The 115,104-nt window shown below is 62.8% G+C and carries 100 protein-coding genes, 2 tRNA genes, 1 pseudogene and 1 riboswitch (2 of these 104 cut by a window edge); of the genes and pseudogenes, 35 read left to right on the plus strand and 68 right to left on the minus strand.

From position 1 onward, the window contains the following. Both KDB76_RS25690 and KDB76_RS25695 read right to left on the minus strand, forming a co-directional pair. Positions 1–42, minus strand: the start of a protein-coding gene (locus KDB76_RS25690) for a PsiF family protein (protein ID WP_003258250.1). The gene continues 246 nt to the left of window position 1, outside the view; the window shows 42 of its 288 coding nt (coding positions 1–42); its start codon is at positions 40–42; its stop codon lies beyond the left edge, outside the window. Between the two features lie 62 nt (positions 43–104). Continuing rightward, a complete protein-coding gene (locus KDB76_RS25695) occupies positions 105–893 on the minus strand; it encodes a helix-turn-helix transcriptional regulator (protein WP_013974400.1) in 789 nt (262 codons plus the stop codon). A gap of 216 nt (positions 894–1,109) precedes the next feature. On the opposite strand from KDB76_RS25695, the gene KDB76_RS25700 reads away from it, so the two are divergent. Further along, the gene (locus tag KDB76_RS25700; protein WP_013974401.1) at positions 1,110–1,982 is read left to right on the plus strand and encodes a DMT family transporter; all 873 of its coding nucleotides are present in this window, start codon (positions 1,110–1,112) and stop codon (positions 1,980–1,982) included. Here the strand turns inward: KDB76_RS25700 and KDB76_RS25705 are convergent. Beyond that, on the minus strand, positions 1,979–2,869 hold the full coding sequence (locus KDB76_RS25705) for a triacylglycerol lipase (protein WP_013974402.1): 891 nt from the start codon (positions 2,867–2,869) through the stop codon (positions 1,979–1,981). The two genes, KDB76_RS25700 and KDB76_RS25705, sit on opposite strands and share 4 nt — an antisense overlap. Before the next feature lie 123 nt (positions 2,870–2,992). Between KDB76_RS25705 and osmE the strand changes: the two genes are divergently transcribed. Next, positions 2,993–3,334 (plus strand): osmotically-inducible lipoprotein OsmE, encoded by a 342-nt coding sequence (gene osmE / locus KDB76_RS25710; protein ID WP_003258245.1) that lies wholly within the window; start codon positions 2,993–2,995, stop codon positions 3,332–3,334. Between the two features lie 48 nt (positions 3,335–3,382). After that, positions 3,383–3,913: a ferritin-like domain-containing protein gene (locus tag KDB76_RS25715; protein ID WP_015271981.1), complete on the plus strand. Its 531-nt coding sequence runs from the start codon at positions 3,383–3,385 to the stop codon at positions 3,911–3,913. 129 nt (positions 3,914–4,042) lie between these two features. Here the strand turns inward: KDB76_RS25715 and KDB76_RS25720 are convergent, their stop codons facing one another. Next, on the minus strand, positions 4,043–6,109 hold the full coding sequence (locus KDB76_RS25720) for an AsmA family protein (RefSeq protein WP_038410166.1): 2,067 nt from the start codon (positions 6,107–6,109) through the stop codon (positions 4,043–4,045). 340 nt (positions 6,110–6,449) lie between these two features. On the opposite strand from KDB76_RS25720, the gene KDB76_RS25725 reads away from it, so the two are divergent. The 3 genes from KDB76_RS25725 to KDB76_RS25735 all read left to right on the plus strand — a co-directional run bounded on the left by KDB76_RS25725 (position 6,450) and on the right by KDB76_RS25735 (position 9,020). Continuing rightward, a complete protein-coding gene (locus KDB76_RS25725; RefSeq protein WP_038410167.1) occupies positions 6,450–6,992 on the plus strand; it encodes a hypothetical protein in 543 nt (180 codons plus the stop codon). Between the two features lie 122 nt (positions 6,993–7,114). Further along, positions 7,115–7,747 carry a TetR family transcriptional regulator gene (locus tag KDB76_RS25730; protein WP_023662510.1) on the plus strand — a complete coding sequence of 211 codons (633 nt, stop codon included), beginning with the start codon at positions 7,115–7,117 and terminating at the stop codon, positions 7,745–7,747. 175 nt (positions 7,748–7,922) lie between these two features. Beyond that, positions 7,923–9,020 (plus strand): AGE family epimerase/isomerase, encoded by a 1,098-nt coding sequence (locus KDB76_RS25735; protein ID WP_038410168.1) that lies wholly within the window; start codon positions 7,923–7,925, stop codon positions 9,018–9,020. Between the two features lie 98 nt (positions 9,021–9,118). On the opposite strand, the gene KDB76_RS25740 is transcribed toward KDB76_RS25735, so the two are convergent. From KDB76_RS25740 to KDB76_RS25765, 6 genes are all read right to left on the minus strand, one after another. Beyond that, positions 9,119–9,886: an SDR family oxidoreductase gene (locus tag KDB76_RS25740; protein ID WP_013974408.1), complete on the minus strand. Its 768-nt coding sequence runs from the start codon at positions 9,884–9,886 to the stop codon at positions 9,119–9,121. A gap of 595 nt (positions 9,887–10,481) precedes the next feature. Beyond that, entirely contained in the window at positions 10,482–11,198 is a 717-nt protein-coding gene (locus tag KDB76_RS25745; RefSeq protein ID WP_015271986.1) for an ABC transporter ATP-binding protein, read from the minus strand. Next, positions 11,195–12,070, minus strand: a complete 876-nt coding sequence (locus KDB76_RS25750) for an ATP-binding cassette domain-containing protein (protein ID WP_010955466.1) — start codon at positions 12,068–12,070, stop codon at positions 11,195–11,197. The genes KDB76_RS25745 and KDB76_RS25750 overlap by 4 nt, the downstream gene beginning before the upstream one ends. Beyond that, the gene (gene livM / locus KDB76_RS25755; RefSeq protein WP_049870832.1) at positions 12,067–13,368 is read right to left on the minus strand and encodes a high-affinity branched-chain amino acid ABC transporter permease LivM; all 1,302 of its coding nucleotides are present in this window, start codon (positions 13,366–13,368) and stop codon (positions 12,067–12,069) included. The genes KDB76_RS25750 and livM overlap by 4 nt, the downstream gene beginning before the upstream one ends. A gap of 2 nt (positions 13,369–13,370) precedes the next feature. Continuing rightward, complete coding sequence (locus tag KDB76_RS25760; protein ID WP_013974411.1) at positions 13,371–14,285, minus strand: branched-chain amino acid ABC transporter permease; 915 nt, start codon at positions 14,283–14,285, stop codon at positions 13,371–13,373. A 156-nt stretch (positions 14,286–14,441) separates the two neighbouring features. Further along, a complete protein-coding gene (locus tag KDB76_RS25765) occupies positions 14,442–15,578 on the minus strand; it encodes a branched-chain amino acid ABC transporter substrate-binding protein (protein WP_013974412.1) in 1,137 nt (378 codons plus the stop codon). Between the two features lie 468 nt (positions 15,579–16,046). Here KDB76_RS25765 and pncB point away from each other — a divergent pair, with 468 nt between their 5' ends. Both pncB and nadE read left to right on the plus strand, forming a co-directional pair. Then, positions 16,047–17,252, plus strand: a complete 1,206-nt coding sequence (gene pncB, locus KDB76_RS25770; protein WP_013974413.1) for a nicotinate phosphoribosyltransferase — start codon at positions 16,047–16,049, stop codon at positions 17,250–17,252. Positions 17,253–17,255: 3 nt separating this feature from the next. Beyond that, positions 17,256–18,083, plus strand: coding sequence for an ammonia-dependent NAD(+) synthetase (gene nadE, locus KDB76_RS25775; protein WP_013974414.1), 828 nt, complete (start codon positions 17,256–17,258; stop codon positions 18,081–18,083). Between the two features lie 141 nt (positions 18,084–18,224). Here the strand turns inward: nadE and azu are convergent, their stop codons facing one another. Next, entirely contained in the window at positions 18,225–18,674 is a 450-nt protein-coding gene (gene azu, locus KDB76_RS25780) for an azurin (RefSeq protein ID WP_015271990.1), read from the minus strand. A 349-nt stretch (positions 18,675–19,023) separates the two neighbouring features. On the opposite strand from azu, the gene KDB76_RS25785 reads away from it, so the two are divergent. Then, positions 19,024–19,611 carry a TIGR00730 family Rossman fold protein gene (locus KDB76_RS25785; protein ID WP_038410169.1) on the plus strand — a complete coding sequence of 196 codons (588 nt, stop codon included), beginning with the start codon at positions 19,024–19,026 and terminating at the stop codon, positions 19,609–19,611. A 135-nt stretch (positions 19,612–19,746) separates the two neighbouring features. Here the strand turns inward: KDB76_RS25785 and KDB76_RS25790 are convergent, their stop codons facing one another. From KDB76_RS25790 to rnr, 8 genes are all read right to left on the minus strand, one after another. Beyond that, complete coding sequence (locus KDB76_RS25790; RefSeq protein ID WP_013974417.1) at positions 19,747–22,047, minus strand: YgiQ family radical SAM protein; 2,301 nt, start codon at positions 22,045–22,047, stop codon at positions 19,747–19,749. Positions 22,048–22,163: 116 nt separating this feature from the next. Beyond that, positions 22,164–23,561 carry a replicative DNA helicase gene (gene dnaB / locus KDB76_RS25795; RefSeq protein ID WP_015271992.1) on the minus strand — a complete coding sequence of 466 codons (1,398 nt, stop codon included), beginning with the start codon at positions 23,559–23,561 and terminating at the stop codon, positions 22,164–22,166. 113 nt (positions 23,562–23,674) lie between these two features. Further along, the gene (gene rplI / locus KDB76_RS25800) at positions 23,675–24,121 is read right to left on the minus strand and encodes a 50S ribosomal protein L9 (RefSeq protein WP_003249568.1); all 447 of its coding nucleotides are present in this window, start codon (positions 24,119–24,121) and stop codon (positions 23,675–23,677) included. 20 nt (positions 24,122–24,141) lie between these two features. Then, positions 24,142–25,005 carry a hypothetical protein gene (locus KDB76_RS25805; protein ID WP_003259010.1) on the minus strand — a complete coding sequence of 288 codons (864 nt, stop codon included), beginning with the start codon at positions 25,003–25,005 and terminating at the stop codon, positions 24,142–24,144. Between the two features lie 33 nt (positions 25,006–25,038). After that, positions 25,039–25,269 carry a 30S ribosomal protein S18 gene (gene rpsR / locus KDB76_RS25810; protein WP_003249563.1) on the minus strand — a complete coding sequence of 77 codons (231 nt, stop codon included), beginning with the start codon at positions 25,267–25,269 and terminating at the stop codon, positions 25,039–25,041. Between the two features lie 28 nt (positions 25,270–25,297). After that, the gene (gene rpsF / locus KDB76_RS25815) at positions 25,298–25,723 is read right to left on the minus strand and encodes a 30S ribosomal protein S6 (protein WP_013974420.1); all 426 of its coding nucleotides are present in this window, start codon (positions 25,721–25,723) and stop codon (positions 25,298–25,300) included. Between the two features lie 305 nt (positions 25,724–26,028). Continuing rightward, the gene (gene rlmB, locus KDB76_RS25820) at positions 26,029–26,775 is read right to left on the minus strand and encodes a 23S rRNA (guanosine(2251)-2'-O)-methyltransferase RlmB (RefSeq protein ID WP_003259007.1); all 747 of its coding nucleotides are present in this window, start codon (positions 26,773–26,775) and stop codon (positions 26,029–26,031) included. Next, the gene (rnr, locus tag KDB76_RS25825; protein WP_013974421.1) at positions 26,772–29,348 is read right to left on the minus strand and encodes a ribonuclease R; all 2,577 of its coding nucleotides are present in this window, start codon (positions 29,346–29,348) and stop codon (positions 26,772–26,774) included. The genes rlmB and rnr overlap by 4 nt, the downstream gene beginning before the upstream one ends. 271 nt (positions 29,349–29,619) lie before the next feature. Between rnr and KDB76_RS25830 the strand changes: the two genes are divergently transcribed. The 4 genes from KDB76_RS25830 (at position 29,620) to KDB76_RS25845 (ending at position 32,735) form a co-directional block, all read left to right on the plus strand. Beyond that, a tRNA-Leu gene (locus KDB76_RS25830) sits at positions 29,620–29,706 on the plus strand. A gap of 88 nt (positions 29,707–29,794) precedes the next feature. Then, positions 29,795–29,881 (plus strand) — tRNA-Leu (locus KDB76_RS25835). A gap of 275 nt (positions 29,882–30,156) precedes the next feature. Then, the gene (locus tag KDB76_RS25840) at positions 30,157–31,170 is read left to right on the plus strand and encodes an extracellular solute-binding protein (protein ID WP_038410170.1); all 1,014 of its coding nucleotides are present in this window, start codon (positions 30,157–30,159) and stop codon (positions 31,168–31,170) included. Then, on the plus strand, positions 31,170–32,735 hold the full coding sequence (locus KDB76_RS25845) for an iron ABC transporter permease (protein WP_013974423.1): 1,566 nt from the start codon (positions 31,170–31,172) through the stop codon (positions 32,733–32,735). Before KDB76_RS25840 ends, KDB76_RS25845 begins: the two co-directional genes overlap by 1 nt. A gap of 50 nt (positions 32,736–32,785) precedes the next feature. On the opposite strand, the gene KDB76_RS25850 is transcribed toward KDB76_RS25845, so the two are convergent. The 18 genes and pseudogenes from KDB76_RS25850 to KDB76_RS25930 all read right to left on the minus strand — a co-directional run bounded on the left by KDB76_RS25850 (position 32,786) and on the right by KDB76_RS25930 (position 51,464). Beyond that, positions 32,786–33,442 (minus strand): Bax inhibitor-1 family protein, encoded by a 657-nt coding sequence (locus KDB76_RS25850; RefSeq protein ID WP_013974424.1) that lies wholly within the window; start codon positions 33,440–33,442, stop codon positions 32,786–32,788. A 227-nt stretch (positions 33,443–33,669) separates the two neighbouring features. Beyond that, entirely contained in the window at positions 33,670–34,044 is a 375-nt protein-coding gene (locus KDB76_RS25855) for a hypothetical protein (protein WP_013974425.1), read from the minus strand. A 123-nt stretch (positions 34,045–34,167) separates the two neighbouring features. Continuing rightward, positions 34,168–34,590, minus strand: a pseudogene (locus KDB76_RS29975) (hypothetical protein); the annotation flags it as partial. A gap of 22 nt (positions 34,591–34,612) precedes the next feature. Continuing rightward, complete coding sequence (locus KDB76_RS25860; protein ID WP_015271999.1) at positions 34,613–34,990, minus strand: hypothetical protein; 378 nt, start codon at positions 34,988–34,990, stop codon at positions 34,613–34,615. Beyond that, a complete protein-coding gene (locus KDB76_RS25865) occupies positions 34,987–35,961 on the minus strand; it encodes a hypothetical protein (RefSeq protein WP_013974427.1) in 975 nt (324 codons plus the stop codon). Before KDB76_RS25865 ends, KDB76_RS25860 begins: the two co-directional genes overlap by 4 nt. A gap of 9 nt (positions 35,962–35,970) precedes the next feature. After that, positions 35,971–36,459 (minus strand): type VI secretion system tube protein Hcp, encoded by a 489-nt coding sequence (locus KDB76_RS25870; protein WP_031324578.1) that lies wholly within the window; start codon positions 36,457–36,459, stop codon positions 35,971–35,973. Between the two features lie 491 nt (positions 36,460–36,950). Next, complete coding sequence (locus KDB76_RS25875; protein WP_038410171.1) at positions 36,951–38,885, minus strand: methyl-accepting chemotaxis protein; 1,935 nt, start codon at positions 38,883–38,885, stop codon at positions 36,951–36,953. A 296-nt stretch (positions 38,886–39,181) separates the two neighbouring features. Then, positions 39,182–40,474, minus strand: coding sequence for an adenylosuccinate synthase (locus tag KDB76_RS25880; protein ID WP_013974430.1), 1,293 nt, complete (start codon positions 40,472–40,474; stop codon positions 39,182–39,184). 56 nt (positions 40,475–40,530) lie between these two features. Next, entirely contained in the window at positions 40,531–41,718 is a 1,188-nt protein-coding gene (locus KDB76_RS25885; RefSeq protein WP_013974431.1) for an ATP phosphoribosyltransferase regulatory subunit, read from the minus strand. A 301-nt stretch (positions 41,719–42,019) separates the two neighbouring features. Next, positions 42,020–42,889 (minus strand): protease modulator HflC, encoded by an 870-nt coding sequence (gene hflC, locus KDB76_RS25890; protein ID WP_013974432.1) that lies wholly within the window; start codon positions 42,887–42,889, stop codon positions 42,020–42,022. Beyond that, positions 42,889–44,070: an FtsH protease activity modulator HflK gene (gene hflK, locus KDB76_RS25895; protein WP_024087812.1), complete on the minus strand. Its 1,182-nt coding sequence runs from the start codon at positions 44,068–44,070 to the stop codon at positions 42,889–42,891. Before hflK ends, hflC begins: the two co-directional genes overlap by 1 nt. A gap of 96 nt (positions 44,071–44,166) precedes the next feature. After that, complete coding sequence (gene hflX, locus KDB76_RS25900; protein WP_023663497.1) at positions 44,167–45,468, minus strand: ribosome rescue GTPase HflX; 1,302 nt, start codon at positions 45,466–45,468, stop codon at positions 44,167–44,169. Between the two features lie 12 nt (positions 45,469–45,480). Then, positions 45,481–45,741, minus strand: a complete 261-nt coding sequence (gene hfq / locus KDB76_RS25905) for an RNA chaperone Hfq (protein WP_003258160.1) — start codon at positions 45,739–45,741, stop codon at positions 45,481–45,483. Positions 45,742–45,835: 94 nt separating this feature from the next. Continuing rightward, positions 45,836–46,807, minus strand: coding sequence for a tRNA (adenosine(37)-N6)-dimethylallyltransferase MiaA (miaA, locus tag KDB76_RS25910; protein WP_013974436.1), 972 nt, complete (start codon positions 46,805–46,807; stop codon positions 45,836–45,838). 1 nt (position 46,808) lies between these two features. After that, positions 46,809–48,704, minus strand: a complete 1,896-nt coding sequence (gene mutL, locus KDB76_RS25915; protein ID WP_038410172.1) for a DNA mismatch repair endonuclease MutL — start codon at positions 48,702–48,704, stop codon at positions 46,809–46,811. Continuing rightward, positions 48,701–50,131 carry an N-acetylmuramoyl-L-alanine amidase gene (locus KDB76_RS25920; RefSeq protein ID WP_013974438.1) on the minus strand — a complete coding sequence of 477 codons (1,431 nt, stop codon included), beginning with the start codon at positions 50,129–50,131 and terminating at the stop codon, positions 48,701–48,703. Before KDB76_RS25920 ends, mutL begins: the two co-directional genes overlap by 4 nt. 11 nt (positions 50,132–50,142) lie before the next feature. Further along, positions 50,143–50,616 (minus strand): tRNA (adenosine(37)-N6)-threonylcarbamoyltransferase complex ATPase subunit type 1 TsaE, encoded by a 474-nt coding sequence (gene tsaE, locus KDB76_RS25925; RefSeq protein WP_013974439.1) that lies wholly within the window; start codon positions 50,614–50,616, stop codon positions 50,143–50,145. Continuing rightward, positions 50,604–51,464 (minus strand): NAD(P)H-hydrate dehydratase, encoded by an 861-nt coding sequence (locus KDB76_RS25930; protein WP_024087813.1) that lies wholly within the window; start codon positions 51,462–51,464, stop codon positions 50,604–50,606. The genes tsaE and KDB76_RS25930 overlap by 13 nt, the downstream gene beginning before the upstream one ends. A 65-nt stretch (positions 51,465–51,529) precedes the next feature. Between KDB76_RS25930 and queG the strand changes: the two genes are divergently transcribed. Continuing rightward, positions 51,530–52,594, plus strand: a complete 1,065-nt coding sequence (gene queG / locus KDB76_RS25935) for a tRNA epoxyqueuosine(34) reductase QueG (protein ID WP_013974441.1) — start codon at positions 51,530–51,532, stop codon at positions 52,592–52,594. A gap of 107 nt (positions 52,595–52,701) precedes the next feature. Here queG and KDB76_RS25940 read toward each other — a convergent pair whose 3' ends face one another. Further along, positions 52,702–53,313: a trimeric intracellular cation channel family protein gene (locus tag KDB76_RS25940; RefSeq protein WP_013974442.1), complete on the minus strand. Its 612-nt coding sequence runs from the start codon at positions 53,311–53,313 to the stop codon at positions 52,702–52,704. A 100-nt stretch (positions 53,314–53,413) separates the two neighbouring features. Further along, the gene (orn, locus tag KDB76_RS25945) at positions 53,414–53,956 is read right to left on the minus strand and encodes an oligoribonuclease (RefSeq protein WP_013974443.1); all 543 of its coding nucleotides are present in this window, start codon (positions 53,954–53,956) and stop codon (positions 53,414–53,416) included. Between the two features lie 143 nt (positions 53,957–54,099). Here orn and rsgA point away from each other — a divergent pair, with 143 nt between their 5' ends. After that, positions 54,100–55,131, plus strand: a complete 1,032-nt coding sequence (rsgA, locus tag KDB76_RS25950; protein ID WP_013974444.1) for a small ribosomal subunit biogenesis GTPase RsgA — start codon at positions 54,100–54,102, stop codon at positions 55,129–55,131. Between the two features lie 189 nt (positions 55,132–55,320). Here rsgA and motB read toward each other — a convergent pair whose 3' ends face one another. Together motB and motA are read right to left on the minus strand one after the other, a co-directional pair. After that, positions 55,321–56,334, minus strand: a complete 1,014-nt coding sequence (gene motB / locus KDB76_RS25955; RefSeq protein ID WP_013974445.1) for a flagellar motor protein MotB — start codon at positions 56,332–56,334, stop codon at positions 55,321–55,323. Positions 56,335–56,337: 3 nt separating this feature from the next. Continuing rightward, positions 56,338–57,189: a flagellar motor stator protein MotA gene (motA, locus tag KDB76_RS25960; protein WP_015272014.1), complete on the minus strand. Its 852-nt coding sequence runs from the start codon at positions 57,187–57,189 to the stop codon at positions 56,338–56,340. Between the two features lie 130 nt (positions 57,190–57,319). On the opposite strand from motA, the gene KDB76_RS25965 reads away from it, so the two are divergent. From KDB76_RS25965 to asd, 3 genes are read left to right on the plus strand one after another with little or no spacing between them, the layout of a single operon-like run. Next, positions 57,320–58,855, plus strand: a complete 1,536-nt coding sequence (locus KDB76_RS25965) for an HDOD domain-containing protein (RefSeq protein ID WP_038410173.1) — start codon at positions 57,320–57,322, stop codon at positions 58,853–58,855. A gap of 44 nt (positions 58,856–58,899) precedes the next feature. Continuing rightward, positions 58,900–59,709, plus strand: coding sequence for a rhodanese-like domain-containing protein (locus KDB76_RS25970; RefSeq protein WP_013974448.1), 810 nt, complete (start codon positions 58,900–58,902; stop codon positions 59,707–59,709). Positions 59,710–59,718: 9 nt separating this feature from the next. Beyond that, positions 59,719–60,582 carry an archaetidylserine decarboxylase gene (gene asd / locus KDB76_RS25975; RefSeq protein WP_013974449.1) on the plus strand — a complete coding sequence of 288 codons (864 nt, stop codon included), beginning with the start codon at positions 59,719–59,721 and terminating at the stop codon, positions 60,580–60,582. Between the two features lie 131 nt (positions 60,583–60,713). Here asd and serB read toward each other — a convergent pair whose 3' ends face one another. After that, positions 60,714–61,928, minus strand: a complete 1,215-nt coding sequence (serB, locus tag KDB76_RS25980) for a phosphoserine phosphatase SerB (protein ID WP_015272016.1) — start codon at positions 61,926–61,928, stop codon at positions 60,714–60,716. A gap of 135 nt (positions 61,929–62,063) precedes the next feature. Between serB and KDB76_RS25985 the strand changes: the two genes are divergently transcribed. Beyond that, positions 62,064–63,527 (plus strand): AhpA/YtjB family protein, encoded by a 1,464-nt coding sequence (locus KDB76_RS25985; RefSeq protein WP_038410174.1) that lies wholly within the window; start codon positions 62,064–62,066, stop codon positions 63,525–63,527. 158 nt (positions 63,528–63,685) lie between these two features. Here KDB76_RS25985 and KDB76_RS25990 read toward each other — a convergent pair whose 3' ends face one another. The 9 genes from KDB76_RS25990 to KDB76_RS26030 all read right to left on the minus strand — a co-directional run bounded on the left by KDB76_RS25990 (position 63,686) and on the right by KDB76_RS26030 (position 73,072). After that, a complete protein-coding gene (locus KDB76_RS25990; protein WP_031324184.1) occupies positions 63,686–64,396 on the minus strand; it encodes a PqiC family protein in 711 nt (236 codons plus the stop codon). 172 nt (positions 64,397–64,568) lie between these two features. Beyond that, entirely contained in the window at positions 64,569–66,827 is a 2,259-nt protein-coding gene (parC, locus tag KDB76_RS25995) for a DNA topoisomerase IV subunit A (RefSeq protein ID WP_013974453.1), read from the minus strand. A 10-nt stretch (positions 66,828–66,837) separates the two neighbouring features. After that, a complete protein-coding gene (locus KDB76_RS26000; RefSeq protein WP_024087816.1) occupies positions 66,838–67,356 on the minus strand; it encodes a TIGR02281 family clan AA aspartic protease in 519 nt (172 codons plus the stop codon). After that, positions 67,353–68,339: an esterase-like activity of phytase family protein gene (locus KDB76_RS26005; RefSeq protein WP_013974455.1), complete on the minus strand. Its 987-nt coding sequence runs from the start codon at positions 68,337–68,339 to the stop codon at positions 67,353–67,355. The genes KDB76_RS26000 and KDB76_RS26005 overlap by 4 nt, the downstream gene beginning before the upstream one ends. Next, on the minus strand, positions 68,336–70,240 hold the full coding sequence (gene parE, locus KDB76_RS26010) for a DNA topoisomerase IV subunit B (RefSeq protein WP_015272020.1): 1,905 nt from the start codon (positions 70,238–70,240) through the stop codon (positions 68,336–68,338). Before parE ends, KDB76_RS26005 begins: the two co-directional genes overlap by 4 nt. 35 nt (positions 70,241–70,275) lie before the next feature. Further along, positions 70,276–70,884: a YqiA/YcfP family alpha/beta fold hydrolase gene (locus KDB76_RS26015; RefSeq protein ID WP_003258136.1), complete on the minus strand. Its 609-nt coding sequence runs from the start codon at positions 70,882–70,884 to the stop codon at positions 70,276–70,278. A 241-nt stretch (positions 70,885–71,125) separates the two neighbouring features. Further along, a complete protein-coding gene (gene cpdA, locus KDB76_RS26020) occupies positions 71,126–71,926 on the minus strand; it encodes a 3',5'-cyclic-AMP phosphodiesterase (RefSeq protein WP_023660488.1) in 801 nt (266 codons plus the stop codon). A gap of 85 nt (positions 71,927–72,011) precedes the next feature. Further along, positions 72,012–72,464: a DUF1249 domain-containing protein gene (locus KDB76_RS26025; protein WP_016501905.1), complete on the minus strand. Its 453-nt coding sequence runs from the start codon at positions 72,462–72,464 to the stop codon at positions 72,012–72,014. After that, positions 72,455–73,072: an NUDIX domain-containing protein gene (locus KDB76_RS26030; RefSeq protein ID WP_024087817.1), complete on the minus strand. Its 618-nt coding sequence runs from the start codon at positions 73,070–73,072 to the stop codon at positions 72,455–72,457. Before KDB76_RS26030 ends, KDB76_RS26025 begins: the two co-directional genes overlap by 10 nt. 185 nt (positions 73,073–73,257) lie before the next feature. Between KDB76_RS26030 and KDB76_RS26035 the strand changes: the two genes are divergently transcribed. Next, entirely contained in the window at positions 73,258–74,004 is a 747-nt protein-coding gene (locus KDB76_RS26035) for an RsiV family protein (protein WP_023660486.1), read from the plus strand. On the opposite strand, the gene cytX is transcribed toward KDB76_RS26035, so the two are convergent. Further along, positions 73,973–75,256, minus strand: a complete 1,284-nt coding sequence (gene cytX, locus KDB76_RS26040; RefSeq protein ID WP_038410175.1) for a putative hydroxymethylpyrimidine transporter CytX — start codon at positions 75,254–75,256, stop codon at positions 73,973–73,975. The genes KDB76_RS26035 and cytX overlap by 32 nt on opposite strands. A 165-nt stretch (positions 75,257–75,421) precedes the next feature. Then, positions 75,422–77,302: a phosphomethylpyrimidine synthase ThiC gene (gene thiC, locus KDB76_RS26045; protein WP_015272025.1), complete on the minus strand. Its 1,881-nt coding sequence runs from the start codon at positions 77,300–77,302 to the stop codon at positions 75,422–75,424. 153 nt (positions 77,303–77,455) lie between these two features. Next, positions 77,456–77,562, minus strand: a riboswitch (TPP riboswitch). A gap of 160 nt (positions 77,563–77,722) precedes the next feature. Between thiC and KDB76_RS26050 the strand changes: the two genes are divergently transcribed. Continuing rightward, positions 77,723–79,159 (plus strand): TolC family outer membrane protein, encoded by a 1,437-nt coding sequence (locus KDB76_RS26050; RefSeq protein WP_003258125.1) that lies wholly within the window; start codon positions 77,723–77,725, stop codon positions 79,157–79,159. 228 nt (positions 79,160–79,387) lie between these two features. Here KDB76_RS26050 and KDB76_RS26055 read toward each other — a convergent pair whose 3' ends face one another. The 3 genes from KDB76_RS26055 to KDB76_RS26065 all read right to left on the minus strand — a co-directional run bounded on the left by KDB76_RS26055 (position 79,388) and on the right by KDB76_RS26065 (position 82,767). After that, positions 79,388–80,338 carry an IS110 family transposase gene (locus KDB76_RS26055; protein WP_038410176.1) on the minus strand — a complete coding sequence of 317 codons (951 nt, stop codon included), beginning with the start codon at positions 80,336–80,338 and terminating at the stop codon, positions 79,388–79,390. A gap of 255 nt (positions 80,339–80,593) precedes the next feature. Beyond that, the gene (waaA, locus tag KDB76_RS26060) at positions 80,594–81,865 is read right to left on the minus strand and encodes a lipid IV(A) 3-deoxy-D-manno-octulosonic acid transferase (RefSeq protein ID WP_024087819.1); all 1,272 of its coding nucleotides are present in this window, start codon (positions 81,863–81,865) and stop codon (positions 80,594–80,596) included. Positions 81,866–81,876: 11 nt separating this feature from the next. Continuing rightward, positions 81,877–82,767, minus strand: coding sequence for a LysR family transcriptional regulator (locus KDB76_RS26065; protein WP_013974467.1), 891 nt, complete (start codon positions 82,765–82,767; stop codon positions 81,877–81,879). A gap of 87 nt (positions 82,768–82,854) precedes the next feature. Here KDB76_RS26065 and KDB76_RS26070 point away from each other — a divergent pair, with 87 nt between their 5' ends. The 4 genes from KDB76_RS26070 to KDB76_RS26085 all read left to right on the plus strand — a co-directional run bounded on the left by KDB76_RS26070 (position 82,855) and on the right by KDB76_RS26085 (position 86,351). Further along, positions 82,855–83,187, plus strand: a complete 333-nt coding sequence (locus KDB76_RS26070) for a multidrug efflux SMR transporter (RefSeq protein ID WP_013974468.1) — start codon at positions 82,855–82,857, stop codon at positions 83,185–83,187. Positions 83,188–83,347: 160 nt separating this feature from the next. Next, positions 83,348–84,523 (plus strand): FAD-dependent oxidoreductase, encoded by a 1,176-nt coding sequence (locus tag KDB76_RS26075; RefSeq protein WP_013974469.1) that lies wholly within the window; start codon positions 83,348–83,350, stop codon positions 84,521–84,523. Then, positions 84,520–85,332, plus strand: coding sequence for an aldo/keto reductase (locus tag KDB76_RS26080; protein ID WP_013974470.1), 813 nt, complete (start codon positions 84,520–84,522; stop codon positions 85,330–85,332). Before KDB76_RS26075 ends, KDB76_RS26080 begins: the two co-directional genes overlap by 4 nt. 50 nt (positions 85,333–85,382) lie before the next feature. Next, on the plus strand, positions 85,383–86,351 hold the full coding sequence (locus KDB76_RS26085) for a hypothetical protein (protein WP_013974471.1): 969 nt from the start codon (positions 85,383–85,385) through the stop codon (positions 86,349–86,351). A gap of 128 nt (positions 86,352–86,479) precedes the next feature. Here KDB76_RS26085 and hldE read toward each other — a convergent pair whose 3' ends face one another. The 3 genes from hldE to KDB76_RS26100 all read right to left on the minus strand — a co-directional run bounded on the left by hldE (position 86,480) and on the right by KDB76_RS26100 (position 91,031). Continuing rightward, positions 86,480–87,901: a bifunctional D-glycero-beta-D-manno-heptose-7-phosphate kinase/D-glycero-beta-D-manno-heptose 1-phosphate adenylyltransferase HldE gene (gene hldE, locus KDB76_RS26090; protein WP_013974472.1), complete on the minus strand. Its 1,422-nt coding sequence runs from the start codon at positions 87,899–87,901 to the stop codon at positions 86,480–86,482. A gap of 130 nt (positions 87,902–88,031) precedes the next feature. Beyond that, complete coding sequence (gene msbA / locus KDB76_RS26095) at positions 88,032–89,840, minus strand: lipid A export permease/ATP-binding protein MsbA (protein WP_013974473.1); 1,809 nt, start codon at positions 89,838–89,840, stop codon at positions 88,032–88,034. A gap of 15 nt (positions 89,841–89,855) precedes the next feature. Continuing rightward, positions 89,856–91,031, minus strand: coding sequence for an O-antigen ligase family protein (locus KDB76_RS26100; protein ID WP_024087822.1), 1,176 nt, complete (start codon positions 91,029–91,031; stop codon positions 89,856–89,858). A 100-nt stretch (positions 91,032–91,131) separates the two neighbouring features. Here KDB76_RS26100 and KDB76_RS26105 point away from each other — a divergent pair, with 100 nt between their 5' ends. Next, a complete protein-coding gene (locus KDB76_RS26105) occupies positions 91,132–91,737 on the plus strand; it encodes a hypothetical protein (protein ID WP_013974475.1) in 606 nt (201 codons plus the stop codon). Positions 91,738–91,740: 3 nt separating this feature from the next. On the opposite strand, the gene KDB76_RS26110 is transcribed toward KDB76_RS26105, so the two are convergent. From KDB76_RS26110 to putP, 9 genes are all read right to left on the minus strand, one after another. Beyond that, positions 91,741–92,832, minus strand: a complete 1,092-nt coding sequence (locus KDB76_RS26110; protein WP_013974476.1) for a glycosyltransferase — start codon at positions 92,830–92,832, stop codon at positions 91,741–91,743. A 37-nt stretch (positions 92,833–92,869) separates the two neighbouring features. Next, positions 92,870–93,643: a hypothetical protein gene (locus KDB76_RS26115; protein ID WP_024087823.1), complete on the minus strand. Its 774-nt coding sequence runs from the start codon at positions 93,641–93,643 to the stop codon at positions 92,870–92,872. Positions 93,644–93,709: 66 nt separating this feature from the next. Further along, complete coding sequence (locus tag KDB76_RS26120; RefSeq protein ID WP_015272035.1) at positions 93,710–94,666, minus strand: glycosyltransferase; 957 nt, start codon at positions 94,664–94,666, stop codon at positions 93,710–93,712. Between the two features lie 48 nt (positions 94,667–94,714). After that, complete coding sequence (locus KDB76_RS26125; RefSeq protein WP_013974479.1) at positions 94,715–96,118, minus strand: PIG-L family deacetylase; 1,404 nt, start codon at positions 96,116–96,118, stop codon at positions 94,715–94,717. Further along, entirely contained in the window at positions 96,115–97,011 is an 897-nt protein-coding gene (locus KDB76_RS26130) for an antimicrobial resistance protein Mig-14 (RefSeq protein WP_013974480.1), read from the minus strand. The genes KDB76_RS26125 and KDB76_RS26130 overlap by 4 nt, the downstream gene beginning before the upstream one ends. Beyond that, positions 97,011–98,141 carry a glycosyltransferase gene (locus KDB76_RS26135; protein WP_038410177.1) on the minus strand — a complete coding sequence of 377 codons (1,131 nt, stop codon included), beginning with the start codon at positions 98,139–98,141 and terminating at the stop codon, positions 97,011–97,013. The genes KDB76_RS26130 and KDB76_RS26135 overlap by 1 nt, the downstream gene beginning before the upstream one ends. Continuing rightward, on the minus strand, positions 98,125–99,882 hold the full coding sequence (locus KDB76_RS26140) for a carbamoyltransferase (RefSeq protein ID WP_013974482.1): 1,758 nt from the start codon (positions 99,880–99,882) through the stop codon (positions 98,125–98,127). The genes KDB76_RS26135 and KDB76_RS26140 overlap by 17 nt, the downstream gene beginning before the upstream one ends. Positions 99,883–100,093: 211 nt before the next feature. Further along, a complete protein-coding gene (gene rlmJ / locus KDB76_RS26145) occupies positions 100,094–100,930 on the minus strand; it encodes a 23S rRNA (adenine(2030)-N(6))-methyltransferase RlmJ (RefSeq protein ID WP_013974483.1) in 837 nt (278 codons plus the stop codon). A gap of 185 nt (positions 100,931–101,115) precedes the next feature. Further along, positions 101,116–102,594: a sodium/proline symporter PutP gene (gene putP, locus KDB76_RS26150; protein ID WP_023661766.1), complete on the minus strand. Its 1,479-nt coding sequence runs from the start codon at positions 102,592–102,594 to the stop codon at positions 101,116–101,118. Between the two features lie 74 nt (positions 102,595–102,668). Here putP and KDB76_RS26155 point away from each other — a divergent pair, with 74 nt between their 5' ends. The 9 genes from KDB76_RS26155 to dbpA all read left to right on the plus strand — a co-directional run. Next, the gene (locus tag KDB76_RS26155) at positions 102,669–102,887 is read left to right on the plus strand and encodes a hypothetical protein (protein ID WP_128637173.1); all 219 of its coding nucleotides are present in this window, start codon (positions 102,669–102,671) and stop codon (positions 102,885–102,887) included. Between the two features lie 64 nt (positions 102,888–102,951). Next, complete coding sequence (putA, locus tag KDB76_RS26160) at positions 102,952–106,905, plus strand: trifunctional transcriptional regulator/proline dehydrogenase/L-glutamate gamma-semialdehyde dehydrogenase (RefSeq protein WP_024087825.1); 3,954 nt, start codon at positions 102,952–102,954, stop codon at positions 106,903–106,905. Between the two features lie 212 nt (positions 106,906–107,117). Beyond that, on the plus strand, positions 107,118–107,375 hold the full coding sequence (locus KDB76_RS26165) for a hypothetical protein (protein WP_038410178.1): 258 nt from the start codon (positions 107,118–107,120) through the stop codon (positions 107,373–107,375). 97 nt (positions 107,376–107,472) lie between these two features. Continuing rightward, positions 107,473–107,715: a hypothetical protein gene (locus tag KDB76_RS26170; protein WP_038410179.1), complete on the plus strand. Its 243-nt coding sequence runs from the start codon at positions 107,473–107,475 to the stop codon at positions 107,713–107,715. 182 nt (positions 107,716–107,897) lie between these two features. Next, on the plus strand, positions 107,898–109,700 hold the full coding sequence (locus KDB76_RS26175) for an acyl-CoA dehydrogenase (RefSeq protein WP_038410180.1): 1,803 nt from the start codon (positions 107,898–107,900) through the stop codon (positions 109,698–109,700). A 32-nt stretch (positions 109,701–109,732) separates the two neighbouring features. After that, the gene (locus KDB76_RS26180; RefSeq protein ID WP_013974487.1) at positions 109,733–111,175 is read left to right on the plus strand and encodes a TldD/PmbA family protein; all 1,443 of its coding nucleotides are present in this window, start codon (positions 109,733–109,735) and stop codon (positions 111,173–111,175) included. Beyond that, positions 111,175–112,494 (plus strand): TldD/PmbA family protein, encoded by a 1,320-nt coding sequence (locus KDB76_RS26185; protein ID WP_023661529.1) that lies wholly within the window; start codon positions 111,175–111,177, stop codon positions 112,492–112,494. The genes KDB76_RS26180 and KDB76_RS26185 overlap by 1 nt, the downstream gene beginning before the upstream one ends. Before the next feature lie 126 nt (positions 112,495–112,620). Then, on the plus strand, positions 112,621–114,048 hold the full coding sequence (mdtD, locus tag KDB76_RS26190; RefSeq protein WP_038410181.1) for a multidrug transporter subunit MdtD: 1,428 nt from the start codon (positions 112,621–112,623) through the stop codon (positions 114,046–114,048). Positions 114,049–114,160: 112 nt separating this feature from the next. Beyond that, positions 114,161–115,104, plus strand: partial view of an ATP-dependent RNA helicase DbpA gene (gene dbpA / locus KDB76_RS26195; protein WP_230396947.1) — the 5' portion only. It continues 394 nt past the right edge of the window; the window shows 944 of its 1,338 coding nt (coding positions 1–944); it begins with the start codon at positions 114,161–114,163; its stop codon lies beyond the right edge, outside the window.

Raw genomic sequence — 115,104 nt, forward strand, 5'->3', positions numbered from 1 at the left:
CAACACCGCCAATACCAGTAAGGGGATTTGCAGCACTTTCATGGAGTATCTCCTTGGCTCCGCGCCCGATGCACGGGGATCGAGCTGAGTGTAGCCAAGAATTCTCAACGCCCTGCCCGTGCCTGGCGACGGTATTGCTCGGGCGTGCACTGGGCCTGGCGCTGGAACATGGCGATGAACGCCGAGGCGCTGCTGTAGCCGAGGTCGAAGGCGATGGCCTGGATCGGCTGGCCGGCTTCAAGCGCCTCGATGGCGCGCAAAAAGCGCAGGCGCAGCCGCCATTCACCAAAACTGATGCCCAGCTCGCGCAGGAACTGCCGGGCCAAAGTACGTTCGCTGACATGAATCTGGGCGGCCCATTCGCCCAGCGGGCGGTTGTCGCCCGGCTCGGCACCAAGGGCATCGAGCACCTGGCGCAAGCCCTCGCTGTGGGCAAACGGCAGGTAGCAGGCCTGGGTGGGCGCCAGCAGCAGCTGGTCGAGCAGCACCTGCGCCAGGCGCTGGTCGCGCTCGCCCTCAGCCACCCGCAGGTCGCGCCGGGCGAAGTCGGCGAGGATGGCCTTGAGGATGTCGCTGATCATCAGGCTGCACGGTTGCTGCGGCAGTGCGGCGCACAGGCTGCGGTCCAGGTAGACCGAACGGTAGACAATGGCCTGCGGGTTGTAGCAGCCATGCTCGGTGTCGGGCGGCACCCACACGGCGTATTGCGGCGGCGACAGGAAGTGCTGCCCAGCTACCTCCAGGTGCATCACGCCGTGGGCGGTGTAGTTGAGCTGGCCCCAGGCGTGGCGATGCAGGGCGCTGCGGGTGTCGGCACCGAACTCGTCGTGGCGGAAGTACACCGCGGCCGGGAGCCGGGTGAACTGGGGAATGTCGAGGTATTTGCGCGGCATGCTGTCTGCTTTGCGGGGTGGGTTGTCTGGATAGGAGTATAGGCTTGTGAACAGACAATCGATAATACAGGCCTATCGAGGGCCTGCTCCGAAGGCCTTCGCGGGCTCGCCCGCTCCCACAGGATCTGCGCCAGCTTTCAGGCCTGTGATATGCGGGCAAGCCCGCGAAGGGCTGCAAAGCAGCCCCAATCCAAGCCTCAACGAGTAACCTGCTACATGAACTATCTGTTCCCCCTGACCGCCATCCTGATATGGGCCGGCAACACCGTGGTCACCAAGATGTCCGCCGGCGCCATCCACCCCGCCGAGATCGGCTTCTACCGCTGGCTGCTGGCCGCGCTGTTGTTCACCCCGTTCCTGCTGCCCGCCGTGTGGCGCAATCGCGCGGCCATTCGCCCGCACCTGGGCAAGGTTTTCGTGCTGGGCGTGCTGGGCATGGCGCTGTACCAGAGCCTGGCCTACTTTGCCGCCGGCATCACCAGCGCCACCAACATGGGCATCATCCTTTCGCTGATGCCACTGATGTCACTGGCATTGTCCATCGCCTGGCTGGGCCAGCGCCTGAGCTACGGTGCCCTGCTGGGCGCGCTGGTGTCATTTTTCGGCGTGCTTGAAGTGGTCAGCGCCGGCCACCCCGCCAGCCTGCTACAACAAGGCCTGAACAGCGGCGACCTGCTGATGCTGGTGGCCACACTGGCCTATGCGCTATACAGCTTCCTGCTGAAGAAATGGCAGATGCGCCTGCCGCCGATGCAGCTGCTGTACCTGCAGGTGCTGGTAGCCATCGTCGTGTTGCTGCCGCTGTTCCTGCTGTCGGACAAGACTGGCCTGAACAGCCGCAACGTCGGCCTGGTGCTGTACGCCTGCGTGCTGGCCTCGATGATCGCGCCACTGGTGTGGATGCAGGCAGTGCACCGCCTGGGGCCCAGCCGCACCACGCTGTTCTTCAACCTGCTGCCGCTGGTCACGGCACTGATCGCCGCCGTGGTGCTCGACGAGCAGCTGGCCCGCTATCACCTGGTCGGCGGCCTGCTGACCCTGGCGGGCGTGGTGCTGGCCGAGCGCTGGACCACACCGATCCGTCGCTAGAGCCCTGCCGCCTTGAGCCGGGCGGCATGTTCGGTGAACAGCCGCACCGGTTCGGCACCCTTGCCCACCGCACCAAGCGACTGGTTGACGATATCCAGGTGGTCGAGCGGGTAATCGTCGCCGATCACCTGCCCCAGGTGCGAACTGAAGCGCCCGACCATTCCGTCGCAATAGCCCTTTTCCTTGACGAAACTGCGCGCGAACAGGCGGCAGAAGTGGCTGCTGCCGTCGAAACGGTTGCGCCGCTGGTCGGTCAGGCCGGACTGCAAGGTGCCGGACCAGGAGTAATAACGCACGCCATCGACCTCATAGGCCCCTTCCCCGCCCCAGGTGCCTGGCAACCCCTGTGGATAAGCCTGGTTGAACAGCGCCACACCTGCACTGGTCAGTGACTGGTGCGAGGCGTGTACATCCACCGGCAACGGGTCACGGCGCCAGCCGGTTTCCAGCCACACCAGCAGCACGGCCAAGCCATGCAGCACGGCCTTCAGGATGCGCCCCTGCGGAGAATCGCCCGGTGCCGTGCGTTCCAGGTAGTCGGCCAGTTCCGAGCCATGGTTGGGCCCCGCCACCGAAGTGACCGAAGCCACCCGCCCAGGCCGCCTGGCAGCCGCGTAGCGCGCGCTCAGGGCGCCCTGGCTGTGGCCGATGAGGTTGACCTTTTCCGCTCCGGTACGCAGGCAGATGTCTTCGATGATCGCCAGCAACTGCTCGCCGCGCACCTCGCTGGAATGCAGTGGCGAAACCTGCACCGGGAACACCTGCGCCCCGCCCTGGCGCAGGGCCGGCACGATGCCGAACCAGTAGGGGTAGAGCACTACCCGGACAAAACCGAGCATGCCCGGCACCAGCACCAACGGGTATCGCGTGGCCAATTCCTGCTGCATTGCCCCAGCCCCTTTCCGTGGACGACCGGCCAACACTACAGCGGCCTTGATGACCATCGCAATCGAACTCCCGCCGCGCGCTGCGGTTCCAAACCACACAGACCCTTTGCAAGGAGCGGGACCATGTACAAGCAGACCCTGGCAATCCTTCTGGCAAGTGCCACCCTCGTCGCCTGCGGCAGCCGCCCGGAAAACCCGGTGGATTACGTCACCTACCGCGACGAACCGCTGGTCAAGCAGGTGGAAAAAGGCATGACCATGCAGAAAGTCATCGCCATCGGCGGCAGCCCGTCCAACGTCATCGACCTCCCCCATGGTGGCACCTGCAACGACTACATCCTCAACCACGATGGCCACCAGCAGCCCTACTACGTGCGCTTCGACGCCACCGGCCATGTCGACGCCAAGGGCTTCAAGACTTGCAAACAACGCGAAGAAGACAGCGACGCCGTCCACGGCGCCTAAGCCTTCCAGGCCATATCCATGACCACCCTGATGTTCCAGGAGATGAACATGAATGCGAATGAACTGACCGATGTACAAACCCTGCGCGAACGTGCCCGTCAGCATGTCGAGCAAGGTGCGGTGACCGAGGGTTACGATGCTGATCGCCAACAGATCCTGCGCCTGCTCAATGATTCACTGGCCACCGAACTGGTCTGCGTGCTGCGCTACAAGCGTCACTACTTCATGGCCAGCGGCATCAAGGCCAGCGTGGCTGCCGATGAATTCCTCGAGCATGCCAACCAGGAAGCCGAGCACGCCGACAAGCTTGCCGAACGGATCGTGCAGTTGGGTGGAGAGCCGGATTTCAACCCGGACAACCTGAGCAAGCGGTCCCATGCCCAATATGTGGCGGGCACTTCATTGAAAGAGATGGTGCTGGAAGACCTGGTGGCGGAGCGTATCGCCATCGATAGCTATCGCGAGATCATTCGGTACATCGGGGATAAAGATCCGACTACGCGGCGGATTTTTGAAGACATCCTCGCGCAGGAAGAAGAGCACGCGGACGATATGTCCGACCTGTTGCAAGGCTTGTGATTCTTGGGGGCGCTTTGCGCCCCTTTCGCGACACAAGGCCGCTCCCACGGGTATTCCACAAGTCTTTAGGGCTGTGAAATACCTGTGGGAGCGGCCTTGTGTCGCGATGGGCCGCGAAGCGGCCCCCTGCTATTTCCGCTCTTTCACCACCGCCGGCGCCTTGCCCGCCTTCATCTGCTGCAACAGCGGCGTGCACTGGTTGGGATCATCCCCGCTGCTAGGCGCAATCAGCGCCAGCAACCCCGCCGCCGGCCCGGCAACCACGCCCAATGCCACCATTCCCGCTCCGCGTAATGCCAGCGGCACCGCCTGCACCCCGGCACTGGGCTTGGCGAACGGCCCGCGCACATACAGCGGCGAGCGCAGCGAGAACAGCCGCAACCCTTTCGATTCGGGGGTAATTTTCAGGTCCAGCTGCTCCGTGGCGAAATTGGCCGTGCCGTTGATGTAGATGATCGCGTTCTCGGTATCGAAGATGAACAGGCGCGTGGTCGCCAGGCCATCCTTGATACCCACGTCAGCCGCTGCGCAGTTGATCTTCACATCCTCATCGCCAAACAGCTTGCCGACCACATAGTTGCCCACGTTCAACCCGGCAATCTCCATCAGGCTGCGGCTGATGGCACCATCGTTGATCAGCATGCGCAGGTCGCCATTGGCCGTGCCCAGCAAGGCGGCCACCGAGTTGCCCCGGCCAGTGATATCGGCATCGCCATTCAACTCACCGAAGCTGGTCTGCATCGGCGCAAAGGAGGGGAACAACTGCTTGAGCTTGAAGCCCCGCGCCGTCAGCCGGGCACGCCCCTGCAACGGTACGTTGCGGCCATCCAGGCGAATCCTGGAAGCCAGGTTGCCGCCAGCCACGCCAAAACGCAGGGGCTCCAGGCGCAGCAGGCCGTCCTCCAGGATCACGTGGGCCGACAGGTCGTTGAACGGCAGTTGCGCGCTGTGCACGATGCGCTTGCCAGCGAAGGTGACGTCGGCGTCCATCGCGCGCCAGCGCTCGGTGCGGAACTCTTCCACTGGCAGCACCTTGCCCTCCGGCTGCTTGCTGGCACCACCGCGGGCTTTCTGCTCGGCGTTGGAGTCGGCACCGATCAGCGGTGCCAGGTCCTTGAACAACAACTGGTTGGACACCAGGTTGCCGGACAGCTTGGGCCGTGGCTGGCTGGCAACGAAGTCCAGGTCGCCATGGATATCGCTGTCACCGATCTTGCCGTTGAAACCCTGGTAATTGAAGGTCGCACCCTGCGCCGCGTGGAGGTTGGCGCTGAGGTGGCCGTCGGTGGAATAGGCCGGGGTGTCGGGCAAGGTTACGCCGGTCAACGGGTAGAGGTTGCCCAGGCTGGCCCCGGACAGGCGCAGGCGCAGGTCGAGGGCGCCGAGGTTGCGCGGGTCGGTCAGGGTGCCGGCAAGCACCACATGGGTGTCGGCGATGCGCACGTCAGCCTGCAGCGGGAACGGCTGGCTGGCGTCCTGCAGGGCCAGCAGGCCGCCGATCTTGCCGGTACCGGACACCAACTGGCCTTTGTAGCGGCCCTGGGCCTTGAGCCCGAAGGCATAGTCCTGCGCGGCACCGACCTTCTCGGCGCTAGCCTTGCCGACGATGTCGCTGAACGGGACAGGCTTGCCCAGCGGGTCGATCTGCACCTTCATGCTGGTTTTCAGGGTTTGGTCATCGAAGCTGACATTGCCCTGGTCGAAGCCGATGGCGCCAATGTCCAGCTGCCATTTGGAAGGCTCTGCGTTTTCATCCTTGGGGCCGAAGTCGAAGGCCCAGTTGGCGCGGCCATCGGCCAGGCGGGTGAGGCTGGCTGTGGGCTTGGTCAGGTCGATGCGCGGGATGCTGATCTGCTGGAACAGCAGCGGCAGCGGCGCCAGGCGGAACGCCACGCGCTCCAGGCCGACCATCTTCGGTTCCTTGAGCCACTCGGGGTTGCCCAGGGTCAGGTCTTCGGCAATGAAGTGCGGCCAGGGCACCCAGGCACGCCAGCCCCCCTCTTCTGGTTCGGTGCGCCAGTCCACGGCAAGGTTGCCATTGATCGCGAAGGGCCGCTGCAGGGCCTCGGAGACTTTCTCGTTGAGCAGGGGCTTGACGCGGTTCCAGTCGAAGGTGGCAATCACCACCACCAGGATCGCCAGCAGGGTCAGCAGGCTGGTGAAGGTCCAGACGAGGATTCTGGCGGGACGCGTCATTGCGTGATTCTCCTTGCGGTATGGCACAGAACAGGTGCAGCGGTGGCACTCAATATCTCGGACTGATGAAAACCCGTGGGGTTTTATCGATGGCGCCATGATAGCGAAGTTTTTCCTGGCCTTTTGCTCAGCAAATCGTCGCGCCAGACCGTGCGTGTTACCTGCAAAAGCGCCATCAAATTGCCACCTAACGGCCTGTAAAGTGCTGTCTAGAGCAGTTTCAAATCTCTATCAATACGGTCGATTGTTACCATTACCCGTATGAACTTCTCTCTGGCGTTACGCGGCGTAGCATTGGCTCCGTACCCACTTTCCAGCCCCCGAGAGGAGCACCGAAATCATGAAACGCCATCTGCTGACCCTGACCCTGTCCATCCTGGCTGCCAACGCTTTTGCCCTGCCAGCCGACGAGCAACACCTGACCGCCGAATCGCGCTCCAGCGCTGCTGAAATCGCCCAGCCGCTGAAGACCGTTGCTGAAGGTGGTGCTGATCGCCTGATCGAACGTAGTGCCCGCGTTGCCGAAGGTGGCTCCGATCGCCTGATCGAACGTACTGGCCGCGTCGCCGAGGGTGGTTCCGATCGCCTGATCGAACGTACTGGCCGCGTTGCCGAGGGTGGTTCCGATCGCCTGATCGAACGTACTGGCCGCGTCGCCGAGGGTGGTTCCGATCGCCTGATCGAACGTTCTGGCCGCGTCGCCGAGGGTGGTTCCGATCGCCTGATCGAACGTTCTGGCCGCGTTGCCGAGGGTGGTTCCGATCGCCTGATCGAACGTTCTGGCCGCGTTGCCGAGGGTGGCTCCGATCGCCTGATCGAACGTACTGGCCGTGTTGCCGAGGGTGGTTCCGATCGCCTGGTTGAAATCAGCCGTGTGAGCTGATCGCCATGACCGAAAAGAACAACCTATGTCACAACGCCAGCTCCCCTCCAGGCCCGGTCCATTGACCGGGCTTTGTTTTTTTAACTAGAGTGCCCAGCCTTACCGCCATAGAAGCCCGCACCATGCTGCCGCGCGCCGAACAGAAGCTACAGACCCGCCAGGCCCTGCTCGATGCTGCCTGCCAGCTCATGGAGAGTGGCCGTGGTTTCGGCAGTATCAGCCTGCGCGAAGTGGCAAAGACGGCCGGCATCGTACCCACCGGTTTTTACCGGCATTTTTCCGACATGGACGCCTTGGGCCTGGCCCTGGTTGCCGAGGTCGACACCACCTTCCGCCAGACCATCCGCCTGGTGCGCCACAACGAATTCGAACTGGGCGGCATCACCGACGCCTCGGTGCGCATCTTCCTTGACGTGGTCGCCGCCCACCGTGCGCAGTTCCTGTTCCTCGCCCGTGAGCAGTACGGCGGTTCACAGGCCGTACGCCAGGCCATCGCCCGCCTGCGACAGGACATCAGCGACGACCTGGCCACCGACCTGGCGCGGATGAAGCGCTGGCAGCACCTGGACAGCGCCGCGCTGGCGGTGATGGCCGACCTGGTGGTGAAGACCGTGTTCGCCACCCTGCCCGAGCTTATCGACAGCCCCGAAGCGGGTTATCCACAGGCGTTGACGCCGCAGGAAAAGATCACCCAGCAGTTGCGCTTCATCTTCGTAGGGGCGCGGCATTGGCAGGGGCTTGGCAACCCGAGCTGATCGGTAGCCTGTACTGACCTCTTCGCGGGTGAACCCGCTCCCACAAGTACGGCACCGGACCTGAGGGAAGCGCAATACCTGTGGGAGCGGGTTCACCCGCGAAGAGGCCGGCACAGGCTACCCACAACCCAGTTCTGCTACCATGGCGCCCTGCCCGACAGCGACGAGCGCCGAAATGTCCGACCCCCGCCCCACCCTGCCCGAACTGGCCCGCTTCAACCAGCACTTCGCCGAACGCATCGTGCCGTTGTGGCAAGGCCCGGGCTGGAACGCCGACATGGCCCTGCCCTACGAGGCACTGGACACCCAGCACCAGCCATTGCCGGTGCAGCGCTACCGGGCCATGGCCTGCGCAAGGCAGCTTTACCTGTTCAGCAGCCGCATCGGGCAACCGGGCGCAGCCGAGCGTGCGGCCGCCTTGTTCCGCTCGCTGCAGAAGCACTTCCACGACGCCGAACACGGCGGCTGGTTCTACAGCATCGACGCCCAGGGCAAACCGCTGGACCGGCGCAAGGACCTCTACACCCACGCGTTCATCGTCTTCGCCTGTGCGCACTACTGGGGCAAGGTGCGTGAAAACCTGGTGGAGTCCACGCTGAACGCCGCGCTGGACATCATCGACCAGCAGTTCGCCCGCGACGACGGCCTGTACGAAGCCAGCCTCGCTGAAGACTGGGCAGACCTTGGCAGCGGCCCGCTGCAAAACCCGCAGATGCACCTGGCCGAAGCCTTCCTGCAGGTGCTGGCGGTGCGTGACGACAAGCATGCCCGGCAGTCGTTGCTGCACCTGTGCGACGCGCTGCAGGAACACTTCATCGACCCCGCCCACGGCCTGATGCTGGAAAAGCCACGCGGCACTGTGGATAACTGGTTCGAGCCGGGGCACCAGTTCGAGTGGTTCTACCTCCTGCATACCTCGTCACTGCTGCGAGATACGCCGCTGCATGCGTCCATCGACCGGGCTTTCGGCTACGCCGAGCAATACGGGGTGAAGGATGCCGCTGTGCTGGCGATGCTGGATGTGGATGGCCAGGTGCTCGACGCCACCCAGCGGATCTGGGCGCAGGCGGAGTACCTGCGGGCGCTGGTGTTGCGGACAGGGGGCGAGAGCAAGCTTGCCGGGCAGTTGCAGGCTCTGGAAACGCGGTTCCTGCGTGAGGCGGGCTGGTATGAGTGCCGGGATGGGCAAGGCAGTGTCAGCCGGCATGATATGCCTTCGACTACGCCCTACCACTTGGCGACTTGCCTGGAAGGGTTGCAGCGCCTGGGCTGACGCATTCGCGGGTGAACCCGCTCCCACAGGGATAGCGCCTGCTCTGAAACCGGTGCAGTACCTGTGGGAGCGGGTTTACCCGCGAAGAGGCCCTCGGATCAGCCTTTGACCGACCGGTCGATCGAGAACCCTGCCCAGTCCTGGCTCACCGGCATCAGCTCGAGGCTGTTGATATTGATATGCGCCGGCTGGTTGAGGATCCAGAAGATGGTCTCGGCGATGTCCTGCGGCTGGATCGGCTCGGCACCGGCGTAGGTGGCGTCGTATTTGGCCTGGTCACCGCCAAAGCGCACCAGCGAGAACTCGCTCTCGCACAGGCCCGGCTCGATATTGCTGACGCGCACGCCCGTGCCCCGCAGGTCGCAGCGCAGGCTCAACGAGAACTGGCCGACGAAGGCCTTGGTGCCGCCATACACGTTGCTGCCTGGGTACGGGTAGTTGCCCGCCACGGAACCTACGTTAAGGATCGACGCCCCACGGCCATGGGCGATCAGCCGTGGCAGCAGCAGGCGAGTGGTGTACATCAGGCCCTTGATGTTGGTATCGACCATGGTTTCCCAGTCGTCCAGGCTGCAGTTCTGCGCCGCGTCCACCCCTAGCGCCAGGCCTGCGTTGTTGACCAGGCCGCGCAACTTGTCGAAGCCGGCCGGCAAGTTGGCGATGGCCTGCTCCATGGCCTTGCGGTCACGCACGTCGAGCACCAGGCCGTGTACTTCGGTCTTGGCCGACAATTCGGCGCACAGGGCGTCCAGGCGCTCCTTGCGGCGGCCAGTGAGCACCAGCTTCCAACCAGCTTCGGCAAAACGGCGGGCAGTGGCCTCACCGAAACCGGAAGTCGCGCCAGTGATGAATACGGTGGACGTCATGCTCTGTTCCTCACGGTGGATTGTCATCGGCAGTCTTGCAGCATGCCCGCGCCGCGTGCTTGCAGCAACCCGCCCGGGATACTGTTCATTTTTTGATCATATGTGGCAAACCCTTACAGCAGACGGCTCGGCACCAGCTATGCGCACGTTATCCACAAGGCTTTCCCCACGGATTGGGGGCAACTTGTCCACGGTACGGAACCCTTTCAGCGACTTATGGTCGGTGGATATCTTTTCGGTGATGGCGCAAGGCTTTCAAGCATGCCGTCTGTAGCGGTCTGTCCAAGGCTTTTTCACAGGGTTATCCACAGGCTTTTCGCAACGCCTGGAATGAATGCAGGGCTTTGAAAAACCTTGGAAAATAAACCACAAGGTGCAATTGATCAAAAAATGATCATGACTATGCAGGGCTTGGTATCAAAGGGCTTGAGCGAGATGCCACCATGTTTTCCACAGGCGGTTCCACATTAACCGTGGAAAAAATGATCCTGTGGAAACAAGGGTTTGTGGTGGGGTTGTGGAGTAATTGGGGAGAGGTGTTTGAAAGGTTGTCCACATTGGCTTCGGGGGCCGCTTTGCGGCCCCCGAAAGCAACTCAATGCCCGCCGAGATAGGCGTTGCGCACTTCTTCGTTGACCAACAGCTCCTGACCCGTCCCGCTCATGCGAATCTGCCCGTTGACCATCACATAAGCCCGGTCCGACAGTTTCAGCGCATGGTTGGCGTTCTGCTCAACCAGGAAGATGGTCATGCCGGTCTTGGCCAGCTCACGCAGGGTCGAGAAGATTTGTTTGACCACGATCGGCGCCAGCCCCAGCGATGGCTCGTCCAGCAGCAACAACTTTGGCCGGCTCATCAGCGCGCGGGCAATTGCCAGCATCTGCTGCTCGCCACCAGACATGGTCATGGCCCTCTGGTTACGCCGCTCTTTCAAGCGCGGGAACAGCTCGTACATGCGCTGCATGTCTTCGTCGGCATGCTTGTCACCGATGGGGATGGTACCCATCATCAGGTTCTCCTCGACCGTCATGTCGGGGAACACCCGGCGCCCTTCCGGCGACTGGGCGATGCCGTTGGAGGCAATGTAATGCGACGACTTGCGAGTGATGTCGGTGCCGCGGTACACGATATGCCCCGACGCCGCCCGCGGTTGGCCGAAGATCGACATCAGCAGGGTCGACTTGCCAGCGCCGTTGGCGCCGATCAGGCTGACCGTCTCACCTTCATTGATGTGCATCGAGACTTTCTTCAGCGCCTGGATAGGGCCGTAGAACACGTCCAGGTCCTTCAATTCCAGAATGGGTGCACTCATACCAGTTCCTCTTCATCTGCACCCAGGTAGGCGGCGATCACCGTCGGGTTGTGGCGGATATCCTGCGGCGCGCCTTCGGCAATCACGTTGCCGTGGTCGAGCACCACGATATGATCGGAAATGCTCATGACCATGCCCATGTCGTGTTCGATCAGCACCACGGTAATGTCGTGCTCGTCGCGCAGCACGCGGATCATGCGGCTGAGGGCCTCGGTTTCCTGTGGGTTCAGGCCAGCCGCCGGTTCGTCCAGGCAGATGATCTTCGGCCGCGTGCACATCGCCCGGGCGATTTCCAGGCGGCGCTGCTGGCCGTACGACAACTCGCCAGCCAGACGGTTGGCGCAATCGACCAGGTCGACCACTTCCAGCCAGTAGAACGCGTGGTCCAGCGCATCGCTCTCGGCCTTGCGGTAGGCCTTGGTGTTGAGTACCCCGGCCAGCAGGTTGCGGTTGACCCACATGTGCTGCGCCACCAGCAGGTTCTCCACCACCGACATTTCCTTGAACAGGCGAATGTTCTGGAAGGTGCGTGCCAGGCCGGCGCGGTTGACCAGGTGGGTACCGCCGAACATCTTGTAGTACATGCGGTTGGCGAAGCGCGCCGGGGAGACGAAGTCTGCCGCCTGGAAGCGCTCGCCGAGCAGCTGGATGACGTTGGTGTGGCTACCGCGCACGTTCAGCTCGATGCGCCCGCCACTGGCCTTGTAGAACCCGGTCAGGCAGTTGAACACGGTGGTCTTGCCCGCACCGTTGGGGCCGATCAAAGCGAAGATCTGGTTGCGCCGGACCTTCAGGCTGACATCGCTGAGCGCCTTGATGCCGCCAAACTGCATCATCAGGTTGTCGACCGAGAGAATGATATCGTCGCTCATGGCGCCACTCCTTTACGCGGGGTCACACCGGTACGGCTGATGCGGATCAGCCCACGCGGTCGCCAGATCATCATCAGCACCATCAACACACCGAACAGCAGCACGCGGTATTCGGAGAAGCTGCGCAGCAGCTCGGGTGCCACGGTCAGCACGAAGGCGGCGATCACCACGCCTACGGTCGAGCCCATACCACCGAGCACGACGATGGCGAGGATCAGCGCCGACTCGAAGAAGGTGAACGACGACGGGTTGACGAAGCCCTGGTAGGTGGCAAAGAACACCCCGGCCAAGCCGGCGGTAGAGGCACCCAGGGTAAACGCCGAGAGCTTGACCAGTACGTGGTTCAGGCCCATCGAGCGGCAGGCGATCTCGTCTTCGCGTAGCGCTTCCCAGGCACGGCCGACCGGCATGCGGGTCAGGCGATGCTTGATGTAGAGCACTGCAAGCACGACGATGAACAGCACCGCGTAGATGAACACGAACTTGAGGTTGGCGTTGTAATCGAAGCCGAAGAACTCGTGGATCGGTACCCCACCGTCCTTGGCCCTACGGCCGAACTCCAGGCCGAAGAAGGTCGGCGCCGGTGCCGGCATGCCGTTGGGGCCGCCGGTGAACGACAACCAGTTGTTCAGCACCAGGCGGATAATCTCGCCGAAGCCCAGGGTCACGATCGCCAGGTAGTCGCCGTGCATCCGCAACACCGGGAAACCGAGTATGCACCCCGCCAGCGCCGCAGCTATGGCCGCCAGTGGCAGCACGCTCCAGAAGCCCAGGCCAAGGTACTGGTAACCCAGCGCCAGGCCGTACGCGCCGATGGCATAAAACGCCACATAGCCCAGGTCGAGAAGGCCGGCCAGGCCGACCACGATGTTCAGCCCCAGGCCCAGCAGCACGTAGATCAGGCCGAGGATGACCACGGTCAACAGGTACTTGTTGGCGAAAATCGGGAAGACGATGGCGATCACCACCAGCGCTGGGATGATATAGCGCAGCCGCGATACGTAGTTCGGCGCGCGCACATGCACGCCCGAGCCACCGCTTTCGAAGCCCTGGAGCATGCGCGTGCCGGCGGCCGTCTGCAGGTACAGGCTGAGCAGGAAGCGCCCCAGCATCACCCCGCCAACCAGCCAGGCCACACGCCGCGGCTCGGCGTTGAAGGTGTAGCCGTCGAGCACCACGCCAACGACAGGGCCAAACACGATGAGTGCCAGCAGGCCGGCGACGATGGTCTCCAGCAGGCTGCGTTTGATATCGAAACCTTTGGTTTCAGGAACAGAGGCAGTTTTGGCAATCGACATGTTCACACCTTAGCCACGAGCGGGCGACCCAGCAGGCCTTGTGGGCGGAAGATAAGGATCATCACCAGCAGCGAGAAGCTGAACACGTCCTTGTAGTCGGAGTTGATCAGGCCGGAGAACAGCGACTCGGAAATGCCCAGGATGATCCCGCCGAGCATGGCGCCAGGCAGCGAGCCGATACCGCCGAGCACCGCGGCGGTAAACGCCTTGATACCGATGATGAAGCCGGCGTAGAAGTCGAAGGTGCCGTAGTTCATGGTGATCAGCACGCCGGCCAGGGCAGCCATAACCGCACCGATGACGAACACGTAGGAAATCACCCGGTCGGTGTTGATGCCCAGGATCGAGGCCATCTTGCGGTCTTGCTGGGTAGCACGGCACATGCGGCCGAGCTTGGTGTACTTGATCACATAGGTGAGCAGGCCCATGCCAACGAAGGCTGCCACCAGGATGAAGATCTTGGTGTAGGTAAGTTGCACGAAGCCGGTGCCCACTTCGACACGCCAGGCGCCTTCCAGCAGGGTTGGCACACCTTGCTGGCGGGCGCCCTGGCTGATCTGCGCGTAGTTCTGCAGGATCAGCGAGATGCCGATGGCACTGATCAGTGGTGCCAGGCGGGTGGAGTTGCGCAGGGGTTTGTAGGCGATGCGTTCGATGGTGAAGCCGTACACGCCGGTGACGACGATGGTGAACAACAGGGTGCCCAGCATCAACAGGGGGAACGACTCGATACCGAAATAAGCCAGCAATGCCAGGCTGATCGCCGCGAGGTACGCGGAAATCATGTACACCTCGCCGTGCGCGAAGTTGATCATGCCGATGATGCCATAGACCATTGTGTAGCCGATGGCGATCAGGCCATAGACCGACCCGAGGGTCAGGCCGTTGACCAGTTGCTGCAGGAAAATACCATCCATAACGCAATCTCACCTGATTGAGATTGCACGAGCGCCGACCACGGCGGGCCTGGAACAGGCGGCCCTCGCAGCGCAGTACTGTGCAGATCTACGGATAAAGACAGGTACCGCGGGGCTTTGGCCCGGGGGCTGACGCGCCCGGGCCGTGGGCCGTTGTTATTTTTGTTTTTCCAGCTGGTGGTACTTGCCTTGGGCATCCCACTGGTAGACCACGTAGTCGGACACGGTCAGGTCACCCTTCGAGTCCCACTTTTTCTCGCCCATGACGGTCTTCACCGGGTTGGCCTTGAGCCACTTGGCAGCGTCTTCGCCCTTGTTCGACTTGGCGCCGTTGAACGCGGCAGCCAGGGCCTGCAGCGAGGCGTAGGCGTACAGGGTGTAGCCTTCAGGTTCGGTACCGGCCTTGCGGAACTCCTCCACCACCGCCTTGCTGTCCGGCAGCAGGCGCGGGTCGGCGCCGAAGGTCATGTACACGCCATCGACGTATTGCGCGCCGCCAGCGGTGGACACCAGTTCGTCGGTGACGATGCCGTCATCGGACATGAACTTGACGTCCTTCAGGCCCTGCTCGCGCAGCTGGCGTACCAGCGGGCCGGCTTCCGGGTGCAGGCCGCCGAAGTAGACAACGTCGGCACCGGTGGAACGGATCTTGGTGACCACGGCACTGAAGTCCTTCTCGCCGCGGGTCAGGCCTTCGTACAGCACCGGCTTGACGCCGCGTTTTTCCAGCTGTGCCTTGGTCGCGTCGGCCAGGCCTTGGCCGTAGGTGTCCTTGTCGTGCAGCACCGCGACTTTCTTGCCCTTGAGTACGTCGACGATGTAGTCGCCGGCGACGATGCCCTGCTGGTCGTCACGACCGCACATGCGGAACATGGCGCCCAGGCCGCGCTCGGTGACCTGTGGGTTGGTGGAGCCCGGGGTGATGGCGATGACGCCAGCCTCGTCATACACCTCGGAGGCCGGGATGGTGTTGGAGGAACAGAAGTGGCCGACCACGCCGATCACCTTGTCCTGGTCGACCAGGCGGTTGGCCACGGCCACGGCCTGTTTCGGCTCGCAGGCGTCATCGCCCTTGACCAGTACGATTTTCTCGCCATTCACGCCACCGGCGGCGTTGATCTTGTCGGCCGCTGCCTGCGCACCTTTCATGTACTGCTCGCCAAACGCTGCGTTAGCCCCAGTCATCGGGCCCGCTACACCGATCTTGACGTCGGCCTGAACATACGAAGAAACACCCAGTGCCGTAGCTACGGCCAGAGCCAGGAAACCTTTCTTGTAAAACGTCTGCGACATGAGGTGGTGCTCCTAGAGTTTTTTTGGTTGGCACTACAACTTCTCAGCCCTGTGCTCAGAGCAAGGGCCGTGCCATAGGTTTTGTCTTCCGGCAAAACACACTGCGCAGGTTGCCTGCAGGCGACCGACGGCCTTTTCTTTATTGAGCGTGCAACCGTCTGCCAGGCGGCAGGCGCCACCACACGTACAGACAAGGAGCAACCGTCGAGTGCCATCATTGCAACCCTGGCAAGTGTTTACGTGCAACCGCCCTGTAACAGCGGACGTCACCGAACTGCACACAGCTGGTGCGCGACTGCTACAGGCGGCACCGTTTCAAGGCTAGCTGGTGCGCGAAAAAACACCTCTGTTTTGGCAGATACGCGGCCCTGTGGGAGCGGGTTCACCCGCGAAGAGGCCAGCCCAGACACAACAAGGCCGAAAAGGCTGGCACAATGTCCGCCATTCGCCGCTTCCGGAGCCCCATTGATGAGCGAGAGCGCATTCGCCGAGCGCATCGTGCACAACCTGCTCGACACCGACTTCTACAAACTCACCATGATGCAGGGCGTGCTGCACAACTACCCGGACGCCGACGTCGAATGGGAATTCCGCTGCCGCAACGGCGAGGACCTGCGCCCCTACCTCGGCGAGATCCGCAACCAGCTCGAACTGCTCAGCGACCTCACCCTGGATGACGGCCAGCTGGCCTTTCTCGAACGCATCAGCTTTCTCAAGCCAGATTTCCTGCGCTTTCTGCGCCTGTTCCGCTTCAACCTGCGCTACGTACGCCTGGGGATAGAAAACGACCAGCTGTTCCTGCGCCTGAAAGGCCCGTGGCTGCATGTGATCCTGTTCGAAGTGCCGCTGCTGGCGATCATCAGCGAAGTGCGCAACCGCCATCTGCACCCGCGCATGCGCCTGGCCGAGGCCCGCGACCAGCTATACCGCAAGTTCGACTGGCTGCGCGCGCATGCCAACGAAGAGGAACTGGCCGAACTGCAAGTGGCCGACTTCGGCACCCGCCGGCGTTTTTCCAGCCGTGTGCAGGAAGAAGTGGTGCGCGTGCTGCGCGACGATTTCCCGGGCCGCTTCGTCGGTACCAGCAACGTCGACCTGGCATGGAAACTGGATATCAAGCCGCTGGGTACCATGGCTCATGAATGGATCATGGCCCACCAGCAACTCGGCCCGCGACTGATCGACAGCCAGATCGCCGCGCTGGACTGCTGGGTGCGCGAGTACCGCGGCCTGCTCGGTATCGCCCTGACCGACTGCATCACCATGGATGCCTTCCTCGGCGATTTCGACCTGTACTTCGCCAAGCTGTTCGACGGCCTGCGCCACGACTCGGGCGAACCGGTGGCATGGGCGGAAAAAGCCATTGCCCATTACCAGAAACTGGGTATCGACCCGATGACCAAGACCCTGGTGTTTTCCGACGGTCTCAACCTGACCCGCTCGCTGGAAATCTTCCGAGCCCTGCGCGGTCGCATCAACGTCAGCTTTGGCATCGGCACCAACCTGACTTGCGACATCCCGGGTGTGGCCCCGATGAGCATCGTGCTTAAAATGACCGACTGCAACGGCGCGCCGGTAGCGAAGATTTCGGACGAAGCCGCCAAGACCCAATGCCGCGACGAGAACTTCGTCGCCTATATGCGCCATGTATTCAAAGTCCCCAGCAAGGAGTAACCCATGCAAGCGGTTCAGCAAGAGATTGCCCAGGCGCTGAAGGTACAGCCGCCGTTCGCCGACGCCGCCGCGCTCGAGGCCGAAGTGGCCCGGCGCGTGGCGTTCATCAAGGATTGCCTGGCCAACGCCCGGCTCAAGACCCTGGTGCTGGGCATCAGCGGCGGCGTCGACTCGCTGACCGCCGCCCTGCTCGCCCAACGCGCCATCAACGAGCTGCGCGCCGAAACCGGCGACAAGGCCTACACCTTCATCGCCGTGCGCCTGCCTTACCAGGTCCAGCATGACGAGCATGACGCCCAGGCGTGCCTGGAAGTGATCAAGGCCGACGAAGTGCACACCGTAGATATCGCCCCGGCAGTACGGGCGCTTGCGGCTGAAGTGGTGGAGTTGAAGAACGGCTCGCCGACGCTGGTGGACTTCGTGGTCGGCAACGTCAAGGCGCGTACCCGCATGGTCGCCCAGTACACCATCGCCGGTGCCCGCGCGGGCCTGGTGATCGGTACCGACCACGCCGCCGAGGCGGTGATGGGCTTCTTTACCAAGTTCGGTGATGGTGCCTGCGATCTGGCGCCGCTGAGCGGGCTGGTGAAGAACCAGGTGCGGGCGATTGCGCGCAGCTTCGGTGCGCCGGAGTCACTGGTGGAGAAGGTGCCGACTGCGGACCTGGAAGACCTGGCACCGGGCAAGCCGGACGAAGCCTCCCATGGCGTGACCTACCAGCAGATCGATGCCTTCCTGCATGGGCAGCCGGTTGACCAGGAAGCGTTCGATATCATCGTCGCTACCTACCGCAAGACCCAGCACAAGCGCGAACTGCCGTTCGCCCCTTGATCAGGCTGTAGAAAGACCTGTGGGAGCGGGTTCATCGGGGCGCCGAACCGCCGCGAATATGTCGGTGGGCTCACCATTGCATTCGCGGCGGTTCGGCGTCCCGATGAACCCGCTCCCACAGGGTTCACCGTCAGCTTTTGATTACTTGACGACGACCTTGCCCTTCATCATCGAGATGTGGCCCGGGAAGGTGCAGAAGAAGCTGTAGTCGCCACCGGCTTCCAGCTTGGTAGCATCGAACTTCACCTCGGTCTCCTTCTCAGGAGCACCAATCATCTTGGTGTGGGCGATGATCGCGGCGTTGTCAGCCTTGATGTAGTCCTTTTCCAGACCCTGGCTCATGCCTTCGGTGGCAATGCCCTGCATGTCGGCAGTCTTGCTGATCACCAGGTTGTGGCCCATGACGTTCTTCGGCAGGTTGCCGGAGTGGGTCAGTTTGACGGTGAATTCCTTGCAGCTCTTGTCGACGGTGATTTCCTTGGTGTTGTAGGACATCTGGTCGGTGGAGTCGACAGTCACCGAGCACTCGGCTGCGAAGACAGAAGCGCTGGCGAGGGTCAGCAGGGATACCGCTACAGCTTTCGCAAACATCATGAATCTCCTTGGCAGGGTTTTATCAATTGCGAGACTGCCTGAAACCGTTCAGCCCCTTGCTGATATGGGTCAAGGGGCTGTCAAGAGGCCAGCCAGTAGAATTGTTCAATGGATTGTATACAACCAATTCAAGGGCACATCATGCCCTTTTATTGGACGCTGGGACAACCTCTCATTTAGGAGCAATACGAAATGACCCTTGGTAGCCTGATGAACAGCCTGCTGGCGGCCTACGCCCATGGAGCGACCGGCGCCATCTGCGAATTCTCCCGACCGGAGTGAAACCAGCCTTGGAACTGTAGGACATGGGCCTTACCCTGTCAGCCTGAGTGACCGGAGATGAGCAATGCCCGTACGTTCCGTTTGTGTGTTCTGCGGCGCCAACATTGGTGCCAACCCCGCTTACCGTGAAGCGGCCATCGCGCTGGGCCAGGCGATAGCCCGTCGCGGCCTGACCCTGGTCTATGGCGGCGGCGCAGTTGGCCTGATGGGCACCGTCGCTGACGCGGCCATGGCGGCCGGTGGCGAAGTGATCGGAATCATCCCCGAGAGCCTGATGAATGCCGAAATCGGCCACAAGGGCCTCAGCCGCCTGGAAGTGGTCGACGGCATGCACGCGCGCAAGGCACGCATGGCCGAACTGAGCGACGCCTTTATCGCCCTGCCCGGTGGGCTGGGTACGCTGGAGGAGTTGTTCGAGGTATGGACCTGGGGGCAATTGGGCTATCACGCCAAGCCGCTGGGGCTGCTGGATGTGAACGGTTTCTACGAGAAGCTGGGCGGGTTCCTCGACCATATCGTCGAAGAAGGCTTCGTGCGGCCGCAGCATCGGGCGATGTTGCTGCTGGGGCAGCAGCCCGATGAGCTGCTGGACGGGATGGACAGCTTTGTTGCGCCTGTGGCGCCGAAGTGGGTCGACAAGAAGCCTGACTGATTTCCAGATTTCGGGGCTGCTTTGCAGCCCTTTCGCGACACAAGGCCGCTCCCACAACAGCACTTCGTACGCCGATCGATGTGGGAGCGGCCTTGTGTCGCGAAAGGACCGCAAAGCGGTCCCGATATGGATCAGTTAGCGCGGAATGACCGGCTGGCGCGGCTTCTTGTTGCCTTTGCCACCCTTGGCCGCTTCCTTGCGCTCCTTGGCCGCCTGCTGGTTACGCGCAAACGCTTCGGCCTTGGCTTTTTCACGCTTGTCCCACGGTTTGCTGCCATCACTGCCACGCGGCGGCAGGCCGGTGTGCTGGGTAAGGACCTTCTGCTCCTTGCCCACCTTGTGGCTACCCGCCGGGGTCGAGTTCTTGCGGCGAGCACTCTGGTAGGTATCGGTCTGCGGCTGGTGCAGCGGGATCAGCTGGTGCTTGCCCGGCCCGATCAGGTCGGCACGGCCCATGCGCTGCAGCGCCTCACGCAGCATCGGCCAGCCCTTCGGATCGTGGTAACGCAAGAACGCCTTGTGCAGACGACGCTGCTCCTCGCTCTTGACGATCTCCACACCTTCGCTCTTGTAGGTCACCTTGCGCAGCGGGTTCTTGCCCGAGTGGTACATGGCCGTGGCCGAAGCCATCGGCGACGGGTAAAACGCCTGCACCTGGTCGGCACGGAAGCCGTTGCCCTTCAGCCACAGGGCCAGGTTCATCATGTCTTCGTCGGTGGTGCCCGGGTGCGCGGCGATGAAGTACGGGATCAGATACTGCTCCTTGCCCGCCTCTTTCGAGAACTTCTCGAACATGCGCTTGAAGCGGTCATAGGTGCCGATGCCCGGCTTCATCATCTTGTCCAACGGGCCACGCTCGGTGTGCTCCGGGGCAATCTTCAGGTAACCGCCGACATGGTGGGTGACCAGCTCCTTGACGTACTCCGGCGACTCCACCGCCAGGTCATAACGCAGGCCAGAGGCAATCAGGATCTTCTTCACACCCGGCAGGGCACGAGCCTTGCGGTACAGCTCGATCAGCGAGCTGTGGTCGGTGTTGAGGTTTTCGCAGATGCCCGGGAATACGCACGACGGCTTGCGGCAGTGCTTCTCGATGTCATGGCTCTTGCAGGCGATGCGGTACATGTTGGCAGTCGGGCCGCCAAGGTCGGAGACCACGCCGGTGAAGCCCGGCACCTTGTCACGCATCTCTTCGATTTCGTGCAGGATCGACTCGTGCGAGCGGTTCTGGATGATGCGGCCTTCGTGCTCGGTGATCGAGCAGAAGGTGCAGCCACCGAAGCAGCCACGCATGATGTTCACCGAGAAGCGGATCATCTCGTAGGCCGGGATGCGCTCCTTGCCGTAGGCCGGGTGCGGCACACGGGCATAGGGCATGCCGAACACGTAGTCCATTTCCTCGGTGCTCATGGGGATGGGTGGCGGGTTGAACCACACATCCACTTCGCCATGCTTCTGCACCAGGGCGCGGGCGTTGCCCGGGTTGGTCTCCAGGTGCAGCACCCGGTTGGCATGGGCATAGAGTACCGGGTCGTTACGCACCTTCTCGAACGACGGCAGGCGGATCACCGACTTTTCCCGGGTCATGCTCGGGCTGTCGAGAATCTGCACGACCTTGGCTTCGTTCGGGTCCTCCTGGTCGCCCTTGGCCTGCTCGATGGCACAGGCCTGGGTGTCCTGGGTATTCACGTACGGGTTGATGATCTTGTCGACGCGACCCGGGCGGTCGATGCGGGTCGAATCGATCTCGTACCAGCCCTGAGGCGTGTCACGACGCACGAAAGCAGTGCCGCGCACATCGGTGATGGTCTCGATCTTCTCGCCGTTGGACAGGCGCTGGGCCACCTCGACCACCGCGCGCTCGGCGTTGCCGAACAGCAGGATGTCGGCGCTGGCGTCGATCAGGATCGAGTGACGGACCTTGTCCTGCCAGTAGTCGTAGTGGGCGATGCGGCGCAGCGAAGCCTCGATGCCGCCCAGTACGATCGGCACGTGCTTGTAGGCTTCCTTGCAACGCTGGCTGTACACCAGGCTGGCACGGTCCGGACGCTTGCCGGCCAGGCCACCAGGGGTGTAGGCGTCGTCAGAACGGATCTTCTTGTCCGCGGTGTAGCGGTTGATCATCGAGTCCATGTTGCCCGCGGCCACACCGAAGAACAGGTTCGGCTCGCCGAGCTTCATGAAGTCGTCTTTCGACTGCCAGTTCGGCTGGGCGATGATGCCTACGCGGAAGCCCTGTGCCTCCAGCAGGCGGCCGATGATGGCCATGCCGAACGACGGGTGGTCGACGTAGGCATCACCGGTCACGATGATGATGTCGCAGGAATCCCAGCCGAGCAGATCCATCTCCTCCCTGCTCATCGGCAGGAAAGGTGCTGGCCCGAAGCATTCGGCCCAGTACTTGGGATAGTCGTAGAGTGGTTTGGCTGCTTGCATGTCAGTGACCGGTTCTGGTGTGCAGGGAAATCGCGGGCGCGGAGGATAGCACAAATTTTGACCAAATCCGACGATGGTTGTCGGATTCATGGCTTGCCGGCGATGAGGCCGGTGGCTTATTCGTCGTCGTCGAAGTTGTACATGCCCGGTGCAAGGTTCTCGAAGCGGGTGTACTTGCCGATGAACGCCAGGCGCACGAAGCCGATCGGGCCGTTACGCTGTTTACCGATGATGATTTCCGCCACGCCCTTGTGCTCAGTCTCGGGGTGGTACACCTCGTCGCGGTACACGAACATGATCACGTCGGCGTCCTGCTCGATCGCACCGGATTCACGCAAGTCGGAGTTCACCGGGCGTTTGTTCGGGCGCTGTTCCAGAGAGCGGTTCAGCTGCGACAGGGCGATGACCGGGCAGTTGAATTCCTTGGCCAGGGCCTTGAGCGAGCGGGAGATCTCGGAAATTTCGTTGGTCCGGTTGTCGCCGGCCGAACCCGGGATCTGCATCAGCTGCAGGTAGTCGACCATGATCATGGCGATTTCGCCGTGCTCACGAGCCAGGCGGCGGGTACGGGCGCGCATTTCCGAGGGGCTGATGCCGGCGGTATCGTCGATGAACAGCTTGCGGTCGTTGAGCAGGTTCACCGCCGAGGTCAGGCGCGGCCAGTCGTCGTCGTCCAGCTGGCCGGAACGCACCTTGGTCTGGTCGATACGGCCCAGGGACGAGAGCATACGCATGATCAGCGATTCACCTGGCATCTCGAGGGAGAACACCAGTACCGCCTTGTCGGTACGCAGTACGGCGTTTTCCACCAGGTTCATGGCGAAAGTGGTCTTACCCATCGACGGTCGGCCGGCGACGATGATCAGGTCGGCTGGCTGCAGGCCGCTGGTCTTCTCGTCGAGGTCGGTGAAGCCGGTGGATACGCCGGTGATGTCACTGTCGGAGTTGAACAGCGTGTCGATGCGGTCGATGGCCATGGTCAACAGTTCGTTGACCCCCACCGGGCCGCCGGTTTTCGGGCGGGCCTCGGCGATCTGGAAGATCTGCCGCTCGGCGTCGTCGAGAATCTCTTCGGCGTTGCGCCCTTGCGGGTTGAACGCGTTGTCGGCGATATCGGTACTGATGCTGATCAGCTGGCGCAGGGTGGCGCGCTCGCGAATGATCGCGGCATAGGCCTTGATGTTGGCTACCGACGGGGTGTTCTTGGCCAGCTCGGCCAGGTAAGCCAACCCACCGACTTGCGAAGAAAGGCCTTCCTTGTCCAACTGCTCGTGCAGGGTCACCACGTCGAATGGCTGGTTGGCGTCGGCCAACTTGTGCACGGCACGGAAGATCAGGCGGTGGTCATGCCGGTAGAAGTCGCCATCCGATACCTGGTCCAGCACCCGCTCCCAGGCGTTGTTGTCCAGCATCAGGCCACCGAGCACGGCCTGTTCGGCCTCGATGGAATGCGGCGGCACCTTCAGGGCTGCGGTTTGCAGGTCAAGCTGTTCGGAAGTGGTGATCTCGTTCATGGCCACGAAAGAATTCTGGAGGATGAAAAAGACAAAGGGCACGGCCTGTCGAAAACAGGACCGTGCCCGATGTTAACCGCCTGCCCCACAAGGAGCCAGACAGTCAGCGCAGCTTAGGCAGCTACGACGACCACGCGTACGGTGGCTTCAACGTCGCTGTGCAGGTGCACGGCTACGTCGTATTCGCCAACCTGACGGATGGTGCCGTTCGGCAGACGAACTTCAGCCTTGGCCACTTCAACGCCAGAGGCGGTCAGGGCGTCAGCGATGTCGTGGGTGCCGATCGAACCGAACAGCTTGCCTTCATCGCCAGCGGTGGCAGTGATGGTCACTTCCAGCTCGGCCAGTTGGGCAGCGCGGCTTTCAGCCGAAGCTTTCTTGTCAGCAGCTGCTTTTTCCAGCTCGGCGCGACGCTCTTCGAACGCAGCCAGGTTGGCGGCGTTGGCAACGGTGGCCTTGCCGAATGGCAGCAGGAAGTTACGGCCGTAACCAGCCTTAACTTTTACTTTGTCGCCCAGGTTGCCCAGGTTAGCGACTTTTTCCAGCAGGATCAGTTCCATTTGGTAAAACCTCTTAACTTTTAACCTTCACCGTTCGCGGAGTCATTCCCCTTGGGGGACTTGCGACCGCGAAAATCAATCAGGCTGTCGACAATGGCCAGAACCACCAGCAACGGATAAATCAGCTGCATGATCAGCGGCAGCGTCACGTACATGCCCACCAGCCAGAACCCGGCCAGTCGACCCTGTGCCACCAGCCCATGCATCAAGGCGATGCCGGCCAGTACCAGTACCAGGCTCGAGGCCGATGCCAGGACGATGAACTGCGGCCCGATGAACGGGGCCACCACCATCACTGCCACCAAGACCGCCATGGTCTGTTTCGGCAACTTCAGGGCGCGAAACTCGCGACCGAAGCCTCCAGGGTTGTACAACGCTGCCTGCCAGTAGCGCGCCAGCACCAGGGCCAGCACACTGAACAATTGCACCGTCACTGCTGTGGAAGCGACCAGCACAGGGCGGATCAGCTCACCGGAGAGCACCGGCTGCCCCTCGATTTTCGGCATGGCTTCGGCAAAGGCCTTGGCCAGTACATCGAAGGTTTGCGCCAGCGCCAGATCGAGCACGAGGCTGAAAGCCACGGCGAACACGGCACTGACCAGCAACACCCGGCTCCAGGGATGCTCGGCGCGCAATAGCGCAGCCAAGCCCAGGGCACCCGCGATCACCAGAAAGGTGATGGGATCGCCCATGACCCACACGGCCAGCCCGGCCAGCAGGCCGCCGGCGATGACCGTTGTAGCATCCTTGAACCCACGCCGCAGCAGCACAAGGCTGCCGGCAGCGGCACTCAACCAGAACAGCAGCGGCAGTACCGCGCTGATGACCACCACCAGGGTGGCCTGCACACGACCGCGCATGATGAAACTTGCTAACGCTCGCATGCTAATCCCTTACTGCTTGTCGACGACCCGGTCTCAGCGGCCGTGGCTGTCGGTGTAGGGCAGCAGGGCCAGGAAGCGGGCGCGCTTGATAGCGGTAGCCAGCTGACGCTGATAACGAGCTTTGGTACCGGTGATACGGCTTGGAACGATCTTGCCGGTTTCGGATACGTAAGCTTTCAGGGTGTTGAGATCTTTGAAGTCGATCTCTTTCACGTCTTCAGCAGTGAAGCGGCAGAATTTACGACGACGGAAGAAACGTGCCATTTAATAGGCTCCTCTAAAGGTCCGTGGATTACTCGTCAGCGTTATCGCTGGAGTCGCTGTCATTGCTGTCGTCGCCGTCGGCGGATTCAGCATGCTCAGGACGCTCACGACGCTCACGGCGCTCGCTGCGGTTTTCTTCAGCCTTCAGCATCTCGGACTGACCGGTAACGGCTTCGTCACGACGGATGACCAGGTTACGGATAACGGCATCGTTGTAGCGGAAGTTGTCTTCCAGCTCGGCCAGGGCCTTGCCGGTGCACTCAACGTTCAGCATCACGTAGTGAGCCTTGTGAACATTGTTGATTGCGTAGGCCAGTTGACGACGGCCCCAGTCTTCCAGGCGGTGGATCTTGCCACCATCTTCTTCGATCAGCTTGGTGTAACGCTCAACCATGCCGCCGACTTGCTCGCTCTGGTCCGGGTGAACCAGGAAGATGATTTCGTAATGACGCATGAATGCTCCTTACGGGTTAGTAGTCTGCCAGCGAATCTGGTCAGACAAGGAGTGAATGACACTGTATGTCTTGCACGGAGGGGAGGCACATGCGCGCCTGCCAGCTCGGCAAGGGGCGCAATTGTAGAGAAGGCGAGGCGTACAAGCAAGGTGATTGGTGAATATTTGAACAGCCTGAAACACATTACAGACTGCCGGCCCTTTCGCGGGTAAACCCGCTCCCACAGATACCCCACAGGGCTTAGGCCTTGTGCGATCCCTGTGGGAGCGGGTTTACCCGCGAAGAGGCCGGTACAGGCCGAAGATCAGCGCTTGGCCTGACGCTGACGCACAGCCTCGAACAGGCACACGCCAGTCGCCACCGACACGTTCAGGCTGCTGACACTACCGCCCATCGGCAACTTAACCAGGAAATCGCAATGCTCGCGGGTCAACCGGCGCATGCCCTTGCCTTCCGCGCCCATGATCATCACCAACGGCCCGGTCAGGTCCTGCTGGTAGATCTCCTGCTCGGCCTCGCCGGCGGTACCTACCACCCACAGGCCACGCTGCTGCAGTTTTTCCAGGGTACGCGCCAGGTTGGTCACCGCCACCAGCGGGATCACCTCCGCCGCGCCGCAGGCCACCTTGCGCACGACCGGCGTCAGGGTTGCGGACTTGTCCTTGGGCACCACCACTGCCGTGGCGCCGGCGGCATCGGCGGTACGCAGGCAGGCGCCAAGGTTGTGCGGGTCGGTCACACCGTCCAGCACAAGGATCAGCGGTGGTGTTTCGGTGCGTTCGAGCAATTCCTCGAGCATCAATTCGCCCCAGACCTGGCTCGGGCTCACCTCGGCGACCACACCCTGGTGCACGCCTTCTACCCAGGCGTCCATCTCACGACGTTCGGCCTGGCCGACCGCCACGCGATTTTCCGCGGCCAACGCCAGCAGCGCCTGCAGGCGCGGCTCGCTGCGCCCTTCCGACAGCCAGATCTGCTTGACCCGCTTCGGGTGGTGCTGCAGCAATGCCTGCACGGCGTGCACGCCGTAGATCTTTTCCAGCTGACTCATGACTTGCTCTTGCTCTTGCGTGGCGCGCCGGACTTCGACGGGCCTTTACGGTGCTTGGTCGGCTTGCCGGAGGCCTTGCCACCCTTTTCCGACTTGCTGCTGGCATGGCCGCCACTGCGCGCCTCGCTCATCAGCGCCTTCTTCATTTCGCGGCTCTTGCGCACTTCGGCGTTACGCTGCACAGCGTCTTTCGGGAAGTACGCCTCGGCGGTCTCGCTCTTGCGGCTGCGCGGCTTCGGCGTGGCCTTGGCCTCGACCGGGGCCTGCTCGGCCTGGCCGGCAGCCGGTGCGGCACCACGCTGCTTGCGGCCGATCGGGGCGGCGAGGGTCTTTTCCGACACTTCGAAGTCGATCTTGCGTTCGTCCAGGTCGACGCGCATGACCTTGACCTCGATCGTGTCGCCCAGGCGGAAGCTGCGACCGGTACGCTCGCCAGACAGGCGGTGGTGCACCGGGTCGAAGTGGTAGTAGTCGCCCGGCAGCGCACTGACGTGCACCAGGCCTTCCACATAGATATCGGTCAGCTCGACGAACAGGCCGAAACCAGTCACCGCGGTGATCACACCCGGGAAGGTCTCGCCCACGCGGTCCTTCATGAACTCGCACTTGAGCCAGTTGACCACGTCACGGGTGGCTTCATCGGCCCGGCGTTCGGTCATCGAGCACTGCTCGCCGAGCTGCTCGAGGGTGTTCTCGTCGTACGGGTAGATGCGCGCCTTGGGGATGCTCATGGCGCCGGCACGCTTGACGTGCGGGGTTTCGACCCTGGAACGGATGATGCTGCGGATGGCGCGGTGCACCAGCAGGTCAGGGTAGCGACGGATCGGCGAGGTGAAGTGGGTGTACGCCTCGTAGTTCAGGCCGAAGTGGCCGTTGTTGTCGGTGCTGTACACCGCCTGGCTCAACGAACGCAGCATCACGGTCTGGATCAGGTGGAAGTCCGGGCGCCCGGCGATGCTCGCCAGCAGTGCCTGGTAATCCTTCGGCGACGGGTCCTTGCCCTTGTGCAGGGTCAGGCCCAGTTCGCCCAGGAAGGCGCGCAGCTTTTCCAGACGCTCCGGCGGCGGGCCGTCGTGCACGCGGTACAGGGCCGGCACGCCATGCTTCTGCAGGAATTCGGCGGTGGCCACGTTGGCCGCCAGCATGCATTCTTCGATCAGCTTGTGGGCGTCGTTGCGCACGGTCGGGCGGATTTCCGCGATCTTGCGCTCGTCACCGAAGATGATGCGGGTTTCCTGGGTCTCGAAGTCGATCGCGCCACGGGTGTGACGGGCCTCCACCAGCACCTTGTACAGGTTGTACAGGTTCTTCAGGTCCGGCACGACTGCCTTGTACTCCTCGCGCAGCGCCTTGCCCTCACGGGTGCGGGAGTGCTCGAGCATGCTGCTGACCTTGTTGTAGGTGAGGCGGGCGTGGGAGTGGATGACGCCTTCGTAGAACTGGTAGTCGACCATCTGGCCGGCTTTGTTCATGGTCATTTCGCAGACCATCGCCAGGCGATCGACATGCGGGTTCAGCGAGCACAGGCCGTTGGACAGCTCTTCGGGGAGCATCGGTACCACGCGCTCGGGGAAGTACACCGAGTTGCCGCGCTGCTGGGCCTCGACGTCCAGGGCCGAACCCAGGCGCACATAGCTGGACACGTCGGCAATGGCCACATACAGGCGCCAGCCACCGGAGAACAGGCGCAGCTTGCCCAGCGGCTCGCAATAGACGGCATCGTCGAAGTCGCGGGCGTCCTCGCCGTCGATGGTGACGAACGGCAGGTGGCGCAGGTCGACGCGCTTCTCCTTGTCCTTCTCTTCGACTTCGGAGCGGAACTTGCGCGCTTCCTTGATCACGTCTTTGGGCCAGACGTGCGGGATATCGTAGCTGCGCAGGGCAACGTCGATTTCCATGCCCGGCGCCATGTAGTTGCCGATGACCTCGACCACATCGCCTTGCGGCTGGAAGCGCGGGGTCGGCCAGTGGGTGATCTTGATCTCGACGAACTGGCCGATCTTGGCACCGCCGTTGCGCCCGGCAGTGACCAGCACTTCCTGCTGGATCTTCGGGTTGTCCGGGGTCACGTAGCCGATACCGCCTTCTTCGAAGTAACGGCCGACCACGCTTTCGTGGGCGCGGGAGATGATTTCGACCAGCACGCCTTCACGGCGGCCACGGCGGTCGACGCCAGAGACGCGGGCCAGGCCGCGGTCACCGTCGAACACCAGGCGCATTTGCGACGGGCTGAGGAACAGATCTTCGCTGCCGTCGTCCGGAATAAGGAAGCCGAAGCCGTCGCGGTGACCGGAGACGCGGCCGCAGATCAGGTCCAGCTTGTCTACCGGGGCATAAGTGCCGCGCCGGGTATAGATAAGCTGGCCATCGCGCTCCATTGCACGCAGGCGGCGGCGCAGGGCTTCGATCTGATCTTCGTCGTACAGACCGAACTCGGCCGCCAGCTCCTCGCGTGCGGCCGGTTCGCCACGGTCGGCGAGGCGCTGCAGGATCAGCTCACGGCTGGGAATAGGGTTGTCGTATTTTTCCGCTTCGCGAGCGGCCTCGGGATCGAGGGATTGCCAATCGGCCATCAGAAGGGGTTCACCTTGGGGTATATAGATAGGAATTCTGGCATAGGCGTATTGAAACCGGAAATGTCAGCCTTGGACAGCCCCACCGGCGTGTCTGGCGAGGACGAATAGGCCTGCGGAATCAACAAGTTGAATTTTTTGAAATTTTTTTTGCTTGGGGGGTTTACAGCCCCCCGGACCGTCCGTATAGTGCGCACCACAACGACGGACAACCCCGAAGTTGTAGTAGAGATGAGCGGCGCTGTAAAGCATCAAGTAATCTCGAATGTGTGCCCAGGTGGCGGAATTGGTAGACGCGCTGGTTTCAGGTATCAGTGGCTTAACGGCCGTGGAAGTTCGAGTCTTCTCCTGGGCACCAAATATTTTCAAGTAACAGATGACCAAGGATCTGTTACTACTGTGTGAAAGCGAACGATAGTCGCCTTCTCCAGATGATGTAAAGCTTTGCCCAGGTGGCGGAATTGGTAGACGCGCTGGTTTCAGGTATCAGTGACTTAACGGTCGTGGAAGTTCGAGTCTTCTCCTGGGCACCATACAAAAACCCACTAGCTTGCTAGTGGGTTTTTTCTTGCCTGCGATTTTTGTATCCCTCCTCTTTTCGGTCATAGGTACAAACCTGTGCCGGCCTCTTCGCGGGCGCGCCCGCTCCCACAGAATCATCACAGGCCTTCCGGCTAGTGAAATACCTGACACCTTCAGACTCTTGCACCATGGTCTGACCATGAATTTCTCGTCACCCGGCCACTTGAGAAACGATTTCGTTTACCATTGTTTCCAAATATGTAGCCGTAAGCGAGGAAGTACCCGCATGACGATCCGCCCGCAACCGCTGATGCGTACCTTGGCCGCCGCCGTGCTGAGCCTGGCCATCGGCGCTCCGGCCGCCATGGCAGACGCACCGGTCACCCTGACCATGTACAACGGTCAGCACAAGGAAATCGGCGAGGCCATCGCCAAGGCCTACGAGGCCAAGACCGGCATCCACATCGATATCCGCAAGGGCAGCAGCAACCAGCTGGCCAGCCAGATCATCGAGGAAGGCGAACGCTCGCCGGCCGACATCATCTACACCGAAGAGTCCCCTCCCCTGAACAACCTGGGCGAACTGGGCCTGCTGGCGAAGATCGATGACGCCACCGCGAACATGATGCCCAAGGAGTACGTTGGCGCCAACGGCACCTGGATGGGCATTACCGCCCGTACGCGCATCGTCGTCTTCAACCCGAAGAAGGTCAACGAGAAAGACCTGCCGACCACAGTGATGGACTTTGCCAACCCCGAGTGGGAAGGCCGTGTCGGCTATGTACCCACCAGCGGCGCCTTCCAGGAACAGGCCGTGGCTATCCTGAAGATGCACGGGCGAGAAGCCACCGAAGAATGGCTGACCGGCCTGAAGGCATTCGGCAAGACCTACACCAACAACATGGTCGCCCTCAAAGCCGTGGAAAAAGGCGAAGTGGCTGCGGTACTGGTGAACAACTACTACTGGTATGCGCTGGAGCGCGAGCGCGGCAAGCTGGACACCAAGCTCTACTACCTGGCCGATGGCGATGCCGGCAACCTGGTCACCATTTCCGGCGCAGCCGTGGTCAAGGCCAGCAAGCACCCGAAAGAAGCCCAGGCCCTGCTCAACTGGATGGCCAGCGAAGAAGGCCAGCGCGTGATCACCCAGACCACCGCCGAGTACCCGCTGCACAAAGGCATGGTCTCCGACCGCGGCCTGAAGCCGTTCGAAGACCTGCGCCCACCGAAGATCTCACCAGCCGACCTGGGCAATGCCGAGGAAGCGATCGAGCTTGAGCGCGAGGTCGGCCTGCTCTGATGACTGCCGCCCTGTCCGAACCGGTGCCGGTTCGCTTCGTACCGCGCCGCAAGCGCCCCTCTGTCTGGGTGGTGCTGCCTGTGCTGTTCCTGGTAGCGATGAGCTTGCTGCCTTTGCTGTACGTTGCCATGAAAGCCTGGGAGGCCGGCTGGCGCGAAGCCTTGCATCTGCTGTGGCGGCCGTTTGTCTGGGGGCTGATGCGCAACACCCTGATGCTGATGGTCGGGGTGACGCTGACCTGCATGGTGGTCGGCCTGGCCCTGGCCTGGCTGCTGGAGCGCAGCAACCTGGCCGGCCGCCGGTTGTGGGGCGTGGTGCTGTGCCTGCCGTTCGCCGTGCCGTCGTTCGTCAGCAGCTTCACCTGGGTGTCGCTGAGCTCGGACTTCGAAGGGCTGGGCGGGGCGATCATGGTCATGGCCCTGTCCAAGTACCCACTGGTGTTCCTGCCGGTGGCCGCGACCCTGCGCAACCTCGATACCTCGCTGGAGGAATCGGCACGTACGCTGGGCTGCAGCCGCTGGGGCGTATTCATCAAGGTCACCCTGCCGCTGCTGTGGCCATCGATGCTGGGCGGCGCGCTGCTGATCGCCCTGCACATGCTGGTGGAGTTCGGCGCCTTGTCGATCCTCGGCTTGCAAACCTTCACCACGGCGATTTACCAGCAGTTCGAACTGGAGTTCAGCAATGCCAACGCGGCCATGCTGTCCGCCGTACTGTTGGCGATGTGCCTGGTGATGCTGTGGCTTGAACTGCGGGTACGTGGCAAGGCCCGTCACGTGCGCATCGGCCAGGGTGTGGCGCGGCGAGCACAACCGGTGCGGCTGCGTGGCTGGGCAGTGCTGGCGCAACTGTTCTGCGTGGGCCTGGCGGTGTTGGGCAGCGGAATTCCGCTGGCCATGCTCGGCTACTGGTTGAGCGTGGGTTCATCGGCGGCATTCCCAGTGGCAGCCATTTCCAAGGCGCTGTTCACCTCGTTGTCGGTGTCGCTGGGCGGCGCCGGCTTCTGCGTGCTACTGGCCCTGCCAATCAGCTTCCTGGTGGTGCGCTACAAGGGCCGCCTGGCAATTTGGGCCGAGCGCCTGCCATACCTGTTGCACGCCCTGCCCGGCCTGGTGATTGCCCTGACCCTGGTGTTCTTCGCCCTGCATTACGTGCCGGCGCTGTACCAGACCACGGCACTGTTGCTGCTGGCCTATGCGCTGCTGTTCCTGCCGCTGGCGCAGTCGCCGGTGCGCACCGCACTGAACAAGGCTTCACCTACCCTGGAGGAAGCGGCACGGACCTTGGGCGCAAGCAGCTTTGCCGCGTTCTGCCGGGTGACCCTGCCGATCATCTTCCCGGCCATGGCGGCAGCTTTTGCCCTGGTGTTCCTGGATGCCATGAAGGAACTGACAGCTACCTTGCTGCTCAGCCCGACCGGCATGACCACCCTGGCCACCGAGGTATGGGCGCATACGGCCAACGTCGAGTTCGCGGCGGCGGCGCCTTATGCGGCATTGTTGATTGTGGTTTCGGGGTTGCCGGTTTATCTGCTGACTACGCGGATGTATTTGAACAAGGCTTGAAAGCTTGCCCAGGCCGCCATGCGGCCTGGGCATTAAGCCACCTGGGCAACTCACTTCTTGGACATGATCCGCAAGACCCGCAGAAACAGATTGATAATGTCTAGATACAGCGATGCAGCGCTGTCTATTGCATTATCCACGGTACGCTCAATCTGGTTCGCACGCCCCCAATCAACCCCGATATAGCCACAGAAGATCAGTGCAGTGATCCAATCCATTACCCCGAGATGGATACCGAATAACCAAACCTGCGCCAATTCAACGAAGATCACAGCTATCAAAGCTATGCATAATGACGCCTTGATGCGCTTGAAGAAGCGGGGGAATACAGACCCCAGCAACATCATGGTAACGGTTAGCAAGACGGTCGCCTGCAAGGCATTCACGATGTTTTCATGTGAGTACTTTGGGAGGACGATGACAAGCAGCAACCCGACCGGAATCACGATCAGGTTGTAGCCGAGGAAACTGTACAACGGCTTTTCAGATTTGAAGATGATCGCGACACCCGCTAGCGCGGTGATCAAGTAGCCAACCAGGAACAGCATCATGGGGATGGACCGAACAATATCGGGCGGCACCGTGATTACCAGATACCAGTTGACGAAGAAGCCCCACAGCAGTACTGCGCCGAGGATCAGATTGTAGATGCACGCCGATATTTTATGATTGGTTCCGAGTCGATTGAAGGTTTCGTTCTCCAGCATGTCTGTTATGCCCCCTGGCGTCTATGCTTGTAAATACTGCCCGCGATAACGTGCGCTCAACGCCACCCCGCTAAGCAACTGCTGTTTCGCGGCGGCGGAGCCTTATGCGGCGTTGTTGATCGTGGCATCGGGTTAGCGGTGTATTTGCTGACTATACGGATGTATTTGAATAAGGCGGAGAACGGGTCCAGACTGGTGACCAACCCGATTTCATTAATATACACCCGTCATCTCAGAAACCTTATCCAAACACAGAACATAGCCAGCAAGACAAAAAGCAGCACGTGAGCATGCCATAACCAAACCAGTAGTTTTTTAAGGCTTTGAGGGGCATTGCGAACATCTTCACTGTCCAACATACCTTTGCGAATGCAAAAACCCTTCATTGATAGCATCGCGGAAACTGACCCCAAACGCATAATCTGCCCAAGCATACCAGCACGGGCATACATTGCTTTGTTTCCCACAACCATGGGACTATTTGAGAAGCTTGCCTCGACCTTATCAAGGAAGCGGTATGCAATTACAATCCACGTTCCAAACATTAAAAATGGTGATGCAAACAAACACACTCCGAGCACCGCGACCTGCACATTGGTCATTACAGCACCTCATATAAAACTTCTCCAAGAAACTCGCCACCCATTTCTCCTAACGCCCCACCTACACTACCTCCAGCCACCCCGCCGAGCACCACGCAAGCGACAGCCCCTGCACCTGCTGTGATGCAGTTGATCAATCTCCTCTAGCGTTTTCTTGATAGCCTCAAGATGCTTGTTCCAGGCATCACTGGCTGCACCTGCACCTATAGACGCACGGGTCAACAAGCTCTGCAACAGATCATAGTTCTCTAGGAAGAATCCATCGATTCCCCCTCCGTTCAACTCGATATCAAGGTGTATCCCAGCCGCCTTACCCATGAGAAAAGCTTCATGACTAGTGCAGGAGGAGGGGGTGCTTGGTTCACCCACGATCACGAGTTCGCCAGGGAAAACGACGCTATTGGCAATATGCGCATTCAACACATCAAACTTGGCCCGCTGATTGGACGATATCGGCGTGCCGGCCTTCAGCGACTCATACGATTGCGCCTGAAGATTGCACTTGCTCCACCGCCGCCGGCACCGTGCTGCCGGCGATCGGCGCAAACTCGCCTACCCACACCCCAAATTAATAGCCTTCCAATTTCAACCAACTCCAAAGACCTATGAGCGACAAAAAAATAGCGACATGAACAAACCACAAGCCCACAAGCATACGGCGCAAACCACCAGGAAATTTCTTTACATCCTGAAGATCCAAAAGGCCTTTACGAATGCAAATCGCCCTCATCGACAACATTACGGATGCGGAGCCGGTACGCATCACTTTACCCAGCAAACCCGCCTGACCAAAAATCTTTTTATTACCAGAAACCATTGAACTATTAGAAAGCAACGACTCTATGTAACTCACATAGCGAACTGAAATATAAACCCATATAAATATGACCATGAACATAGCCATCATTAAAGGAAGACCTAACCACCTGGCGTCGAAGCCAATCATTGCGTCACCTCATATAACAACTCACCAAACATCTCACCGATATCACCTACGACCGAACCGCCTGCAGCACCACCCACGGCGCCTCCAATGACAGTACACGCGAGGGCCCCCGGACCGCCTGTCGTCACTCCGAGGAAAAGTACGCATCCAGTTCCCCCTAGAAATCCACCAATCGACCCGCCCGCGATCGAGCCCCCCGTACTGCCGACCAGAGAGACTCCTTCCACATACTTGGCCTTTCTGCAATCTTCAGAGCGTCCAAAGGTACATGCATGATGGATACTCAGCCCTGTTGAAGCCACGTCGAGCCCCAAGCCGATATAAGTGCCCTTCTTTATCAGACTTGCCGCTTTCGAGACGCCAGCAATCTTTTCGGCATATCCAGCAATCTCACCTGTATGTAGGTAGCTCTTGGTAGATATCTCGAGCGCTCTTTTCACCGATCCCTTATTTTGCAGGCCCGAACCATACGCAGCCATGTTGTTCAACTGCCCTTCCAACTTCATAAACAATGCCATTCTCTTGGCATAAAATTCGTCACGCGCTTTTAGCGTGCCGTTTTTCAAATACTCCCGATGTAATATCTCGATTTCTTCCAACGTCCTCTTGATCGCATCGAGGTATCTGCTCCAACCATCGCTCACAACGCCTGCCCCCATGGAGGTATGAGAGAGCAAGCCTTTCAACATCTCATAGTTATCCAGAAAGAAGTCATCCACCCCAGCGCCATTGATCTCAAGCTGATGGTGTATCCCCGCCGCCTCTGCCATCAAATATGCTTCATGGCTCGTACACGATGGTGTACTGGGATCTCCAACAATCACCAGCTCCCCTCCGACAACCACGCTATTGACGATATGCGCATTCAACACATCAAACTTGGCCCGCTGATTGGCCGACATCGGCGTGCCGGCCTTCAACGACTCATAGGATTGTGCCTGGGGATTGATGAAGCTACGTGCCTCGGACATAGTCGCACCTCACGCATATTTCTTGTTGCTGATGCGATCCCAGCCGCCGGTCACATTGCCGCCGGCACTGCCGTCGAGGCGCTTCTGCCGCGTGTAGGTGGTCTTGATGCGGCCATAGTTGAGCTGCACTACTTCCACCGGCACGCCAGCATTGGCGCTTTGGGCGTAGTCGGCGATGATCACTTCTTCGAGAACGACTTCGTAGTACTTGAGCTTTTCGGTACCGGCCCGGCACACCACCAGCTTCACTTCCTTCAGGTGCTGGCCGGCACAGCTGGCTTCGAGCAGCTTGCAGCTGGCGCTGTCCAGGTACTTGGTGAAGGTGAAGTTGGTGAGCGTGGTACGCCCGGAAGATGCGCCACCTGCAGAGCTTGCGGTGGCAGAAGTGCTCTGGTTGGCACCGAACTTGTAGCCGATGATTTCGATCCAGTTGGCGTACTGCTCGTCCAGTGCTTCGCCAGTGATTTCCGCGATTTGAATATAAGCATCGAAAGCCATGCTTACCTCTCCTTGGTAAAAATTGGGCTGATAACGACGGTGTTCGGACATCGCCGCCTTGAGGTTGTTCCCGAAGGCGAATGGCGGATTGCATTGCGTGCCTTCAGGTGCGATTGACACTAGCTCCCCATGCCTGGCGCGACAATAGAATGCGGACAAACAAGGTTAATTTGGGAAATTGCCTACAAATTTACCGATGAAGTCAGCTTGATCGGTGTGGAAGCAGGCTTGGCCGCGAAGTAGAAACCGCGGGGCTGGCACGGGCTTCGCCCGTGTTCGCGGGTGAGCCCGCTCCCACAGTGATCTGAGCGTAGACTTTTAGATTTTGGGGTGAGGGCTACCAGGTGCTTGTCGTGGGTTCTGAGGTGGTGCGCAAATCGAGCGCCGCCCGCGCGGCGCTCGATCTCATAGGCGCTGAAAATACTGCGGCCAACACCTCCCAGCCCAGAAGCTTTCTCAAAAGGCACCTACACAAAAGCGCATCTACATGATCAAGCTCTGAACTGGCCCAGGCTGGCGCGCAACTGAGCCGCCAGATCATCCAGCACCTTGCTACTGGCCGTGGTCTGCATCACCACTTCAGCCGAGCGCTCAGCCTGAGCATGGATAGTCTCCACCCGCCCACGCACAGCTTGCGCCCCATTCGCCTGCTGCTCGGCCGCGCGGGTGGCCAGGCCGATGGCTGCATGCACCTGCTCCACCGCCGCCTGCACCGACTGCTGGCGACGCTCGTTGTCACGCAGCACCAGCAACCCTTCGCTAGCCTTGAGCCCGGCCTGGCTGATAGTTGCCACAGCTTCCTTGGCGCCCTTTTGCAGCGCGGCGATATGCGCCTGGATATCTCCCGTGGAACTTTGCGTCTTGCTCGCCAGCGCCCGCACCTCATCGGCCACCACGGCAAACCCGCGCCCGGTTTCGCCAGCACGGGCGGCTTCGATGGCCGCGTTCAAGGCCAGCAGGTTGGTCTGTTCGGCGATGCCGTGGATAACCGTCAGCACCACTTCGATCTGCTCGCTCTGCTTGGCCAGGCGCTCGATCACCTGGGAGCCGGCCTCCACCTGCCCGGCCAGGTTCTCGATCAAACCGGCTAGCTGGGTTGATGTGCGGCTGTTCTCGTCAGTTGCCTGGCGGATATCCACCACCTGCTGCAGGGCTGCCTGCATCGCGTGGCTTTCAGCCTGGGCCTCGTCGGCCATGCTTGACAGGTCGCGCAGGCTGGCCGCCACTTCATCGCGTTGCAGCGCAGCGGCAGCATCGGCGCCGGCATTGCGCTGGGCCATTGCGCCAATCTCAACGCCGGTACGCTGCGCCACCTCGCCGGCCTCGCGCAAGATGGGCTGCAGCTTGTCGACAAAGCGGTTCACCGCCGAGGCCATGTCGCCGATTTCATCGCGGCTGTCGAGCAGCACGCGCTTGGTCAGGTCGCCTTCACCGGCAGCGAGATCGTCGAGTGCAGCGATCAGCAGGCGCAGCTTGCTCAACACCCGCCGGCCAAGCACCACGGCTACCACCAGCAGCACCCCTAGGCCGACCAGCACCAGCCCCAGGCCGATGCGCCAACGCAGCTCTGCAGCCGCATCGCGAACCGTCTGCGCTGTATTGGCCTGCATCGCGGCGGCGCTGCCCTGGGCCTTTTCCAAACGCTCGCGCAGGGTGTTGCCACTCTCGGCCGCAGCACCGACCAGGCTGTCACCGACCAGTTGCTCGCCACTGGTGATAAGGGCGGCGAAGCGCTGGTCGAGCGCCTTGAGCTCCTGGTCGATGCCAGCCGTGGAAACACCCATCACCACCTTGCCGATTTCCGCACCATTGGGGCTGATCGAGGCCTCGACGAAGTACACCGCCGGGTCCCGCCGTGCCGCGTCGATCACCTTGTCCAGCGCACGCTCGCCCTGACCTTTTTCCATCAACGCCTGGTTGATCGGGTTCTGCCGGTTCAGGTAGCGGGTAAGGTGCTGGCCCTGAGCGTCGTCGTAAACCACAAACAGCACGTTGGGGTTGCGCTGGGCGCGGCGCGCGAAGTCGGAGAGCACCGGCACGTCGTTGTCCCATATCGCCCGCGGTGCGACCGACGCCAGCAGCTCGGCCATATCGTTGGCGGAGTCCTTGAGGTTCTTCTCCAGCGTGCTGCGCAGCTGCTGCTGCTCGCTTTGCAGGCGTGCCGACAAACCTGCACTCAGGCGCTGGCGGGTGCTGCTGGAGAGGCCGTCGAGGCCTGAGCGCACATCTTGCCCGGCTTGCTCCAACTCACTGGCGAGTTGGCGGCTGTCATTGCCCAGGCGTTCACCCAGGTCGGCTTCCAGGGCGGTGACCGTGCTTCGGGTAAGCGCAACGGCGACCAGCACCTGCACCAAAAGAGCGATACCAAGGGCAACAAACACAGGCCGCAAAAGGCGGCTTCGTAACAGTGAGAGGATGGCAGACACGGTGTAACCCTCGTGTTTTCTGGCGCCACTATTTTGATGGCATCTTCAGAAACTTCTTACAGCAAGGGTTGTGCCGGCGGCAGCAGGGAAATGTGCCAAGGTCTAGCAATGAGGTTGCCCGCACGGGCCTCTTCGCGGGTGAACCCGCTCCCACATGGACCGCGCAGGTCCTGAGGGCTGTGCAGGACCTGTGGGAGCGGGTTTACCCGCGAAAGGGCCGGGACAGGCAGACCCCACAAATGAAAACGCCGCAGCCCCTTTCAGGGCCACGGCGTCAGATCAGCCTGGAAGGCAGATCAGGCGAACGGATGACGCAGAACGATGGTCTCGTTGCGGTCCGGGCCGGTGGAGATGATGTCGATCGGCGCGCCGATCAGCTCTTCGATGCGCTTGATGTAGGCGCGAGCGTTGGCTGGCAGTTCTTCCAGGGTTTTCACGCCCAGGGTCGACTCGCTCCAGCCTGGCATCTCTTCGTACACCGGCTCCAGGCCGATGTAGCTGTCGGCATCGGAAGGCGCGTCGATGACGGCACCGTTCTCGTTCTTGTAGCCAACGCAGATGTTGATGGTTTCCAGGCCATCCAGTACGTCCAGCTTGGTCAGGCAGATGCCCGAGATGCTGTTGACGTCGATGGCGCGACGCAGGATCACGGCATCGAACCAGCCGCAACGGCGCGCACGGCCGGTGGTGGAGCCGAACTCATGGCCACGCTTGGCCAGGGTAGCGCCAGTCTCGTCGAACAGTTCGGTCGGGAACGGACCGGAACCTACGCGAGTGGTGTAGGCCTTGGTGATACCCAGGATGTAGTCCAGGTACATCGGGCCAACGCCAGAACCAGTGGAGATACCGCCAGCGGTGGTGTTGGAGCTGGTGACGTACGGGTAGGTACCGTGGTCGATGTCCAGCAGCGAGCCCTGGGCGCCTTCGAACATGATGTCCTTGCCGGCGCGACGCAGGTTGTGCAGCTCGGCGGTGACGTCGAGCATCATCGGCTTGAGCTGTTCGGCGTAGGCCATGCATTCGTCCAGGGTCTGCTGGAAGTCGATGGCCGGCTCTTTGTAGTAGTTCACCAGCTGGAAGTTGTGGTAGTCCAGCAGCTCACCCAGCTTGGCGGCGAAACGCTCGCGGTGGAACAGGTCGCCCACGCGCAGGCCGCGGCGTGCGACCTTGTCTTCGTAGGCTGGGCCGATACCACGGCCGGTGGTGCCGATCTTGGCTTCGCCACGGGCTTTTTCGCGGGCCTGGTCCAGGGCAACGTGGTACGACAGGATCAGCGGCGCAGCCGGGCTGATGCGCAGGCGCTCGCGCACCGGTACGCCCTTCTCTTCCAGCTTGGTGATTTCACGCATCAGGGCATCTGGGGCAACGACCACGCCGTTGCCGATCAGGCACTGTACGCCTTCACGCAGGATGCCGGACGGAATCAGGTGCAGAACGGTCTTTTCACCGTTGATCACCAGGGTGTGACCCGCGTTGTGGCCACCCTGGTAGCGCACTACGGCGGCAGCATGTTCGGTCAGCAGATCGACGATCTTGCCTTTGCCCTCATCACCCCACTGGGTGCCCAGGACGACGACATTCTTACCCATTACATTGGTCCTCATTCACGCAAACTTGGTTGCCGGCCTACTGCCGGCGCAGAAACTCACTGGGCCAGCGGCAGAACCTGCCAGCGCCCGTCTTGCTGAATCAATTGCCGATCACAATCCGCCTCGAGAGCAGCACTCAACGGCTGGCCAGGCAGGGCCTGGACCACACGCTGGCCCTCGTTGCGCAACTGGCAGACTTGCTGCCAGAGGGCCGCGTCGCCACTGTCCGGCATCCAGATGCCGCCAGTTGGCAATACGACCTCCGCTCGCCCCAGTGTGACCAGGGTCTTCAAATCCGTGGAGAAACCGGTGGCCGGGCGGGCCCGGCCGAAATCGGCGCCGATGTCGTCATAGCGCCCGCCCTGGGCGATCGATTGGCCTTCGCCCGGCACGAACACGGCGAACACCACGCCTGTGTGATAGTGGTAACCGCGCAGCTCGCCGAGGTCGAAGTACAGCGGCAGGTCCGGGAAGCGTGACGCCAGGCGATCGGCGATCGCCAGCAGGTCGTCCAGCGCCGCCAGCACGCTGGCCGGGGCACGGCCCAGGCGCACGCGAGCTTCGGCCAGCACTTCGCGGCCACCGCACAGTTCCACCAGCGCGCGCAGCATGTTGCCCAGGTCCTTCGGCAGGTCGGCGGTCAGCACCTGAACCTCATCCACGGCCTTGCGCTGCAGGGCGTCGAACAGCTGCTGCTCGACCGCGCCGGACAGGCCGGCAGCACGGGCCAGGCCGCGGTAGATACCGACGTGGCCCAGGTCCATGTGCACATCCGGCACATCGGTCAGCTGCAGCGTGGCGAGCATCAGGCTGATGACTTCGACATCGCTGGTGGGGCTGGCATCACCGTACAGCTCGGCACCCAGCTGGATCGGGCTGCGCGAGGTGGACAGGGCACGCGGCTGGGCGTGCAGCACGCTGCCGGCATAGCACAGGCGGCTCGGGCCTTCACGGCGCAGGGTGTGGGCGTCAATGCGCGCCACCTGCGGGGTGAAGTCGGCGCGGAAGCCCATCAGGCGACCGGACTGCGGGTCTACTACCTTGAAGGTGCGCTGATCCAGGTCCTGGCCGGCGCCGGTGAGCAGCGACTCCAGGTACTCGATATGCGGGGTGACGACCAGCTCGTAGCCCCAACTCTGGAACAGGTCCAACACCTGGCGGCGCGCGATCTCGATGCGCGCGGCCTCAGGTGGCAGTACTTCCTCGATGCCATCTGGCAGCAGCCAGCGGTCTACCGTTGCCATTACGCCATTTCCCCTCTGGTCCGGGCGGCTTGCCAGCAGGCGAGCCGTCAGTAAAGCCGGTATCGCGCACAGCAGCGGGCAGCACTGATCCCAGCGCAGCCACCGTACCCGACACCCTCGAATTGCCTTGCGACCTGACCAATCCGCCAACTGGCGGTTTGCCAATCAACCTTGCAGACGCAAAAAAGCCGGGAAATTTCCCGGCTGCCTCATCATACACCCCTTTTCATTCAGGATGCACCCCGCCTGGCGTTTTAGCTGCCAGGCGGGGCGCCGCCGCATGAAAATCAGGGCCTGAGCATCACGGCCTGCTCTTGTCCAGGAAGCGGAAGAACTCGTTCTTCGGATCCAGGACCAGCACGTCGCTCTTGCTCGAGAAGCTCTCGCGGTACGCCTGCAGACTACGGTAGAACGCATAGAAATCAGCGTCCTGGGTGTAGGCCTTGGCGTAGATGGCGGCCGCCTGGGCGTCGCCGTCACCGCGGGTTTCCTCTGCTTCGCGATAGGCCTCAGCCAGCAGTACGCGGCGCTGACGATCGGCATCGGCACGGATACCTTCAGCCAGCTCGTTACCCTTGGCGCGGTGCTCACGGGCTTCACGTTCACGCTCGGTGCTCATGCGGTCGAACACGCTGCGGTTAACTTCCTTCGGCAGGTCGATGGCCTTGACGCGCACGTCGACCACCTCGATACCCAGCTCCTTGGCGGCCATGCGGTTCAGCGAAGCAGTGATGTCAGCCATCAGCGCGTCACGTTCACCGGAAACCACTTCATGCAGGGTACGTTTACCGAACTGGTCACGCAGGCCGCTTTCCAGACGACGCGACAGACGCTCGTCGGCGATCTGTTTCATGCCGGATGTGGCGGTGTAGAAACGTTCGGCGTCCTTGACGCGCCACTTGGCGTAGGCGTCGACCATCACCGCTTTCTTCTCCAGAGTCAGGAACCGCTGGGTCGGGGCGTCGAGGGTCATCAGGCGGGCGTCGAACTTGCGCACCTGGTTCACGTACGGAATCTTCACGTGCATGCCCGGCTGTACATCCGCCTGGACTACCTTACCGAAGCGCAGCAATACCGCACGCTCGGTCTGGGACACGATGTAGAAGCTGTTCCAGGCCACGATGGCCAGGACCACGGCGGCGATCAGGGCGATCAGCGATCTGTTGCTCATCAGCGGCTCTCCCTAGTGCGCAGCGGCTGCTGTTGCTGTTGCAGGTCCTGCGCCGCACGGGCGGCCGCATCGTTGACCGATGGCGACACGCTGGTGGTCGGCGCGGACGGGTTGCGGCTGCCTTCGACCATCTTGTCCAGCGGCAGGTAGAGCAGGTTGTTCTGCCCGTCCTTGGTTGCCACCATAACCTTGCTCGAATTGCTGTAGACCTCTTGCATGGTCTCCAGGTACAGGCGCTGACGGGTCACGTCAGGTGCCTTGCGGTACTCGGCGACCAGCTTGGTGAAGCGGTCGGCCTCACCCTTGGCGCGGGCAATGACTTCGTCGCGGTAACCGTTGGCGTCCTCGATGATGCGCTGGGCCTGACCACGGGCTTCCGGTACCACGCCATTGGCGTAGGACTCGGCCTGGTTGCGGGCACGCTGCTCGTCTTCACGGGCTCGGATCACGTCGTCGAAGGCTTCCTGCACTTCACGCGGGGCAGCCGCGCTCTGTACGTTGACCTGGGTGACAGTGATACCGGTACGGTAGGTGTCGAGGAAACGCTGCAGGCGCTCGCGGATATCCACGGCCATCTGCTCACGACCTTCGGTCAGCACCTGGTCCATCGAGGTGGAGCCCACCACATGGCGCAGGGCACTCTCGGTCGCGTGCTGCAGGCTGACCTCAGGCTGGTCGACGTTGAGCACGAAGTCCTGCAGGTTGCTGATCTTGTACTGGACGGTCAGCGGTACCTCGACGATGTTCTCGTCTTCGGTCAGCATCTGGCCCTGCTTGGTATAGGCACGCTCGCGCGTGACGTTCTCCATGTACTTGCGATCGATCGGCGGGAAGTAGATGTTCAGGCCGGGGCCGACCGTCTCATAGTACTTGCCGAAGCGCAGCACCACGGCCTGCTCCTGCTCGTCCACCACGTACACGGCGCTGTACAGCCAGATAGCAGCCAGCACCGCCAGGCCGATGCCCAGCAGGCCCAGGCCACCGCCCTTGCCGACATTGCGGCCACCGCCGCCACGTTTCTTGCCACTGCCGAACATGCCGTTCAGGCTGTCCTGCAATTTGCGGAAGGCCTCGTCCAGGTCCGGTGGACCTTTCTTGTCACCACCGCCGCCACCGCCATTCCGGCGACCGCCCCAGGGATCCTGATTGTTCGAGTTGCCACCCGGCTCGTTCCAAGCCATAGCGCTCTCCATCTGATAAAGCAAAGACGCGCCCACGGCGCGCCGTCCAATGCTACAGAATGCCTGTCACTGCTGCCCGGCGACCTCGACGAGCATTTATTGCAAAGTGTGTTGCTCGACAAACACTTGCGGCTCCATGCCTTCGCGGCTGACCAGGCGATTCAGTTCGACCATGGGCAGTCGCACGCTCAGCAGGCTGCGCCCTTCTTCATCATGCTCTTCACTCTGCACGGCACCCAAGGCAAAGAATTGCGCGCGCAAGCGGGCAAAACGCTGCTCCAGACACAGGGTACCGACAAACAGATCATCCCCCAGCAACTCGGCAATCGCCTGGCCGACCAACTCCAGGCCACGCCCATCGCGTGCCGATACCCAGACCCGTTCCGGCTTGCCATCGGCATTGCGCTGGATCTGCGGCTCGACATCTTCGAGCAAGTCGAGTTTGTTATACACCTCGAGGATCGGCAACCCTTCGGCGCCAATCTCGCCCAACACCGCCAGCACCTGCTCGATCTGCTCCATGCGCTCCGGCTCATGGGCGTCGATCACATGCAGCAACAAGTCGGAGTTGCTCGACTCTTCGAGCGTAGCCCGAAATGCCTCGACCAGCTTGTGCGGCAGGTGGCGAATGAAGCCCACGGTGTCGGCCAGCACGATCGGCCCCAGGTCGGTCAGTTCGAGCCGGCGCAGGGTCGGGTCGAGGGTGGCGAACAGCTGGTCCGCGGCATACACCTCGGATTCTGTCAGGGCGTTGAACAGCGTGGACTTGCCGGCGTTGGTATAACCCACCAGCGATACCGACGGAATGTCCGCACGCTTGCGCCCGCGGCGTGCCTGCTCGCGCTGGCTGCGCACCTTCTCCAGGCGTGACTTGATCTGGCGAATGCGCACCCGCAACAGGCGGCGGTCGGTTTCCAGCTGGGTTTCACCCGGGCCGCGCAGGCCGATACCACCCTTCTGTCGCTCAAGGTGGGTCCAGCCGCGCACCAGCCGCGTGCTCATGTGCTCGAGCTGGGCCAGTTCGACCTGCAGCTTGCCTTCATGGGTGCGCGCCCGTTGGGCGAAGATATCGAGGATCAGCCCGGTACGGTCGAGCACACGACACTCGAACACACGCTCGAGGTTGCGCTCCTGACTGGGCGTGAGGGTGTGATTGAAAATCACCAGGTCTACCTGTTCGGCATGGACCAGGTCGTGCAACTCTTCGACCTTGCCACTGCCAATCAGGTATTTGGCGGAAGGCTGATGCCTTGCCACCGTGACCAGCGAGACGATGTCGGCACCGGCCGACAATGCCAGTTCCTGAAACTCCTGCGGGTCTTCGCGCGCCTCAGGGTTCTGACCTTCCAAGTGAACGAGCAACGCCCGCTCACCACCACCGTGGCGCTCAAAGAACAATGCAGGCTCCTATCAGGCGTTGCCTGGCTCGCTGTCGCCATGTTCGGAATCGGACGGGCTTGGCAGACGAACCGGACGGGCAGGAACCACGGTCGAGATGGCGTGCTTGTAGACCATCTGGCTGACGGTGTTCTTCAGCAGTACCACGAACTGGTCGAAGGACTCGATCGAACCCTGCAGTTTGATGCCGTTGACCAGATAGATGGATACCGGGACCTTTTCTTTTCTCAAGGTGTTCAAGTAAGGGTCTTGTAGCGAATGCCCTTTTGACATATGCCGCACTCCTGTAAGGATAAATAATAGAAAATCAAGAAAATCGATAAATTAGGCCGCCCCTTCGCAAGAATAGACGGCAATCAGCAGGGACTCAGCTCAATATGGAGATGGCCCCAAGGTATTTCAAGGTGCGGGACAGATTGTCGCAGGCCAGGCTGTCAAGCCAGTGTACTTCAGGCCAGCCACGCAACCAGGTGAACTGCCGCTTGGCCAGCTGCCTGGTGGCAATGATACCGCGTTCACGCATCTCATTCTCAGTCAGCTTGCCGTCCAGGTAATCCCAGACCTGCCGATACCCCACTGCCCGTATAGACGGCAGCCCGGCGTGCAAGTCACTTCTGGCTCGCAGCGATCGGACCTCGTCGACGAAGCCCTGTTCCAGCATCTGTGAAAATCGTAACGCAATTCGCTGATGCAAAATGTGACGATCTGTAGGAGCAATCGCCAAACTCGCGACAGTATAGGGCAAATGTCCGCCAGCGCCTGCGTCTGCGCCGCGACTTTCCGCGAATTGACGCTGTCGATGTGCCGTCATGCTCTCGCCACTCACCCGGTAAACCTCCAACGCCCTGATCAATCGCTGCGGGTCGTTGGGGTGGATACGCGCCGCCGACTCAGGGTCAACCTCGGCCAACTGGCGGTGCAACTCGGCCAGCCCCAGCGCTTCGGCCTGGGCTTCCAGCTCGGCACGCACCGCGGCATCGGCCGCCGGCATATCGGCCAGGCCATCGATCAACGCCTTGTAATAGAGCATGGTGCCGCCCACCAGCAACGGGATCTTGCCGCGTGCGGTGATCTCGGCCATGGCTTCCAGGGCATCGGCACGGAACTGCGCAGCCGAATAGCTTTCGGCCGGGTCGCGAATGTCGATCAGCCGGTGCGGGTGGGCGGCGAGGATTTCTTTGGAGGGCTTGGCCGAACCGATGTCCATGCCGCGGTAGACCAGCGCCGAATCGACGCTGATCAGCTCGCACGGCAGTACTTTGGTCAGCTCGATGGCCAGGTCGGTCTTGCCGGCCGCCGTCGGGCCCATCAGGAATATTGCAGGGGGCTTGCCGCTCATTTCATCGACCGCGCAGGAAGAGTTTGTCCAGGTCGTCCAGGCCCATCTGGGTCCAGGTGGGGCGACCATGGTTGCACTGGCCGCTGCGCTCGGTGTTTTCCATGTCACGCAGCAGGGCGTTCATCTCGGGGATCGCCAGGCGCCGGTTGGCGCGCACGGCACCGTGACAGGCCATGGTACCGAGCAGCTCGTTGAGGTGCGCCTGGATACGGTCGCTGGTGCCGTATTCCATCAGGTCGGCGAGTACATCCTGCACCAGGCGGTTGGCCTCAGCCTGCTTGAGCAAAGCCGGGATCCGGCGGATAGCCAAGGTCTCGGGGCCCAGACGCTGCAGTTCGAAACCCAGCCGTTGGAACCACTGCGCGTGCTCTTCGGCGCAGTCTGCTTCACGCTGGCTCAGGGCCAGGGTCTCGGGCACCAGCAGCGGCTGGCCGCTGAGGCCTTCGCTGGCCATGGCCACCTTGAGGCGCTCGTACATGATGCGCTCGTGAGCGGCGTGCATGTCTACCAGCACCAGGCCAATGGCATTCTCGGCCAGGATGTAGATACCCTTGAGCTGCGCCAACGCGTAGCCCAGCGGTGGAATATCGCCCTGGCTTTCAGGCAGCGTCGTCGGCACCGCGCCGTCATCCAGCGGTTTGTAGAACTCGCGATACACCGCCTGTGCCTCGGCGGCCGGCAGCGGCTGCGAGGGGCGCGGCGTGTACTGATACTGGTAACCCGCACCACTACCACCGCTGGAGAATGACTGCTGCGGGCCACGCGGCTGCTCGAGCACCGGCGAGGCCAGGCGCATTTCGCCCTGGGGGCCGAACTCACCGGCCTGCTGGCCCGTGGCGCGGACCACTTCGGGTACGGCAGCTGGCGCCGCCAACTGGTCTTCAGGGCGCACATCGGCCAGGGCGCGATGCAGGGTGCCATACAAGAAGTCGTGAACCGAGCGCCCCTCGCGGAAACGCACTTCGTGCTTGGTCGGGTGCACGTTGACGTCGACGCCGTTGGGCTCCAACTCCAGGAACAGCACAAAAGTCGGGTGCCGACCATTGAACAGCACGTCGCGGTAGGCCTGGCGCACGGCGTGGGCGACCAGCTTGTCGCGCACCGCACGGCCGTTGACGAAGAAATACTGCAGGTCTGCCTGGCTGCGCGAGAACGTCGGCAGGCCGACCCAGCCCCAAAGGCGCAGGCCGTTGCGTTCCACGTCGATCGGCAGCGCCTGCTCCATGAAGCCCGGGCCGCAGATGGCGCCCACCCGCCGCGCACGGGCGGTTTCATCGTGGGCCTCATGCAGGCTGAGGATGCTCTTGCCGTTGTGGCGCAGGTGGAAGCCGACATCGAAGCGCGCCAGCGCCAGGCGCCGTATCACTTCCTGCAGGTGATCGAATTCGGTTTTCTCGGCCTTGAGGAACTTGCGCCGGGCCGGGGTATTGAAGAACAGGTCGCGCACTTCCACCGAAGTACCCACCGGATGCGCCGCCGGCTGCACCCGCGGTGTCATGTCCCGGCCTTCGGTTTCCACCTGCCAGGCCTCGGTAGCGCTGGCGGTACGCGAGGTCAGGGTCAGGCGCGCCACCGAGCTGATCGAGGCCAGGGCCTCACCACGAAAGCCCAGGCTCAAGACCCCTTCCAGGTCCTCCAACTCACGGATCTTGCTGGTGGCGTGACGGGCCAGGGCCAGCGGCAGGTCGTCGGCGGAGATGCCGCTGCCATCGTCTCGCACTCGCAGCAGCTTGACGCCGCCCTGCTCAACTTCCACGTCGATACGCCGGGCGCCGGAGTCCAGGCTGTTCTCCAGCAACTCTTTGGCGACAGAGGCCGGCCGCTCGACAACCTCGCCGGCGGCAATCTGGTTGGCCAGCCGCGGGCTGAGCAGCTGGATGCGCGAACCGCCACTCATTGCGAGGCCAACGTGGTAGCAGGGATATCGAGGCGCTGGCCGACCTTCAGCTCATCGGTCTTGAGGCTGTTGGTGCTGCGCAGGCTGGTGACGCTGACCTGGTAGCGAACGGCAAGCATCGCCAGGGTCTCTCCTGGGCGCACCGTGTGCTCACGCGGGCCAGCGGCGATCTTGCCGGTGTCGCGCAGCCAGGCGATGTAGGTGCCCGGCGGCGGGTTCTGCTGGAAATACTGGCGCACACCGGTATGGATCGAACGGGCCAGGGCCTGCTGATGGCTGGCGGTGGCCAGCTTGGCGGCTTCGTTGTTGTTCGAGATGAACCCGGTTTCAACGAGGATCGACGGGATATCCGGCGACTTCAGCACCATGAAACCGGCCTGTTCCACCCGCTGCTTGTGCAGGGAGGTAATGCGGCCCATGTTGCCCAGCACCTTCTGCCCGACATTGAGGCTGGAGCTGAGCGTGGCGGTCATCGACAAGTCGAGCAGCACGCCGGCCAGCATACGGTCCTTGTCGTCGAGGCTGACGTTACCGGCACCACCGATCAGGTCGGAACGGTTTTCCGTGTCGGCCAGCCAGCGCGCAGTCTCGGAGGTAGCGCCGCGGTCGGACAGGGCGAACACCGAGGCGCCAAAGGCGGCGCGGGACGGCGCGGCGTCGGCGTGGATCGAGATGAACAGGTCGGCGCCCTTCTTGCGGGCGATTTCCGTGCGCTTGCGCAGTGGGATGAAGTAGTCGCCGGTACGGGTCAGCTCGGCCCGGAAGCCTTTTTCGCTGTTGATCTGGCGCTGCAGTTCCTTGGCGATCTGCAGCACGATGTCTTTTTCATGCTGGCCACGCGAGCCGGATGCCCCCGGGTCTTCGCCGCCGTGACCGGCGTCGATGGCAACCACGATGTCACGCTTGCCGTTGGGAACCGGCGGCAGCTTGATGGCAGGCTGAGCCGGGGTCACCGGTACTGCTGGCGTGGTTGCAGGCGTTGGTGCCGGAGTCGGGGCCGGAGTCGGCGCGCTGGCCGCGATGGCGTCAGCCTCCTGGTCGTACAGGTCGACCACCAGGCGGTTGCCGTACTGGGCATTGGGCGCCAGGGTGAAGCTTTTTGGGGTGACCGACTTTTTCAGGTCGACCACCACACGCAGATCGGTCGGTGTGCGCTGGGCCGAACGCACGCTGCTGATCGGCGTATTGGAGGTAGCCACGTTCAGTGGCGCGGCCAAGGTCGCGCCATTGATGTCGATAACCAGGCGATCAGGTGCGCTCAGGGTGAAGACGCTATGCTGCACGGGGCCAGACAGGTCGAAGACCAGCCGCGTGTTGTCCGGCGCGCGCCACAGGCGCATGCTCTTGACTTGAGTGACGGCCAGAGCGTCAACGGTCACCGTTGTCAGCAGCAGCCCAACGATGGCGACCAGTGCGCGTATGCGCATACCTACCCCACTTACTGTTTATAGTGTTCGGCCAGTGCCACGCACCAGGCCTCGCCGCGAGCCCCCTGCGGCGAAAGGTTCAGCGAGCGTCCGCCCGCTTGGGGGCTTATGGTAATGGTCAGGTCGGGCTTTGGCAAAACGCCCGCACCCTTTTGTGGCCACTCGAACAGGCACAGCGGGTCGCCCTCGAAATAGTCACGAATGCCCATGAACTCCAGCTCTTCCGGATCGACCAGGCGATACAGGTCGAAATGGAACGCCCGCACCTCACCGATCTCGTAAGGCTCGACTACGGTGAAGGTCGGACTTTTCACTGCACCAGTATGGCCCAGGCCACGAATCAGGCCACGCGACAGCGTGGTTTTGCCCGCGCCCAGGTCACCTTCCAGAAAAATCACGCCGTGACCGCCGGTCACCTCGGCCAGTTGTGCGCCGAATTTGACCGTGGCCGCTTCATCGGCCAGAAACAGGTTTAAGCCAGACACGCAGAATGCTCCTCCAACAACTCACGAATGACCGGCGCCAGATCGCTGGCAGCCAGGCCTCTACCTTTTACGCCCAGACGCTCGCCGGCACAGGCGTGCAGCCATACCCCCAGCCCCGCGGCGTGCCAGGCATCCAGGCCTTGGGCCAACAGCGCCGCCAGCACGCCGGTCAGCACATCGCCCAGGCCGGCACCGGCCATGGCCGGGTGGCCACGTTCGCACAACAGCAGTTGCCCGGCCGGGTCGGCTACCAGAGTGCCAGCCCCCTTGAGCACGCAGACGCTGTTGTAACGCCGCGCCAACTTGCGTGCAGCGCCCGGGCGATCCGCCTGTACAGCCTCGGTGGAAATGCCCAGCAGCCGCGCTGCCTCCCCTGGGTGCGGGGTAAGGATGCTGCCACTGGGCAGGGCCAGCGGGGTGCGCGCCAGCAAGTTCAGGGCATCGGCGTCCCACACCTGTGGGCGTTCGGCATTGGCCACCGCCGACAGCAGGCTGCGACCCCAGGCCGCCTGACCCAGGCCTGGACCGACCACCAGCACCGAAGCGCGCTCCAGCACGCCCATCAGCTGGTTGGCCGAACTGGCGCCCAGGCACATGACCTCCGGCAGGCGCGCCAGGCTGGCAGTCACGTGTTCGGGCCGGGTCGCCACACTGACCAGCCCCGCGCCACAGCGCAGGGCGGCTTCGGCACTGAGCAGCACAGCGCCGCCGGTACCAAGGTCGCCACCGACCACCAGTACATGGCCGAAGTCGCCTTTGTGGGCATGCGCATGACGTGCCGGCAGATGCGAGACAGTCACGCTGCTGAGCAATTGAGGGGTATGGCTGGGGTGTTTGGTCTGCGGCATGGGGTCAAAGGCTCCAATGTCTGGCAGAATTATACGCACCTGAGCCCGTATTGCCTTGCCCATCCATGTCCGTCTGTACGCCTGACCTCGCCCAACTGGCCCAATCCATCAAGATTTGGGGCCAAGAACTCGGTTTTGCCCATGTTGGCATCGCCGGGGTAGACCTTGGCGAACACGAACACCACCTGCAGCGCTGGCTCGACGCCGGCTACCAGGGCGAGATGGATTACCTGGATGCCCACGGCAGCAAGCGTGCACACCCAGAGCAACTGATCCCTGGCACGGTACGCGTGGTATCGCTGCGCATGGATTACCTGCCGGGCGACACACAGATGGCGCAGCGCCTGGCACAGCCCGAAAAAGCCTACGTATCGCGCTACGCCCTGGGCCGGGATTACCACAAGCTGGTGCGCAAGCGCGTGCAGTTCCTGGCCGATCGCATTCAGGAAGCCATCGGCCCGTTCGGCTACCGCGCCTTCGTCGACAGCGCTCCGGTGCTGGAAAAGGCCCTGGCCGAGCAGGCCGGGCTGGGCTGGATCGGCAAGAACACCCTGCTGCTCAACCGCAAGGCGGGCAGTTATTTCTTCCTCGCCGAGCTGTTCGTCGACCTGCCGCTGCCGGTGGACGAAGCCACCACCAGCGAACATTGCGGGCGCTGCCAGGCCTGCCTGGACATCTGCCCGACCCAGGCCTTCGTCGGGCCGTACGTACTGGATGCTCGGCGCTGCATCTCCTACCTGACCATCGAACTGCGGGGGCCGATCCCCGTCGAGTTGCGTTCGAAGATGGGCAACCGGGTGTTCGGTTGCGATGACTGCCAGATCGTCTGCCCGTGGAACCGCTTTGCCAGGCACAGCCAAGAGCAGGATTTCCAGCCACGGCACGGGCTGGAGAATGCCGAGTTGGCGGAGATGTTCCTGTGGGATGAAAGGACCTTCCTGCGCAAGACCGAAGGCGGGCCATTGCGCCGGGCCGGGTATGAGCGCTGGTTGCGCAACCTGGCGGTGGGGCTTGGCAATGCGCCATCGACAATCCCGGTGATCGAAGCGCTGAAGGCGCGGCGCGAGGATGCCTCGGAGCTGGTGAGGGAGCATGTGGAGTGGGCGCTGGCGCAGCACGGCATTTCGTAGCCCCCTGTGGGAGCGGGTTTACCCGCGAAGAAGCCACCGCGGTGGATGGCACGGGCTGCGCCCGTGTTCGCGGGTGAACCCGCTCCCACAGGGGGCGCATGTCAAAGCTACTGCTGGTCGTTGTAGTGGAACTTGGGCATTTCCCAATGGAACCGAATCGCCAGCAGCCGCACCAGGAACCCGCCAAACAAGGTCAGCAGCATCGCCTGCTCCGCCGGCACCTTGAAATACACGCACCCCAGGTAGAACCACGCCGCGGCAAACGACACGCTGGCGTACAGCTCGCGGCGGAACACCAAGGGAATATCGTTGCAGAAGATATCCCGCAAGATCCCGCCGAATACCCCGGTGATCACCCCGCTGATCGACGCCACCAGCATGCCCTGCCCCATCTCCAGCGCGGTCATGCAGCCGATCAGGGTAAAGGCCACCAGCCCCAGGGCATCGAGCACCAGGAACAGCGAGCGCAGGCGGCGCATCATCGGCGCGATGAAAATGGTCAGCAGCGCCGCACAGCTGGTCAGCACCAGATATTCAGGATGCTTCACCCAGGTCAGCGGGTAATGCCCGAGAAGCACGTCACGCACCGAGCCGCCACCCAGGGCAGTGACGCAGGCAATCAGCACCACGCCGAACCAGTCCATGCCGCGGCGGCCTGCAGACAATGCGCCGGTCATGGCTTCGGCGGTGATGGCGATGAGGTAGAGCATCAACAACATGGTGCGGGGTCCGTGCGGGCGTGCGAGAAAGGCGCGCAGTCTAACCAGTTGCCCATGGCACCAAAAGAGGGCGCAGATACAATATCTGCGCCTTTTCGGCTCACACCTTGATGAAGTGCTCGCGATAGTGGCGCAGTTCGGCGATCGATTCGCGGATGTCGTCCAGCGCCAGGTGGGTGTTGCCCTTCTTGAAGCTATCACGCACATCAGGTGCCCAGCGTGCAGCCAGCTCCTTCAGGGTCGAGACATCCAGGTTGCGGTAGTGGAAGTAGTTTTCCAGGTTGCGCATGTGCCGGTAGAGGAAGCGGCGGTCCTGGCAGATGCTGTTGCCGCAGATCGGCGACTTGCCTTTCGGTACCCACTGCTCGAGGAAGGCAATGGTCTGCGCCTCGGCTTCGGCCATGTCGACCTTGCTCTCGCGAACGCGCTGGGTCAGGCCCGAAGCGCCATGGGTGCGGGTGTTCCACTCGTCCATGCGCGCCAGCACTTCGTCACTGTGGTGGATGGCGATCACCGGCCCTTCGGCCAGGGTGTTCAGTTCGCTGTCGGTGACGATGGTGGCCATCTCGATGATGACGTCGCTGTCCGGATCCAGGCCGGTCATTTCCAGGTCGATCCAGATCAGGTTCTGTGGGTTTTGCATGCGGGGGCTCCTCGTATAGGCCGTCATAGTAGCGTAGTGGCCAAGGCACGCCCATTCACGGTGCGAAGGTAAGCCAAATGGTCCGGCGCCTGGCGTGCTAAACTGCCTGCCGTTTTCAACCTGCCCCCACGCACGGAACCTTCATGGCCAAACGCCAGCTCAATCGCCGCCAGAACTGGCGCATCGAAAAAATCCAGAACGAGCGCGCCGCGCGTGCGGCCAAACGCGAACAGCACGTGCTGCAGGAACTGGAGGGTGGCGACCTTGGGCCAGAGCAGTTGGGCCTGGTGATTGCGCACTTCGGTGTGCAGGTAGAAGTGGAAGCCCAGGACGGCGAAGCCGCGGGCCAGGTGTTCCGTTGCCACTTGCGCGCCAACCTGCCGGCGCTGGTTACCGGCGACCGCGTGGTATGGCGGGCGGGCAACCAGGGAATTGGCGTGATCGTCGCGCAGATGCCGCGCAGCACCGAGCTGTGCCGGCCTAACAACCACGGCCAGCTGAAGCCGGTGGCGGCCAACGTCGACCTGATCGTGATCGTCTTTGCCCCCGCGCCCGAACCGCACCCCAACCTGATCGACCGTTACCTGGTGGCCGCGGAGCACGCTGGCATTCGCCCGCTGCTGCTGCTGAACAAGGCCGACCTGATCAACGAAGAGAACGGCCCGGGCCTGCATGCGCTGCTGGAGGTTTACCGCGAGCTCGGCTACCCGCTGCTCGAGGTCTCGGCACATCACGGTGACGGCATGCAACGCCTGCAGCAGATGCTCGACGGCCACATCAGCGTGTTCGTCGGCCAGTCGGGGGTGGGCAAGTCGTCGCTGGTCAACAGCCTGCTGCCGGAGGCCGGCACCCGTGTCGGCGACCTGTCGGAATGGTCTGGCCAGGGTACCCACACCACCACCACCGCGCGGCTGTACCACTTCCCCAATGGTGGCGACCTGATCGACTCACCGGGCATCCGCGAGTTCGGCCTGGGTCACGTCAGCCGCAGTGATGTGGAGGATGGTTTCATCGAGTTCCGCGACCTGTTCGGCACCTGCCGCTTCCGCGACTGCAAGCATGATCGCGAACCGGGCTGCGCGCTGCTCAAGGCGCTGGACGAGGGGCGTATCAAGCAGCAACGGATGAACAGCTACCGCTCGATCATTGCCAGTTTGCCGGAAGACGCTTACTGACCGCTTGCTCCACGGGTTCTGCGCCGGCTTCAGCCGCGGCGCGATCCTGTGGGAGCGGCCTTGTGTCGCGAATGGGGCGCGCAGCGGCCCCAGATATCAGCATTAATGCAAATATTGCCGGGGCCGCGTTGCGGCCCTTTCGCGACACAAGGCCGCCCCCACAAGGGACCACGCAAGACGAAAAAGGGTTTACTGGTCCTTGGCCTCATCCATCTTCAGCGTCCCCTCTTCGAAGATGTTCAGCTTCTGGCGCAATTCACGCGGCTGCATGGGGGCCTGCCCGGCCTCCCCTGGCGCCGCCGGTGCCGCAGCGGCCGGCGGCGCGGGCTCGGCAGCCGGTGCTTCCGGCGCGCCCTGCTCGCCTTCGATATTGCGCTGGGCTTTTTTGGTCAGCACGATGATGTCGATGCGGCGGTTGACCGGGTTGAACGGGTCCTTGCGGTCGAACAGCGACGACGAGGCATAACCCACCACCCGCGCCACCTGGCCATCCGGGTAGCCGCCGGCCACCAGTGCACGGCGCGCGGCGTTGGCGCGGTTGGCCGACAATTCCCAGTTGCCGAACTCGCCACTGCCGGCATAGGGCTTGGCGTCGGTGTGGCCACTGATGCTGATCTTGTTCGGCACCGCCTTGATGGTGTCTGCCATCGCCAGCAGGATGTCCTCGAAGTACGGCTGCAGGCGCGCGCTGCCAATGTCGAACATCGGCCGGTTCTCGGCGTCCATGATCTGGATGCGCAGGCCGTCCTGGGTGATCTCGAACAGGATCTGGTCCTTGAACTTCTGCAGTTGCGGGTTCTCTTCCACCTTGTTCTGCAGTTCCTGCAGCAGCAACTCCAGACGCTCACGCTCGACCTGCTCGGCCATGGTCTCCACCTGGTCCTTGTCCAGCTGAATGCTGGTATCAGGCGTCGGCTCCGACTTGGCTTCGGGGTTGATGGTCTTTTCCGGCGCCAGCTGAGGCGAGCCGCCCAGGTCGATGACGTAGGGCGTTCCGCTTTCCGAGAAGCCGATCGGGTCCTTGAAGTAGCCGGCAATGGCGATCTTCTGTTCCGGGGTGGCCGTGGACAACAGCCACAGCACCAGGAAGAACGCCATCATCGCCGTGGCGAAGTCGGCGAAGGCGATTTTCCAGGCGCCGCCGTGGTGGCCGCCGCCAAAGCGCTTGACGCGCTTGACGATGATGGGCTGATTGTTCTCCATGACTCAGCGACCGCGAACCGCTTGTTCCAGTTCGGCGAAGCTTGGGCGGTGCTTGGGGTACAGCACCTTGCGCCCGAACTCGACCGCCAGCGAAGGCGGCATGCCCGAGGCCGAGGCCACCAGCGAAGCCTTGATCGATTCGTAGAGGTTCAGCTCTTCCTTGGCATCGTGCTCCAGGCACTTGGCCAACGGGCCGAAGAAGCCGTAGGCCGCCAGAATACCGAAGAAGGTACCCACCAGCGCCGCACCCACATGGAGGCCGATGGAGGCCTGGTCACCATCGCCGAGCGAGGCCATGGTCACCACGATACCCAGTACCGCCGCAACGATACCGAAGCCGGGCATGCCGTCGGCGATGCCGGTCACCGCATGGGACGGGTGCTCCAGTTCTTCCTTCATGCTCAGCAGTTCCATGTCGAACAGGCCCTCGAGTTCGTGCGGGGCCATGTTGCCGGTGGACATGATGCGCAGATAGTCGCAGACGAACGCGGTCATGCGCTCATCGGCCAGCACCGTCGGGTACTTGGCGAAGATCGGGCTGGCGGCGGCATCCTCGATATCGGCCTCGATGGCCATCATGCCTTCGCGCCGGCTCTTGTTGAGAATTTCGTACACCAGGCCCAGCACTTCCAGGTAGAAGGCGTGAGTGAAGCGCGAGCCGAACATCTTCATCGACTTCTTGATGACGTGCATGGTCATGTGGCCAGGGTTGGCCTGCAGGAATGCACCAAAGGCCGCACCGCCGATGATCAGTACTTCGAACGGCTGGATCAGTGCCGCGATCTTGCCGTGGGAAAGCACGTATCCGCCGAGCACGCTCGCGAATACGACGATGATGCCGATAATTTTAGCCATAGGTTCAAAGCACTTGCTGTCGTGGTCAGGGGAAGAGACGGGAGCTTTAAAACTCTTCTTCTACTTATCGGCAGAACTGCGCCAGACTATAGCCACTCAATGCGAAAAGCCAGTTCGGACTGATGTCAAAATGCCAATTGAAACCAAGGTGCCCGCTCAGGCTCCACGTACGCTAGAGGCCTGGGTAAAGCTGCTCGAGAGTGTTCGCATCCCCGTGCCGAAGCACAGCTACGACCGGGTCATGGCCGCCATCCACGATAACCGCCGCTCACTGCGCGATATCGCCGAACTGATGCAAGATAGCCCGGCGCTGGTGCTGTCGGTGATGCGCGAAGCCAATCACCCCACCAATGCCAGCCTGGCAGAGCCCGCCGAAAGCCTGGAAGTCGCCCTCAACCGCCTGGGCCTGGAGCGCAGCGAACAGCTGCTCAAGCGCCTGCCAGCAGTGCCCGTCGAAGAGATTCCGCCGGTACTGTGCCAGTTCCAGCTGATCAGCCAGCACGCCTCGCAGCAGGCCAGCGGCCTGTTCGCAAGCCGCCTGGCACGGCTGTGGCAGGAAATCCACTGGGGCAGCCTGTTGTTCCTGTCGCCACTCTGGCCGCTGGCGCTGGCCTACCCCAAGCTGCTCGATACCTGGGAGCTGCGGGTTATCCACAAGGGCGAAGACGCCGCCCATGTCGAGGAAGAACTGTTTGGCGTGCGCATCATGGAGCTGTGCCAGACCATGGCGGAGTACTGGCGCCTGCCACAATGGGTGACCCAGGGTTACCGCCTGCTGCTGGAAGAGCGCGAACAACTGGCCCAGGTGCTCAGTATCGCCCGCGACCCGGACCTGCTCAGCCAGCAACACCGCCTGGACGCCGAGCCTGGCCTGCGCCGCTGGTTCAACCAGCCGGCCAACACCGTGCTGCTGGCAAACAACCTGGCCCTGGCGGCACAAGTGGGCTGGGACAACCCGCACCTGTTGCGCTGGCAGCTGCTGACCGCACTGTACCTGCAGACCTCGCTGGACGACGTGCAGCAGCAGGTGCACCAGCAGGCTGCGGCCAGCGCCCGCCGCCATGCCCAGCATGCCTTGTTCCACCCGGCCGAAGCGCTGATCTGGCCCTGGCACCAGCGCCGTCCGCACCCAGACATGCTGGCTCCGCCACCTCCCACAAGCGACGAACTGGCGCGCTGGCGCAAGCTGTGCCAAGACCTTCTGGCCCAGCCCAGCCCGTTCACCAACAGCGTGCACCTGGCCACGCAGGTTATCGAGGCCCTTCTGGCCTCTGGCATGCAGCGGATACTGCTGCTGAGCCTGGACAAGGCCAACGACCAGCTGCGCGTGCAGCAGATGGCCGGCCTGCCCAAGGAAGCCGGGGCGCTGGTACTGCCGGTGGCGCAGAACAAACTGCTGCAAAAGCTGCTGGCCAAGGCCGGGCAATTGCGTATCACCCCGGAAAACCACAGCCAGTTCTCGGCCCTGCTGCCGGCCCCGCTGCGTGCCTTGTTCCGCAGCGAGCACGTGCTGCTACGCTCGCTGGCGGTGACGGACCAGGTGCTGATGCTGATGGTGGCAGACCAGGGCTGCCGGCCGCTGGCCGATATCAGCGTGCAAGCCTTCGGCAAGACCGCACAGTGCACCGAACGGGCGCTGTTGGTGTTTGCCAACCGCAAGGCCTGAGCCTTGCGCTACAATCGCCCCTCTTTCCACACTGGAGACCGTGGATGACTGACTTTTCCGGCCTGCCCCTGGTGATCGAAGCCGCGGACCTGCTGCCGCGCCTGGATTCGCCACAGCTGATCCTGATCGACCTGAGCAGCGCCAACCGCTATGTCAGCGGGCATATCCCCGGCGCACGCTTTGTCGAAGGCAAGCGTACCCAGCTCGGCCAGCCCCCCGCGCCCGGCCTGCTGCCGGCCCTGGGCGAACTGGAAAAACTGTTCAGCGAACTCGGCCACCGTGACGATGCCGTGTATGTGGTGTATGACGATGAGGGCGGCGGCTGGGCCGGGCGCTTCATCTGGTTGCTCGACGTGATCGGCCATAAGCGTTACCACTATCTCAATGGCGGCATCCAGGCCTGGCCCGCCGACAAGCTCTCCACAGAAGTGCCCGCCAGCGGCAATGCGCCGGTGCACCTGCGCATCGACACTTCGCCAACCGCCACCCGCGAGTACCTGCAAAGCCGCCTGGGCGCCGACGACCTGGTCATCTGGGACGCCCGTGGCCCGCAGGAATTCAGCGGCGAGAAAGTACTGGCAGCCAAGGGCGGCCACATCCCCGGCGCGATCAACTTCGAGTGGACCGCCGGCATGGACCTCAACGACCACCTGCGCATTCGCCAGGACATCGCCGAAGTCCTGAAGAACCTGGGCATCACCCCCGACAAGGAAGTGATCACCCACTGCCAGACCCACCGCCGCTCCGGTTTCACCTACCTGGTGGCCAAGGCCCTTGGATACCCGCGCGTCAAGGCCTACGCCGGCTCGTGGAGCGAATGGGGCAACCACCCGGACACGCCTGTAGAAGTCTAAGGAACCTGCATGAAATCCCGTTTGTTCATCATCAGCCAGTACCTGCTGCCGCACCACTTACTGTCGCGGCTGGCCGGCTGCATAGCCGAGTGCCGCGTGCGCTGGTTCAAGAACGCCTTCACCGCCTGGTTCGCCAAGCGTTACCAGGTCAACATGAGCGAAGCGCTGGTCGAGGACCTGAGCGCATACGAGCACTTCAATGCATTCTTCACCCGTGCCCTGAAGCCGGGTGCCCGCCCGCTGGACGAGACCCCGGGCGCCATCCTTTGCCCGGCCGACGGTGCCGTCAGCCAGCTTGGCCCGATCGAGCACGGCCGCATCTTCCAGGCCAAGGGCCACGGTTTCAGCGCGCAGGAGCTGCTTGGCGGTGACCCGGCCATGGCCGCGCCGTTCATGGGCGGCGAGTTCGCCACCATCTACCTGTCGCCCAAGGACTACCACCGCGTGCACATGCCGCTGGCCGGTACCCTGCGTGAAATGGTCTACGTGCCGGGCCGCCTGTTCTCGGTCAACCAGACCACCGCAGAGAACGTCCCCGAGCTGTTCGCCCGCAACGAGCGCGTGGTCTGCCTGTTCGATACCGAGCGCGGGCCGATGGCCGTGGTGCTGGTGGGCGCGATGATCGTCGCTTCGATCGAAACCGTGTGGGCCGGGCTGGTGACGCCACCCAAGCGTGAACTGAAGACCTTCCGCTACGACGAAGCCAGCCGCGCGCCGATCCACCTGGAGAAAGGTGCCGAACTAGGCCGCTTCAAGCTGGGGTCGACTGCCATCGTGCTGTTCGGGCCGGAGCAGGTGAAGTGGGCGGAGAACCTGGGTGCGGGTTCAGCGGTGCGCATGGGGCAGCAGTTGGCGGCGCCTGTGCAGGCTTGATTGCCTGATGGAACCTGGGGCCGCTTTGCGGCCCTTTCGCGACACAAGTCCGCTCCTACAGGAGATATGCGATTCCCTGTAGGAGCGGCCTTGTGTCGCGATGGGCTGCGAAGCAGCCCCGGATTGTCGAGTCAGCCGCGCGCGTCGCGGTCGCGCAGGCCCAGCAGATACAACACTCCATCCAATCCCAGGGTAGAAATCGCCTGCTTGGCCGACTGGCGCACCAGCGGCTTGGCGCGGAACGCCACACCCAGGCCGGCCAGCGACAGCATCGGTAGGTCGTTGGCACCGTCACCCACGGCAATGGTCTGCTCCAGCTGCAAGCCTTCTTCGCTGGCCAGCTTCTGCAGCAGCTCGGCCTTGCGCTGGGCATCAACGATCGGCTCCACAGCCACGCCGGTCACCTTGCCATCGACCACTTCCAGCTCGTTGGCGAACACATAGTCGATGCCCAGACGCGCCTGCACCTGGCGAGCAAAGTAAGTGAAGCCACCGGACAGGATCGCGGTCTTGTAACCCAGGCGCTTGAGCTCGGCAAACAGGTTCTCGGCACCTTCGGTCAGACGCAGCGACGCCCCGATCTCATCCAACACGCCCACATCCAGGCCCTTGAGCAGCGCCATGCGCTCCTTGAAGCTGGCGCGGAAGTCCAGCTCGCCGCGCATGGCGCGCTCGGTGATGGCGGCAACCTGCTCACCCACGCCAGCGGCCTTTGCCAGTTCGTCAATGACCTCGGCTTCGATCAGCGTCGAATCCATGTCGAAGACCGCCAGGCGACGGTTGCGGCGGAACAGGTCGTCCTTCTGGAAGGCAATGTCGATGCTCAGCTCTTCGGCCAGGGCGAAGAAGTCGGCACGCAGAGCCTCGGCATCGCTCGGCACGCCGCGCACAGAGATCTCGATGGCCGCCTTGCCCTTGTCGGTCTCGGCATCCAGCGCCACACGGGCCGACAGGCGCTCGATGCGCTCGATGGTCAGGCCGTACCGGCTGATCACCGCACTCACCCGCTGCAGTTGCTCTGGAGTGATCTTGCGGCTGAGCAAGGTGACGATGTGGCGCGCCTCGCCCTGGCCATCGGCCCAGTGCTGGTAGTCCGCCTCGGAAATCGGCGTGTAGCGGGCCTGCAGGTTCAGCTCGTGGGCCTTGGCCTGCACGCTCTGCAGCAGGGAGGTGGCCACTTCGTTGTCCGGGATATCGACCAGGATGCCGAACGACAAGGTACCGTGCATGACTGCCAGGCCAATGTCGAGGATGCTCACACCGCCCTGCAGCAGGACGCCGGTGATAGCCGCAGTGAGACCGGGACGGTCCTCACCGGTGATGTTGATCAGGACGATTTCGCGCACAACCTGGCTCCGACTTCGATGAAAAATGCGCATTCTACCGATTTTCCGTGACCGTCGGGCGCCAACGATACTTTGCCGACAAAACCCGGCTCGCTATACTGCCCCACACTTTCATGCCATTAAGAGCCGAGCTCAGTGAACCGGCCCACGCCCGTCAAAGCAGACAACTTCTTCCTGATGATCTATCGCGCCCTGAGTCAACGTCGCGTGCCGCTGGCACTACGCATCGCCTGCACCAACATTTTCCTGGTGGCGCTGGCGTTGGTGATCTACGCCTGCGTGATGGGCCTGCAGTTCAAGCAGGCCATGCACGAGCAGGCCGATGCTCTGGGCCAGAGCCTGACCACCCAGACCGCCACCTCGGCGACCGAGTTGCTGGTGGCCAACGACATCCTCAGCCTCAACGTTCTGCTCGGCAACCTGGTGAAAAACCCACTGGTGGCCCATGCGGCGATCTACAGCGTGGACAACCGCATCCTCGCGGAAGCCGGCCAGCGCCCGCGCAACAGCCTGCTGGGCGAGGCCGAAGGCCTGTACCAGACCAAGATCACCTTCCAGGACGTGACCGCCGGGCAACTGCGCATCAGCCTGGACATGAGCCAGTTCCAGCAGCCGATGCTGATCAGTCTGCAGAGCATGGGCATCCTTGCCGCCATCCTGCTGGTGTTGGCGCTGACCCTGAGCCTGCGCCAGGGCCGCTTCATCACCCTGCCGCTGCTGCAGCTGCGGGTGTGGCTGCGCGACCCGCAACCCTATACCCCGGCCACCGACCGCCAGGACGAGATCGGCGACATCGCCCGCCAGCTGCACGCGCGCCTGGCCCCGCCGCCGCCACCTGAGCCGGAGCCCGAAGAAGAAGAAGAAGAAGACGAGCAGTTCGACGACCTGCACGACTCTGCCCCGGCAGCCAAAGTCGCACCGCGCGCCAAGCTTGCCGCCCAGGCGGACGAGGATGACGATGAAGCCTTCGCCGGCCTGCTGGACGACGAAAGCGCGCCCAAGGCCGCCGTGGTCGAATCCGACGAGCCGCAGTACAGCGCCGTGCTTGCCGTGCAACTGGGCTCGCAGGAGCAGCTGCGTCGCCTGCCGCGCACGCGCCTGACCGAACTGACCGAGCGCTACCGCGATTGCCTGGAACATGCAGCCTCACTCTACGACGGTGAAACTCACACGCTCAACGACGGCAGCACCTTGGTGCTGTTCCACAGCCGCGACTGCGGCGAGGACTACCTGACCAACGCCATCTGCTGCGGCGAGTTGTTGCGCGCCTTGGGCCATGCCCTGCAGATCGAGGTAGCGGACAGCGGCATTACCCTGCAGCTGCAGCTGGGCCTTGCTCTGGGTAACGACCTGCAAGGGCTGGAGCTGGTAGACCTGCTGATGGCCGAAAAGGCCCAGGACGCTCTGGCACTGTCGCAGCACAGTCGCAACTTGTTGCTGGTAGAACGGCAGATCAGCGATGACACGCTGATTCGCCAGCGCGCCCGCATTCGCCCGATTGCCAGCCCCGAGGGTGCCTGCTGCGTGGAGCGCCTGATGGAACCCTACCCGTCGATGCTGGAGCGTCAGCTGGCGCGGATGCACGAACGCCGGGCCTGATACCGGGCTGGCTTCTTCGCGGGTAAACCCGCTCCCACAGGGCCTGCACCAACCTGTGGGAGCGGGTTCACCCGCGAGAGACCAGCACATACAGTACAAAAACTGCAGATACGAAAAAGCCCGCAATGATGCGGGCTTTTTCGTATCTGGCAGTTAGATCAGAACCGGTAGACTTCCATATCGGTTCGAATCGGCGCAGCCATCGGGATCTTGGATTTCTCAGGCGTCTTCTTCACCTGCACCGGAGCAGCCGATTTTTTAGGCGACTCTTCGGCAATCGCCGGCTGGTTAGCCAGAGGCTTGACCGCTGTGCTCAGCTGTTCGGCCAGTTTCTGAAGCAACTGGCCCTGGGCCTGCACCTGCGACGCCTCGCTGCCCGCGTGTGGCTGTTCGAGGTGAACGATGCGGTTGTCACGCACATGGCCACGGCGGTCCAACAGGCGCCACTGGGCATCCAGGACGGCCGGCTGGTCCTTGCCCGAGTCCAGGCGAGTGATCGACAGCAGCACTTGTACATCCGGGTTGAACCCGGCAGCCGCCGGGGCCAGCACCACGCGCTGGCTGTCCAGGCGCCAGGCGAGCTGGCGCACCAGCAGCTGGTCGATATCCGACGAAAGGCTGCCGGCCCAACGACCGTCGGTCGCCGAACTCAGGCTGCCATCGGCCTGACGCTGCAGGAACGTCTCACGTTGCAGGTAATCGGCAACCGATACCGGACCGAGCACCACGGCCATGCCCGCACTCTGCGAAGGCTGGCCAGGATCACCACTGTCGAGCTGGTACAGGGCAACCGGCTGATGCATGGTGCACCCGCCAAGGCCCAGCAGGCCAGTCATCAACAGCGCAAATGGAAGGCGCAGAAATTTCATCATCCCATCCAGGCGGTCGCCAAAAGGCCAACCGCAGTGATACACATAAATTCAAACGGGCACACGGCCACGCCGGCACCGCAAGGGCCATATCATCCGCGAAATAACCGTCCGACTCCAGCATTTCTGCCCGGAACGACGCTGAAATTGCCGCTCCAGACATTTCAACCGCTTACGCCGGCACTTCCACCTGCAACCCATCGACCCGCTGGAACCCGCGTGGCAGCTTGCTGCCGCGCCGTCCGCGCTCGCCCTTGTAATGCTCCAGGTCGTCCGCTTTCAGAGATAGGGTACGCTTGCCGGCTTGCAATACAAGCGTCGCGCCATCTGCTATCACGGCCAGATCGGTAACAAATTCTTCACGGCTCGCCACCCGGTCGCCCGGCACCCCGATAATCTTGTTGCCCTTGCCTTTGCCCAACTGAGGCAGGTCGCTGACCTTGAATACCAGCAGACGGCCTTCGGTGGTAACCGCCGCCAGCCAGTCCTGCTCGCGGTTGGCCACCGGGCGCGGGGTCATGACCTTGGCACCGTTGGGCAGGCTGAGCAAGCCCTTGCCGGCCTTGTTCTTGGCCTGCAGGTCTTCACCCTTGACCACGAAGCCATAGCCAGCGTCCGAAGCCACCACGTACAGTGCATCGTCGTCCGGCAACAGCACACACTCGAAGGTGGCCCCCGGTGGTGGCGTCAGGCGGCCGGTCAGTGGTTCGCCCTGACCACGCGCCGACGGCAGGCTGTGGGCGGCTAGCGAGTAACTGCGGCCAGTAGAATCGATGAGCACGGCAAACTGGTTTGAGCGCCCGGCAGCAGCGGCCTTGAAGCCATCGCCGGCCTTGTACGACAGGCCGGTGGCATCAATGTCGTGACCCTTGGCGCAGCGCACCCAGCCCTTCTCCGAGAGCACCACGGTGACCGGCTCGGTCGGCATCAGCTCGTTTTCCGACAGCGCCTTGGCCTCGGCACGCTCGACGATCGGCGAGCGGCGGTCGTCGCCATAGGTTTCAGCATCCTTGATCAGCTCGCTGCGTACCAGCTTGCGCAGCTTGGCATCGCTGCCCAGCAGGGCGAGCAGCTTGGCCTGCTCCTTCAGCAATTCATCCTGCTCGCCGCGGATCTTCATCTCTTCCAGGCGTGCCAGCTGCCGCAGGCGGGTCTCGAGAATGTAGTCGGCCTGGATTTCGGTCAGGTCGAAACGGGCGATCAGGGCCTGCTTGGGCTGGTCTTCGGTACGGATGATGTGGATAACTTCATCCAGGTTGAGGAACGCGGTCAGCAAGCCTTCCAACAGGTGCAGGCGCTTCTCCACCTTGTCCAGGCGGTGCTGCAGGCGACGACGGACGGTAGCGGTACGGAACTCCAGCCATTCCAGCAGCAGCGCTCGCAGGTTCTTCAGCTGTGGCCGGCCGTCCAGGCCGATGATATTGACGTTGACCCGGTAGCTGCTCTCCAGGTCGGTCGTGGCAAACAGGTGCTGCATCAGCTCATCGGCATCCACACGGTTGGAGCGCGGGATGATGACGATGCGGCACGGGTTCTCGTGGTCCGACTCGTCACGCAGGTCGGCGACCATGGGCAGCTTCTTGGCCTGCATCTGCGCAGCGATCTGCTCCAGCACCTTGGCCCCGGAGACCTGGTGCGGCAGCGCGGTGACGACAATGTCGCCATCCTCGACGCGGTAGACGGCGCGCATACGGATGGAGCCGCGGCCGCTTTCGTACATCTTGAGGATTTCTGACCGCGGCGTGACGATCTCGGCCTCGGTCGGGTAGTCCGGCCCCTGGATGTGCTCGCACAGCTGCTCGATGGTGGCCTTGGGCTCGTCGAGCAGGCGCACACAGGCCGTGGCCACTTCACGCAGGTTGTGCGGCGGTACGTCAGTGGCCATGCCAACGGCGATACCAGTGGTGCCGTTGAGCAGGATGTTGGGCAGGCGCGCAGGCAGCACGGCCGGCTCCTGCAGGGTGCCGTCGAAGTTTGGCACCCAGTCCACGGTGCCCTGGCCGACTTCGCTGAGCAGCACTTCGGCGTAGCGCGAAAGACGCGCTTCGGTATAACGCATGGCGGCGAACGACTTCGGATCGTCTGGCGCACCCCAGTTGCCCTGGCCGTCGACCAGGGTATAGCGGTAGCTGAACGGCTGGGCCATCAGCACCATGGCCTCGTAGCAGGCCGAGTCGCCGTGGGGGTGGAACTTGCCGAGCACGTCACCGACGGTACGCGCCGACTTCTTGTGCTTGGCATCGGCATCGAGCCCCAACTCGCTCATGGCGTAGACGATGCGTCGCTGCACCGGCTTCAGGCCATCGCCGATGTGCGGCAAGGCGCGGTCCATGATCACGTACATGGAGTAGTTGAGATAGGCCTGTTCGGTGAAGTCAGCCAGCGAGCGGCGTTCTACGCCATCCAGGCTGAGTTCCAGTGAGTCGCTCATGCGGGCCTCGTCATTTCAGGTTCTGGCGCAGCAGCATGGTGCCGCCGCGCTGGGTAAATTCAAGTTGTTTCAGGGCACTCATGCCCAGCAATACGGTCTGCCCGTCCAGGCCCGGCACCACGATGGCGCGCACGTCCTGCAGGCGGATATCCCCCAGCTGCAGGCTGGTCAGGCGCGTGCGGTAGCCTTCGGTACGGCCGTTGGCGGTACTGAGCTGCACCGGGCTGCCACGCTCCAGGCCCAGCTCGCGGCCCAGCGCCTCGGGGATGGCCACGTCGGTAGCACCTGTGTCGAGCATGAAATGCACCACCTGGCCGTTGATTGCGCCATCCATCACGAAGTGGCCCTGGCCGTTGCCCAGCAGGCGCACCTCGATAAAGCCTTCGCCATGCGCCGACTGCACCTGGGCATTGGGGTTGCGCTGGCTGTCTTCCCATTGGCCGAAAAAACGCGTGGCAAGGAACAGCGCCGCCGCCCAGGCGACGATCATCAATACCTTGCCAGCCCGCTTGCCCGGTGCCTGGCTCATGGCTTGGCGCTCCATCCGCCTTCCGGCGCATCGAAGCGCCAGACGATCGGGCGTGCTTCGCCATCGGCGCGGGCGCCGTTGTTGTTGTCCACGCCTATCCAGGCGCCCTTGGCATCGATCACCAGGGCCTCGGCCAGACCGAACGGCTGCTGGTAGCGACGCGACTCGACCAGGGCATCGGCAGCGAACGACCAGCAGCGCTCGACCATGCCGCTGTCGGTATCCCGACGACAGACGCGGTAGGCATTGCGTTCGAGAGTGAACAGCTTGCCTTCGAACCAGGCCAGGTCGGCGAAGTCGCGCGACAGTGCCTGGGCATTGGGCATCTGTGCCGGTTGCATTTCGACCCCGGCCTCGCTCAGCAACACGCAGCTGCGGCCGCAGGTCCACACCGACTGCTGGCGCTCGATAGCCACCAGGCCACGGCGCTCGCGCTCGGCGGCCAGCCACAGGCGGTCACCTGCCGGGTTGATCGCCAGACCTTCGAACAAGGCGTTGAAGTTCAGCAGCATGCCGCTGGCCCGGGCCTGACGAACCATGGCCGGGTCGATCTTCAACCAGTCCGCCTCGCCTTCCAGCGGCAGTTGCAGCACAGCGGCATGAGCTTCGCTGACCAGGTACAGGTTGCCCGCCTGGTCACAGCTGATACCTTCGAAATCCAGCTCGCCACCACGAATATACGACGCCGCCCAGTTGCGCGACTTAAGGCCCCACGGCAGGCCACTTTCCGGCACCGCTGGCGGGGTGAAAGTGAGCGGCTGCGCGCGCCAGGTCGGGTTTTGCTGGTCGAAGCGGTAGATGCGGTCGTCGTCGCGGTCGGATACGCCCCACAGCCCGCCCCGGCATTCCACCAGGCCAGACAGGTTGCCACCGCGCATGCCTTCGATCGGGTGCTCGGCGCTCAGCTTCAACTCTGGCCAGTTGCCCGCCAGGCTCGGCAGGGCAACCAGCGCCAGGCAGGCAGCCAGAAGCCGCCGAATCAAACCATGACCTCGGCCAGGTTGCCCTTGGTTTCCAGCCAGCTCTTGCGGTCGCCCGCGCGCTTCTTGGCCAGCAGCTTGTCCATCAGCTCGCAGGTGGCCTGCACGTCGTCCAGGGTCAGTTGCACCAGGCGCCGGGTATTCGGGTCCATGGTGGTCTCGCGCAGCTGTGGCGGGTTCATCTCGCCCAAGCCCTTGAAGCGGGTGACCTGTGGCTTGCCGCGCTTCTTCTCGGCCACCAGGCGATCGAGGATACCGTCACGCTCGGCCTCGTCGAGTGCGTAGTAGATTTCCTTGCCCAGGTCGATGCGGTACAGCGGCGGCATGGCCACGTACACATGCCCGGCCTCGACCAGGGCGCGGAAGTGCTGGACAAACAGTGCGCACAGCAACGTGGCGATGTGCAGGCCGTCGGAGTCGGCGTCGGCGAGGATGCAGATCTTGCCGTAGCGCAGCTGCGCAAGGTCGGTGGCCCCCGGGTCGACGCCAATGGCCACGGCGATGTTGTGCACTTCCTGGCTGGCCAGGACTTCGCCACCGTCCACTTCCCAAGTGTTGAGGATCTTGCCACGCAGCGGCAGGATCGCCTGGAATTCCTTGTCGCGAGCCTGCTTGGCCGAGCCACCGGCCGAGTCACCCTCGACCAGGAACAGTTCGGCGCGCATCGGGTCCTGGCCGGCGCAATCGGCCAGTTTGCCGGGAAGTGCCGGGCCCTGGGTTATGCGTTTGCGCTCGACCTTCTTGCTGGCCTTCAGGCGGCGCCCGGCGTTGCTGATGGCCAGCTCCGCCAGTTGCATGCCCAGCTCGGGGTGGGCGTTGAGCCACAGGCTGAACGCGTCCTTGACCACGCCGGAAACGAAGGCAGCCGCCTCGCGCGACGACAGGCGCTCTTTGGTCTGCCCGGAGAACTGCGGGTCCTGCATCTTCATCGACAGCACGAAGGTGATGCGCTCCCAGACGTCTTCCGGCGCCAGCTTCACACCGCGCGGCAGCAGGTTGCGGAACTCGCAGAATTCACGCATGGCATCCAGCAGGCCCTGGCGCAGGCCGTTGACATGGGTACCGCCCTGGGCGGTAGGGATCAGGTTGACGTAGCTTTCCTGGATGCTGTCGCCGCCTTCTGGCAGCCACAGCAAGGCCCAGTCCACCGCTTCCTTGTTACCGGCCAGGCTGCCGCAGAACGGCTCGTCGGGCAGGCGCTGGAACTCATTGACGGAATCGACCAGGTAGGAACGCAGGCCATCCTCATAGTGCCATTCGACTTTCTCGCCGCTGGCCTTGTCCTCGAAGCTGACCAGCAGGCCCGGGCACAGCACGGCCTTGGCCTTGAGCACATGCTTGAGGCGGCTGATGGAGAATTTCGGCGAATCGAAGTACTTGGGGTCGGGGCTGAAGTACACGCTGGTACCGGTGTTACGCTTGCCGACCGAGCCGACCACTTCCAGCTCGCTGGCCTTGAAGCCATCGGCGAAAGTCATCTGGTATTCGTTGCCGTCACGTTTTACGCGCACGCGCACCTGGGTCGACAGGGCGTTGACCACAGAGATGCCCACGCCGTGAAGGCCACCGGAGAACTGATAGTTCTTGTTGGAGAACTTGCCGCCGGCGTGCAGCTTGGTGAGGATCAGCTCGACCCCGGACACGCCCTCTTCCGGGTGGATGTCCACCGGCATGCCGCGGCCATCGTCGCTGACTTCCAGCGAGTGGTCGGCATGGAGTATGACCTGTACCGAACGGGCATGACCGGCCAGGGCTTCGTCGACACTGTTGTCGATGACTTCCTGGGCCAGGTGGTTGGGGCGGCTGGTATCGGTGTACATGCCCGGCCGCTTGCGGACCGGGTCAAGGCCCGAGAGGACTTCGATGGCGTCTGCGTTATAGGCGCTAGCGCTGGGAGTGGCCATAGGGTCTCGTCGTCAGTCTGGTGAATGCAAAAAAGTCAAAATACAGAAAAATCGAGCGCTGCGTACTGCCCACGGGCAATGCCGGCGAAGGCCAGCAGTGCCGGCAGGCGCTCGGCGAAGCCCTGGAAGCTGTGGTCGCCACCGGCCTGGATGCGCAGGGCACAAGCACGGTAATAGCGCTCGGCATGGCGATAGTCCAGGGTTTCATCGGCGGTCTGCAGCCACACTTGATAGCGGCTGGCATCCACCGGGGCTGGTACCTCAAGCTCGGCCAGGGCCTGCACATGATCGTGGGTCAGCTCCCACGCTTCACCGGTGTAGTGATTGTGCTGGGTGCCCAGGTAGCCGTCGAAATGCTTGTGCGGTGTTACCGCCGGGTTCACCAGCAAGGCCTTGAGGCCGTGGCGCTCGGCCAGATAGGTGGCATAGTAGCCGCCGAGCGAACTACCTACCAACAATGGTGCGCCCAGTTCGGCGATGGCCGCTTCGAGCTGGGCGATGGCCTGCCGTGGGTGGTGGTGCAAGGCGGGCACCCGCAGTTGGGCCGACAGGCCCAGTTGCTGCATCACGGCCTCGAGTTGGCGCGCCTTGGTCGAAAGTGGCGAGCTGTTGAAGCCATGGATATAGAGGATGGAACCCGACATGCTGCCCCCGGAATCTGTGGCTTCGCGCCCGGTGATATGGGCGCAGGGACGCGCAGTGTAGCGCGTTCGCCGGGTTTTGGCGCCGCACAGGGGTTTTAGCAACAAATTCTTCAACAGCTTTGAGAGTGCCGGGGGCGCTTTGCGCCCCTATCGCGACACAAGGCCGCTCCCACAGGAGATCGCGTACCCCTGTGGGAGCGGCCTTGTGTCGCGATAGGGCTGCGCAGCGGCCCCAAAACCCTCAATAACCAGGGCTATCGAAGTCGAGCTTCACTTCGAAGTCCAGCGCCCGCTCCACCCCGGTCTCCAACCGCCCGTCGGCGTGGAGGAGCAGCCAGCGGTATCCAGGCTGCTCCTCGCTCACCTTGAAATCCTCGCTGCGCGCCGCGAACTGGATGCAGGTCGACGGAGTGGCCAGCAGGCGACGACCGTCGCGCACTTCATCCCATTCCTGGTGCACATGCCCCCACAGCAGCGCCCGTACCTGTGGGTACCCCTCGACGATATCGAACAGCGCCTGGGCATTGCGCAAGCCGATCGGCGCAATCCAGGCACAGCCGATATCCACCGGCTGATGGTGGAAGCACACCAGGCAATGCCGTTCACCCGCCTCTCGCAAGGCCGTTTCCAGCACTGCCAGCTGGTCATCCTCCAGCAGCCCATGCGTCGCCCCGGGTACGGCCGTGTTGAGCATGACGATGCGCCACGCACCGATATCGGTCACCGCCTGTACCAACTCCGGTGCCACTTGCGCCATGACTCGGGCCTCGTCATGGTTGCCAGGCAACCAGCGGGTGGGCGCGGCAAACGGTGCGGTCAGCTCACGGAACGCTTCATAGGACGCCACGCTGGCGTCCTGGGACAGGTCGCCAGTGCACAGCAGCAGGTCGACAAGCGGTTGCTCCCGCCGCATCTGGGCCACTACATGGCGCAGGCTGTCACGGGTCTTGAGGCCCAGCATGCTGCCGGCCGGGTCGGCGAACAGGTGGGCATCGGTCAGTTGCACCACATGCACGGGGCGCGATTGGTCTGGCTGCGGCAACGGCCGTCTCCTCGAACGGATTCAGCGCGAATTATGGCTGTACAACGGGTGCGAGCAAACACCCGTACCCAAACCACGTCACAATTCAGCGAACGCTTGCCAGCTCGTGGCCACAGGCCAGGCAATGGCTCAGCCATTCACCGAGAAACAGGTTGAGCTGGGCCTTTTCGTCCGGCTGGTGCATGGCCTCGTTCGGATACGGGTAGATGCTGCGCAGGCGCCGGGTGTGTTCGGCACTGACCACTTCGGCCATGCGCGCATCGTGGTACACCTGCACTTCCAGGTGCGGTACCGGCAACCACGGCAGGCTGTGCTCCTGGCGCACGTGCAGGGTGGTGGTGTACGGGCAGGCCAGCACCACGTCGAGCACCAGCACGCCGAGCATCTGGTCGCCCTGGGTCATGCCGATGCGGCGCGAGCTCTGGGTGGTGCGCATGTCGGGCAACAGGCGCATCAGCCGGGCGTAGTTGGCCTCGCAGGCTGCCTGCAGCCCGACCAGGTCGACCCGATAACGCTCGCGCAGCAGGTTCACTTCCACATACCTCGTACTTCATCACGGTTCAGCGCCAGCCATTGCAGGCCGATGATGGTCGCCGCGTTGCAGATGCGCCCGTCGCGCACCGCCTGCATGGCATCCTCGAACGACCACACGCGCACGCGAATGTCCTCGCCCTCTTCTTCCAGGCCATGCAGGCCGCCCGCCCCTTCACTGCTGCAACGGCCGAGGAACAGGTGAACGTACTCGTCACTGCCACCGGGCGACGGGAAGTAACGGGTCATCGGCCACAGGGCGCTAAAGGCCAGGCCGGCTTCTTCTTCGGCTTCGCGGTGGGCGACTTCCTCGGGTTGCTCGTCCTTGTCGATCAGCCCGGCCACCATCTCGATCAGCCAGGGGTTGTCGACCTTGCCCAGTGCACCAACGCGGAACTGCTCGATCAGCACCACTTCATCGCGCAACGGGTCGTACGGCAGCACGCACACCGCATCATGGCGCACGAACAGTTCACGGCTGATCTCGCGGCCCATGCCCCCGGCAAACAACTCGTGGCGCAGGCGTAGCTTGTCGAGCTTGTAAAAGCCCTGGAAGCAGTTGGCCCGCTCAATGATTTCGAAGCCCTTGGGCACTGAGTTCAACGCGTCTGACATGGAAATCCTCATTACCTCGAATACCGCATCGCGCCATCCTACTCTGCACGCCTGCCGGTTTCACCCCTTTCCGGCAACCGTTCGCGCACTCGGGACAGCGCGCCTTCTCTCTGTTAGCTTAGTGGCGAACTGAAGGCCGCGCAGACGGTCAAAGGCCGACTTTTCCCTGTTCTGCAAGGATCCTCATGACACTTGTCAAACTGACTTCCGTGGCTGTGCTGGCCCTGGCCCTGGGTGCCTGCCAAAGCCTGTTCACGCCTAACTACCGGGCGCCGCTCGAGGTCAAGCGTGATGCCTGGGAGCATGTCAAACCCGGCTGCAGCGAAAGCGACTGCCCGCTGGTGAACATCGACATGATCCACTTCCCGGCCTTGCCCAAGCTCGATGGCATCGTCGAGAAACGCCTGCTGCAACTGACCGAAGACAACCAGCGCGGCAACGCACCGACCACCCTGCAAGCCTACGAGCAGCAGTACCTGGCCAGTGCCGACAAGCGCAACAGCAGCTACCTGCAGGCCAAGGTACGCGAGCAGCATGACGGACTGGTGATCATCGAATTGTCCAGCTACCTGGACAGCGGCGGCGCTCATGGCATGCCCGGGCGTGGTTTCATCAACTATTCGCGCAAGCTGGACAAGGTGCTGACCCTGCAGGACATGCTGGTGCCCGGCCAGGAAGACACCTTCTGGAAAACCGTCGAGGAATCGCACCACGCCTGGCTGATCAGCGTAGGCATGGACAAGGATGCCGAGTTCATCAAGACCTGGCCGTTCAAGCAGTCGCCGCACGTCGCCCTGACGTACGGCGCGGTGGTGGTCAAGTACGAGGTCTATTCCATCGCGCCCTACTCCATGGGCCACGTGGAGTTGAAGATCCCGTACCCACGCCTGAATGGCGTGCTCAAGCCCGAGCTGTTTCCCGGCCGCGGCTGAAGCTCAGCAGCCCGTGCAGTAGCCCTGCCAGCAGCAATGCCGGCAGGGTCGCGCCCAGGTTCGGCGCTTGCGCGGCGATCAGATGGTACGTGGCAACGCCCACCGCCCAGGCCAGCAGTGCCTGCCAGTGCAAGCCATGCACCTGTGCTGGCAAGCGGCGGCGACGGATCACGTAATGGTCCATCAATACCACACCGAACAGCGGTGCAAACACCGAGCCGATCAGCAGCAGGAAGTTCTCGTACTGTGCCAGTGGCGCCAGCAAGGCGATCAGTGTGCACAGCACGCCAATGGCCAGCGCCAGGTGCTCGACCTTCAGGCGCACCAGCACGCCGGTGGAAACGGCTGCCGAGTGAATGTCGGCAAAAGCCTTTTCCGACTCGTCCAGCAGAATCAGCAGCAGTGGAATGCCCATGCCGGCGCCCGCGAGGGCCAGCAGCAGGGCGTTGGCTTCGCCACTGCCGGCGAAGGCCAAGGTGTAGCCCACGCCCAGGCTCATCAGCCAGGTGTTGCCGATGAAGTAGCCCACCACCGTACCGCCGAATACATGTTTGCCGTTACGGGCAAAGCGCGAGTAATCCGCGATCAGCGGCAACCAGGACAGCGGCATGGCGATGGCGATGTCGAAACCCACAGCCAGCGACATCGATCCGTCGCCGGCCCGGTTCCACAGTGCCGCAAGGTCGGCCTTGGCGAACAGGTTCCAGGTCAGCCAAAGGCAAGCGCCCAGCAGCAGCCAGATACCCCAAGTGCGTAGCACCTTGCGCACGAACGCCAGCGGCCCACCGACTGCGAGCAAGGTGGCCAGGGCGCCGAAGCATAGGGTCCAGAGCACAGGGCTGTTCCAGGCGCTGGCTTCGCCGAACGCCCGCGCACCCAGCAGGCTGGCGGCATCGCGCATCACGATGATCTCGAACGCGCCCCAGCCCACCAGTTGCAACAGGTTGAGCAGCGCCGGCAAGCGAGCGCCATGGCCACCCAGGCTCAGTTTCAGCGTGCCCATGGCCGACAGGCCGGTATCGCTGCCGATGACACCGGCAGCCCCCAGCAGCAGCACACCCACACCGGTGCCCAGGGCGATAGCCAGCACCGCGCCGGCAAGGCCCAGGCCAGGGGCCAGCATGGCGCCGACCTGCAGCACCATCAGGCCGATGCCGAGGGAGAACCATAGCGAGAACAGGTCGCGGGCGCCGAAGATGCGCTGGGCGGTGGGGACCGGGTGGTCGGGGGAAAATTGGCTGGGTGATGTCATGGTTGGCGCTCGCCGGCAATGTTGTTGGTGTTCCTGGCGAGGACTGCGTCCTCGTATCGCGACACAAGGCCGCTCCCACAAAAACCGCGCTGGCCTCAAGCCTTGCGCGGTCCCTGTGGGAGCGGCCTTGCGTCGCGAAAGGGCCGCGAAGCGGCCCCAGCGGTCTTAGACTTTGTGATACAGCTGGCTGCCTTCCTGGCGGAACCGCTCGGCCTGCTCACGCATGCCTTGCTCGACCGTCACATCCACGGTTTCGATCTTGGCGGCGTATTCACGCACTTCCTGGGTGATCTTCATCGAGCAGAACTTCGGCCCGCACATCGAGCAGAAGTGCGCGACCTTGGCGGATTCCTTAGGCAGGGTCTCGTCGTGGTAGGCACGGGCAGTGTCTGGGTCCAGGCCGAGGTTGAACTGGTCTTCCCAACGGAACTCGAAGCGTGCCTTGGACAAGGCGTTGTCACGAATCTGCGCACCCGGGTGGCCCTTGGCAAGGTCGGCGGCATGAGCGGCGATCTTGTAGGTGATGATGCCGGTCTTCACGTCATCCTTGTTTGGTAGGCCCAGGTGTTCCTTGGGCGTGACGTAGCAGAGCATTGCGCAACCGAACCAGCCGATCATAGCCGCACCAATGCCCGAGGTGATGTGATCGTAGCCAGGAGCGATATCGGTGGTCAGCGGGCCGAGGGTGTAGAACGGCGCCTCGTCGCAGCATTCCAGCTGCTTGTCCATGTTCTCCTTGATCAGTTGCATCGGCACGTGGCCGGGGCCTTCGATCATGCACTGCACGTCGTGCTTCCAGGCGATCTTGGTCAGCTCGCCAAGGGTCTCCAGTTCACCGAACTGCGCGGCATCGTTGGCGTCGGCAATCGAGCCGGGGCGCAGGCCGTCGCCCAGCGAGAAGCTGACGTCGTAGGCCTTCATGATTTCGCAGATTTCTTCGAAGTGGGTGTACAGGAAGTTTTCCTTGTGGTGTGCCAGGCACCACTTGGCCATGATCGAGCCACCACGGCTGACGATACCGGTGACACGCTTGGCAGTCAGCGGCACATAACGCAGCAGTACGCCGGCATGGATGGTGAAGTAGTCCACGCCCTGCTCGGCCTGCTCGATCAGGGTGTCACGGAACAGCTCCCAGGTCAGGTCCTCGGCCACGCCGTTGACTTTTTCCAGGGCCTGGTAGATCGGCACGGTACCAATCGGCACCGGCGAGTTGCGGATGATCCACTCACGGGTTTCGTGAATGTGCTTGCCGGTGGACAGGTCCATGACCGTGTCCGAACCCCAGCGGATGCCCCAGGTCAGCTTGGCCACTTCTTCCTCGATCGAGGAACCCAGGGCGCTATTGCCGATGTTGCCGTTGATCTTCACCAGGAAGTTGCGGCCGATGATCATCGGTTCCACTTCCGGGTGGTTGATGTTGGCTGGGATGATCGCGCGGCCACGGGCGATTTCCTGGCGGACGAACTCAGGAGTGATTTCTTTCGGGATGTTGGCCCCGAAGCTGTGGCCGGCGTGCTGCTCGTCAAGCAGACCAGCGGCACGTGCCTCTTGCAGCTTCATGTTTTCGCGGATGGCCACGTACTCCATCTCGGCAGTGATGATGCCTTGGCGGGCATAGTGCATCTGCGAGACGTTGGCACCAGCCTTGGCCCGACGCGGGTTGCGCACGTGGGCGAAACGCAGCTTGGCCAGTTCGGCATCGTTCAGGCGCTGCTGGCCGAAGTCGGAGCTCAGGCCGGCCAGGCGCTCGGTGTCACCGCGTGCCTCGATCCACGCCGAACGCACGTCGGCCAAGCCCTTGCGCACGTCGATGACAACGTTAGGGTCGGTGTACGGGCCGGAAGTATCGTAGACCAGCACCGGGGCATTGGACTCGCCACCGAAATCGGTCGGGGTGTCGTCCAGGCTGATTTCACGCATGGGCACGCGGATGTCCGGGCGCGAGCCTTCGACATACACCTTGCGCGAACGCGGAAACGGTTGCACGGACTGCTGATCGACTTGTGCCGATTCGCTGAGGTTGATCGCTTTTTCTTGTTTGGTCATCACAGGCTCTCCAGACGGCTTCCTAGCAGTGGAATGTCGGGGTGAACCTGAAAGGCGCGGACGCACCCTTGATGGGTGCAGTGCCGGATTTGGGGTGCCTGAAGCTGCATGCAGCTGCGACATTCCCGGACCTGGCACAAGAGGCTCCCCGGGAAGGCGAGCAATCTTGTTCCCTACGCAGGCGCTAACCTGATCAGGTTCAACGGGATCCGCAACTTTGCGATCTCAGCCTTTGCTTCAAGGCACCCCGACAAGAACATGCGCAGTCTAGACTGGAGTGGTCGGCAAAGCCAAGCAGGTAAATGCGCGGATGATGAAAGGCACCCCGAGCGATTGTTGCCGGGTGCGCATGGCACTACACTGGCCCGTCGCTCGATACTCAACAGTTCAGTAATTAAATTTCGTACAAGGATTGCCTCTATGCTGCGCAAACTCTCACTGGCAATAGCCGTGTCTTGTGCGTCCAACGGAGTGGTCTGGGCAGCGGACGTGCCCACTACAGTGAAAACCGACCTGGTCAGCGTCTATCAGGAGGCGGTCGACAACAACGCTGACCTGGCTGCGGCCCGCGCCGATTACGGCGCCCGCCGCGAAGTGGTACCGCAGGCTCGCGCCGGGTTGCTGCCTAACCTGTCGGCCGGTGCCGAAATGCTGAACACCCGCACCAAGCTGGACGAACCATCGGCCACCAGCAACCGCAGCGGCAACACCTGGAGCGCAACCCTGGCGCAACCTATATTCCGCGCTGATCGCTGGTTCCAGTTGCAGGCAGCCGAAGCGGTCAACGAACAGGCGGCGCTGGAGCTGTCGGCGACCGAGCAGAACCTGATCCTGCAAACCGCGCAGAATTACTTCGCCGTGCTCCGTGCCCAGGATAACCTGGCCGCGACCAAGGCCGAGGAAGCGGCCTTCAAGCGCCAGCTGGACCAGTCCAACGAACGATTCGACGTCGGCCTCTCCGACAAGACCGACGTGCTGCAATCCCAGGCCAGCTACGACACGGCGCGGGCCAACCGAATCATTGCCGAGCGCCAGGTACAGGATGCCTTCGAGGCCCTGGTGACCCTGACCAACCGGGAATACACGTCGATTCAAGGCGTGGTCCATACCTTGCCAGTGCAGGTGCCTACGCCCAACGACGCCAAGGCCTGGGTCGAAACCGCCGGGCGCCAGAACCTCAACCTGCTGGCCACCAACCACGCGGTCGTCGCTGCCGAGGAAACCCTGCGCCAGCGCAAGGCCGGCCACGCGCCGACCCTGGACGCAGTTGCCAAGTATCAGAAGGGTGACAACGACAACTTCGGTTTCACCAACCCCGCACCGGCCCCCGTTACGCGCTATAGCGGCGACGTCGAGCAGACCAGCATCGGCCTGCAGTTGAACATCCCGATCTACAGCGGCGGCCTGACCAGTTCGCAGGTGCGCGAGGCCTACCAGCGCCTGAGCCAGACCGAGCAGCAGCGTGAAAGCCTGCGCCGCCAGGTGGTGGAAAACACCCGCAACCTGCACCGCGCAGTGAATACCGACGTGGAACAGGTGCAGGCGCGCAAGCAGTCGATCATCTCCAACCAGAGCGCGCTGGAAGCCACCGAGATCGGCTACCAGGTGGGTACCCGCAACATCGTCGACGTGCTTGACGCCCAGCGTCAGCTGTACACCTCGGTGCGCGACTACAACAACAGCCGCTATGACTACATCCTCGACAACCTGAGCCTGAAACAGGCAGCCGGCACTTTGAGCCCGCAGGACCTGCAGGACCTCAAGCGGTACCTCAAACCGGACTACAACCCGGACAAGGACTTCCTGCCGCCGGACCTGGCGGCTGCAGCGGCGAAGAACTTCGAGCGTCGCCCCTGAGATAGGGATGTATTTTCCGCAGGGTGGGTTGCTTTTGATGGCCTCATCGCCGGCAAGCCAGCTTCCACAGGTTCTCCAATGGCCTTAAGCCTCGTGCAGTACCTGTGGGAGCAACTGTCTTTAGAAATTTATTTTCAAGCGTGCCATTCGGGCAGGGCTTCGCTCGATACCGCGTAGCGGTGTCGCTGGCGAAGCCCGCATTTGTAGAAAATCGATCCTCGTTCGTGATCAGGGTGCGGGTACCTGAGGCTTGAGCTCTTTCCACTCCGTTCCGTCACGCAGCATTGCGTTCAGGCGCACCAGCAACACGCGCATGCACGCCACTGCGGCAACTTTTGCGCGCTTGCCTCGGGCTATCAGGGCTTCATAGCGGGTTCTAACTTCTGGGACATGCTGGATCATTGACCAGATCGACATGTAGGCCGCCTTGCGGACTCTGTAACGCCCGCCTTCGATCTTCCTCGGGCCACTCTTCTTGCCGCTGTCTTTGTTGTACGGCGCTAACCCAGCCAAGGCTGCAATTTCGCGCCCCGTCACGCTTCCCAGCTCAGGTAGGTAGGCCATGAAGGTGCCACAACTGATGACGCCAATCCCTTTCACAGACCTTAGCCGCATGGCTGTCGTGCGATCCAGCACGTTCGAGGCACGCTCAATCGCCTTGTCCAAGGCCTTAATCTGATCATTCAGGTAAGCGACATGCTCGGTATAAACGGTAATGGCCGTAGCTGAAGTGGTTTGTTTCATCCGACGCTTGTCATCATCCCGATGCTGGACAAGATTGCCACGGAGTTTGATGAGCTCTCCCAGTTCATCCCGATCTTGATTAGGCTCTATCTGCGGCAAGTCCTCGAAATCCCTGGCAAACCGCGCCAGCATCTGGGCGTCGATCTTGTCAGTCTTGGCAATTTTGCCCATGGCACTCGCATAGTCCCGACAGCGCCTGGGGTTGACCCTGACGACGTTCAAACCCTCCAGTCGCAAGGCTTTGAATACGGCTTGTTCATAGCCACCAGTGGCTTCCAGCAAGACCCGTTCGACCTCAAGCTCGTTCAGGCATGCGATCAGTTGCGCAAAGCCCTCAGAGTCATTCCTGACCTGGAACTGGGGAATACTTTCAGGAAGAAAGCCCACATCCAGAGTCGCTTTCGAAACGTCGAGACCAACGAAGTAGGAAATCATCGCCAAGCCCTCTTACACTCAAGAAGTGAGAGCACTCTGACTTAGCCCTAGCTTGTGACTGCGAGTTCACCACTCATTCAACTGTTCGGGCTTAGGTCAGAGTGAGAGGTGGGTGGCGACTAGGCTCCCACTCGTGCTTTAGAGCACACCTGGCTTTCAGTCTGCCATCCACTGCTCTCACCCTTTCGAGTTTAAGAGACCTTGAAGACACAAGCTGGCTTGCCGGCGATGAGGCCTGAAAATCCAACACCAGACTCAGCGGATAAGTGCACCCAGGCCATCGAGCAAGCGCTGCAATGCCCCTTGATTGGCCCGCATTACCGCCCTGCCCGCCTCGCCCATGCGCTGTGCATCCTGCGGCAACTCGACCAGCCGCCGCACCGCTTCGGCCAGCCCGTCGGCATCGTCCACCTGCTGCAACGCCCCTGCCTCGCGTAGCATCGCGCTGATTTCGAGGAAGTTGAACACATGCGGCCCCATCAGCACCGGCAAGGCCAGCGCCGCGGGCTCCAGCGGGTTGTGCCCGCCGGTCGCCACCAGGCTGCCACCGACAAAGGCAATGTCGGCCAGGGCATAGAGGAACAGCAGTTCGCCCATGGTATCGCCGAGCAATACGCGAGTCTGCGCATCAACCGGCGTGCCGGCAGAGCGCCGCACGGTGGTGAACTGTTCGCTGCACAGCGCATGCACCGCAGCGAATCGCTCGGGGTGGCGCGGCACCAGGATCAGCAGGGCATCACCATGCACCTGCAACAATTGCCGATGTGCCTGCAGGATCAACGCATCTTCACCTTCGTGGGTGCTGGCCGCGATCCACACCGGGCGCTGTGCAGCCCCCCACTGTTCACGCAATGCCTTGGCACGCGGCAACAGTTGCTCATCGATCTTCAGGTCGAACTTGATCGAACCGGTGACCTGCACGCACTCCGGACGCGCGCCCAGGTCACGAAAACGCTGGGCCTCGGTTTCGGTCTGCACGGCAATCAGGCTCATCTCGGCCAGCATCGGCCGGGTCAGCCTGGCAAAGCGCCCATAGCCACGGGCCGAGCGCTCAGACAAGCGTGCGTTTGCCAGCGCTACCGGAATGCCGCGCTTCGCACACTGGTGGATGTGGTTGGGCCACAGCTCGGTTTCCATGATGATGCCCAACTTCGGCTGTACATGATCGAGAAAGCGCCCTGCCGCCCAAGGCAGGTCGTAGGGCAGGTAGCAATGCTGCACGCGAGGTTCGTCGGCGAACATGGCGCGAATGCGCTCGGAACCGGTCGGGGTCATGCAGGTAAGCGTGATTGGCATTTCCGGGTAGGCCTTGAGCAAGGCGCGCACCATCGGTGCCGCCGCAATGCTCTCGCCCACCGATACCGCGTGCACCCAGATGCCGCCCCTGCGCATGGCCGGCAGCCTGAAAGCAAAGCGCTCGCCAATGCGTTGACCATAGGCCGGCGCCTTGCGCGCGCGCAGGTACAGGCGCAGCGCAACCAGCGGCAGGCCCAGGTGAAACAACAAGGTATAGAGAGTTCTGTTCATGGCTGCGGAGTTTACCCGATCGCGCGCAGGTGCACCGCAAAGCGCTCGGCCAGCCACTGCGCGGCAGGCCCCAGTGGCTCGTCGCGGCGCCAGGCCAGCTCCACCACCAAGGCCGGTGGCCGCCACTCGCTGTCCAGTTCGACCATGTGTGCCTGATAGGTCGGGTACTGCACCACGTGCCGCGGCAGCCAGGCCCATCCCAGGCCACGCATCAGCAGTTCGGCCATGGCGTAGAAGCTGTCGGCGCGCCACACCTGCGGGCTGATCGCTTCGCCGCCGGGGTAGCCGCTTTGCTGCGGGGCAATCAGCAATTGTCGGTGGCGCGCCAGTTGCTGCCGGGTAACCCGGCCTTCGCCGGCGAGCGGGTGACCGACCGCGCATACCGTGACCATTTCGACGCTACCCAAGGCGCGCCGCTCCAGCGAGGCCGGGATGCTCTCGTGGTGGAAGAACAGTCCAAGATCGGCGCGCCGCTCCACCAGCTTGCGCGCCACATCGCCCTGGGCACCGCTGGCCAGCTGCACCTCCAGGAACGGGTAGCGGCTGGCCAGTTCGTCGAGGCTGTCGATGACCGGCTGGTAGGGCATGGCTTCGTCCTGGGCGACTCGCAACAACGCCTCCTGCCCGCGCATCAGCGCCAACGCACGGCCATCCAGGCGCTCGCATTGGCGCAACAGTTCGCGGGCATCTTCCAACAGGGCGCTGCCGTTCTCGGTCAGCTTGGGTTGCCGGCCACTGCTGCGCTCGAACAAGGTTACCCCCAGGTCGGTTTCGAGCAGGGCGATCGCGCTGCTGATTGCCGACTGGGCCTTGCGCTGCTCGCGGGCCACGGCAGAGAACGAGCGCAGTTCTGCAACGCGCAGGAAAGTACGCAACTGTTCGAGGTTCCAGTGCTCGGCCATCGACCTATCTCTCATAGTGATAGGTAATGACTTTACCCCATTCGGGGTGGGACTAGAATCTGCGGCCAGCTAACGGAGGATCTCGCCATGAATGCCTACACCTACCTCGCCATCGCCATCTGCGCCGAAGTCATCGCCACCGCTTCCATGAAAGCGGTGAAAGGCTTGAACACGCCCGTGCCGTTGCTGCTGATGGTGGTTGGTTACGGCATTGCTTTCTGGATGCTGACCCTGGTGGTGCGCAGCATTCCGGTGGGGATCGCCTATGCCATCTGGTCGGGGCTGGGGATTGTGCTGATCAGTGTGGCAGCGCTGGTGATCTATGGGCAGAAGCTGGATGTGCCAGCGATGCTGGGGATGGCCATGATTGTGGGTGGGGTGGTGGTGATTCAGCTGTTTTCGAAGACTGCTGGGCATTGAGGCCGCCTGTACGGGCCTCATCGCCGGCAAGCCAACTCCCACAGAGTTGATGCAGCCGCAGGGTCAACGCCATCCCTGTGGGAGCTGGCTTGCCGGCGATAGGGCCATCACAGGTATACCCTGTATACTTGCCAGCTGTCCCAGTCTTCGAGGTACCGCCATGCCATCTGCCATTTCCACTGACGTGCTGATCGTCGGCGCCGGGGTCGCAGGCCTCTGGCTCAATGCCCGCCTGCGCCGGCTGGGCTACTCGACAGTACTGGTGGAACGCGCCAGCCTTGGCGGCGAGCAGACCATCAAGTCTCAGGGCATCATCCATGGCGGCACCAAGTACGCCCTGCATGGCGCCCTCACCGGCGCTTCGGAAGCCATCGCCGACATGCCGCGACGCTGGCGCGAAGCGCTGAGCGGCAGCGGCGAGCTGGACCTGACCCGCACTCGCCTGCTGTCCGACGCGCATTACCTGTGGTCGCCTGGCACCCTGGCCGGCAATCTCACCAGTTTCTTCGCCAGCAAGGCCGTGCGTGGCAGGGTCGACCAGGTGAAGGGCGAGCAACTTCCGCCCGCGCTGCAGGACCGCGCCTTCAAGGGCAAGGTCTATCGCCTGGCCGAGCTGGTCATCGACGTGCCCAGCCTGCTGGCCAACCTGGCCGTGCTGGCAGGCGACAGCCTGCTGGCCGGTGAGCACATCGAGCCGCTGCGCGAGGGTGAAGACCTGGTTGGCCTGCGCGTCGACGAGCGCGACATCCGCGCCCAGCGTATCGTGCTCAGCGCCGGCGCCGGCACCGAGCAGCTGCTGCATGCCCTGGGCCTGAACCAGCCAGCCATGCAGACACGCCCGCTGCATATGGTGATGGCCAAGGGTGCCAACCTTAAACCGCTTTACGCCCATTGCCTGGGCGGCGGGCCGAAGCCACGGGTGACGGTGACCACCCACCCGGCCGCCGATGGCCAGTGGGTCTGGTACCTGGGTGGCGACCTGGCCGAAGGCGACGGCGTTGCCCGCGAGCCGGCTGCGCAAATCGCCGCGGCACAGAAAGAAATCGCCAGCCTGCTGCCATGGGTCGACCAGAGCCAAGTGCGCTGGGCCACCCTGCGGGTCGACCGAGCGGAACCGGCGCAATCGGGCCTGGTACGCCCGGACAACGCCTTCCTCGCCGACCAGCAACGCCTGCTGGTGGGCTGGCCAACCAAGCTGGCCCTGGCACCGGACTTCAGCGACCGGGTCATCAGCCACCTGGAGCGCGACGGTATCCGCCCACAGGCGCAGGCCGACCTGGCTGACCTGCCACGCCCACCGCTGGGCGTACCGGCCTGGGAGCAACTGCTGCCATGAGCCTGCCGACCCTGCACGACTTCCATCGCCCCTTGGGCAGCACCGGCTTCAAGGTTTCGCCGCTCGGCCTGGGCACGGTCAAGCTGGGCCGCGACCAGGGCGTGAAGTACCCTACCGGTTTCACCATCCCCGGCGACGACGAAGCCCGCCTGCTGCTGGCCCAGGCCCGCGAGCTGGGTATCAACCTGATCGACACCGCCCCAGCCTACGGCCGCAGCGAAGAACGCCTGGGCCCGCTACTGCGCGGCCAGCGCGATGAATGGGTGATCGTCAGCAAGGTTGGCGAAGAGTTCGACAACGGCCAATCGCACTTCGATTTCAGCGCCGCCCATACCCGCCGCTCGGTGGAGCGAAGCCTGCGGCGCCTGGAAACCGACCGCATCGAATTGGTGCTGGTGCATTCGGACGGCAACGACCTGGCGATCCTGGAACAGCAGGAGGTCTACCAGACCCTTGCCGAGCTCAAGCAGGAGGGCAAGATCCTCGGCTTCGGCCTGTCTGGCAAGACCGTCGCCGGCGGCCTGAAGGCACTGGAGCAAGGCGACTGCGCCATGGTCACCTACAACCTCAACGAACAGGCAGAACGCCCGGTGCTGGACTACGCTGCCGAACACGGCAAGGCCATCCTGGTGAAGAAGGCACTGGCCAGTGGGCATATCTGCCTTGCCCCGGGCGTTGACCCGGTACAAGCCAGTTTCGAGCTGCTGTTCGCCCACCCGGGCGTGAGCAGTGCTATCGTCGGCACCATCAATCCGTTGCACCTGGCCCACAACGTGGCCACCGTCGCCCGTATTCTGGGCCAGCATTGAGTTGCCCCAGGCCCATGGGCCTGGACTGACCCGACGCAAGGAGGAGCCTCGTGGCGCGAACGCTGATCCGCAAGAACCCGAGCAACTTCAAGACACTACCGCTACATGTCGAGGCCACGCCCGAAGGTCTGATCTACCAGAGCATCGGGATGCCGCTGAATTTTGCCCAGATCCAACAACGGCGCAAGGCTATCCAGCTACCCGACGTGCAGCGCTTCGTGATCGAACTGGCCAACCTTGGCGTGTCGGTACGGCTGACCCTGCATTGGCAGAACCGCGATTACTGGGTGCTGGTACGTCAGCGCCGGCAAGACCGTGGCGATGTGGTGCTGAAACTGATTTCCGGCTATGTGCCGGCGCAGGAGCTGAACCTGCCATTGCACACGGCCGTGCAGGAAGTGGCCGAGGAATGCTTGCTGGAAACCCCGGAAGGCTGGCTGGGCGGGCGCTTCAACGACACCTGGTTGCCGGTGCCCTACGCTGCCGCCCTGCACTACCGCGAAACGCCGCACTTCGTGCTGGCCCCGGAATCGGGTGCCGCGCGCCCGGTGCACTGCGGCAAGCTGATGCTGCTGGAACGGCCGCGGGCGTATGTGCACTTGCCCACCGCCTCGCTGCAACTGATCTACGACATGCGCCTGCAGGTACCCCGGGACGCCAAGAAGCTCAGCCTGTTCCACGTTGATGAGCGGCTGGAGGGCGACCAACTGGTGGCGCGGCTAAATCGCAAACGACCAGACCTGTACCTGATGCCATTGAAGGACGGCCAGCCACTGGCTGAGCTGTATACCGTGAAGAAGGACGAACTGGTGCCGGCGAGCACGCGCGGGCTGTACCTGGCCGAAAGTTTTGCCCGGCAGGAAGGCTGGGTGGTCACGGACGAGCGGGTGCGCTGGAAGGATTGGGTGAAGCAGCAGGGGTTGGTGGAGAACAAGCCGGTGCGGGCATCGCACCTGCAGCGGTTTGGCGACAAGGCGCTAGCGCTGCTGGAGCGGGCGCGTACTTCGCTGCATAAATGATGATTGGGGCCGCCAGGCGGCCCTTCGCGGGCATGCCCGCTCCCACAGGAGCGGTGTAATCCTCAAGCCTGCGCCGTACTTGTGGGAGCGGGCACGCCCGCGAAGGGCTGCACAGCAGCCCCAAAGCATCAGTTCTTGCGAATCTTCTCGACAATCGCCGTGGTCGAGCTGTTCTCGACCAGCCCCAGCACCTTCACGGTACCGCCATAGGCCTTGACGATATCGGCACCCACCACCTGGTCGATGCCATAGTCGCCACCCTTGACCAGCACGTCCGGCTTGACCTGGCTCAGCAGGTTCTCCGGCGTACCCTCGGGGAAGCTGATGACCCAGTCCACCGCCCCCAGCCCGGCCAGTACGGCCATGCGCCGGTCGACGCTGTTGATCGGCCGGCCCGGCCCTTTCAAGCGGCTGACCGAGGCATCGTCGTTGACCGCGACGATCAGGCGATCGCCCTGGGCCCGCGCCTGCTCCAGGTAGGTGACATGCCCGGCATGCAGGATGTCGAAGCAGCCGTTGGTGAAGACGATCTTCTCTTTGTGCGCTCGCGCGTCATCAATGGCCAGCAGCAGTTGCTCCAGGCCCAGCACGCCCCGCTCGGAGCCTTCCTCACGCTGGATCGCCCGGCGCAGCTCGGGGGCGCTGATCGCAGCCGTACCCAGCTTGCCGACCACGATGCCCGCTGCCAAATTGGCCAGGGCCACCGCGTGGGGCAGGTCCTCGCCGGCAGCGATGGCCGCGGCGAGTGTGGAGATGACGGTATCACCGGCACCGGTCACATCGAACACTTCACGCGCCCGCGCCGGTAGGTGCAGGGCCGGCTGGCCGCTGCGCAGCAGGGTCATGCCGTGCTCGCCACGTGTCACCAGCAAGGCGCCCAGGTCCAGGTCCTGCAGCAGCTGCAAGCCCTTGGCTACCAGCTCGGCCTCATCGGCGCAACGGCCGACGATGGTCTCGAACTCGCTGAGGTTGGGAGTGATCAGGCTGGCGCCACGGTAGATGGAAAAATCCTTGCCCTTGGGGTCGGCCAGCACCGGAATGCCCTTGGCCCGCGCGGCCTGGATCAGGCTCTGGTGGTTTTTCAGTGCGCCCTTGCCGTAGTCGGACAGGACCAGCACCTTGACGCCCTCGAGCAGGCTGTCGACCTCCGCACCCAGCGACAGCGGGTCGGTAGCGAATGGCTCTTCGAAATCGATGCGCAGCAACTGCTGGTGACGGCTCATTACCCGCAGCTTGACGATGGTCGGCTGGTGCGCGATGCGCTGGAACACCGAGCGCACGCCTGCAGCTTGCAGGCTGTTGGCCAGGCTGTCGGCGGCCTCATCCTGGCCGGTGACGCCAATCAGCGAAGCCGGTGCACCCAGGGCGGCGATGTTCAAGGCAACGTTGGCCGCGCCGCCGGGGCGATCCTCGATCTGATCGACCTTGACCACCGGGACTGGCGCTTCAGGCGAGATACGTGAAGTACCGCCATGCCAGTAGCGGTCGAGCATGACATCGCCGACCACCAGTACCGGGGCTTGATCGAAACGCGGCATGGACAACTTCATGGGCAACCCATATGGAAATAATGAACAGGGACAGGATATTAGCACAGGGTAGACGACGGCTTTATGGCCAGATCACCCCAGGAAAATTCCCGTGACAATCGGGGCCGCGATGGCCCCGATCAGCGAGGGTTCAGGTGATATCGGCCTTGGCCGGCTCATCCAGACCCATGGCATGCAGGCGGGCATAATGGCCATTGGCCGCAAGCAGCTCGGCATGGGTGCCGCGCTCGACCAGGCGCCCCTGGTCCATGACCAGGATCTGGTCAGCTTTCTCGATGGTCGACAGACGGTGGGCGATCACCAGCGTGGTACGGCCCTGCATCACATGGTCCAGGGCAGCCTGGATATGCCGCTCGGACTCGGTATCCAGCGCCGAAGTGGCTTCGTCGAGGATCAGCAGCGGCGCATTCTTCAGCAGTGCCCGGGCAATCGCCAGGCGCTGGCGCTGACCGCCGGAGAGCAGTACGCCGTTCTCACCCACTTCGGTATCGAAGCCTTTCGGCAGCCGGTCGACGAACTCCTTGGCATAGGCATCGGCCGCAGCGGCTTCGATGTCGGCGCGCGGGGCGCCGGCCAAGTCGCCATAGGCGATGTTGTTGGCCACGGTATCGTTGAACAGGGTGACATGCTGGGTCACCTGCGAAACGTGGCGACGCAGGTTGCGCAGGCGATAGTTCTCGATCTCCACGCCATCGAGCAGGATCTGCCCCTGGTCGTGGTGATAGAAGCGTGGTATCAGCGCGGCAAGCGTAGACTTGCCACTGCCGGAGCGGCCGACCAGTGCAATCATCTGCCCTGGCTCGGCTACGAAGCTGATATCGCTCAGCACCTCACGCTCGGTACCCGGGTAGGTGAAGCTGAGGTTGCGCACTTCCAGGCGCCCCTCCACCCGCTCCTTCTCGACGGTACCGGTATCCACTTCAGGCTCTTCGTCCAGTTGCTCGAAGATGCTTTCGGCGCCGGCCAGGCCCTTCTGGATGGTCGAGCTGACTTCCGAAAGCTGACGTATCGGCTTGGGCAACAGGCCGGCGGCGGTGATGTAAGCCACCAGATCACCGGCAGTGGAATCACCGCGCAGGAACAGCACCAGGAACATCAGCGCGGCCATGGCGGTGTAGATCACCAGCTGCAGCATCGGCGTGTACAGCGAGCCGGTCTTGGTCATGTGCAACTGCTTGTCGGTGTTGCTCTGGCTGGCCTTGCCGAAACGCTGCTCCTCGTAGGCCTCGCCGCCGAAGCTGCGCACCACGCGGTAGCCCTGGATGGTTTCCGAGGCGACATGGGTGACGTCGCCCATGGCTACCTGGATTTTTTTGCTCTGCTTGCGGAATTTCTTGCTGGCGACGCTGACCATCACCGCGATTACCGGCAGGATGGCGACCATAACGAGGGTCAGGTGCCAGTTCATCCACAGCAGGTAACCAAACAGGAACACCACGGTCAGGCCTTCGCGGATCACCACCTTGATCGCATCGGTCGCAGCACCAGTGACCATGGTCACGTTGAAGGTGATGCGCGAGATCAGGTGCCCGGAATTGTGGTTGTCGAAGTAGCGGTTAGGCAGCACCAGCAGCTTGTTGAACAGTTCCACACGCAGGTCGTGCACCAGGCACAGGGAAACCTTGGCCAGGAAGTAGTTGCCGAGGAACGAGCCCAGGCCCTGCCACGCGGCGATCAGGATAATCAGCAGCGGCACCGCCTGCAGCAGTTGCAGGTCGCGCAGGTAAGGAACGTTTGGGAACAACACCGCTTCGGGGTTGCTCAACCCATCTACGAAATACTTCAGGATCCCGGCCAGCATCGGCTGGGTCGAGGCAAAGATCACGAAACCGATGATGCTCAGCAGGAAAATGCCGACATAGGGTTTCACATAGCTCAGCAGCCGGAAGTAGATCTTCAGGCTGGAGGTGTGTTCCGCCGGTCGCGGTGTTTCGGCCATTATCAAGCTCGCTGTTCAGGTTGAACCGGAAATTTTACCACAGGCATCATTTTCGGCACTCCCCCATGGCAGCAACATGGCCAGGCCCACGGGCAGCCAGCTGATGAACCATTCGGCACGTGGTGTACCAGTGAGGCTGGCGGCATCGAACTGCATGGCCAGGGTGGAGTACACCCAGAAACCGAGCAGGATCTTGCCGAACAATGTGCCACGTGCGCGGACGATTTCGCCCAGGGTGTACAGCCACACCATGACCCACAGCAGCATGCCGGGCAGGCCCATCTCCACTGCGACGTGGGTGAACATGTTGTGGGTATGGTCGAAGTGCATGCCCATTGCATTCACGTAGTAGGCAGCGCCCAGGCCAAGGCCGGTCCAGGGATGTGCGGCAATCATGTCGGCCACGGCATGGAAGATTTCCGGCCGGTAGGACGAACCGCGCTGGGCGATAAGGTCGTAAACGAGATAGAAGGCCAGGCCGGTGGCAATGGCCGCCAGCACGGCAAAAACCCGGCTGTGGCGGTCACGGAACCACAACGGGGCCAGGATCACGGTGAGCACCAGGGCCAGTACTGCCCCACGGCTCTGGCTGAGCATGACAAACAACCCCAGGCACACCAGCGCTACCAGCCACAGCAACTGCAGGCCACGTTGCCGCGGCGGCTCGTAAAGCAGGAAGAGCACGGCCGAACCGATGACATAGGCGCCCAGGATCGGGTGCGATATCTCGCCGATGCCCTCCAGCCGGGCCAGCAATGGCATGCCCAGCACGCCGTAGAAATGGATTATCGAGATCAGCGCGGCAACGGCCAGCAAGGCGCTGCCGGCCTGCAACAGCTGACGAACGCGGGCTTGGCCAAGCTGGCCCAGCAGCGGGAACGCCAGCAGGAATACCAGGATGTAGAGCAGGCGCTTGGCCTCGCGCCCCGGGTTTTCTGCGGCCGACCAGACCAGGCTGAGCCCACTCCATACCAGCAACAGCAACACACTTCCCCACAAGGCCGGCTGACGCCGCCAGGCCTGCATTATTACGTGCCTTGCGGACCACGCCATTACCAGGGTCGGCAACCACAGGAACAGCACCAGCCCTTGCTGATAGACCTTGTTGCTCGGTGCCAGGGCAATCGCAGCCAGGAACCAGAGCAGACCAAATCCCAACCAGGCTCGCGCCCAGCTTTTTTGATACAACATCCTTTCCCCCGATGAATCAAAGCACCATCCAATGGTGCTACAACATTATTTTCGGCATTATTGCCGGTCATTCTGTTCGCCCGACGACAAGGCTCTATTCATGCAATGCTCCCGGCTCCCCCAGGTCGACTTCGATCAGCTGACACAAGGCGCACAGGTGCTTGAGGCAGATAGCCATGGCGCCAAAGTCTACCTGCTCGCGGATGGTAATTTCCTCAAGGTTTTTCGTAGGAAGCGGCTGATTTCATCTGCACTGCTGCGCCCGTACTCGCAGCGCTTCGTCGACAACGCCGCACGCCTTGCACAACTGGGCATCCCCACCCTGAAGGTGATCAGCCAGCACAAGCTCGACCTGCCAGGGCGTACCGCCGTGCTGTACCGCCCGCTGCCAGGGCGCACCTTGCTGCAGATGTCGCGCGATGAGGGTTTCAGCTGGGATACCTATCTGCCACGCCTGATCGAACTGATCCGCCAGCTGCACCGCAGCGGCGTGTATTTCCGCTCGTTGCACCTGGGTAATGTAGTGGTCACACCCGACCAGCAGTTGGGCCTGATCGACGTGGCCGACATGCGCTTCTTGCGCCCACCACTGTCGGCGCGCATGATTCGGCGCAATGTGCAGCATATGGTGCGCTATATCGAGCGGGAGAACCTGGGCGACCGCTTCCCCCTTGCCGCCTTCGAGGCAGCTTTGCTCGCGCGCTGAGCGTCAGCTGCGCAAAAGGCTCTGCGAGCCGTTGCAGAACGCCTGCCAGGCCTGCTCCGGGGCCAGCGCCTGGCGCTGCCGGGCTGCTACCGCCGGGGCACCGATAACCGAGCAACGCTCGATCGCCTCGGCCCAGGCATTTTCATCGGCAACGGGCAGGTAGCCACCGGTGTCCTGCAACTGCTCGCGGAACACCTGCAGGTCGCTGCATACCACCGGCACGTCGGCCATGACCGCCTCCTGCACCACCAGCCCAAGGCCTTCAGAACGTGAAGGCACCAATAGCCAGTCGAATGCCCGATACAGTCGCTGCAGGTCATCGCGGTGACCACTCAGGTGAACGCGCCCGGCCAGGCCCAGCGCGTCGATACGGGCTTGCAGCACCTCACGTAGAGGGCCTTCGCCGATGATTGCCAACTGCAGGTCCGACTGCCGCACACAGGCCTTGGCGAACGCCTCGATCAGCATCTCGAAACCTTTGCTTTCCACCAGTCGCCCGACCGCGCCCAGCATCACCCCTGTTACCTGTGGCAGCTGCAGGGCTTGCCTGGCCGCATCCCTGCTCAACAACGGTTCGGCGAAAGCCAGCGGGTCCAGGGCCATGCGCAAGGTCTGCACCGGCCTGCCCAGATCGTGTTCGAGTGACGTGGCAAGTGTCTGTGAAACGGCGGCAATACTCAGCCGCTCGACCGGAAACATACGCAGCAGGCGAACATCGCTGGCACTCAGACGCGTCTTGCCATGGAACAGCACCTTGGCACGTACTTGCGGAACTTGATGCATCAATGGCAACACCAACCGCGCCACACCGACACCGTCGATCAGCACGACTTCAGCCTGTGCCTCTTTCAGAGCCTTGCGCAAACGCATTCGCAACCATGGGCGCAACAGGCGCCAGAAGTGCCGCCCTTTCAGCGCCCGTGACGGCATATGCCACTCCCGGGTCGAACCAAGCCCACAGCAGAGTCCGCTACCCAGCAGCAGCCAATTACTGATCCGGGCATCGGCACCCGCATGTGACAGAATCTGCCGATGCACCTTGTGGATGGACATGTACGGCGATCCACCCGCCCACATCATATTGACGATGTTCATGGGCCCTCTCCCGCTCACGTAAGGTGGGACAGCGACTTCATTGAACAAAAATGGTGATTCCCATGCCAATCACGGCACCCGCCACCAGCGTCAATGCCAACTTTATCCGATCACGCTTACGACGTTTGGCCTTGCGTTCCACTTCGATGGGCAAGGTCACGTGATTACCAAATCCAGTGTGCAATACTGCATCACCCTCCAAGGTGACCGCTGTCAGATTTAACTCAGCATAGCGTCGGGAAAGTGCCTTCTCTCCAGCATAGGCGGCAAATGGCGCGCAACGCTGGTAATCGCTCAAACGGCGCAACCCGGGGTTGAGCGAAAATGCCTGCCACTCGGCCTTATCGGACAGCAGCGGGTAGCAAGGCACACCGGCGATCAACCGGCGATCCCCCAGGTGGATGTACGGGCTGTGGATGGCCAGGTCATGGGCATGGCTGCGCAGCCACACCTGCAAAAGGTCGGGGCTGGCCTCCAGGATGGCCCGAGAGTCCTCGACGAAGCCCTGGCGATAGAAGTGCCAGTCGTCCTCGCAGTGAAAGATGTAGGGCGTCCTGACATGGCTGTAGGCCAGGTCGATAGACGGCAACTGCCCCAACTTGGGCCGGTTTACGAACACCTTGCAGTGCGGTTTCCAGTGCTCAGGCACAGCGGCATGCACGGCATCGTCACCGGAATCTTCGGTGATGAACACTTCGCGAATGGGCGCGGTATTGTAGCGATCGAAACTCTCAAGGGTGTCTTTGAGCAGATCGAACCGCCCACAACTGGTCACGACGAGCGTGACGTCACTCTCATTTGAAAAGCGCACCGGACTCCCTCCGCATTGCGACTATCGACTTTCAACGCCCGCTCCGTAGGCGCGAAAGTTCTAATGTTAGATGCCCAGCTTCAGGCGCAGCCGCTGCCATGCAGACAACGGCGGATGGGGCCTGAGCGCCGGGCGCATGTGGTCGACGATGCTACGTCCAACTGCCCCGAAACTGAAACGGGAAACCGCCAGGTGGCGGCCATTTTCTGCAATCTGCCGGGCCAGCTCAGGGTCCGCACGCAAACGGCGGAGCTTCTCCTGAAGGGTCGGGATGCTGTCATAGAACACTACGTTGTGCATGTCCTGCAGGCCCAGCGCGCGGTTCTCTTCCTCGCCTTGGTCATACGCCAGCAACACGCAGCCGCAGGCCATGGCTTCGAAGTTCTTGATCATGTATTCGCCCATGCCAACGTCGGCACTGACGAAGAAGCGGATCCGGTTGAGCGTGTTGCAGTAATCTTCCCCCGACTTGGTACGGGTCACCACCAGGTTCTCGACCCGACCCAACTCGTCCAGCAATGCCTTGCGGCCGCTGTAGGCCACGCTGTTGGTGCTGCCGACGAAGGCCAGTTCGATGTCGCGCTCACGCCCCTGGTCGGCCAGCAATTGCTCGTCGTAGCCCTTGGGCACGAACACGGCGTCGAAACCTTCCTGACGAAGGCGCTCGCTGACCATGTAGCCTGAGCTGATCACTCGCGCCCAGGGCAACTTGCGGTAATGGGCGCTGAACTTGCCTGTGTACTTGCAAGGGATGTAGTTCTGGTAGGCATCGTGCTCGAGTATGACCAGGTTCGGCACGGTACGGATGAATGCCGCCTGACGGATTTCCTGCTTGAAACGCAGGAAGAAGACAATGCGGTCATAGCGCTCGACCTGCACTTCGCGCTTGAAATAGCGGCGCAGATTGCGCTGGTCTTCGCTGGTCAGCCAGCGCAAGTCGCACTCGCAGTTGGCCGCGACGCCATCGTACAGGCGGTCGAGAATCGCCCGCTGTTCCTTCTGCACCAGAAATAGGACTTTCATTGGGTTCCTTGGGCGCTCTGCGCCATCGCGGTCAACCATGGGGCGCGGCTACAGCTCACGCCGCCAGAACAGTTCATGTCGGCGCACGGCCTTGCGAAAGAATTCGTTCTCGCCGTAAGGCGACGGGTGCCGCCCGGCCAACCAGCGCTGCAACAAGCGGCGCAGGCGGCGCTTGAACGGTGCTGGCGGCTGCAGGTCGTGCATCATGCCCAGGGCCATGGCCTTGTCGCGCTGGGTCGCAAGGTCCAGTACCAGGCTGCAAGGAGCCCAGGCCTGGACAGCGTCCAGCTGTGGCGGCAGGGCCACGCCATCACCACTGTCGCCCATCGGCCAGCGGTCGTTGTCATGCAAGTGGTTGGCGTAGCACAGCAGGGTTTGCGGCTGCCAGGCCAGGCCTTGCAAGGCTTCCAGCACCGCAGCCTGGGCACAGATGTGGTCGGGATGCGGGTCGAGCTGCGGGTGCGGCATCACCAGCACCTCTGGCCTGGCCATTTCCAGCAAGGCCCGCAGGTCGGCGAGCAGGTTGTGCCAGGTCGGCGCGCCATCGCCATCGGCCGGCAGCGGGAACGGGTTGAATCGGCGGAATACGCGAATGTCGGCGAGGTCGGCCTCGCGAGAAGCGGCCGGCTGGTCTGGCGCAGCCTGCATGGCAGGCAGTTGCAGACAGAAGTAGCCCAGCTGCACGCAACGCGATTCCGCCACACCGGCCCAGCGTGGCACGGCGACACTATCCCAGGCCCTCAGGCGGCCCTTCAGGCGCGCGGCCTCGGCCTTTGCCAAGCCCATCTGCTGATAGTGCTCGGCCTCGATTTCACCAGCGGTCAGGGTCACTACCCAGGTTTCGTCGGCCTGGCTGTAAAGGCCGTAAGCGGCCAGCTCGGCATCATCGGCATGCGGCGCGATCACCATCACCCGGCGCCGTTGCAGCTCGACCGCCGGGGTTATCCACAAGCGCGGCTGGCCCGCCAGCCGGCAATGCCGGCCACGCAGGCGCAACGCGCCAGCCTGCAGAGGTGCGGCGAGGCCGGTGAGGTTGAGGAAGCGCACGCCATCGACGCCACGCTCGAAGGTTTGCCGGTCGGCATGCTCGCCAGCCACCAGCTCGACCTGCGGGTCCAGGAAGCGCCCCAGCCAGCTGCTTTTTACCCGCAGCTCGAGGACCAGGGTTTCGTTGCCCTGCAGCACGCACTCAGCCTTGAGCAAGCCGCCGCTCAGGCTGGCAGGAGCCTCCCGGGTCTGCTCGCCGAAGTCGTAGGCGTAGTCCTCGCCTGGCGCGTAGAACAGGTGGTCGGCAAACCAGGCCTCGTGAGCCGCCCATAACAGCGGCAACAGCAGCAGTGGCAACCACCACCAGCTGAACGCACCTATGGCCACCAGCGCGACCAGGCCCGCCAACAGGCCCAGGCGCTTGTTGCGCCGGTGGCGCTTGAGCAACTGCTGCTTGCGACTCACGCCTGATACACCGGTACGGGGTTGCACCAGCGGTCCTTGTACTCGCGGTCGGCACGGCCGAACGAGAACCGCAGCGGCTTGTTGCGTGCACGGGCGTCTTCCCAGGCGGCCTGGGTATTGAGGAAGCTCAGCACACTGCCGGGGCTGAAGGCCTTGGTTTCAGGGTCGACACCACCATTGATGTACTCGACGCTGATCCATTCCGGCGCTTCGACACGGTAAACCAGCTGGATGGCAATCGGCTTGCCGTCCAGCAGCAGCACCGAGCCGATCAGCAACTCGCGCAGGCGTTCCAGCACTTCGGCCATGCGCTCGGCGCCGGTGGCAGGGAAGCCCCAGCGGCGCTGGAACAGGTCGCAGTACATGCTGGCGATTTCCTGCGCGCTGAAGTCGCCGATCGGGCGCACCACACCGCCCGCCTCTTCCAGCAGGCGCAGTTCGCGGCGCTGGTTGTAGCGGAACTTCTTCGACAGGTCTTCATGGGCGCGGGCCATGGCCAGCTGTTCCTTCTGCGCCTTGAGGCCGCTGAAGCGGCCCTGGTTCAGTTCGGACAGGTAGCGCGCGGCATGGCGCAACGGTGCAGCGGCGTCGGCCGCCGCCGGCAGGATGATCTCGGCGTTGCCCAGATCGAACAGGGCCTTTTTGCCGGCACGCTTGAGCACGTCCTTGGACAGCGCAAGGTGGCGCCCCCAGGTAGGAATGGCGGCTTTCAGCTCGCCGGCCTGGTGCCAGCCCAGGTAACGCACAGGGATCTGCGCCAGGTCCGCCAGCTGCTCGACCACCAGAGGATGGGTGGCGACACTGCCACCAAACCGGGCCCATGCCTCGGCATAGGCCTTGGCGTCGATAACTTGCCAACCGCGTTCGCGGAAGGCCTGGATACGGTTGAGCATCAGGCCTGCCCCACCAACGCGCGGACTTGCGGAAGCTGCCAGAATGCTTCGCGCACCGCCTGGTCGGAAAAGCGTTCACGCAGGCGCTGCAGCATGTGCTCGGCACAGGCCTGGCGTTGCTGCCCATCGAGCACAGCCATGTGTTTCAGACCCTGGGCCAATTGCCCCGCATCGCCCAGCGGGAACAGCATGCCAACACCCTCGACCACTTCGCGGGCACCACCACAGGCCGTGGCCAGTACCGGCACACCGGCGACCATGGCTTCGAGCAGGACCATGCCGAACGGCTCATGGTCGGAGCTCAGGGCGAATACATCGAACGCCTGGAAGTAACGGCGCGCATCCGGCACCTGGCCAAGGAAGTCCACTTGCCCGGCAATGCCCAGCTCGGCGGCCAGTGCCTTGAGCCTGGCTTCCAGGCGGCCCTTGCCCATGATTGCCAGGCGGGCGCCAGCCGGCAGCCCCGGTAGCGCTTCGGCAAAGCCACGCAGCAGGGTGGCCTGGTCCTTGTCCGGGTGCAGGCGCCCGACGTTACCGACAATCCACGCCTGTGCGTCCAGCCCCAAGGCCTGACGGGCCTCGGCGCGTGGAACCAGGGCTGCTTGCAGGGCGTCGATGTCGATGCGGTTATACAAGGTCTGGATACGTTCTGCCGGCCACTGCGGCAGACAGCGGCGCATGTCGTCACGCACTGCGTCCGACACGCCCAGCAAGCTCAGACGCTTGCTGAACAGGTTGGCGAAGATGCGTCGCCCCTTGCGCTCGTAGTCACCGAAAGCATGGTGCACGCCGATCACCGGCAAGCCGGTGCCCAGCAACGCCACGTAGATCGGTTTGAAGCGATGGGCAATGCAAAAGGCAAAATTGCGCTCGGCCGCGATCCGCCGCAATGCACGGATGGCGCCGAGTTTCAGGCCGCGCACGGCCTTGGAGCTGAACTCCAGGAACAGCACCTCGTCCGAGGCGCAGCCTGCCGCTACCAGCGGGTCGGCGGCGCCGGTGAGGAACACCGTGGTGACCTGGTAGCCACGCCCCTGGAACAGGCTGGCGTACTGACGGGCGCAGTCCAGGAACGGCCCGTCATAGCCATGGCAGAACTGCAGGATGCGCGGTTCAGAGCGGCTGGTCATACGGGGCCGCGCCGTCCTTCACAACCAGGATGTCTTCCATGATCAGGTACTGCAGGTCTGAGCCGAAGAACATGTTCAGGGCATCGGTCGGCGAGCAGATCATCGGTTCACCACGACGGTTCAGCGAAGTGTTCAGCGACACGCCGTTGCCTGTCAGGTCTTCCAGCGCCTTCATCATGTCGTAGTAGCGCGGGTTGTACTCGCGCTTGAGCACCTGGGCACGCGAAGTGCCGTCTTCGTGGACCACTTCCGGTACGCGGGTCTTCCACTCTTCAGCCACTTCGAAGGTGAAGGTCATGAACGGCGCCGGGTGGTCGACCTTGATCATTTGCGGGGCGACGGTGTCGAGCATCGACGGGCAGAAAGGTCTCCAGCGTTCGCGGAACTTGATCTGCTCGTTGATGCGGTCGGCTACGCCCGGCACGCTCGGGCAACCGATGATCGAACGGCCGCCCAGGGCACGAGGGCCGAATTCCATGCGGCCCTGGAACCAGGCCACCGGGTTGCCGTCGACCATGATTTTGGCGATGCGCTGCGGCATGTCGTCGAGCTTGCGCCACTTCGGCGCGTTCGGGTGACGGGCACAGGCAGCGATCACATCTTCGTTGGAGTACGAAGGGCCGAGGTAGACGTGTTCCATCTTCTCGACCGGTACGCCACGGGCGTGGGAAACGTAGGCGGCAGCACCCACGGCGGTACCGGCGTCACCGGAAGCCGGCTGGACGAACAGCTCTTTCAGGTCTGGGCGGGCAATGATCTTCTGGTTGAGCTTGACGTTCAGCGCGCAACCGCCGGCAAACGCCAGCTTGCCGGTTTCACGCAGCACGTCGCCCAGGTAGTGGTCGATCATCTGCAGGGCGATCTTTTCGAACAGCGCCTGCATGCTGGCCGCGTAATGGATGTACGGCTCGTCGGCGATGTCGCCTTCGCGCTTGGGGCCCAGCCACTCGATCAGCTTCGGCGAGAAGTAGAAGCCCTTGCCCTTCTCTTTATAGCGGCGCAGGCCAATGACGTTGGCGTATTCGGTGTTGATCACCAGTTCGCCGTTTTCGAAGCTGGCCAGACGCGAGAAGTCGTACTTGCTGGCGTCACCATACGGCGCCATGCCCATGACCTTGAACTCGCCATCGAGCATCTCGAAGCCGAGGAACTCGGTGATTGCGCCGTACAGGCCGCCCAGCGAGTCCGGGTCGAAGAATTCCTTGATCTTGTGGATCTTGCCGTTTTCGCCGTAGCCAAAGAAGGTGGTGGCGTATTCGCCCTTACCGTCGATGCCGAGGATTGCGGTTTTTTCCTTGAAGCCCGAGCAGTGGTAGGCACTGGAGGCATGGGCCAGGTGGTGCTCGACCGGCTCGATCTTGACCTTTTTCGGGTCGAAGCCCAGTTGTTCCAGGCACCAGACGATCTTCTTGCGGTAGCGCTTGTAGCGTCGGTTGCCCATCAGTATAGCGTCGAGGGCGCGATCCGGGGCGTACCAGTAGCGCTTGGCATAGTGCCAGCGCGCCTTGCCGAACAGGCTGATCGGGGCGAACGGGATGGCTACCACGTCGACGTCGGATGGCTTGATGCCAGCCTGTTCCAGGCAGAACTTCGCCGACTCGTAGGGCATGCGGTTCTTCGCATGCTTGTCACGCACGAAGCGCTCTTCTTCGGCGGCGGCAATCAGTTTGCCGTCAATGTACAAGGCCGCGGAAGGGTCATGGCTAAGGGCGCCGGACAGGCCAAGAATCGTCAATGCCAAGGGATTAGCCTCTTCATTCGGTAGAAATGCGCCAGCGGCCTCTTGGGCGGGTGGCGGCTAAAGGGCGGGATTATAACGCAAACATCAGGATAGGCACTGCATTAACCTGTGGGAGCGGGCGCGCCCGCGAACACCGGCAAAGCTGGTGCCATGCACCGCAGCGCCTGCTTCGCGGGCACGCCCGCCCCCACAGATACCCCAAGGCAAATGCTTATTCGGCGATCAGCCAGTCCATGCGGAAGCTGCCGGCGGTTTGTGCCAGCTCTTTGGCCAGCCATGGCAGCAGCTCCTTGAGCTCTTCTTCCAACCCCCACGGCGGGTTGGCGATGGCCAGACCGGAGCCGTTGAGCCCCTGCGGGCTGTCCTGGTGGTGCACATACAACTCGACCCGCAGCAGTTTCGGTGCGCCGGTGCTGGTCAGGTCCTGGTAGAAGCGGGTCAGCGAGCGCTGGTCCTTGATCGGGTACCAGATGGCCGCGACAGTCTGGCGCATGCGGCCGATCGCCTCTTTCATGGCGGTAGTGCAGCGCTTTAGCTCGTCAGCCTGTTCGAACGGCGGATCGATCAACATGATCGCGCGCTTTTCCTGCACCGGCAGCAAGGCCCGCGGCACATGCCAGCCTTCACCCAGGTGCACGAACACGCGCGGGTCTTTCTTCATGTTCTCTTTGAGCAGCGGCCCGTCTTCGGGATGCTTCTCGTTGAGCAGGGCGCGGTCCTGCTGGCGCATCAGACGGCGAGCCAGCTCGGGCGAACCGGGGTAGTAGCGCAGCTCGCCATCGGCATTCAGACGCTTGATGATTCGCAAATAGTCGTCAGCCATGGCCGGCAGGTCATCGCGATTCCACAGGCGGGCGACACCTTCCAGGTACTCGCCGGTGCGGGTTGCCTGGTCGCCCTGCAGGTCGTAAAGGCCGAGCCCTGCGTGGGTATCGATATAGGCGAACGGCTGCTCCTTGCGCGACATCAGGGCGATGAGGCGGGTCAGCACGATATGTTTGAGGACGTCGGCGTGGTTGCCGGCGTGGAAGGCGTGACGATAGTTCATGGCAACTCCTGCGGGGGTGGCAAGTTTACCTTGCCTTGCAGGCGGAGTCAGGCCTGGCTGCTGATCGGCGGTGACCTCTTCGCGGGTAAACCCGCTCCCACAGGCACCTCACAGAATTTGAGTTCTGTGCAATCCCTGTAGGAGCGGGTTCACCCGCGAAGCAGGCGCCGCCGACTCAACGGGTATTACTTGTCAGCGTGATACGCCGCATCAGCAGTCTCGAAGCGCTTGACCATTGCCTGCGACGGGCTGCCCAGCTTGCTCACCACGACGATGGCGATACTGGCGAACAGGAAGCCCGGAATGATTTCGTACAGCCCGAGGGTGTCGAAGTTCTTCCACAGGATCACGGTCAGTGCGCCCACCACGATACCGGCCAGTGCGCCGTTACGGGTCATGCCTTTCCACAGTACCGAAATCAGCACCACCGGACCAAAGGCAGCACCGAAGCCGGCCCACGCATAAGCTACCAGGCCCAGCACGCGGTTTTCCGGATTGGCGGCCATGGCGATGGCGATCAGGGCGACGGCCAGCACCATCAGGCGGCCGACCCACACCAGTTCGACCTGCGAAGCGTTCTTGCGCAGGAACGCCTTGTAGAAGTCTTCGGTCAGGGCGCTGGAGCACACCAGCAGCTGGCAGCTCAGGGTACTCATCACCGCCGCCAGGATGGCCGACAGCAGCACACCGGCGACCCATGGGTTGAACAGGATCTTGGCCAGCTCGATGAATACACGCTCGTGGTTCTCGGTGACCGGGCCTGCCAGCTCAGGATGTGCCGAGAAGTAGGCGATGCCGAAGAAGCCTACGGCGCAGGTACCGACCAGGCACAGGATCATCCAGGTCATGGAGATGCGGCGGGCTTTGGCGATCGACTTCACCGAGTCGGCAGCCATGAAACGCGCCAGGATGTGCGGCTGACCGAAGTAGCCCAGCCCCCAGCCCATCAGCGAGATGATGCCGATGAAGGTGGCGCCCTTGAACATGTCGAAGTGGGCCGGGTTGACCGCATCGATGGCAGCGAAGGTGGTATCGAAGCCGCCAGTGGAGATCAGCACGATCACCGGAGTGAGGATCAGCGCAAAGATCATCAGCGAAGCCTGCACGGTATCGGTCCAGCTCACCGCCAGGAAACCACCGATGAAGGTGTAGGCGATGGTCGCAGCAGCACCGGCCCACAGGGCGGTTTCGTACGACATGCCGAAGGTGCTCTCGAACAGACGGGCACCGGCAACGATGCCGGAGGCGCAGTAGATGGTGAAGAACACCAGGATCACGATGGCCGAGATGATCCGCAGCAGGCCGCTGTTGTCTTCGAAGCGGCTGGAGAAGTAGTCCGGCAGGGTCAGTGCATCGCCGTTGTGCTCGGTCTGCACGCGCAGGCGGCCAGCAACGAACAACCAGTTCAGGTAGGCGCCGACGGTCAGGCCGATGGCAATCCAGGCTTCGGACAACCCGGAGAAGTAGATGGCGCCCGGCAGGCCCATCAGCAGCCAGCCACTCATGTCGGAAGCGCCGGCGGAAAGCGCGGTGACCACGCTACCCAGGCTGCGACCGCCGAGGATGTAGTCGGAAAGGTTATTGGTGGAGCGATAGGCGGCGAAGCCGATCAGCACCATTGCGGCGATATAGACCACGAAAGTGATCGTTAGTGGATTGCCCATGCGTGTGCCCTGGCGTTTGTTTTTATGTCATGCACAACCGCGGCAATGGCGGTTGCACCCAGGCGGCGAATCGTATGCAACAACGCAAAGCGGGTGCAACCATTTTTCCTTTGCAAGTTGCACCTCCCCGTGCATTTTCCGAAAAATCTGATTTTTTGCTCCCTTTTGGAGCAAAAAACCCGTTTTTCAGAATAAAACACACCGAAAACCACCCTTTTCAGGACATGGAAATGGCTGTCGGACGAGTTGCACCTTTTCCGCAAAAAATTAGGGTTGCACCTGGTTGCACCTGAATTGTCCTACAGCTACTCTTGGCGTCAGCTTAGGCCACAACCGTGGCAATAACGAGGATAAGAAATGGCGACGACCACCCTTGGGGTCAAACTCGATGACCCGACCCGTGAGCGACTCAAGGCAGCTGCGCAGTCGATTGACCGCACCCCGCACTGGTTGATCAAGCAAGCGATCTTCAACTACCTGGAGAAGCTCGAGGGTGGTGCCACCCTGACCGAACTCAACGGCCATGCCAGCAACCTGGCCGACGACGCCGGTGAGGTCCAACCTGACCACAGCCATCAGTGCTTCCTTGAGTTCGCCGAGAGTATCCTGCCGCAGTCGGTATTGCGCTCGGCGATCACCGCCGCCTACCGCCGCCCCGAACAGGAAGTGGTACCGATGCTGCTGGAGCAGGCGCGCCTGAGCGCCCCGCTGGCCGAAGCGACCAACAAGATGGCCGCCGGCATCGCCGAAAAACTGCGTAACCAGAAGAGCGCTGGCGGTCGTGCCGGCATCGTTCAGGGCCTGCTGCAGGAATTCTCGCTGTCGTCCCAGGAAGGCGTGGCACTGATGTGCCTGGCCGAAGCCCTGCTGCGCATCCCCGACAAAGGCACCCGTGATGCGCTGATCCGCGACAAGATCAGCACCGGCAACTGGCAACCGCACCTGGGCAACAGCCCGTCGCTGTTCGTCAACGCCGCCACCTGGGGCCTGCTGCTGACCGGCAAGCTGGTATCTACCCACAACGAATCCGGCCTCACCTCCTCGCTCACCCGCATCATCGGCAAGAGCGGCGAGCCGATGATTCGCAAGGGCGTCGACATGGCCATGCGCCTGATGGGCGAGCAGTTCGTCACCGGCGAAACCATCGCCGAAGCCCTGGCCAATGCCAGCCGCTTCGAGTCCAAGGGCTTCCGCTATTCCTACGACATGCTCGGCGAAGCCGCACTGACCGAGCACGACGCACAGAAGTACCTGGCGTCCTACGAGCAGGCCATCCACTCGATCGGCAAGGCCTCCCATGGCCGTGGCATCTATGAAGGCCCGGGCATCTCGATCAAGCTGTCGGCGCTGCACCCGCGCTACAGCCGCGCCCAGTACGAGCGCGTGATGGAAGAGCTGTACCCGCGCCTGCTGTCGCTGACCCTGCTGGCCAAGCAGTACGACATCGGCCTGAACATCGACGCCGAAGAAGCCGACCGCCTGGAGCTGTCGCTCGACCTGCTCGAGCGCCTGTGCTTCGAGCCTTCGCTGGCCGGCTGGAACGGTATCGGCTTCGTTATCCAGGCCTACCAGAAGCGCTGCCCGTATGTGATCGACTATGTCATCGACCTGGCCAAGCGCAGCCGCCACCGCCTGATGATCCGCCTGGTGAAAGGCGCCTACTGGGACAGCGAAATCAAGCGCGCCCAGGTCGAAGGCCTGGAAGGCTACCCGGTCTACACCCGCAAGGTGTACACCGACGTGTCCTACGTCGCCTGCGCCCGCAAGCTGCTGGCCGTGCCAGAAGCCATCTACCCGCAGTTCGCCACCCACAACGCCCACACCCTGTCGGCCATCTACCACATTGCCGGTCAGAACTACTACCCGGGCCAGTACGAGTTCCAGTGCCTGCACGGCATGGGCGAGCCACTGTACGAGCAGGTGGTCGGCAAGATTTCCGAAGGCAAGCTGAACCGTCCGTGCCGCGTCTATGCACCGGTCGGCACCCACGAAACGCTGCTGGCCTACCTGGTGCGTCGCCTGCTGGAAAACGGCGCCAACACCTCGTTCGTCAACCGCATCGCCGACCACTCGATCTCCATCCAGGAACTGGTCGCCGACCCGGTCGCCAGCATCGAGCGCATGGGCACCCAGGAAGGCAGCATCGGCCTGCCGCACCCACGCATCCCGCTGCCGCGTGAGCTGTATGGCAGCGAGCGGGCCAACTCGGCCGGCATCGACATGGCCAACGAACACCGCCTGGCATCGCTGTCCTGCGCCATGCTGGCCACCGCCCACAACGACTGGAAAGCCACGCCACTGCTGGCCTGCGCTGCCAGCGAAGGCGCCGCCGCACCGGTCCTGAACCCGGCGGACCACCGCGACGTGGTCGGCCATGTTCAGGAAGCCACGGTCGCCGACGTCGACAACGCCATCCAGTGCGCACTGAATGCCGCTCCGATCTGGCAGGCCACCCCGCCGGCCGAACGCGCCGCCATTCTGGAGCGCACCGCCGACCTGATGGAGGCCGAAATCCAGCCGCTGATGGGCCTGCTCATCCGCGAAGCCGGCAAGACCTTCGCCAACGCCATCGCCGAAGTGCGTGAAGCCGTGGACTTCCTGCGCTACTACGCGGTGCAGGCACGCAACGACTTCAGCAACGACGCCCACCGCCCGCTGGGCCCGGTGGTATGCATCAGCCCGTGGAACTTCCCGCTGGCGATCTTCACCGGCCAGGTAGCCGCAGCGCTCGCCGCCGGCAACCCCGTACTGGCCAAGCCGGCCGAGCAAACCCCGCTGATCGCTGCCCAGGCCGTGCGCCTGCTGCTGGAAGCCGGCATTCCTGAAGGCGTGCTGCAGCTGCTGCCTGGCCGCGGTGAAACCGTCGGTGCCGGCCTGGTGGGTGACGAGCGCGTCAAGGGCGTGATGTTCACCGGTTCCACTGAAGTGGCCCGCCTGCTGCAGCGCAACGTCGCCGGCCGCCTGGACAACCAGGGCCGCCCGATCCCGCTGATCGCCGAAACCGGCGGCCAGAACGCGATGATCGTCGACTCCTCGGCACTGACCGAGCAGGTGGTGATCGATGTGGTGTCCTCGGCCTTCGACAGCGCCGGCCAGCGTTGCTCGGCACTGCGCGTGCTGTGCCTGCAGGAAGACTCCGCCGACCGCGTGATCGAAATGCTCAAGGGTGCCATGGCCGAAAGTCGCCTGGGCTGCCCGGACCGCCTGGCCGTGGACATTGGCCCGGTGATCGACGCCGAAGCCAAAGCCGGCATCGAGAAGCACATCCAGGGCATGCGCGAGAAAGGTCGCTCGGTCTACCAGGTGGCCATTGCCGATGCTGCCGAGCTCAAGCGCGGCACCTTCGTCATGCCGACCCTGATCGAGCTGGAAAGCTTTGACGAGCTCAAGCGTGAAATCTTCGGCCCGGTGCTGCACGTGGTGCGCTACAACCGTCGCAACCTGGACCAGCTGATCGAGCAGATCAACAACTCCGGCTACGGCCTGACCCTCGGCGTGCACACCCGCATCGACGAGACCATCGCCAAGGTGGTGGAAACCGCCAACGCCGGCAACATGTACGTCAACCGCAACATCGTCGGTGCAGTGGTGGGTGTGCAGCCGTTCGGTGGTGAAGGCCTGTCCGGCACCGGCCCGAAAGCCGGCGGCCCGCTGTACCTGTACCGCCTGCTGTCGACCCGCCCGGCCGACGCGATTGGCCGCCACTTCCAGCAGCAGGACGGCGAAGGCAAGCCTGACCGCGCCCTGCACGAACAGCTGATCAAGCCGCTGCACGGCCTGAAGGCATGGGCCGAGAGCAACCAGCTGGCCGACCTGGCTGCGCTGTGCAGCCAGTTCGCCAGCCAGTCGCAGAGCGGCATCGCCCGCCTGTTGCCAGGCCCGACCGGCGAGCGCAACAGCTACACCATCCTGCCGCGTGAGCACGTGCTGTGCCTGGCCGATAACGAAGCTGACCTGCTGGCGCAGTTTGCCGCAGTGCTGGCCGTTGGTAGCTCGGCGGTATGGGCGGACGGCGAGCCGGGCAAAGCCCTGCGTGTCCGCCTGCCGCGAGAGTTGCAGGCCAAGGTCAAATTGGTGGCGGACTGGAACAAGGATGAAGTGGCGTTCGATGCCGTGATCCACCATGGCGACTCGGATCAACTGCGCGGCGTATGCCAGCAGGTGGCCAAGCGTGCCGGGGCGATCGTGGGTGTGCACGGGCTGTCCAGCGGCGACCACCAGATTGCGCTGGAGCGCCTGGTGATCGAACGGGCGGTGAGTGTGAACACTGCTGCTGCCGGTGGTAATGCCAGCTTGATGACCATTGGCTGACGCTGAGGGTTGTTAACGAAAAAAGGAGAGCTTCGGCTCTCCTTTTTTATTTCCAAGAATAAATTCCTGGCAGACGAATATACCGCGCACAGTGCAACCTCGTCTCTATCACCTAAGGTTTCTCAACCTAGCACAAGTGCTAGTTTTACCGCCTCGCTCAAAGAGACATCATTTGCCTCGCACCACTTCAAATAACTTGTAGCGAGAAAAGAATGAGAAAAGAAATAGAAGTTACCGGCATCACGATCTTCGTCAAAGAACAATATGCAGGTGAAATCTGGACCAACCTTTACTCACCTGACGAGCCGCTGCAAAGCTGTGTAGTTCGGGATACAAACGTGATGGACGCCGTTCACACCGCAAAGTCTGTGCTGCAGCCCGGCAAGCCACTGAAGGTTTTTGCCACGATCACGACCAGTGGCCATCCACAACTGTTGGAAAAAATCAGGATAGGTGATTTTTCGAACTGAACTCTAAGTCAGCCGAGACTCAAAGTTGCTCGCCATACGTTGCGCAGAGCAAATCTTATCTAAAAGACCTTGAACCATTTCAGGAAGGAATGCCGCCATGGCCGAATTCAATGTTAAAAAAATAAGCCTCTTTGCCGAGCAAGATCAGGTTAGCACCAATCTTTATAACGCCGCAGGTAATATTCGATCCTGCGTCGTCAGGGACAAAACCGTCATGAAGGCATTACACACAGCTCTCGTGACCACCGCATACAACGACGCTTATCAAATCATCGCCACCACCGATGAAACCGTTTCGCCCTACGTACTCACTGAGATCAAAATCGATAACACGCCCTGACAGCTCCACCAAATTAAACAAACTCACTACCCAGAGCAGGATGTTTTTTACGCTCGGTTCCTAGGTAGGCACATAGTGCGATATTTGCGGTAACTCATATTGATCATCACCTCGATCAATCGTCCTTGTCGCCAGTACCGATACAGTATCAAGCTGAATTACCGTATCCCAGGACTGCCGACATGGACGAGACTTTACTCAGCTCTCGCAACCTCGCCTTTGAACTCTACGAAGTCCTCATGGCCGAGGCCCTGACCCAGCGCCCGCGCTTCGCCGAGCACAACCGCGAAACCTTTGACGCGGCGCTATCGACTGCCCGCACCATCGCAGAGAAATTTTTCGCCCCGCACAACCGCAAGGCCGACGAAAACGAGCCGCGCTACGTGGATGGCCGCGCCGAACTGATCCCCGAAGTGAAACCCGCCGTCGACGCCTTTCTCGAAGCCGGCTTCCTCAACGCCAACCGCGACTTCGAAGCCGGCGGCATGCAGCTGCCGAGCCTGGTCTCGCAGGCCTGCTTCGCCCACTTCCAGGCGGCCAACGCCGGCACCACGGCCTACCCGTTCCTGACCATGGGCGCGGCCAACCTGATCGAGAGCTTCGGCAGCGATGAACAGAAACGCCTGTTTCTACAGCCGATGATCGAAGGCCGCTACTTCGGCACCATGGCCCTGACCGAACCCCACGCTGGCTCGTCACTGGCCGATATCCGCACCCGCGCCGAACCTGCCGGTGACGGCAGCTACCGGTTAAAGGGCAACAAGATCTTCATCTCCGGCGGTGATCACGAGCTGTCGGAAAACATCGTGCATATGGTTCTGGCCAAGCTTCCGGATGCTCCGCCCGGCGTGAAGGGCATCTCGCTGTTCATCGTACCCAAGTACCTGGTCAACGAAGATGGCAGCCGTGGCCCGCGCAACGATGTGCTGCTGGCAGGGCTGTTCCACAAGATGGGCTGGCGCGGTACTACCTCTACCGCGCTGAACTTCGGCGACAACGGCCAGTGCGTCGGCTACCTGGTCGGCCAGCCGCACCAGGGCCTGGCCTGCATGTTCCAGATGATGAACGAGGCACGCATCGGTGTCGGCATGGGCGCAGTGATGCTCGGTTACGCCGGCTACCTGTATTCGCTGGAATACGCCCGTCAGCGCCCGCAGGGTCGGTTGCCGGACAACAAAGACCCGCACAGCCCCGCAGTGCCGATCATCGAGCACAGCGATGTGAAACGCATGCTGCTGGCACAGAAGGCCTACGTGGAGGGCGCCTTCGACCTGGGCCTGTATGCCGCGCGCCTGTTCGACGACACCCAGACTGCCAGCGACGACAACGCCCGCAAGCAGGCGCAGGAGCTGCTCGACCTGCTGACCCCGATCGTCAAATCCTGGCCCTCGACGTTCTGCCTCAAGGCCAATGAACTGGCGATCCAGATCCTCGGGGGCCACGGCTACACCCGCGAGTACCCGGTAGAACAGTATTACCGCGACAACCGCCTGAACCCGATCCATGAAGGCACCGAGGGCATCCAGTCGCTCGACCTGCTGGGCCGCAAGCTGGCGCAGAACAATGGTGCCGGCCTCAAGCAGTTGATCCGGTCGATCGCTGCCACCGGCGAGCGCGCCAGCCACCATGCGAACCTCGACCCACTGCGCCAGCCGCTGGAGCAACTGGTCAACCGCCTGCAAGGTGTGACCCTGGGCTTGCTGGGTGACCTGGCCCAGGGCAAAGTCGCCGGAGCCCTGGCCAACTCGGCCCTCTACCTCAAGGCCTTCGGCCATTGCGTGATCGGTTGGCGCTGGCTGGAACAGGCGATCCATGCCGAACTCGGCCTGCTCAAGGGCAAACCCGCCGACCGCGACTTCTACCTCGGCAAGCTGCAGGCCGCGCGTTATTTCCTGACCTGGGAGGTACCTGGCTGCCATAATGAGCTGGCATTGCTCGAGGCGCGCGACGACACTTGCCTCGCCATGCAGGACGAGTGGTTCTAAGGGGGAGCCACCGTGTACACGGAGGCTTCCACATGTTCGATACCAGCGCCCTGCTGCGCCAGCGCTTTGCCGCGCTGCGCAGTAAGGCCGAGCTGTTTTCCCTGCGCCATGTGAAACAATCGCACCAGGCGCTGTCGGTTCGCCGCAACGTCGCGGAACCACCCTTCTTCAGCCAGGACGAGGGCGCCATGCTCACCGTGCGGGTGAATGGCGTGGAAGCCTATGCCGCCACCGCCGACCTGTCCCAGGCCGGCCTGCAGCGCGCCCTGGAGCAGGCCGAGGCGCTGGCCCGGCAGATCGCCCGATACAACCTGCTGGACCTGCGCGAGCAACCGGTGACCAGCGCACGCCACGACCACATTTCGCCCAACTTCGACCAACCCGTGCCCAACCTTGCCGACTGCCTTGGCCTGCTCGCTGCCGAATCGGCCAGCGTGCCCAAGGACAGCCGCCTGGTGGACTGGCAGGCCGGCCTGGGCCTGAGCCTGGTCGAGCAGACCTACCTGAACTCGGCCGGCGCCGAGCTGCGCCACGCCCAGCGCTTCCTGTTCCCGGGCCTGGGCGTGACCGCCAGCGATGGCCAGGACAGCCAGAGCCGCAGCCTGGGCCGCGACAACTTCGGCCAGCAGGGCGGCTTCGAGGTCATCGAGCGCTGCGGCCTGATCGGCGCTGCCCGCCGGGTGGCCGACGAGGCGCTGCAGCTGCTGCAGGCACCGAATACCCCCAGCGGCCCGCGCGACCTGCTGTTGATGCCGGACCAGATGATGCTGCAGATTCACGAATCCATCGGCCACCCGCTGGAGATGGACCGCATTCTCGGCGACGAACGCAACTACGCAGGCACCAGCTTCGTCAAAGCCGATGACTTCGGCCACCTGCAGTACGGCTCCGCGCTGCTCAACGTGACCTTCGACCCAACCATCGGCGAAGAGCTGGCCAGCTACAGTTTCGATGATGACGGCACCCAGGCCAACAAGCAGTTCCTGATCCGCGATGGCCTGCTGCTGCGCCCGCTGGGTGGTGCGCTGTCGCAGTTCCGCTCCGGCCTCGACGGCGTGGCCAACAGCCGCGCCTGCGGCTGGAACCGTGCGCCGATCGACCGCATGGCCAACCTCAACATCGAGCCGGGCGACCAGAGCCTGGATCAGCTGGTGAAGGGCATCGAGCACGGCATCCTGATGCGCACCAACCGTTCCTGGTCCATTGATGATGCTCGCAACAAGTTCCAGTTCGGCTGTGAATGGGGCCAACTGATCGAAAACGGCGAGCTCAAGGGCATCGTCAAGAACCCCAACTACCGTGGCATCTCCGCGCAGTTCTGGCGCAACCTGGCGGCGGTCGGCGACAGCAGTACCTTCCAGGTGCTGGGCACGCCCAACTGCGGCAAGGGCGAACCCAACCAGGTGGTACGGGTGGGGCATGCCTCGCCGGCCTGCGTGTTCCGCCAGATCGACGTATTCGGAGGAGACGCCTGATGAAACAAGCTTTCGAAACCCTGGTCGGGGATGTGCGCAAAGCCCTGCAGACGGGCGAACAGTTCACCCTCGGCTACAGCGCCGAACAGTCGCAATTCGTGCGTTTCAACCATGCCAAGGTGCGCCAGGCCGGCACCGTGAACCAGGCCGGCGCGCAACTGCGGTTGATCCGCGATGGCCGCCAGGCAGAGCAACAGGTGACCTTGAGTGGTGACACGCAACTGGATAGCCAGCGTCTGTTCACGGCCCTGGAGCAACTGCGCCAGACCTTGCCATTGCTGGCGGTCGATCCGTACTTGCGCCTGGACGAAAGCGCCTGGCACAGCCACAGCCAGCAGGAGCAGCCGCTGCCCGAACTGAGCGATGTGCTGACCTTGCTCGAGCGTGAAGCCGGCGACCTGGACCTTGTCGGCATCTACGCCGCCGGCCCCATCTGCCGGGGCTTCGCCAGCTCGTTCGGGGCCTTCGGCTGGCACCAGGCCAACAGCTTCAACTTCGACTGGAGCCTGTTCCACGAAAACGGCGAGGCGGTAAAGGCCAATTATGCCGGGCAAGTGTGGAGCGCCGACGACTTCACCGCACGCCTGCGCCAGGCGCGGGAACAGCTGGGTTTCCTTGGCCGCCCTGCCGTCACGCTGAAGCCTGGCAGCTACCGCGCCTACCTGGCCCCGGCGGCCATGGACGAAATAGCCGGCATGCTGTGCTGGGGCGGTTTTTCCGCACAGGCCCTGGCCACTGGCAACAGTGCCCTGCAGCGCCTGTACAACGGCGATGCGCGGCTGAGCCCGCTGGTGAGTTTCACCGAGCAGGTCAGCGGTTCGCTGAGCCCTGCGTTTTCCGATGAAGGCTCGCCGCGCCTGGATGTGCCGTTGATCCAGCAAGGCGAGGCCCGGCAGCGATTGATCAGTGCGCGCAGTGCGGCCGAGTTCGAGCTGCTGGCCAATGGCGCCGATAGTTACGAGTCGCCGTGTGCGCTGAGCCTGGCAGCAGGTAGCCTGCCGAGCGAGCAAATCCTGGAGCGGCTCGGTACCGGGCTGTACATCAGCAACCTGTGGTACCTGAACTATTCCGACCTGCCGGCGGCACGCATGACCGGACTAACCCGCTTCGCCACCTTCTGGGTGGAGAACGGGCAGATCCAGGGCCCGGTGAGCACCATGCGCTTCGATGACAGCCTGTACAGCTTGCTCGGCAGCCAGCTGGAGGACCTGACAAGCGAGCGCGAGATGATCCTGTCGACCAGTACCTATGGACAGCGCAGTACCGGGTCGAGTCATTTGCCGGGGGCACTGGTCAAAGGCCTGACCCTGACATTGTGACTGGACTTACCGGCCCTTTCGCGGCTAAAGCCGGCCCCACAGGATCTCCACGGCCCTTAATGTGGTGATATCCCTGTGGGAGCGGGTTCACCCGCGAAGAGGCCGGCACTGACAAACGAGGAAGTCATGCCCGAACGCACCCCGCTGGACCCCGTCACCGCCCGCTGGATCCCTTGGGTGGTGGCCATCGCCTTTTTCATGCAGTCCCTGGACGGCACCATCCTCAACACCGCACTGCCAGCCATGGCCCGGTCGCTGGCAGAAGACCCGCTGCGCATGCAGGGCGTGATCATCGCCTACATGCTCACCGTGGCCCTGCTGATCCCCGCCTCAGGCTGGATCGCCGACCGCTTCGGCACCAAGCGCATCTTCTTCAGCGCAATCCTGCTGTTCAGCTTCGGCTCGCTGCTGTGCGCCGCCGCCAACAGCCTCGGTTTCCTGATCTTTGCCCGTGTCGTGCAAGGGCTGGGCGGTGCGCTGATGCTGCCGGTCGGGCGCTTGGTAGTCCTACGTGCCTACCCGCGCACCGAGCTGGTGCGCATCATGAGCTTCATCACCATCCCCGGCCTGCTCGGGCCGCTACTGGGCCCTACGGTTGGCGGCTGGTTGGTGGAAATACTGAGCTGGCACTGGATCTTCCTGCTCAACCTGCCGGTCGGCCTGATCGGCTGCTACGCCGTTTGGATGTTCATCCCCGACCTGCGCGGCGCCGAGCGCACCACGTTCGACGGCCCCGGGTTCCTGCTGTTTGGCGCAGCGATGGTATTGATCACCATCGCCATGGAAGGCCTGGGCGAACTGCACCTGCCGCACCTGCGGGTGATGTTGCTGCTGTTCGCCGGCATGGCCTGCCTGGCGGCCTACTGGCTGCGCGCCGGGCGCGACCCGGAGCCGTTGTTCTCACCCAGCCTGTTCCGCGTGCGCACCTTTGCCATCGGTATTCTCGGTAACCTGTTCGCCCGCCTGGGCAGCGGCGCGCTGCCGTTCCTTGTGCCGTTGCTGCTGCAAGTGGCGCTGGGCTACTCGCCGGCCCAGGCCGGCATGAGCATGATCCCGCTGGCGGCTGCGGCGATGCTGGCCAAGTCCATTGCCCGACCACTGATCGAACGCTTTGGCTACCGCATCATCCTCACCGGCAACACCCTGCTGCTGGGCCTGCTGCTGGCCAGCCTCGGGCTGGTCGACGAGCAGACGCCCTATGCCGTGCTGCTGATTCAGCTGGGCCTGCTCGGGGCAGTCAACTCGATGCAGTTCACCGCGATGAACACGGTGACCCTGATCGACCTCGACGACGCCAGCGCCAGCAGCGGCAACAGCCTGCTGTCGGTGGTCGCGCAGCTGGCCCTGAGCCTGGGCGTGGCATGTGCGGGGGCATTGCTCGGCGGCTTTACCGCAGCCGGAAACGCCGACGGTGTGGAAACCACCTTGGGTGCATTCCAGCTGACCTTCGTCACCATCGGCGTGATGGCCATGCTGGCGGCGGCGATATTCCTGCAGCTGTCGCCGACGGACGGAAGGCGTGCCCGTCGTCCGGAACAACACATGGAGTCGTAGGGCGAATGGCCATGAGGCTGGTAGACTATGCGGCATTTTTCGCTTCGCACCGCAGGCCCGCCTCGTGACCACCGAATCCACCGCCTTTGCCACCTTGCCGCTGTCCACTGCCATGCTGGCCAACCTGGACGCCCTCGGCTATGCCTCGATGACACCGATCCAGGCCCAGAGCCTGCCGGTCATCCTCAAGGGGCAGGACCTGATCGCCCAGGCCAAGACCGGCAGCGGCAAGACCGCCGCCTTCGGCATCGGCCTGCTCAACCCGATCAACCCGCGCTACTTCGGTTGCCAGGCGCTGGTGCTGTGCCCTACCCGCGAGCTCGCCGACCAAGTGGCCAAGGAGCTGCGCCGCCTGGCCCGCGCCGAGGACAACATCAAGATCCTGACCCTGTGCGGCGGCGTTTCGCTGGGCCCGCAGATCGCTTCGCTGGAGCACGGCGCACACATCATCGTCGGCACCCCAGGGCGCATCCAGCAGCACCTGGACAAGGGCACCCTGGTGCTCGACGGGCTGAACACCCTGGTGCTGGACGAGGCCGACCGCATGCTCGACATGGGCTTCTTCGATGCCATCGCCAGCATCATCGGCAAGACCCCGTCGCGCCGCCAGACCCTGCTGTTCTCGGCCACCTACCCGGCCGGCATCAAGCAACTGGCCGCCGACTTCATGCGCAACCCGCAACAGGTCAAGGTCGAGAGCCTGCATGCCGACAATCAGATCGAGCAGCGCTTCATCGAGATCGACCCGCAACAGCGCCTCGAGGCGGTCACCCGCGTGCTCGGCCACTACCGCCCGCAGTCCTGCGTGGCGTTCTGCTTCACCAAGCAGCAGTGCGAGGATGTGGTCGCCCACCTGACCGCCAAGGGCATCGTTGCCCAGGCCCTGCATGGCGACCTGGAGCAGCGCGACCGCGACCAGGTGCTGACCATGTTCGCCAACCGCAGCAGCTCGGTGCTGGTGGCTACCGATGTGGCCGCCCGCGGCCTGGACATCGATGGCCTGGATATGGTCATCAACGTCGAGCTGGCACGTGATGCGGAAATCCATGTGCACCG

The organism is Pseudomonas sp. JS425 (assembly GCF_018223845.1).
GTDB lineage: Bacteria > Pseudomonadota > Gammaproteobacteria > Pseudomonadales > Pseudomonadaceae > Aquipseudomonas > Aquipseudomonas asiatica.

Excerpts from the sequence above, each read along its gene's own strand:
- KDB76_RS25695 (WP_013974400.1), bottom strand. The coding sequence starts at position 893 with ATGCCGCGCAAATACCTCGACATTCCCCAGTTCACCCGGCTCCCGGCC.
- KDB76_RS25700 (WP_013974401.1), top strand. The coding sequence starts at position 1,110 with ATGAACTATCTGTTCCCCCTGACCGCCATCCTGATATGGGCCGGCAAC.
- KDB76_RS25705 (WP_013974402.1), bottom strand. The coding sequence starts at position 2,869 with ATGCAGCAGGAATTGGCCACGCGATACCCGTTGGTGCTGGTGCCGGGC.
- osmE (WP_003258245.1), top strand. The coding sequence starts at position 2,993 with ATGTACAAGCAGACCCTGGCAATCCTTCTGGCAAGTGCCACCCTCGTC.
- KDB76_RS25715 (WP_015271981.1), top strand. The coding sequence starts at position 3,383 with ATGAATGCGAATGAACTGACCGATGTACAAACCCTGCGCGAACGTGCC.
- KDB76_RS25720 (WP_038410166.1), bottom strand. The coding sequence starts at position 6,109 with ATGACGCGTCCCGCCAGAATCCTCGTCTGGACCTTCACCAGCCTGCTG.
- KDB76_RS25725 (WP_038410167.1), top strand. The coding sequence starts at position 6,450 with ATGAAACGCCATCTGCTGACCCTGACCCTGTCCATCCTGGCTGCCAAC.
- KDB76_RS25730 (WP_023662510.1), top strand. The coding sequence starts at position 7,115 with ATGCTGCCGCGCGCCGAACAGAAGCTACAGACCCGCCAGGCCCTGCTC.
- KDB76_RS25735 (WP_038410168.1), top strand. The coding sequence starts at position 7,923 with ATGTCCGACCCCCGCCCCACCCTGCCCGAACTGGCCCGCTTCAACCAG.
- KDB76_RS25740 (WP_013974408.1), bottom strand. The coding sequence starts at position 9,886 with ATGACGTCCACCGTATTCATCACTGGCGCGACTTCCGGTTTCGGTGAG.
- KDB76_RS25745 (WP_015271986.1), bottom strand. The coding sequence starts at position 11,198 with ATGAGTGCACCCATTCTGGAATTGAAGGACCTGGACGTGTTCTACGGC.
- KDB76_RS25750 (WP_010955466.1), bottom strand. The coding sequence starts at position 12,070 with ATGAGCGACGATATCATTCTCTCGGTCGACAACCTGATGATGCAGTTT.
- livM (WP_049870832.1), bottom strand. The coding sequence starts at position 13,368 with ATGTCGATTGCCAAAACTGCCTCTGTTCCTGAAACCAAAGGTTTCGAT.
- KDB76_RS25760 (WP_013974411.1), bottom strand. The coding sequence starts at position 14,285 with ATGGATGGTATTTTCCTGCAGCAACTGGTCAACGGCCTGACCCTCGGG.
- KDB76_RS25765 (WP_013974412.1), bottom strand. The coding sequence starts at position 15,578 with ATGTCGCAGACGTTTTACAAGAAAGGTTTCCTGGCTCTGGCCGTAGCT.
- pncB (WP_013974413.1), top strand. The coding sequence starts at position 16,047 with ATGAGCGAGAGCGCATTCGCCGAGCGCATCGTGCACAACCTGCTCGAC.
- nadE (WP_013974414.1), top strand. The coding sequence starts at position 17,256 with ATGCAAGCGGTTCAGCAAGAGATTGCCCAGGCGCTGAAGGTACAGCCG.
- azu (WP_015271990.1), bottom strand. The coding sequence starts at position 18,674 with ATGTTTGCGAAAGCTGTAGCGGTATCCCTGCTGACCCTCGCCAGCGCT.
- KDB76_RS25785 (WP_038410169.1), top strand. The coding sequence starts at position 19,024 with ATGCCCGTACGTTCCGTTTGTGTGTTCTGCGGCGCCAACATTGGTGCC.
- KDB76_RS25790 (WP_013974417.1), bottom strand. The coding sequence starts at position 22,047 with ATGCAAGCAGCCAAACCACTCTACGACTATCCCAAGTACTGGGCCGAA.
- dnaB (WP_015271992.1), bottom strand. The coding sequence starts at position 23,561 with ATGAACGAGATCACCACTTCCGAACAGCTTGACCTGCAAACCGCAGCC.
- rplI (WP_003249568.1), bottom strand. The coding sequence starts at position 24,121 with ATGGAACTGATCCTGCTGGAAAAAGTCGCTAACCTGGGCAACCTGGGC.
- KDB76_RS25805 (WP_003259010.1), bottom strand. The coding sequence starts at position 25,005 with ATGCGAGCGTTAGCAAGTTTCATCATGCGCGGTCGTGTGCAGGCCACC.
- rpsR (WP_003249563.1), bottom strand. The coding sequence starts at position 25,269 with ATGGCACGTTTCTTCCGTCGTCGTAAATTCTGCCGCTTCACTGCTGAA.
- rpsF (WP_013974420.1), bottom strand. The coding sequence starts at position 25,723 with ATGCGTCATTACGAAATCATCTTCCTGGTTCACCCGGACCAGAGCGAG.
- rlmB (WP_003259007.1), bottom strand. The coding sequence starts at position 26,775 with ATGAGTCAGCTGGAAAAGATCTACGGCGTGCACGCCGTGCAGGCATTG.
- rnr (WP_013974421.1), bottom strand. The coding sequence starts at position 29,348 with ATGGCCGATTGGCAATCCCTCGATCCCGAGGCCGCTCGCGAAGCGGAA.
- KDB76_RS25840 (WP_038410170.1), top strand. The coding sequence starts at position 30,157 with ATGACGATCCGCCCGCAACCGCTGATGCGTACCTTGGCCGCCGCCGTG.
- KDB76_RS25845 (WP_013974423.1), top strand. The coding sequence starts at position 31,170 with ATGACTGCCGCCCTGTCCGAACCGGTGCCGGTTCGCTTCGTACCGCGC.
- KDB76_RS25850 (WP_013974424.1), bottom strand. The coding sequence starts at position 33,442 with ATGCTGGAGAACGAAACCTTCAATCGACTCGGAACCAATCATAAAATA.
- KDB76_RS25855 (WP_013974425.1), bottom strand. The coding sequence starts at position 34,044 with ATGACCAATGTGCAGGTCGCGGTGCTCGGAGTGTGTTTGTTTGCATCA.
- KDB76_RS25860 (WP_015271999.1), bottom strand. The coding sequence starts at position 34,990 with ATGATTGGCTTCGACGCCAGGTGGTTAGGTCTTCCTTTAATGATGGCT.
- KDB76_RS25865 (WP_013974427.1), bottom strand. The coding sequence starts at position 35,961 with ATGTCCGAGGCACGTAGCTTCATCAATCCCCAGGCACAATCCTATGAG.
- KDB76_RS25870 (WP_031324578.1), bottom strand. The coding sequence starts at position 36,459 with ATGGCTTTCGATGCTTATATTCAAATCGCGGAAATCACTGGCGAAGCA.
- KDB76_RS25880 (WP_013974430.1), bottom strand. The coding sequence starts at position 40,474 with ATGGGTAAGAATGTCGTCGTCCTGGGCACCCAGTGGGGTGATGAGGGC.
- KDB76_RS25885 (WP_013974431.1), bottom strand. The coding sequence starts at position 41,718 with ATGGCAACGGTAGACCGCTGGCTGCTGCCAGATGGCATCGAGGAAGTA.
- hflC (WP_013974432.1), bottom strand. The coding sequence starts at position 42,889 with ATGAGCAACAGATCGCTGATCGCCCTGATCGCCGCCGTGGTCCTGGCC.
- hflK (WP_024087812.1), bottom strand. The coding sequence starts at position 44,070 with ATGGCTTGGAACGAGCCGGGTGGCAACTCGAACAATCAGGATCCCTGG.
- hfq (WP_003258160.1), bottom strand. The coding sequence starts at position 45,741 with ATGTCAAAAGGGCATTCGCTACAAGACCCTTACTTGAACACCTTGAGA.
- miaA (WP_013974436.1), bottom strand. The coding sequence starts at position 46,807 with ATGAGCGGCAAGCCCCCTGCAATATTCCTGATGGGCCCGACGGCGGCC.
- mutL (WP_038410172.1), bottom strand. The coding sequence starts at position 48,704 with ATGAGTGGCGGTTCGCGCATCCAGCTGCTCAGCCCGCGGCTGGCCAAC.
- KDB76_RS25920 (WP_013974438.1), bottom strand. The coding sequence starts at position 50,131 with ATGCGCATACGCGCACTGGTCGCCATCGTTGGGCTGCTGCTGACAACG.
- KDB76_RS25930 (WP_024087813.1), bottom strand. The coding sequence starts at position 51,464 with ATGCCGCAGACCAAACACCCCAGCCATACCCCTCAATTGCTCAGCAGC.
- queG (WP_013974441.1), top strand. The coding sequence starts at position 51,530 with ATGTCCGTCTGTACGCCTGACCTCGCCCAACTGGCCCAATCCATCAAG.
- KDB76_RS25940 (WP_013974442.1), bottom strand. The coding sequence starts at position 53,313 with ATGTTGTTGATGCTCTACCTCATCGCCATCACCGCCGAAGCCATGACC.
- orn (WP_013974443.1), bottom strand. The coding sequence starts at position 53,956 with ATGCAAAACCCACAGAACCTGATCTGGATCGACCTGGAAATGACCGGC.
- rsgA (WP_013974444.1), top strand. The coding sequence starts at position 54,100 with ATGGCCAAACGCCAGCTCAATCGCCGCCAGAACTGGCGCATCGAAAAA.
- motB (WP_013974445.1), bottom strand. The coding sequence starts at position 56,334 with ATGGAGAACAATCAGCCCATCATCGTCAAGCGCGTCAAGCGCTTTGGC.
- motA (WP_015272014.1), bottom strand. The coding sequence starts at position 57,189 with ATGGCTAAAATTATCGGCATCATCGTCGTATTCGCGAGCGTGCTCGGC.
- KDB76_RS25965 (WP_038410173.1), top strand. The coding sequence starts at position 57,320 with ATGCCAATTGAAACCAAGGTGCCCGCTCAGGCTCCACGTACGCTAGAG.
- KDB76_RS25970 (WP_013974448.1), top strand. The coding sequence starts at position 58,900 with ATGACTGACTTTTCCGGCCTGCCCCTGGTGATCGAAGCCGCGGACCTG.
- asd (WP_013974449.1), top strand. The coding sequence starts at position 59,719 with ATGAAATCCCGTTTGTTCATCATCAGCCAGTACCTGCTGCCGCACCAC.
- KDB76_RS25990 (WP_031324184.1), bottom strand. The coding sequence starts at position 64,396 with ATGAAATTTCTGCGCCTTCCATTTGCGCTGTTGATGACTGGCCTGCTG.
- parC (WP_013974453.1), bottom strand. The coding sequence starts at position 66,827 with ATGAGCGACTCACTGGAACTCAGCCTGGATGGCGTAGAACGCCGCTCG.
- KDB76_RS26000 (WP_024087816.1), bottom strand. The coding sequence starts at position 67,356 with ATGAGCCAGGCACCGGGCAAGCGGGCTGGCAAGGTATTGATGATCGTC.
- parE (WP_015272020.1), bottom strand. The coding sequence starts at position 70,240 with ATGGCCACTCCCAGCGCTAGCGCCTATAACGCAGACGCCATCGAAGTC.
- KDB76_RS26015 (WP_003258136.1), bottom strand. The coding sequence starts at position 70,884 with ATGTCGGGTTCCATCCTCTATATCCATGGCTTCAACAGCTCGCCACTT.
- KDB76_RS26030 (WP_024087817.1), bottom strand. The coding sequence starts at position 73,072 with ATGTCAGACGCGTTGAACTCAGTGCCCAAGGGCTTCGAAATCATTGAG.
- KDB76_RS26035 (WP_023660486.1), top strand. The coding sequence starts at position 73,258 with ATGACACTTGTCAAACTGACTTCCGTGGCTGTGCTGGCCCTGGCCCTG.
- cytX (WP_038410175.1), bottom strand. The coding sequence starts at position 75,256 with ATGACATCACCCAGCCAATTTTCCCCCGACCACCCGGTCCCCACCGCC.
- thiC (WP_015272025.1), bottom strand. The coding sequence starts at position 77,302 with ATGACCAAACAAGAAAAAGCGATCAACCTCAGCGAATCGGCACAAGTC.
- KDB76_RS26050 (WP_003258125.1), top strand. The coding sequence starts at position 77,723 with ATGCTGCGCAAACTCTCACTGGCAATAGCCGTGTCTTGTGCGTCCAAC.
- KDB76_RS26055 (WP_038410176.1), bottom strand. The coding sequence starts at position 80,338 with ATGATTTCCTACTTCGTTGGTCTCGACGTTTCGAAAGCGACTCTGGAT.
- waaA (WP_024087819.1), bottom strand. The coding sequence starts at position 81,865 with ATGAACAGAACTCTCTATACCTTGTTGTTTCACCTGGGCCTGCCGCTG.
- KDB76_RS26065 (WP_013974467.1), bottom strand. The coding sequence starts at position 82,767 with ATGGCCGAGCACTGGAACCTCGAACAGTTGCGTACTTTCCTGCGCGTT.
- KDB76_RS26070 (WP_013974468.1), top strand. The coding sequence starts at position 82,855 with ATGAATGCCTACACCTACCTCGCCATCGCCATCTGCGCCGAAGTCATC.
- KDB76_RS26075 (WP_013974469.1), top strand. The coding sequence starts at position 83,348 with ATGCCATCTGCCATTTCCACTGACGTGCTGATCGTCGGCGCCGGGGTC.
- KDB76_RS26080 (WP_013974470.1), top strand. The coding sequence starts at position 84,520 with ATGAGCCTGCCGACCCTGCACGACTTCCATCGCCCCTTGGGCAGCACC.
- hldE (WP_013974472.1), bottom strand. The coding sequence starts at position 87,901 with ATGAAGTTGTCCATGCCGCGTTTCGATCAAGCCCCGGTACTGGTGGTC.
- msbA (WP_013974473.1), bottom strand. The coding sequence starts at position 89,840 with ATGGCCGAAACACCGCGACCGGCGGAACACACCTCCAGCCTGAAGATC.
- KDB76_RS26100 (WP_024087822.1), bottom strand. The coding sequence starts at position 91,031 with ATGTTGTATCAAAAAAGCTGGGCGCGAGCCTGGTTGGGATTTGGTCTG.
- KDB76_RS26105 (WP_013974475.1), top strand. The coding sequence starts at position 91,132 with ATGCAATGCTCCCGGCTCCCCCAGGTCGACTTCGATCAGCTGACACAA.
- KDB76_RS26110 (WP_013974476.1), bottom strand. The coding sequence starts at position 92,832 with ATGAACATCGTCAATATGATGTGGGCGGGTGGATCGCCGTACATGTCC.
- KDB76_RS26120 (WP_015272035.1), bottom strand. The coding sequence starts at position 94,666 with ATGAAAGTCCTATTTCTGGTGCAGAAGGAACAGCGGGCGATTCTCGAC.
- KDB76_RS26130 (WP_013974480.1), bottom strand. The coding sequence starts at position 97,011 with ATGCTCAACCGTATCCAGGCCTTCCGCGAACGCGGTTGGCAAGTTATC.
- KDB76_RS26135 (WP_038410177.1), bottom strand. The coding sequence starts at position 98,141 with ATGACCAGCCGCTCTGAACCGCGCATCCTGCAGTTCTGCCATGGCTAT.
- rlmJ (WP_013974483.1), bottom strand. The coding sequence starts at position 100,930 with ATGAACTATCGTCACGCCTTCCACGCCGGCAACCACGCCGACGTCCTC.
- putP (WP_023661766.1), bottom strand. The coding sequence starts at position 102,594 with ATGGGCAATCCACTAACGATCACTTTCGTGGTCTATATCGCCGCAATG.
- KDB76_RS26155 (WP_128637173.1), top strand. The coding sequence starts at position 102,669 with ATGCAACAACGCAAAGCGGGTGCAACCATTTTTCCTTTGCAAGTTGCA.
- putA (WP_024087825.1), top strand. The coding sequence starts at position 102,952 with ATGGCGACGACCACCCTTGGGGTCAAACTCGATGACCCGACCCGTGAG.
- KDB76_RS26165 (WP_038410178.1), top strand. The coding sequence starts at position 107,118 with ATGAGAAAAGAAATAGAAGTTACCGGCATCACGATCTTCGTCAAAGAA.
- KDB76_RS26170 (WP_038410179.1), top strand. The coding sequence starts at position 107,473 with ATGGCCGAATTCAATGTTAAAAAAATAAGCCTCTTTGCCGAGCAAGAT.
- KDB76_RS26175 (WP_038410180.1), top strand. The coding sequence starts at position 107,898 with ATGGACGAGACTTTACTCAGCTCTCGCAACCTCGCCTTTGAACTCTAC.
- KDB76_RS26180 (WP_013974487.1), top strand. The coding sequence starts at position 109,733 with ATGTTCGATACCAGCGCCCTGCTGCGCCAGCGCTTTGCCGCGCTGCGC.
- KDB76_RS26185 (WP_023661529.1), top strand. The coding sequence starts at position 111,175 with ATGAAACAAGCTTTCGAAACCCTGGTCGGGGATGTGCGCAAAGCCCTG.
- mdtD (WP_038410181.1), top strand. The coding sequence starts at position 112,621 with ATGCCCGAACGCACCCCGCTGGACCCCGTCACCGCCCGCTGGATCCCT.